The organism is Methylobacterium sp. BI1 (assembly GCF_056680125.1).
Genome location: NZ_CM155267.1, coordinates 2220601 through 2335694, shown reverse-complemented (window position 1 = coordinate 2335694; position 115094 = coordinate 2220601). Strand labels below are relative to the sequence as shown.

Annotated in this window: 94 protein-coding genes (2 of these 94 only partly in view); 43 read left to right on the top strand and 51 right to left on the bottom strand. The window is 70.5% G+C overall.

The annotated features are described in order from the left end of the window. From AC1MGR_RS10775 to AC1MGR_RS10760, 4 genes are all read right to left on the bottom strand, one after another. On the bottom strand, positions 1-1233 hold the 5' portion of the coding sequence (locus AC1MGR_RS10775; RefSeq protein ID WP_480234585.1) for a methyl-accepting chemotaxis protein. It extends 435 nt beyond the left edge of the window; only the first 1233 of its 1668 coding nucleotides appear in the window; the start codon lies at positions 1231-1233; the stop codon falls past the left edge of the window. 502 nt (positions 1234-1735) lie between these two features. Next, on the bottom strand, positions 1736-2722 hold the full coding sequence (gene glpX, locus AC1MGR_RS10770) for a class II fructose-bisphosphatase (protein ID WP_108038262.1): 987 nt from the start codon (positions 2720-2722) through the stop codon (positions 1736-1738). 133 nt (positions 2723-2855) lie between these two features. Further along, complete coding sequence (locus tag AC1MGR_RS10765) at positions 2856-4178, bottom strand: homoserine dehydrogenase (protein ID WP_480234584.1); 1323 nt, start codon at positions 4176-4178, stop codon at positions 2856-2858. 182 nt (positions 4179-4360) lie between these two features. After that, entirely contained in the window at positions 4361-5065 is a 705-nt protein-coding gene (locus AC1MGR_RS10760) for a ceramidase domain-containing protein (protein ID WP_480234772.1), read from the bottom strand. Positions 5066-5163: 98 nt separating this feature from the next. On the opposite strand from AC1MGR_RS10760, the gene xth reads away from it, so the two are divergent. Both xth and AC1MGR_RS10750 read left to right on the top strand, forming a co-directional pair. Beyond that, positions 5164-5958: an exodeoxyribonuclease III gene (gene xth, locus AC1MGR_RS10755; RefSeq protein WP_108038255.1), complete on the top strand. Its 795-nt coding sequence runs from the start codon at positions 5164-5166 to the stop codon at positions 5956-5958. Positions 5959-6022: 64 nt separating this feature from the next. Continuing rightward, complete coding sequence (locus AC1MGR_RS10750; protein ID WP_108038253.1) at positions 6023-6652, top strand: glutathione S-transferase family protein; 630 nt, start codon at positions 6023-6025, stop codon at positions 6650-6652. Positions 6653-6680: 28 nt separating this feature from the next. On the opposite strand, the gene AC1MGR_RS10745 is transcribed toward AC1MGR_RS10750, so the two are convergent. From AC1MGR_RS10745 to AC1MGR_RS10700, 10 genes are all read right to left on the bottom strand, one after another. Continuing rightward, positions 6681-7643 (bottom strand): tetratricopeptide repeat protein, encoded by a 963-nt coding sequence (locus AC1MGR_RS10745; RefSeq protein WP_480234583.1) that lies wholly within the window; start codon positions 7641-7643, stop codon positions 6681-6683. Next, positions 7630-9360: a dihydroxy-acid dehydratase gene (ilvD, locus tag AC1MGR_RS10740; RefSeq protein ID WP_480234582.1), complete on the bottom strand. Its 1731-nt coding sequence runs from the start codon at positions 9358-9360 to the stop codon at positions 7630-7632. Before ilvD ends, AC1MGR_RS10745 begins: the two co-directional genes overlap by 14 nt. A 342-nt stretch (positions 9361-9702) precedes the next feature. Then, positions 9703-10518 (bottom strand): ethanolamine ammonia-lyase subunit EutC, encoded by an 816-nt coding sequence (gene eutC / locus AC1MGR_RS10735; RefSeq protein ID WP_108038247.1) that lies wholly within the window; start codon positions 10516-10518, stop codon positions 9703-9705. Further along, entirely contained in the window at positions 10515-11912 is a 1398-nt protein-coding gene (locus tag AC1MGR_RS10730; protein ID WP_480234581.1) for an ethanolamine ammonia-lyase subunit EutB, read from the bottom strand. The genes eutC and AC1MGR_RS10730 overlap by 4 nt, the downstream gene beginning before the upstream one ends. Before the next feature lie 130 nt (positions 11913-12042). Further along, on the bottom strand, positions 12043-12903 hold the full coding sequence (locus tag AC1MGR_RS10725) for a transglutaminase-like domain-containing protein (RefSeq protein ID WP_108038320.1): 861 nt from the start codon (positions 12901-12903) through the stop codon (positions 12043-12045). A gap of 97 nt (positions 12904-13000) precedes the next feature. Continuing rightward, positions 13001-13594, bottom strand: a complete 594-nt coding sequence (locus AC1MGR_RS10720) for a LutC/YkgG family protein (RefSeq protein WP_480234580.1) — start codon at positions 13592-13594, stop codon at positions 13001-13003. Next, complete coding sequence (locus AC1MGR_RS10715) at positions 13591-15258, bottom strand: lactate utilization protein B (RefSeq protein WP_480234579.1); 1668 nt, start codon at positions 15256-15258, stop codon at positions 13591-13593. Before AC1MGR_RS10715 ends, AC1MGR_RS10720 begins: the two co-directional genes overlap by 4 nt. Beyond that, positions 15255-15998: a (Fe-S)-binding protein gene (locus AC1MGR_RS10710; protein ID WP_108038241.1), complete on the bottom strand. Its 744-nt coding sequence runs from the start codon at positions 15996-15998 to the stop codon at positions 15255-15257. The genes AC1MGR_RS10715 and AC1MGR_RS10710 overlap by 4 nt, the downstream gene beginning before the upstream one ends. A gap of 232 nt (positions 15999-16230) precedes the next feature. Beyond that, complete coding sequence (locus AC1MGR_RS10705) at positions 16231-17970, bottom strand: bifunctional protein-serine/threonine kinase/phosphatase (protein WP_480234578.1); 1740 nt, start codon at positions 17968-17970, stop codon at positions 16231-16233. A 62-nt stretch (positions 17971-18032) separates the two neighbouring features. After that, positions 18033-18863 carry a formate/nitrite transporter family protein gene (locus AC1MGR_RS10700; RefSeq protein ID WP_480234577.1) on the bottom strand — a complete coding sequence of 277 codons (831 nt, stop codon included), beginning with the start codon at positions 18861-18863 and terminating at the stop codon, positions 18033-18035. 435 nt (positions 18864-19298) lie between these two features. On the opposite strand from AC1MGR_RS10700, the gene AC1MGR_RS10695 reads away from it, so the two are divergent. Continuing rightward, on the top strand, positions 19299-23081 hold the full coding sequence (locus AC1MGR_RS10695; protein ID WP_480234576.1) for a heparin lyase I family protein: 3783 nt from the start codon (positions 19299-19301) through the stop codon (positions 23079-23081). Between the two features lie 577 nt (positions 23082-23658). On the opposite strand, the gene AC1MGR_RS10690 is transcribed toward AC1MGR_RS10695, so the two are convergent. The 3 genes from AC1MGR_RS10690 to AC1MGR_RS10680 all read right to left on the bottom strand — a co-directional run bounded on the left by AC1MGR_RS10690 (position 23659) and on the right by AC1MGR_RS10680 (position 26263). Then, positions 23659-25032, bottom strand: coding sequence for a glycosyltransferase family 87 protein (locus AC1MGR_RS10690; protein WP_480234575.1), 1374 nt, complete (start codon positions 25030-25032; stop codon positions 23659-23661). A gap of 122 nt (positions 25033-25154) precedes the next feature. Further along, positions 25155-26009: a LysE family translocator gene (locus AC1MGR_RS10685; RefSeq protein WP_480234574.1), complete on the bottom strand. Its 855-nt coding sequence runs from the start codon at positions 26007-26009 to the stop codon at positions 25155-25157. A 50-nt stretch (positions 26010-26059) separates the two neighbouring features. Continuing rightward, positions 26060-26263, bottom strand: a complete 204-nt coding sequence (locus AC1MGR_RS10680) for a hypothetical protein (protein WP_108038229.1) — start codon at positions 26261-26263, stop codon at positions 26060-26062. Positions 26264-26599: 336 nt separating this feature from the next. Here AC1MGR_RS10680 and AC1MGR_RS10675 point away from each other — a divergent pair, with 336 nt between their 5' ends. Next, positions 26600-27679, top strand: coding sequence for a helix-turn-helix transcriptional regulator (locus tag AC1MGR_RS10675; protein ID WP_480234573.1), 1080 nt, complete (start codon positions 26600-26602; stop codon positions 27677-27679). On the opposite strand, the gene AC1MGR_RS10670 is transcribed toward AC1MGR_RS10675, so the two are convergent. Continuing rightward, on the bottom strand, positions 27654-28631 hold the full coding sequence (locus AC1MGR_RS10670; RefSeq protein WP_480234572.1) for a PfkB family carbohydrate kinase: 978 nt from the start codon (positions 28629-28631) through the stop codon (positions 27654-27656). The genes AC1MGR_RS10675 and AC1MGR_RS10670 overlap by 26 nt on opposite strands. 158 nt (positions 28632-28789) lie before the next feature. On the opposite strand from AC1MGR_RS10670, the gene AC1MGR_RS10665 reads away from it, so the two are divergent. Then, positions 28790-29494, top strand: coding sequence for a GntR family transcriptional regulator (locus tag AC1MGR_RS10665; protein WP_480234771.1), 705 nt, complete (start codon positions 28790-28792; stop codon positions 29492-29494). Positions 29495-29926: 432 nt separating this feature from the next. Beyond that, entirely contained in the window at positions 29927-34315 is a 4389-nt protein-coding gene (locus AC1MGR_RS10660) for a beta strand repeat-containing protein (protein ID WP_480234571.1), read from the top strand. Positions 34316-34428: 113 nt separating this feature from the next. On the opposite strand, the gene poxB is transcribed toward AC1MGR_RS10660, so the two are convergent. Beyond that, entirely contained in the window at positions 34429-36189 is a 1761-nt protein-coding gene (gene poxB / locus AC1MGR_RS10655) for a ubiquinone-dependent pyruvate dehydrogenase (RefSeq protein WP_480234570.1), read from the bottom strand. 279 nt (positions 36190-36468) lie between these two features. On the opposite strand from poxB, the gene AC1MGR_RS10650 reads away from it, so the two are divergent. Beyond that, positions 36469-36711 (top strand): PilZ domain-containing protein, encoded by a 243-nt coding sequence (locus tag AC1MGR_RS10650; protein ID WP_480234569.1) that lies wholly within the window; start codon positions 36469-36471, stop codon positions 36709-36711. An 83-nt stretch (positions 36712-36794) separates the two neighbouring features. Then, positions 36795-37052 (top strand): PilZ domain-containing protein, encoded by a 258-nt coding sequence (locus tag AC1MGR_RS10645; RefSeq protein WP_108038314.1) that lies wholly within the window; start codon positions 36795-36797, stop codon positions 37050-37052. A gap of 11 nt (positions 37053-37063) precedes the next feature. On the opposite strand, the gene AC1MGR_RS10640 is transcribed toward AC1MGR_RS10645, so the two are convergent. Genes AC1MGR_RS10640 through AC1MGR_RS10610 form a run of 7 tightly spaced genes read right to left on the bottom strand, consistent with a single transcriptional unit; the run spans position 37064 to position 45936 of the window. Further along, positions 37064-38347: a hypothetical protein gene (locus AC1MGR_RS10640; RefSeq protein ID WP_480234568.1), complete on the bottom strand. Its 1284-nt coding sequence runs from the start codon at positions 38345-38347 to the stop codon at positions 37064-37066. Beyond that, on the bottom strand, positions 38344-40140 hold the full coding sequence (locus AC1MGR_RS10635; protein WP_480234567.1) for an alpha/beta fold hydrolase: 1797 nt from the start codon (positions 40138-40140) through the stop codon (positions 38344-38346). Before AC1MGR_RS10635 ends, AC1MGR_RS10640 begins: the two co-directional genes overlap by 4 nt. Beyond that, complete coding sequence (locus AC1MGR_RS10630) at positions 40130-42565, bottom strand: glycoside hydrolase family 2 protein (protein ID WP_480234566.1); 2436 nt, start codon at positions 42563-42565, stop codon at positions 40130-40132. The genes AC1MGR_RS10635 and AC1MGR_RS10630 overlap by 11 nt, the downstream gene beginning before the upstream one ends. 9 nt (positions 42566-42574) lie before the next feature. Further along, positions 42575-43549: a DUF1839 family protein gene (locus AC1MGR_RS10625; RefSeq protein ID WP_480234565.1), complete on the bottom strand. Its 975-nt coding sequence runs from the start codon at positions 43547-43549 to the stop codon at positions 42575-42577. A gap of 4 nt (positions 43550-43553) precedes the next feature. Continuing rightward, on the bottom strand, positions 43554-44522 hold the full coding sequence (locus AC1MGR_RS10620) for an amino acid--[acyl-carrier-protein] ligase (protein WP_480234564.1): 969 nt from the start codon (positions 44520-44522) through the stop codon (positions 43554-43556). Then, positions 44522-45685, bottom strand: coding sequence for an acyl-CoA dehydrogenase family protein (locus AC1MGR_RS10615; RefSeq protein WP_480234563.1), 1164 nt, complete (start codon positions 45683-45685; stop codon positions 44522-44524). The genes AC1MGR_RS10620 and AC1MGR_RS10615 overlap by 1 nt, the downstream gene beginning before the upstream one ends. Next, complete coding sequence (locus AC1MGR_RS10610; RefSeq protein ID WP_480234562.1) at positions 45682-45936, bottom strand: acyl carrier protein; 255 nt, start codon at positions 45934-45936, stop codon at positions 45682-45684. Before AC1MGR_RS10610 ends, AC1MGR_RS10615 begins: the two co-directional genes overlap by 4 nt. Positions 45937-46354: 418 nt before the next feature. Between AC1MGR_RS10610 and AC1MGR_RS10605 the strand changes: the two genes are divergently transcribed. The 12 genes from AC1MGR_RS10605 to AC1MGR_RS10550 all read left to right on the top strand — a co-directional run bounded on the left by AC1MGR_RS10605 (position 46355) and on the right by AC1MGR_RS10550 (position 64117). Continuing rightward, complete coding sequence (locus AC1MGR_RS10605; RefSeq protein WP_480234561.1) at positions 46355-47443, top strand: acyltransferase family protein; 1089 nt, start codon at positions 46355-46357, stop codon at positions 47441-47443. A 254-nt stretch (positions 47444-47697) separates the two neighbouring features. Beyond that, complete coding sequence (locus AC1MGR_RS10600; protein ID WP_480234560.1) at positions 47698-48885, top strand: glycosyltransferase; 1188 nt, start codon at positions 47698-47700, stop codon at positions 48883-48885. A gap of 12 nt (positions 48886-48897) precedes the next feature. Further along, positions 48898-51096 carry a GumC family protein gene (locus tag AC1MGR_RS10595; RefSeq protein WP_480234559.1) on the top strand — a complete coding sequence of 733 codons (2199 nt, stop codon included), beginning with the start codon at positions 48898-48900 and terminating at the stop codon, positions 51094-51096. A 113-nt stretch (positions 51097-51209) separates the two neighbouring features. Continuing rightward, complete coding sequence (locus tag AC1MGR_RS10590; protein ID WP_480234770.1) at positions 51210-52316, top strand: glycosyltransferase family 4 protein; 1107 nt, start codon at positions 51210-51212, stop codon at positions 52314-52316. A 41-nt stretch (positions 52317-52357) separates the two neighbouring features. After that, complete coding sequence (locus tag AC1MGR_RS10585; protein WP_480234558.1) at positions 52358-53503, top strand: glycosyltransferase family 4 protein; 1146 nt, start codon at positions 52358-52360, stop codon at positions 53501-53503. Then, complete coding sequence (locus AC1MGR_RS10580) at positions 53484-54743, top strand: glycosyltransferase family 4 protein (RefSeq protein ID WP_480234557.1); 1260 nt, start codon at positions 53484-53486, stop codon at positions 54741-54743. The genes AC1MGR_RS10585 and AC1MGR_RS10580 overlap by 20 nt, the downstream gene beginning before the upstream one ends. A gap of 131 nt (positions 54744-54874) precedes the next feature. Then, positions 54875-56098 carry a glycosyltransferase family 4 protein gene (locus tag AC1MGR_RS10575; RefSeq protein ID WP_480234769.1) on the top strand — a complete coding sequence of 408 codons (1224 nt, stop codon included), beginning with the start codon at positions 54875-54877 and terminating at the stop codon, positions 56096-56098. After that, positions 56095-57606 (top strand): lipopolysaccharide biosynthesis protein, encoded by a 1512-nt coding sequence (locus AC1MGR_RS10570; RefSeq protein ID WP_480234556.1) that lies wholly within the window; start codon positions 56095-56097, stop codon positions 57604-57606. Before AC1MGR_RS10575 ends, AC1MGR_RS10570 begins: the two co-directional genes overlap by 4 nt. Before the next feature lie 115 nt (positions 57607-57721). Beyond that, a complete protein-coding gene (locus AC1MGR_RS10565; RefSeq protein ID WP_480234555.1) occupies positions 57722-58978 on the top strand; it encodes an O-antigen ligase family protein in 1257 nt (418 codons plus the stop codon). A gap of 192 nt (positions 58979-59170) precedes the next feature. Continuing rightward, positions 59171-60265, top strand: coding sequence for an efflux RND transporter periplasmic adaptor subunit (locus tag AC1MGR_RS10560; protein ID WP_480234554.1), 1095 nt, complete (start codon positions 59171-59173; stop codon positions 60263-60265). Then, complete coding sequence (locus AC1MGR_RS10555; protein WP_480234553.1) at positions 60262-63363, top strand: efflux RND transporter permease subunit; 3102 nt, start codon at positions 60262-60264, stop codon at positions 63361-63363. Before AC1MGR_RS10560 ends, AC1MGR_RS10555 begins: the two co-directional genes overlap by 4 nt. A gap of 181 nt (positions 63364-63544) precedes the next feature. Beyond that, a complete protein-coding gene (locus AC1MGR_RS10550) occupies positions 63545-64117 on the top strand; it encodes a TetR/AcrR family transcriptional regulator (protein ID WP_480234552.1) in 573 nt (190 codons plus the stop codon). 47 nt (positions 64118-64164) lie between these two features. On the opposite strand, the gene AC1MGR_RS10545 is transcribed toward AC1MGR_RS10550, so the two are convergent. After that, positions 64165-64542, bottom strand: coding sequence for a hypothetical protein (locus AC1MGR_RS10545; RefSeq protein ID WP_480234551.1), 378 nt, complete (start codon positions 64540-64542; stop codon positions 64165-64167). 158 nt (positions 64543-64700) lie between these two features. Further along, positions 64701-65123, bottom strand: coding sequence for a nucleoside-diphosphate kinase (gene ndk / locus AC1MGR_RS10540; RefSeq protein WP_108038183.1), 423 nt, complete (start codon positions 65121-65123; stop codon positions 64701-64703). A 294-nt stretch (positions 65124-65417) separates the two neighbouring features. Here ndk and AC1MGR_RS10535 point away from each other — a divergent pair, with 294 nt between their 5' ends. Further along, a complete protein-coding gene (locus tag AC1MGR_RS10535) occupies positions 65418-65963 on the top strand; it encodes a DUF2147 domain-containing protein (RefSeq protein ID WP_480234550.1) in 546 nt (181 codons plus the stop codon). Between the two features lie 23 nt (positions 65964-65986). On the opposite strand, the gene AC1MGR_RS10530 is transcribed toward AC1MGR_RS10535, so the two are convergent. Then, positions 65987-66622, bottom strand: a complete 636-nt coding sequence (locus AC1MGR_RS10530) for a glutathione binding-like protein (protein ID WP_480234549.1) — start codon at positions 66620-66622, stop codon at positions 65987-65989. 249 nt (positions 66623-66871) lie between these two features. On the opposite strand from AC1MGR_RS10530, the gene AC1MGR_RS10525 reads away from it, so the two are divergent. The 5 genes from AC1MGR_RS10525 (at position 66872) to AC1MGR_RS10505 (ending at position 70920) form a co-directional block, all read left to right on the top strand. Continuing rightward, a complete protein-coding gene (locus AC1MGR_RS10525) occupies positions 66872-67129 on the top strand; it encodes a hypothetical protein (protein WP_108038177.1) in 258 nt (85 codons plus the stop codon). 143 nt (positions 67130-67272) lie between these two features. Beyond that, entirely contained in the window at positions 67273-67689 is a 417-nt protein-coding gene (locus tag AC1MGR_RS10520) for a DUF4345 domain-containing protein (protein WP_108038175.1), read from the top strand. Between the two features lie 62 nt (positions 67690-67751). Beyond that, complete coding sequence (locus tag AC1MGR_RS10515; RefSeq protein WP_480234768.1) at positions 67752-69701, top strand: FUSC family protein; 1950 nt, start codon at positions 67752-67754, stop codon at positions 69699-69701. Further along, positions 69701-69895, top strand: a complete 195-nt coding sequence (locus AC1MGR_RS10510; RefSeq protein ID WP_108038173.1) for a DUF1656 domain-containing protein — start codon at positions 69701-69703, stop codon at positions 69893-69895. The genes AC1MGR_RS10515 and AC1MGR_RS10510 overlap by 1 nt, the downstream gene beginning before the upstream one ends. A 2-nt stretch (positions 69896-69897) precedes the next feature. After that, a complete protein-coding gene (locus tag AC1MGR_RS10505; RefSeq protein WP_480234548.1) occupies positions 69898-70920 on the top strand; it encodes an efflux RND transporter periplasmic adaptor subunit in 1023 nt (340 codons plus the stop codon). Between the two features lie 614 nt (positions 70921-71534). Here AC1MGR_RS10505 and gatB read toward each other — a convergent pair. The 5 genes from gatB to AC1MGR_RS10480 form a co-directional block, all read right to left on the bottom strand. After that, complete coding sequence (gene gatB / locus AC1MGR_RS10500; protein ID WP_480234547.1) at positions 71535-73007, bottom strand: Asp-tRNA(Asn)/Glu-tRNA(Gln) amidotransferase subunit GatB; 1473 nt, start codon at positions 73005-73007, stop codon at positions 71535-71537. A 95-nt stretch (positions 73008-73102) separates the two neighbouring features. Then, on the bottom strand, positions 73103-73402 hold the full coding sequence (locus AC1MGR_RS10495) for a hypothetical protein (protein WP_108038167.1): 300 nt from the start codon (positions 73400-73402) through the stop codon (positions 73103-73105). 10 nt (positions 73403-73412) lie between these two features. Next, positions 73413-74894, bottom strand: a complete 1482-nt coding sequence (gene gatA, locus AC1MGR_RS10490; protein ID WP_480234546.1) for an Asp-tRNA(Asn)/Glu-tRNA(Gln) amidotransferase subunit GatA — start codon at positions 74892-74894, stop codon at positions 73413-73415. Positions 74895-75015: 121 nt separating this feature from the next. Further along, complete coding sequence (gatC, locus tag AC1MGR_RS10485; protein ID WP_108038164.1) at positions 75016-75303, bottom strand: Asp-tRNA(Asn)/Glu-tRNA(Gln) amidotransferase subunit GatC; 288 nt, start codon at positions 75301-75303, stop codon at positions 75016-75018. 149 nt (positions 75304-75452) lie between these two features. After that, positions 75453-75632: a hypothetical protein gene (locus tag AC1MGR_RS10480; RefSeq protein WP_108038162.1), complete on the bottom strand. Its 180-nt coding sequence runs from the start codon at positions 75630-75632 to the stop codon at positions 75453-75455. 113 nt (positions 75633-75745) lie between these two features. On the opposite strand from AC1MGR_RS10480, the gene AC1MGR_RS10475 reads away from it, so the two are divergent. Together AC1MGR_RS10475 and ruvX are read left to right on the top strand one after the other, a co-directional pair. Continuing rightward, positions 75746-76291: an SMI1/KNR4 family protein gene (locus AC1MGR_RS10475; protein WP_480234545.1), complete on the top strand. Its 546-nt coding sequence runs from the start codon at positions 75746-75748 to the stop codon at positions 76289-76291. A 71-nt stretch (positions 76292-76362) separates the two neighbouring features. Next, a complete protein-coding gene (gene ruvX, locus AC1MGR_RS10470) occupies positions 76363-76857 on the top strand; it encodes a Holliday junction resolvase RuvX (protein WP_480234544.1) in 495 nt (164 codons plus the stop codon). 6 nt (positions 76858-76863) lie between these two features. Here the strand turns inward: ruvX and dprA are convergent, their stop codons facing one another. The 6 genes from dprA to AC1MGR_RS10440 all read right to left on the bottom strand — a co-directional run bounded on the left by dprA (position 76864) and on the right by AC1MGR_RS10440 (position 83632). Next, complete coding sequence (dprA, locus tag AC1MGR_RS10465) at positions 76864-78039, bottom strand: DNA-processing protein DprA (RefSeq protein ID WP_480234543.1); 1176 nt, start codon at positions 78037-78039, stop codon at positions 76864-76866. A gap of 31 nt (positions 78040-78070) precedes the next feature. After that, positions 78071-78670 (bottom strand): glycerol-3-phosphate 1-O-acyltransferase PlsY, encoded by a 600-nt coding sequence (gene plsY / locus AC1MGR_RS10460; protein WP_480234767.1) that lies wholly within the window; start codon positions 78668-78670, stop codon positions 78071-78073. Positions 78671-78675: 5 nt separating this feature from the next. After that, the gene (locus tag AC1MGR_RS10455) at positions 78676-79986 is read right to left on the bottom strand and encodes a dihydroorotase (RefSeq protein WP_480234542.1); all 1311 of its coding nucleotides are present in this window, start codon (positions 79984-79986) and stop codon (positions 78676-78678) included. A 236-nt stretch (positions 79987-80222) separates the two neighbouring features. Next, the gene (gene acnA, locus AC1MGR_RS10450; protein WP_480234541.1) at positions 80223-82922 is read right to left on the bottom strand and encodes an aconitate hydratase AcnA; all 2700 of its coding nucleotides are present in this window, start codon (positions 82920-82922) and stop codon (positions 80223-80225) included. A 250-nt stretch (positions 82923-83172) separates the two neighbouring features. Further along, positions 83173-83370, bottom strand: a complete 198-nt coding sequence (locus AC1MGR_RS10445; RefSeq protein ID WP_108038150.1) for a DUF2283 domain-containing protein — start codon at positions 83368-83370, stop codon at positions 83173-83175. Next, positions 83354-83632, bottom strand: coding sequence for a DUF4258 domain-containing protein (locus AC1MGR_RS10440; RefSeq protein ID WP_480234540.1), 279 nt, complete (start codon positions 83630-83632; stop codon positions 83354-83356). The genes AC1MGR_RS10445 and AC1MGR_RS10440 overlap by 17 nt, the downstream gene beginning before the upstream one ends. Positions 83633-83949: 317 nt before the next feature. Here AC1MGR_RS10440 and ccmA point away from each other — a divergent pair, with 317 nt between their 5' ends. Continuing rightward, positions 83950-84606: a heme ABC exporter ATP-binding protein CcmA gene (ccmA, locus tag AC1MGR_RS10435; RefSeq protein WP_480234539.1), complete on the top strand. Its 657-nt coding sequence runs from the start codon at positions 83950-83952 to the stop codon at positions 84604-84606. Next, on the top strand, positions 84606-85271 hold the full coding sequence (ccmB, locus tag AC1MGR_RS10430) for a heme exporter protein CcmB (protein ID WP_181259711.1): 666 nt from the start codon (positions 84606-84608) through the stop codon (positions 85269-85271). Before ccmA ends, ccmB begins: the two co-directional genes overlap by 1 nt. A 4-nt stretch (positions 85272-85275) precedes the next feature. On the opposite strand, the gene opgC is transcribed toward ccmB, so the two are convergent. From opgC to AC1MGR_RS10410, 4 genes are all read right to left on the bottom strand, one after another. Further along, positions 85276-86493, bottom strand: a complete 1218-nt coding sequence (gene opgC / locus AC1MGR_RS10425; protein WP_480234538.1) for an OpgC domain-containing protein — start codon at positions 86491-86493, stop codon at positions 85276-85278. Between the two features lie 124 nt (positions 86494-86617). Further along, on the bottom strand, positions 86618-87805 hold the full coding sequence (locus AC1MGR_RS10420; protein ID WP_480234537.1) for an SMP-30/gluconolactonase/LRE family protein: 1188 nt from the start codon (positions 87803-87805) through the stop codon (positions 86618-86620). Positions 87806-87845: 40 nt separating this feature from the next. Next, complete coding sequence (locus tag AC1MGR_RS10415) at positions 87846-88829, bottom strand: SMP-30/gluconolactonase/LRE family protein (protein WP_480234536.1); 984 nt, start codon at positions 88827-88829, stop codon at positions 87846-87848. A 65-nt stretch (positions 88830-88894) separates the two neighbouring features. Next, positions 88895-90151 carry an L-dopachrome tautomerase-related protein gene (locus AC1MGR_RS10410; protein ID WP_108038140.1) on the bottom strand — a complete coding sequence of 419 codons (1257 nt, stop codon included), beginning with the start codon at positions 90149-90151 and terminating at the stop codon, positions 88895-88897. A 388-nt stretch (positions 90152-90539) separates the two neighbouring features. Here AC1MGR_RS10410 and AC1MGR_RS10405 point away from each other — a divergent pair, with 388 nt between their 5' ends. Further along, positions 90540-92015 (top strand): PAS domain S-box protein, encoded by a 1476-nt coding sequence (locus tag AC1MGR_RS10405; protein WP_108038138.1) that lies wholly within the window; start codon positions 90540-90542, stop codon positions 92013-92015. A gap of 28 nt (positions 92016-92043) precedes the next feature. On the opposite strand, the gene AC1MGR_RS10400 is transcribed toward AC1MGR_RS10405, so the two are convergent. From AC1MGR_RS10400 to AC1MGR_RS10390, 3 genes are all read right to left on the bottom strand, one after another. After that, positions 92044-92223: a hypothetical protein gene (locus AC1MGR_RS10400; RefSeq protein WP_108038136.1), complete on the bottom strand. Its 180-nt coding sequence runs from the start codon at positions 92221-92223 to the stop codon at positions 92044-92046. Positions 92224-92455: 232 nt separating this feature from the next. Beyond that, positions 92456-93364 (bottom strand): response regulator transcription factor, encoded by a 909-nt coding sequence (locus AC1MGR_RS10395; RefSeq protein ID WP_108038134.1) that lies wholly within the window; start codon positions 93362-93364, stop codon positions 92456-92458. Beyond that, positions 93357-96719, bottom strand: coding sequence for an ATP-binding protein (locus AC1MGR_RS10390; RefSeq protein ID WP_480234535.1), 3363 nt, complete (start codon positions 96717-96719; stop codon positions 93357-93359). The genes AC1MGR_RS10395 and AC1MGR_RS10390 overlap by 8 nt, the downstream gene beginning before the upstream one ends. A gap of 327 nt (positions 96720-97046) precedes the next feature. Between AC1MGR_RS10390 and urtA the strand changes: the two genes are divergently transcribed. From urtA to AC1MGR_RS10330, 12 genes are all read left to right on the top strand, one after another. Further along, positions 97047-98306, top strand: a complete 1260-nt coding sequence (gene urtA, locus AC1MGR_RS10385; protein WP_108038130.1) for an urea ABC transporter substrate-binding protein — start codon at positions 97047-97049, stop codon at positions 98304-98306. A 207-nt stretch (positions 98307-98513) separates the two neighbouring features. Next, positions 98514-99440 (top strand): urea ABC transporter permease subunit UrtB, encoded by a 927-nt coding sequence (urtB, locus tag AC1MGR_RS10380; protein ID WP_480234534.1) that lies wholly within the window; start codon positions 98514-98516, stop codon positions 99438-99440. A gap of 14 nt (positions 99441-99454) precedes the next feature. Then, positions 99455-100609 (top strand): urea ABC transporter permease subunit UrtC, encoded by a 1155-nt coding sequence (gene urtC / locus AC1MGR_RS10375; protein ID WP_480234533.1) that lies wholly within the window; start codon positions 99455-99457, stop codon positions 100607-100609. Positions 100610-100617: 8 nt separating this feature from the next. Beyond that, on the top strand, positions 100618-101403 hold the full coding sequence (gene urtD, locus AC1MGR_RS10370; protein ID WP_108038123.1) for an urea ABC transporter ATP-binding protein UrtD: 786 nt from the start codon (positions 100618-100620) through the stop codon (positions 101401-101403). A gap of 15 nt (positions 101404-101418) precedes the next feature. Continuing rightward, complete coding sequence (gene urtE, locus AC1MGR_RS10365) at positions 101419-102180, top strand: urea ABC transporter ATP-binding subunit UrtE (RefSeq protein WP_480234532.1); 762 nt, start codon at positions 101419-101421, stop codon at positions 102178-102180. Positions 102181-102209: 29 nt separating this feature from the next. Further along, complete coding sequence (locus AC1MGR_RS10360) at positions 102210-103226, top strand: alpha/beta fold hydrolase (protein ID WP_108038119.1); 1017 nt, start codon at positions 102210-102212, stop codon at positions 103224-103226. 128 nt (positions 103227-103354) lie between these two features. After that, positions 103355-104584 (top strand): formamidase, encoded by a 1230-nt coding sequence (gene fmdA / locus AC1MGR_RS10355; protein ID WP_108038117.1) that lies wholly within the window; start codon positions 103355-103357, stop codon positions 104582-104584. 227 nt (positions 104585-104811) lie between these two features. Then, entirely contained in the window at positions 104812-105135 is a 324-nt protein-coding gene (locus tag AC1MGR_RS10350) for an FmdB family zinc ribbon protein (protein WP_480234531.1), read from the top strand. A gap of 183 nt (positions 105136-105318) precedes the next feature. Beyond that, positions 105319-106755, top strand: a complete 1437-nt coding sequence (locus AC1MGR_RS10345) for a carbohydrate porin (RefSeq protein WP_480234766.1) — start codon at positions 105319-105321, stop codon at positions 106753-106755. An 80-nt stretch (positions 106756-106835) separates the two neighbouring features. Continuing rightward, positions 106836-107888 (top strand): aliphatic amidase, encoded by a 1053-nt coding sequence (locus AC1MGR_RS10340; protein ID WP_108038110.1) that lies wholly within the window; start codon positions 106836-106838, stop codon positions 107886-107888. Between the two features lie 190 nt (positions 107889-108078). Next, positions 108079-111030, top strand: coding sequence for a PAS domain-containing hybrid sensor histidine kinase/response regulator (locus tag AC1MGR_RS10335; protein ID WP_480234530.1), 2952 nt, complete (start codon positions 108079-108081; stop codon positions 111028-111030). A gap of 136 nt (positions 111031-111166) precedes the next feature. Then, the gene (locus AC1MGR_RS10330; RefSeq protein WP_108038106.1) at positions 111167-111394 is read left to right on the top strand and encodes a hypothetical protein; all 228 of its coding nucleotides are present in this window, start codon (positions 111167-111169) and stop codon (positions 111392-111394) included. Between the two features lie 263 nt (positions 111395-111657). Here AC1MGR_RS10330 and AC1MGR_RS10325 read toward each other — a convergent pair whose 3' ends face one another. The 4 genes in view from AC1MGR_RS10325 to AC1MGR_RS10310 are tightly spaced (at most 47 nt apart) and all read right to left on the bottom strand, a layout consistent with a single transcriptional unit that may run on beyond the window. Next, the gene (locus AC1MGR_RS10325; RefSeq protein WP_108038104.1) at positions 111658-112461 is read right to left on the bottom strand and encodes an inositol monophosphatase family protein; all 804 of its coding nucleotides are present in this window, start codon (positions 112459-112461) and stop codon (positions 111658-111660) included. A 47-nt stretch (positions 112462-112508) separates the two neighbouring features. Further along, positions 112509-113447, bottom strand: coding sequence for a phosphotransferase (locus tag AC1MGR_RS10320; RefSeq protein WP_480234529.1), 939 nt, complete (start codon positions 113445-113447; stop codon positions 112509-112511). A gap of 28 nt (positions 113448-113475) precedes the next feature. Further along, the gene (locus AC1MGR_RS10315; protein WP_480234528.1) at positions 113476-114438 is read right to left on the bottom strand and encodes a phosphotransferase family protein; all 963 of its coding nucleotides are present in this window, start codon (positions 114436-114438) and stop codon (positions 113476-113478) included. Continuing rightward, positions 114435-115094, bottom strand: partial view of an allantoate amidohydrolase gene (locus tag AC1MGR_RS10310; protein WP_480234527.1) — the 3' portion only. Its footprint extends 639 nt past the window's final position; the window shows 660 of its 1299 coding nt (coding positions 640-1299); its start codon lies off the right edge, out of view — the gene reads right to left on this strand; it ends in the stop codon at positions 114435-114437. The genes AC1MGR_RS10315 and AC1MGR_RS10310 overlap by 4 nt, the downstream gene beginning before the upstream one ends.

Genomic DNA, 115094 nt, shown 5'->3' with positions numbered 1-115094 from the left:
CTCGATGGTGGCGTTGAGCGCCAGCAGGTTCGTCTGGGCCGCGATGCCCGAGATCAGCCCCACCACCGTGCCGATCCGCTCGGCCCCCTCGGCGAGGCCGAGGATGATCGTGTCCGTGGCCGCGGCGTTCTCGGAGGCCTGCTCGGCCATGGCCGCCGAGCGGGCGACCTGGGCGGCGATCTCCCCGATGGAGGAGGCCATCTCCTCGCTCGCGGCCGCCACGGTCTGGACGTTGGCCGAGGTCTGCTCGGCGGCCGAGGCGACGCTCAGGGATTGCCCGGCCGTCTGGTCGGCGGTGCGGCTCATCGCCCGCGCCGTGGCCTCCATCTCGGTGGCGGCGGAGGACAGGCCGTGGGTGAGGCGGGAGACCTGCGCCTGGAAACTCCGCGTCGCGGCGTCCAGGATCTCGGCCCGGCGCATCTTCGCGGCGCTCTCGCGCGCGGCGGCGGCATCGGCGTCGCGCTTGGCGATCATGGCGTCCTTGAAGACCTGGACTGCCCGGGCCATCGCGCCGATCTCGTCCCGGCGGTGCGCGCCTGGGACGTCGGTCGTGACGTCCCCGTCGGCCAGCCTGGCCATGGTGCCGGTCATCCCGCCCAGCGGGCGCACGATCAGGGCCAGGACGGTGTAGAGGCCGAAGCCGATGGCGGCGGTGGCCAGGGCGACCAGGGCCAGGAGGGCCAGGCGCGACCAGCCCGAATGGGTCTTGGCCCGGTCGAATTCGGCCTGCGCCTCCCGGACCTGCAGGGCGGTGAGCTTGCTCAGGACGGCGTTGGCCTCCTCCAGGCCCCTTACCAGGGCGGTGTGGGTCGCGTCGAAGTCGGGGGTGCCGCCGGCGGCGAGGCGGCGCAGGATGTCGGCCGCGACCGCGCCGTTGTGATCGATCCGTCGCTGCATCTCGGCCGCGAGGTCTTTCTCCTCCGGGGTCAGGTAGGTCGCCAGGTAGGCCGACCACTGGGTCTGGAGGGCGCCGAGGTCCGCCTCGATCTTCGCGCGCGCGCGGCCCGGCTCCCCCTGCCGGTTCCGGAGTGCGCGCGACGTCGCGAGCAGGTCGTCGTAGGCGTCGCGGATCAGGCTGAACTGCCGCAGCGGGACGATGCGGTCGCCGAAGACGGCGTTGAAGCTCTGGTGGTTCGCCGACAGGGCGAAATTGCCGATCCCCGTAGCGAGGAGCAGCAGAACGCCCATCACGCTCAGCAGCGTGACCAGACGGCCTTTGATGGTGGTGAGCATGGGGTGATCTGCCGGACGGGAGGGTCGGGTGTCCGTTCTCCCGTCGGTGCGGCGGGAGGCTCGGGATTCCTGCGGCAAGCTTCTAAGGCGAAGTGATGAAGGCGGGTTTACTTCCGGACCAATAGCTCTGTGCGCCGCTCAAAAATCTTCGTGAAGCTCGCGCCAGACAAACGCATTCCTTTTAGCGATCTTCTATTTGGTTCCATCACGGGTTCGAGAGATCCAGTATTCGCGCGCGCAGGCGCTGCGTTTCGCTCGTCCGCAGGCATGATCGATCCGTCATGCGTCGCGCGTAGACCCGAACATCCTCGGTGCAGAGCAGTGGCGTCCCGGGTGCTTGGCAGCATGCCCCGAGAGCGATGGTTCCCGAACGCGGAGATGCTAGCGGATGTGGATGTCGGGTGCACCAGAACGGCATCGATCCTCCGACGACCATGCGGAGATCTGCAGGGCCACGCTCGACGCGCACCCCCCGGCCGATCCGGCCCCGGACGTGCCCGGCTCAGGCGTCGCCGAGGAGGCGGTGCTCGCAGAGCATGCGCCGGACCGTGCCGGTGGCCGAGCGGTAGACCACGGTCTCGGTCTCGATCAGGCCGGGCCGGAAGCGGACGCCCTTCAGCAGGGCGCCGTCGGTGACGCCGGTGGCGGCGACAATGACGTCGCCCCGGGCCATGTCGTGCAGCTCGTATTTCCGGTTCGGATCGCTGATGCCCATCCGGGCGGCGCGCTCGCGCTTGTCGTGGCTGTCGAGGATCAGGCGTCCCTGCATGTGCCCGCCGATGCAGCGGAGCACGCCGGCGGCGATGACGCCCTCGGGGGCCGCGCCGATGCCGAGATAGATGTCCGCCCCGGTGGCGTCGGCGTTGGCGGTGTGGATGATGCCCGCGATGTCGCCGTCCGAGATCAGGCGGATGCCCGCCCCCGTCGCCCGCACGGCGGCGACGAGCTGCATGTGGCGGGGCCGGTCGAGGATGATCGCGGTGATCTGGGCCGGGTCGACGCCCTTGTGCCGGGCGAGCGCCCCGATGTTGTCGGCCGGGCTGGCATCGAGGTCGACGAGGCCGGCCGGGTAGCCGGGGCCGATGGCGATCTTCTGCATGTAGACGTCGGGGGCGGCCAGCAGGGAGCCGGCCTCCGCCAGGGCCGTCACCGCGATGGCGCCGGGCATGTCCTTGGCGCAGAGGGTGGTGCCCTCGAGGGGATCGACGGCAATGTCGACCTTGGGGCCGTCGCCGGTGCCCAGGCGCTCGCCGATATAGAGCATCGGGGCGTTGTCGCGCTCGCCCTCCCCGATCACCACGGTGCCGTCGATGGGCAGCAGGTTGAGCTCGAGGCGCATCGCGTCGACGGCGGCCTGGTCGGCCTCCTTCTCGCGCCCCTGTCCGCGCAGGCGGGCGGCGGCGATGGCGGCGCGCTCCGTGACCCGCGCCAGCTCCAGCGTCAGGGAGCGGGCCACCGTCGCGCGCGAATCCAAATTGCCACCAGACATGTGAGCCTCGCGCCCCTGCGCCTCTCTCGGGCGCTCCTTATGAACTAAAATGCGCGTCTGGCATTAAGTTTCGAGCATTGCGCGCAGTTTTCTTCGTTCATCCCCAGATTGTACGCTGCTGGACGGACGGGCGCTATTCGCGCTCGATCCGGATCAGCTGGGGGGCCTCGGCGAGCAGGCCGTCGGCCGCGATGGCGTCGAGGGCGTCGCGGATCGTGCCCTCGGTGGCCGCGTAGGTGATCAGCACCAGGGGCACCGGCTGGCCCGAGCGACCATGCGGGTCCTGCGAGGCCGCGCTCTCGGAGCGGCGCTGCAGGATGCTCTCGATGGAGATGTCGCGCTCGGCCATGCGGGTGGCGACGCCCGCGGCGACGCCGGGGCGGTCGTGCACGGTGAGGCGGATGTAGTAGCCGCCCTCGTGCCGCTGCATGGCGACGCGCTGGGACGGGCTGAGGGCGGCCGCGGGGCGTCCGAAGGTCGGACGGCGGGTGCCGGCGGCGATGTCGGTGATGTCGGAGACCACGGCCGAGGCGGTGGCCTCGCCGCCGGCACCGGGGCCGATCAGGGTGAGCTCGCCCACCGCGTCCGCGTCGATGGTGACCGCGTTGGTCACGCCCATCACCTGCGCGATGGCGGAGGATTTCGGCACCATGGTCGGATGGACCCGCTGCTCGATGCCCCCGGCGGCGGCCTGGGCGACGCCGAGGAGCTTGATCCGGTAGCCGAGTTCCTCGGCCATCTTCAGGTCGAGGGGCTGGATCGCCGAGATGCCCTCGACGGAGACGCCCTCGGCGTCGACCTCGGTGCCGAAGGCGAGGCTCGTCAGGATCGCGAGCTTGTGGGCGGTGTCGAAGCCCTCGACGTCGAAGGTCGGGTCGGCCTCGGCATAGCCGAGGGCCTGGGCGTCCTTGAGACAGGCCTCGAAGGTCAGGCCCTCGCGCTCCATCCGGGTCAGGATGTAGTTGCAGGTACCGTTCATGATTCCATAGACGCGCGACACGGCGTTGCCGGTCAGGCCCTCCCGCAGGGCCTTGATCACCGGGATGCCGCCCGCGACGGAGGCCTCGTAGGCCAGGGCCACACCCGCCGCCTCGGCCTGCCGGGCGAGCGCCGCGCCGTGCTTGGCGAGCAGGGCCTTGTTGGCGGTGACCACGTGCTTGCCGGCGGCCAGGGCCGCCTCCACCGTCTGCCGGGCCGGGCCCTCGGCGCCGCCGATGAGCTCGACCACGCAATCGACCTCCCCGGAGGCCGCCAGGGCGACGGGATCGTCGAACCAGGTCACGCCGGCGATGTCGAGGCCGCGGTCGCGGCTGCGGTCACGCGAAGAGACGGCGGTGACGCGAATCGTCTGTCCGCTGGTCTGGCCGAGGGCCTCGGCCCGGCGGGCGACCATCCGGACGACGGCGGCGCCGACGGTGCCGAGGCCGGCAACGCCGAGGCGAAGGCTCTGTGTCATGGGTGTGTTCCGTCACTCTGTCGCGCAGGAGGCCTGCCGCATCCGGGACCTGCCGCGTCCCGCGGCGGTGCGGGACCGGCGTCGATCGGCGGAGGCGAATGCCGCGCTCGACGCGGCCCGATCTTCTGCAACGATTTGCCGGGGGGCGCAACAAAACGGCCGGCCGTCGCAGGGCCGCGGCGTTACGATCGGTGCCGACGGTCGCGGACCGCGACGGCGATGAGCCCGTAGAGCACCCCGGCATTGAGGAGGTGCCAGAGGGCGTGGGTGCCGAGCGGCCAGACCGGGCAGACCGCCCGGTCGAGGGTGCGGAGGGCGAGCGAGACGGCGAACAGCGCGGCGATGCCCAGCAGGCCGAGCCCGGCCTGGCGCCGGGCGGGATCGCCGGGATCCCTTCGCGACGCCAGCAGGCCGGCGGCGACGCCCGCCAGCGCCAGGATCGCGGGGGCGTAGCCGATCGAGCCGTTGGTGAGCGCGTCCATCGACCGGCCCGTGAGCCCGTCGAGGGCGGGCTCGAGGCCGACATTGGCGGCGGCGAAGGCCAGGGTGGCGGCCAGGGCTGCCCCGAGGCCGAGGCCGAAGTAGCGCCGCATCGCCAGGAGGAAGTAGGCGTAGATGAAGAGCGCGATCGGGATGACGTCGGCGAGCAGCGACCAGCGCACCGCCAGGGTATGGAACAGGAACGAGCCGACACCCACCACCGCCACCAGGGCGCTGAGCAGGAGGGCCGGCGTGTCGCCCGTCCCGGCCCGGCGCACGCGCGCCGCCGCCAGGGCCGCGGCGACCAGGAAGGCGCCGTTCGACAGGGCGTTGACCGGCTCCGCCCAGAAGCCGGGATCGCCGCGCTCGCAATAGGCGCAGATGGGCGTCAGCCAGTCCCCGTCCATCCGGACCTCTCCGTTGTCGCGCGTCACGCCTTGCCAGCCCGCGACGAAGGCCCGATGACGGACACCCACGCGCCCCAGCTCCCAGAGTTTCCCTGCCCATGCGGATCGCCACCTGGAACGTCAATTCGATCAAGCAGCGCGTGGGGCACCTCGTCGGCTTCCTCGACGAGGCCAAGCCCGACGTGGTCTGCCTGCAGGAGCTGAAATGCCAGGACGAGGGCTTTCCACGGGCGGAGATCGAGGCGGCGGGCTACGCCGTCGAGACCCTCGGGCAGAAGGCCTATAACGGCGTCGCCCTGCTGGTGCGCGCGCCCCTGGCGATGTCCGAGATCCGCCGCGGCCTGCCCGGCGACGACACCGACGAGCAGGCCCGCTACCTCGAGGCGCTGATCTCCGGGGCGGATGTGCGCCCCGTGCGCGTCGCCTCGATCTACCTGCCCAACGGCAACCCGGTCGACAGCCCGAAATACCCCTACAAGCTCGGCTTCCTGGAGCGCCTGCGCGTCCACGCCCGGGCCCTGCGCGAGACCGAGGAGGCGGTGGTGCTGGCCGGCGACTACAACGTCATCCCCGAACCGGAGGACGTGGCCGACCCCGAGGCCTGGCGGGCGGACGCGCTGTTCCTGCCCCGGAGCCGGGCGGCGTTCCGGGCCCTCCTCGCCGAGGGCTACACCGATGCCCTGCGCGCCTGCGACCCGCGGCCCGGCCTCTACACCTTCTGGGACTACCAGGCCGGCGCCTGGAACCGGAACGCCGGCATCCGGATCGACCATCTCCTGCTCTCGCCGCAGGCCGCCGACCGGCTGACCGCGGCCTCGGTGCAGAAGCACCTGCGCGGCCTGGAAAAGCCCTCCGACCACGTGCCCGTGACGGCGGACCTCACCGACGCGTGAGCGAACGATCCGCCCGCCCGGGGGTTGGGATCCTTGGATCCCCCAACATGGAGCAACCCCCCGCGTGAAACTCTACGGCACCGGCTATTCGCCCTACGTCCGCAAAGTCCTCGTCGCCCTGGCCGAGAAGGGCCGGGAGGCGGAGCATATCCCGCTGTTCTTCCACGCCAAGGACCCGGCCTTCCAGGCGGCGAGCCCCCTCGGCAAGATCCCCGCCTTCGACGATGACGGCTTCCTGCTGGCCGATTCCTCGGCGATCCTGACCTATCTGGAGGCGAAGTTCCCGAGCCCGGCGCTGTATCCGACCGAGGCCAAGGCCCGCGGCCGCGCGATCTGGTTCGACAAGTACGGCGACACCGAGATGTTCGACGTCATCATCACCCCCTTCGCCAACCGGGTGGTGAAGCCCAAGATGCTCGGGCAGCCCGGCGACGAAGCCGCCGTCGCCAAGGCCCTCAACGAGGACCTGCCGAAGATCTACGATTACCTCGAGGGGCAGATCGACGGGCCCTACCTCGTCGGCGACGCCTTCAGCGTGGCGGACATCTCGGTGACCACCGGCTTCCACAACCTGCACCTGGCCGGCGAATCCGTCGATGCCAAGCGCTGGCCGAAGCTCGCCGGCTACGTCGACGCCACCCTGGCACGCCCGTCCTTCGTCACGGCCCTCGCGGCCCGGACGTCCCCGAACTGATCGACCGGACCGGTGCGACCGTCGGCCGTCAGCGCCGGCGGCGCGCCGATCCGGTGACCTGGGCCGTGGTCTGGGAGGCCTGCGCCATCGCGGCGGCGCGGTCCTCCTCGCTGGCCGTGGCCCAGGCCTTCTCGTAGAGGGCGACGATCCAGTCGTCCTTGCGCCCCTGCGCGGCGTCCCGGGCCATGGAGAGCCACATCAGCCCGCGGGCGCGCTGGGCCGGTACGCCCTGGCCGTTGACGAGGAGCTGGCCGAGCAGGGCCTGGGCCGGGGCATGGCCCTTCTCGGCGGCGAGGTTGAACCAGCGCGCGGCCTGGCGCGCGTCGGTGTCGACGCCGGTCCCGTCGAGGTAGAGCCGGCCGAGATTGTACTGCGCGTTCGGGTCACCGAAATACGAGGCGGCGTAGTTGAACATGTCGTAGGCGCGCTCGGGATTCGGGCGCACGTAGGTGCCCTTGATCCCGTCGAGGAAGTAGGTGCCGAGCGCCGTGAAGGCGCTCGCGACCACGCCCGAGTTCTGGGCGTCCGGCCCCTCGTCGGTGGTGTCGTCGGCGATGCGTGAGAAGAACTCGAACGCCTTGAGGTCGTCGTGCGGCACGCCGTCGCCCTCGGCATACATGCGGCCGAGCTTCCACAGCGCCAGGGCGTGGCCCTGCTCGGCGGCGTATTCCAGGGCGCGGGCGGCCCCTTCCTTGTCGCCGGCATTGTAGTCGCGCACGCCCATGCGCAGGGCCTCGCGGGCGCTGCGGTAATTGCCGCCGGGCACCGGTGTCCGGGCGGTGGCGTCGAGCGCCGCCGCCGGCAGGGCGCCGAGAGCCCCCGGCAAGGCCCCGAGAACCCCCGGCAGGGCGCCGAGAGTCCCCGGCAGGGCACCGAGGAGCACGAGCCCGGCCGCCGCGGCGAGCCGCCGGCCCCTCGGGGCCAGCGGCCGATCCCGGGCGGCCCGCGCCGGCCGCATGGCGCGGCCGTGGGCTGTCCTAGATATCCGCATAGGTGTGCGTCTCCTCGGCGCCGCCCGGATGGGTCACCGCGCCGTTCACCGCCGGACCGACGGTCTGCTGGTACTTCCACAGGTAGCCGGAGGTGGCCGAGTTGGTGCGCGGGCTCCAGGCGGCGCGACGCTGGGCGAACTCCTCGTCCGTGACCGCCACGTCGAGGGTGCCCTTGATGGCGTCGAGGGTGATCACGTCGCCGTCGCGGATCAGGCCGATCGGGCCGCCGACGGCGGCCTCGGGCCCGACATGGCCGACGCAGAAGCCGCGGGTGGCGCCCGAGAAGCGCCCGTCGGTGATGAGCGCGACCTTGTCGCCCATGCCCTGGCCGTAGAGGGCCGCGGTGGTGGAGAGCATCTCGCGCATGCCGGGGCCGCCCTTCGGACCCTCGTAGCGGATGACGAGGACCTCGCCCTCCTTGTACGTGCGCTTCTGGACGGCCTCGAAGCAGGCCTCCTCGCCGTCGAAGACGCGGGCCGGGCCGGTGAAGACCTGCTTGTCCTCCGACATGCCCGCCACCTTCACGATGGCACCCTCGGGGGCGAGGTTGCCGCGCAGGCCGACGACGCCGCCCGTGGGGGTCAGGGGGGTGCCGGCGGAGCGGACCACGTCCTGGTCGGGGTTCCAGTGCACCCGCTCCATGTTCTCCGCCATGGTGCGGCCGGTGACCGTCATGCAGTCGCCGTGCAGGAAGCCGTGGTCGAGGAGCGTCTTGAGCAGCAGCGGGATGCCGCCGACCTCGAACATGTCCTTGGCGACGTAGCGTCCGCCCGGCTTCAGGTCGGCGATGTAGGGCGTCCGCTTGAACACCTCGGCCACGTCGAACAGGTCGAACTTGATGCCGCACTCGTGGGCGATGGCCGGCAGGTGCAGGGCCGCGTTGGTGGAGCCGCCCGACGCCGCAACGGCGGCCGCCGCGTTCTCGAGGCTCTTGCGGGTGACGATGTCGCGCGGGCGGATGTTCTTGGCGATGAGCTCCATCACCTTCTCGCCCGCGGTCATGCAGAATCTGTCGCGGATCTCGTAGGGCGCCGGGGCGCCGGCCGAGTAGGGCAGCGCGAGGCCGATGGCCTCGGAGACGGTGGCCATGGTGTTGGCGGTGAACTGCGCGCCGCAGGCGCCGGCCGACGGGCAGGCGACCTGCTCCAGCTCGTCGAGGTCCTCGAGGGACATGTCGCCCACCGCGACCTTGCCGACCGCCTCGAACAGGTCCTGCACCGTCACGGGACGGCCGCGGAACGAGCCGGGCAGGATCGAGCCGCCGTAGATGAAGATCGACGGCACGTTGAGGCGCACCATCGACATCATCATGCCGGGCAGGGACTTGTCGCAGCCGGCCAGGCCCACGAGGGCGTCGTAGGCATGGCCGCGCATGGTGAGCTCGACCGAGTCGGCGATGACCTCGCGGGAGGGCAGCGAGGCGCGCATGCCGGCATGGCCCATGGCGATGCCGTCCGTCACCGTGATGGTGCAGAACTCCCGCGGGGTGCCGTTGGCGGCCGAGACGCCCTTCTTCACCGCCTGCGCCTGGCGCATCAGCGAGATGTTGCAGGGGGCGGCCTCGTTCCAGCAGGAGGCGACGCCGACCAGCGGCTGGTGAATCTGCTCGCGGGTCAGGCCCATGGCATAGAGGTACGAGCGGTGGGGAGCGCGCTCCGGCCCCTCCGTGACGTGGCGGCTCGGCAGCTTCGACTTGTCGGTTTTGCTCGCGTCCATCGTTCGTCTCACCACCCCGGCCCGATACGCATGTGTGGGTTCGGCGCGACCGCGAACAGATGGGTGCGTTCCGTGGGGACCCACGGCGCGCGGCCCCACCGGACCGTTTCTCGGAAAGCGTCTGAACTCCGCGGTAAAGCGTTGGGGGAACTATCGTTTACCGCGCTTGCTGAGGTGGTCCCGGTTTATGGCGGGATCGCGGCGGCGAAAGGGGTCTCCCAAGGCAAAGTCGGGATGCTTTCGGGGTGTTGCGACCTCGCCACAGCCACGCTTTGGGACGCGATTTCTTCCGAACAACCTGAAGCGATGACGGTTTTCGTGCCCGGGCCGCGCGCGGAGGCGTCAGGCGCCCGGGGGCGGCCCCGATCCGTCGCCCAGCAGGGTCGGCTCCGGGGCGGCCGCGAGGGCGGGCCCGCTGTCGTCCTTGAGGTTCACGCCCGAGATCCCGAGGGCGAAGGCCTGGGTCAGGAGCCAGTCGAGCTTGAACGCGGCCAGGTCGTGCGAGAGCCCGGCCGGGCGTACGTTCGAGATGCAGTTGCGCTCGGCATCCGAGCGCCCCACCCGCGGGTCGAGGGTCAGGTAGAGGCCGAGGCTGTCCGGCGAGGACAGGCCGGGCCGCTCGCCGATGATCACCACCACGGCCCGGGCCTTCAGCGCCGCGCCGATGCCGTCGCCCAGGGCCACCCGCGCCTGCGTCGCAACCACCACGGGCGCCACCCGCCAGCCGGCCCGGTCGAGATGCGGCTTGAAGGCGGCGAGGAAGCCCGCTGCCCCCTCGTGCACCGCCCGGGCCGAGAGGCCGTCGGCGACCACCAGGGCGAGGTCCACCGGGCCGTCGCCGCGGGCCGCGAGCGCGGCGACGGCCCCCTCTCCGAGGGCGCGGCCGAGATCGGGCCGGCGCAGGTAGGTCGCCCGGTCCGGGGCGGCGGAGGCCAGCGTCAGGGTCTCGAAGCCGAGGCCGGCGAGGCCGGCGCGCACCGCCTCGGCGTCGAGGGGCGTGTGCACGGCGTCGCGGGCCTGGGCGTGGGCGAGGCCGAAGCGCAGGACCTCCCGGGTCGGCAGGCCGGAGCCGGCCCGGCCGAGGCCGATGCGGGCGGGGGTGAGCCGGGCGAGCCGGGCCCAGGGATCGGCGTCCGGTCGGGTCTCGTCGGCGCTCATGCGGCGAGACCGGCTTCGGCGAGACCCGGCGCTGCGGCGATCAGGCGGGCGCTCGGCCCCTCCGGCAGCAGGGCGCCCTCCGCGTCGGTGAGCCCGATCCGCTCCAGCCAGGCCTCGAATTCCGGGGCGCGCTTCAGGCCGAGCACCTCGCGCAGGTAGAGGGAATCGTGGAACGAGGTGGACTGGTAGTTCAGCATCACGTCGTCGGCGCCGGGGATGCCCATGATGAAGTTGCAGCCCGCCGCCCCCAGCAGGGTCATCAGGGTGTCCATGTCATTCTGGTCGGCCTCGGCGTGGTTGGTGTAGCAGACGTCCACCCCGAGCGGCACGCCCATGAGCTTGCCGCAGAAATGGTCCTCCAGTCCGGCCCGGATGATCTCCTTGCCGTCGTAGAGGTATTCCGGCCCGATGAAGCCCACCACGGTGTTGACGAGCAGCGGCCGGAACGGCCGCGCCACCGCGTAGGCCCGGGCCTCCAGGGTCTGCTGGTCGATGCCGTGGTGCTGGCCTGCCGAGAGGGCCGAGCCCTGCCCGGTCTCGAAATACATGCAGTTGTCGCCCACCGTGCCGCGCTTGAGGGCCAGCGCCGCCTCGTGCGCCTCCCGGAGGATCGGCAGGGTGACGCCGAAGCTGGCATTGGCCCCCTGCGTGCCGGCGATCGACTGGAACGCCAGGTCGACGGGCAGGCCCCGGTTCATCGCCGCGATCGTCGTGGTGACGTGGGTGAGGATGCAGCCCTGCGTCGGGATCTCCAGGCGCCGGATCAGGTCGTCGAAGAGGTGGAGCAGGCCGCTCAGGGTCGAGACGGAATCCGAGGCCGGGTTGAGGCCGATCACGGCGTCGCCGCAGCCGTAGGACAGGCCGTCGAGGATCGAGGCGGTGATGCCGGCGGCATCGTCGGTGGGATGGTTGGGCTGCAGCCGCACGGCGAGGCGGCCCGGCAACCCGATGGTGTTGCGGAAGCGCGTGACCACCCGGCACTTGCGCGCCACCAGGATCAGGTCCTGGTTGCGCATGATCTTGGAGACCGCCGCGGCGATCTCGGGCGTGATGCCCGGCGCGATGCGGGCCAGGGTCTCCGACGGGGCGGTGAGCAGGAACTCGCGAAAATCGCCGACGGTGAGATGGGCGATCTCGGCGAAGGCCGCCGCATCGTGGGTGTCGAGGATGAGGCGCGTGACGTCGTCGGCCTCGTAGGCGATCAGGGGCCGGGCCAGGATCTCGCTCAGGGGCACCTCGGCGAGGCACCACCGGGCCGCGACCTCCTCCTCGGCGGAGTCGGCCGCGATGCCGGCGAGGCGGTCGCCCGAGCGCACCGGAGTCGCCTTCGCCATCAGGGTCGCGAGGTCGGCGAAGACGTGGGTCCGCGGACCGACGGTATGACGATAGGCCATGGCGCGATGCCCTCCGTGAACTGTCCACATCGCGCCCCGGCCCGGTTCGGCAAGCCCGGTTCGGCAAGCCCGGTTCGGCAAGCCCGGTCCCGCAAGCCCGGTTCGGCGTCGGCGCAGCCGTCCCGGCCCCTCAGGCCGCGCCCGCGTGCGGGGCCGGCTCCTCGGTGGAGATCGCGTCGACGGTGCGCTGGGCCGGGCTGCCCTGCCCGTCCGACCGGGTGATCCGGATCTGCTGGTTGACGGGCTGCATGTTGCCCCAGGGCGTCGAGAAGGCGATCTCGGCGGCGTCCCGGCCGACGCCGATGCGCACGAGTCCGTCGAGGTCGGCCTGGCGCGTGGCGTCGAACAGCCACCAGCGCCCGTCGAGATAGGCCTCGAACACCGCGTGGAAATCGCTCGGCACGAGGCCGTGGGCGTAGCAGCTGACGAAGCGGGCCGGGATGCCGAGCGCCCGGCAGAAGGCGGTGCCGATATGGGCGAAGTCGCGGCAGACGCCGGCCCGCTTCAGCAGGCTCTCGTCGGCGGTGGTCTCGCCGTCGCTGGTGCCGGGCTGGTAGGTCAGGTGGTCGTGGATCCAGTTGCAGATCGCGTTGACGCGCTGGTGGCCCTTCGGCAGGGCGCCGAACTCGGCGAGCGCGAAGGGCGTGAGGCGGTCGGAGGAGACGAAGCGGCTCGGCAGCAGGAAGGGCAGGATGTCGAGGGGCAGCTGCGCGATCGGCGTCTCGTTGATCGTCGCCGGGTCGGCCCGATGCACGGTGAGCTCGACCTCGGCGTTGTATTCCAGCGAGAACTGCCCGACCGGCACGTTGACGCCGAGATACCGGTTCTGGAGGTCGGGCGTGATGTAGATGTCGCGCTTCAGATTGGGCGACAGGACCAGGCTTTCGCTGAGGATCTCGACGCTGCGCAGGCGCGCGACTTCCAGGTTGAAGATGAACGTCGTGTCCGAGAGGATATTGTAGGATAAATTGCAGCCCAGTTGATAGCGCACCATCCGCTCCTTGCTGGCAGGTTCGAGTCGTCACCCTAGCAGGAACCAGGGTAGCAAGGATCGCGCCCGTCAGGACGACGCCGCACCGCGGGTCGGATTACCCCCGCGGTGCCAGGATCACGGTGAGCGAGCGCACGCCCTGCGCGCCGTGGATCAGCACGCCCTCGATGTCGGCGGTGGCCGAGGGGCCGGTGTGCAGCACGGCGTAGGCGGCGTGGGCGAAGTCCGGGCGGCGGTAGGCCGCCTGGATGTTCACAAGGATGTCGGCCGGGTCGAGCAGCACCACGAGGTGCTGGGCGAGGTAGGCGACGGCGTTCACCTGCAATTCGGTCTGGGTGAACAGCACGGAGCCGGTCTCGGCGACGCCGAACACCGCCCGGACGATGGCGACGTCGACGTCGGCGAGGTCCTGCGGCCGGGCGACGGCGCCGAGATCGCGGTTGCCCGCGATCTCCGGCACCGCGGAGGCGACGACCTTGGCGCCGTCCAGGCGCTCGCGCACGCTGGCGAAGAGATCCCCCGCGGGCGGCGCCTCGGCGAGGCGTCCGCCCATGCGCTTCAGGCGCTCGCCGAACTCGGCCACGCGGTCGTCGCCCACCAGCGGCGCGAAGAGCGGCACCTCCGGCAGCGGGTACGCGCCGGCCGGGCGGTTCTGGCGGATGCGCGCCAGGGTGGCTTCGCGGACGCTCATTTCGCACCCTTCGCGGTGTCGCCGGCCTTCGTGGATTCTCCGGCCTTGGTCGTGTCGCCGGCGTTCTTGGTACCCGCCTTGGCCATGCGGTTCTGCTTGTACCAGGCGTGGAAGGTCTGGCGCGGGGCCTCGGGCATCTCGCGGCCCTTCCCCCAGGTGTTGAGCGGATTGTAGACGGCGAAGCGCGGCAGCACCTTCAGGGCGGAATCGGCGGCGCCGATGGCGGCCCGGTAGGTGGCGGGGCGGCTCAGCACCTGGCCGGCGGCCTTCATCATGCCCTGCTTCAGGAGCGGGATCTGGTGCTCCTCGGCCAGGACCTTGCGCCAGGCGAAGATCTGCTCGTGGATGTTGATCTTCACCGGGCAGACGTTGGTGCAGGAGCCGTTCATCGTCGAGGAGAACGGCAGGGTCGAGTATTTCCGCTTGTTGAAGGTCGGGTCGATGATCAGCCCGATCGGGCCCGAATAGGTGGCGCCGTAGGAAAGGCCCCCCGAACGCCGGTAGACCGGGCAGGTGTTCATGCAGGCGCCGCAGCGGATGCACTTCAGCGAGGTCCAGAACTCCTCCATGCCGAGGCGCTCGGAGCGGCCGTTGTCCACCAGCACGTAATGCATCTCGGTGCCCGCCCGCGGTGCCCGGAAATGCGAGGTGTACTGGGTGATCGGCGAGCCCAGCGCCGAGCGCGAGAGCAGGCGCAGGAAGACGCCGAGATGCTCGATGCGCGGGATCAGCTTCTCGATGCCGATGGAGTGGATCTGGAGCTTGGGCACGTTGCCCGACAGGTCGGCATTGCCCTCGTTGGTGCAGGTCACCACCGTGCCGGTCTCGGCGATGGCGAAGTTGCAGCCGGTCAGCCCCGCATCCGCCTCCAGGATGAGCGGGCGCGTGTGCATGCGCTGGCTCTCGGCGAGGTAGTGGGCGTCGTCGTTCTCCGGGTCGGTCCCCATGGTGCGGGAGAAGACCTCGGCCACGTCGAAGCGGGTCTTGTGCACGGCCGGCACCACCACGTGGCTCGGCTCCTCGTTGTCGAGCTGCTGGATGCGCTCGCCGAGGTCGGTCTCGATCACCGCGATGCCGGTGCCGGCCATGTAGTGCCGGAAGCCGCATTCCTCGGTGAGCATCGACTTCGACTTGATCAGCGACGTCGCGCCGTGATCCTTGAGGATGCCGTGGACGATGCGGTTATGCTCGGCCCCGTCGGCGGCCCAGTGCACCTGGACGCCGTTGGCCTTGGCCTCGGCCTCGAACTGCTCGAGGTAGCGGTCGAGGTTGGCCAAAGTGTGCGTCTTGATCTGGGAGGCGAGCTCGCGCAGCTCCTCCCATTCGGGGATGCCGAAGGCGGCGGTGTCGCGCTTGGTGCGCAGGTCCCAGAGCCGGGCGTCGTGCGCCTTCTGGTGCATCGGCGCGGCGAGGAAGCGCTCGGCGGCCTCGGCCTGATCGATGGGCCGGTCGCCGCGGATCTTGGCGCCGCGCGGCTGCGGCTCCCGGGGCGCCTTTTGGGAGATGGCGCCCGCCGAGATCGGCCGCGAGGCGCCCTCCGCGTGCTGCAGGCGCCGGCCGTCCGGGGACCGCTCGCTCTCGTCGTTCCCGGCCAGAACCTCGGGATGGATCACGCCGTCGCGGCGCGCCTCATCCCGAGGACGGAGATCGTCGGAGGCGCTCATGCGGTCGCTCCATTGAGGATGCGGGCGATGTGGATGAACTTGAGCGGCACGCCGATCCGGTCGGCGCAGCCCTTCTGGTGCATCATGCAGGAGGAATCGGCCGAGACGACGTACTCGGCTCCCGCCTGGGCGTGGTCGGCGACCTTGTCGTAGCCCATCTTGGCCGAGACGGCGGGCTCGAACACCGAGAAGGTGCCGCCGAAGCCGCAGCACTCGTCGGGCCGGGCGGGGGCCACGATCTCGATGCCCTTTACCTTCTTCAGGAGGTCGAGGGGCTTCGAGAAGAACGGCGCGTTCAGCTCGGACGGGCGGGCATGGTGGATGCCCCGGAGCGCGTTGCAATTGCCGTGGTAGCCGACCCGGTGGGGGAACTCCGCCCAGGGGAAGTCCTCGACCTTGAGGATGTCGTGCAGGAACTCGACCAGCTCGAAGGTCTTGGCGCGCACGGCCTTGACCGCGTCCGTCTGCGGGATCGCCGTGAGGTGCTCGCGCACCTGGTGCACGCAGGAGCCGGACGGGGCCACGACGTAGTCGTACGGGGCGAAGTTCTTGACGAACAGCGCCTCGGTGGCGGCGGCTTCCGCGTGGCAGCCGGTGTTGGTCATCGGCTGGCCGCAGCAGGTCTGGTCGAAGGGGTAGTCCACGTCGAGCCCGAAGCGCTCCAGCAGCTCCAGCGTGGCGACCCCCACCTCCGGCTCGAAGGCGTCGACGTAGCACGGCACGAACAGTCCGATGCGCATGGCGTTCCCTGGTCCCGCGCCCACCGGGACACCCCGCCGGCCGCCTTTGGAAATGTTCTACTCTGGGGCCGGGTTTAGAGCATCGGGCCGGAAAGGGGAAACCGGTTTCGCCTGGGCAGCGGGGGCAAGTTGCCGGCCGAAGGGACACGCCGGCCTTGCCCAGGCCCGGCGGTCTCTCCTCTCTGGCAGTTTCTCATGTCCGGCGGTTGCCCTGTCCCGTCGCCGCGCCGCCTCAGACGGCCAGCCGCGCAGCCAGGCAGACCACGGCCACCGCCAGGACCAGCGAGACCAGCTTCCAGAACAGCACCGGATCGCGTTCCAGGAGCGCCGCCCGTCGGAGGCCGGGCAGCGACGGGTTGGGATGGCGCAGGTCGTGGAGGAGTGCCGAGAGGACCTCGTAGCGCTGGGCCGGATTGGGATGCACCGCCTTGCGCAGGGCCGCGTCGACGTAGGCCGGCAGGCCCGGGCGGGCCGCGGCGAGGGAGATGTAGTGCAGGCGGCGGGCACGGGCTTCGCTGAAGGCCTGGGCCGCGCGCGCGCCGTAGGGCAGGCGTCCGGTGAGCATCTGATAGGCGATCACCCCCAGCGCGAAGATGTCCGATTGCGGCGTGGCGGGGCGTCCCGCGAGGCATTCCGGCGCGGTGTACTGCACGGTGCCCAGCACCGCGTCGTCGGCGGTCGGATCGTCCTCCGCGAGCCCGCCGATCCGGGTGGAGCCGAAATCGATGATCCGGACGGTGCCGGCGCCGTCGACCAGGATGTTGTGGGGGCGCAGGTCCCGGTGGACCATCTCGCGCCGGTGGAAGGCGCGCAGGCCGGCCGCGACCTGCTCGACGAGGCGTCGGACATCCTCGAGGTCCGGCTCCGGGGTGTCGCTCAGCCACTGGGCCAGCGTCCGGCCCTCGACGTAGTCCATGACCGTGTAGAGGTGGCTGCGCCGCCGCGTCTGGGGCGGAGCGCCCAGCACGTGCGGACTGTCGATGCGCCGGGCGATCCACTCCTCCATCATCAGCCGCTGCAGGCCGGCCGGATCGCCCTGCAACTCCGTCGAGGGCACCTTGAGGGCGACCGTGCGCCCGCTCTCCTCGTCCATTGCCAGGTAGACGTGGCTGCGGTGGCTCGCATGCAGGGTGCGCAGCACGCGGTAGCCGTCGAACGTGGTCGGCGGCTGGAGGAGCGGCGCCGGCGGCACCGCGTCGATCCGGCCCGAGAGCTCCTCCAGCGCGCCGTCGGGCACCGCCTCGACGCGGACGATCTGCACCGTGAGATTGTCGTCGCTGCCGTTGTCGTAGGCGCGGCGGACGATCGCCTCGGCCGCCCGGTCGAGATCGCCGCCATGCGCCGCGATCTCGGCGACGATCGCCTCCGGCCGCACGTGCTCGTGCACGCCATCCGTCGTCAGGACGAAGATGTCGCCGCCCTCGATCGCGACCGCGTGGTGGTCGATCTCCACATGCGCGGCGGCACCGAGCGCGCGGCCGAGATAGGTCTCGTCGGCGGAGAGGACGACGCGGTGGTCCTCGGTCAGCACCTCGAGCGAGCGCTGCGCCACGCGGGCGATGCGCGCGTCGCCCACGTGGAAGATGTGGGCGGTGCGCGACCGCAGGACGAGGGCGCTGAAGGTAGTGACGTAGCCGCGCTCGCGGGCCCCTTCGGGATCCTGCCGGTGGCGGTTGCGCCGGGTCTCGGCGAAGAGCCACGAATTCGTCGCGGCGACGACCCGGCTGGCCGCCGTCTTCACCGACCAGGTCTCGGGGGTGTCGTAGTAATCGGACAGGAAGCTGCGGACCGCCGTCTCGCTCGCGACGTGGCTGACGGGGCTGCTGCCGATGCCGTCCGCGATGGCGATGGCGCAGCCCCGGAGGACCAGCGCGGCGCCCTCGGGGACGCGGGCGCCGTGGAAATCCTGGTTGGTCTCCTTGCGCCCGCGCGTGCTGGACTGGCCGAGGGAGAGGGTCAGGGTGGAAGGCATGGCAGATCCCGGCGGTCGCGCCCGGCGCCGTGCGGCGCGCGGCCCGACCGCCGAGCCGGCGCTCAGGCCGCGAGGCGGCGCTCCGCCTGGGCGACGGTCCGCTTCGGGGCGGTGCGGACGTGGGTGGTGTAGAGAGTCAGGCCCGTGAAGGCGAGGCCGCCGACGAGGTTGCCGAGGACGGTCGGGATCTCGTTCCAGAAGAAGTAGTCGCCGATCGAGAACTGGCCGCCCATGAGCAGGCCGAAGGGGAACAGGAACATGTTCACCACCGAATGCTCGAAGGTCATGTAGAAGAACACCATGATCGGCATCCACATGGCGATCACCTTGCCGCTGACCGTGGTGGAGATCATCGCGCCGACGACGCCGGTGGAGGCCATCCAGTTGCAGAGCATGCCGCGGATGAAGATCGTGAACCAGCCGCCGACGCCGTGCGCGGCGTAGCCGACGGTGCGCCGCTCGCCGATATGGGCGATGAATTCCCCGACCTTGTCGGCCGGCGCGGTGAAGCCGAACGTGAACACGAAGCCCATCATGACGGCCACGGTGAGCGCGCCGAGGAAGTTGCCGAGGAAGACGAGGCCCCAGTTGCGCAGCACGCCGGCCCAGGTCACGCCGGGCCTCCGGTCCAGGAGCGCGAGGGGCGCGAGCACCCCCGTGAGCAGGTCGAAGCCCAGCAGGTAGAGCATGCAGAAGCCGACCGGGAACAGGGCGGCGCCGAGGATGGGAATGCCGGTCTGCTGCGTGATGCTGACCGCGAAGACCGCCGCGAGGGCCAGGATCGCACCGGCCATGTAGGCGCGGATGATGGTGTCGCGGGTCGACATGAAGATCTTGGATTCGCCTGCATCCACCATCTTGGTGACGAACTCAGCAGGGGCGAGATAGGCCATTGGGGGTCCTTTTCCTGTTCGGGCTTCCGCAGAGCTCGCCGGACGGGCCGGGCGTCGCCCCTCCCCCCGGCCACGCCTCATTGCGCGGCCTGCAGCGCGGGACGTGCGCGCCTTGCGCCCGTCAGCCGTCCCGGATGGTCAAGCAAATCCCGTACCCGTCCGCGGGCGATCCTGCGCGACCTCTCCCGGGCAGGCCGGCCCTGGCGGGCCTCGGGAACGCCCCTACCACGGTCGGCCCGCGACGGCGGTTCAGGGTGTGAAGCAGCCGGGGCGGATCGGAATCGCGGGCGCCAGGCAAGTTTTGATACGCCTTGGAAAGGTAAATGAAATTTCAAACCAAACACAAGATTTGCGCCACTGAGAGGAATAGAATGTATTAACTTGGACGATACAACGCTCGCATCAGGTCAATTCAGGTCACGGTGCGAGGACGGCATGGGCGCGGTCATTGTCGACGCGAAGGATTGGAAGGCAGGCAGCCCGATCTATTACATGATGGGGCTCGGCAACGACGTCTACAGCGTGCTCAACGCTGGCTCGGGGTACACGTATGACACCAACGCCTCCTACGCGCTGACGTCGCCGGACAACAACACGCTGCGCTTCGAGGTCCGCGCGGGCGACAACAACTGGTACGACAAGTTCACGAAATCCGAGCGTTCGGAAGTTTCCAGTGTCGAGCTGATCAAGCAGGGCGTCCCGGCCGAGATCTCCTACAAGTTCACCCTCGAGCCCGGCGCGGCGAACACCGCCACCGGATGGCTCGCTTTCGGCCAGTTGATCCAGGACGCCTCCGACGGCCAGGCCGGGGCGCCTCCCGGCATGTCGATCAACATGATCGGCGAGAAGATGTCCGTGATGGTGCGCTATCGCGATGCCGGCGGGACGATCGTCGAGAAGGCGGTCTACGTCGACACTCAGAACATCCAGCGCGGCCACACCTACGACATCGACATCAAGGCAGTGTTCGACCCCACCGGCGCGGGCCGGCTCGTGGTCGTGCGCGACGGCGCGGTGATCGCCGACTACACCGGCCCGATGGGCTACGCCGACACCAAGGGCGTCTACTGGAAGGAGGGCATCTACCGCTCGCCCGCCGCGGAGACGGTCGCCGCCACCTATTCCGACCTGCAGATCAACATCGGCGACATGGTCGAGATCCCCAAGGCGGGCGCGGCCTACGTCGCGGCGGCCGCGGCGCCGACGCTGACTTTTTCCAGCGGCACGGTCGGCAAGGACGGGGCCGTGATCGCCAGCTTCAAGGGCAGCGCGCCGGCCGGCGCGATCGTGAAGATCTACGACGGTTCTCATCTCGTCGGGCAGGGCGTCAGCGGCGCCGACGGCCACTATGCCATCACGGTGTCGGGTGTCACGGCCGGTACCAACGTCTTCACCGCAACGGCCACCGACGCCACCGGTCGCCTGAGCAAGGTGTCGGCCGAAACGGTCGTCGAAATCGGCAGTTCCGCTGAGATCCTCGCGCGCATCGACCTGATTGCGGCGAAGTCGAGCGTCGCAGCCGTCTACCTGACGGACAAGCACGTCTTCACGGTGTCCTCGCTCGCGCAGATGCAGAGCATGAACGCCCTCGATAAGGACGTGCTCGCCAAGATCGACGGCGGCTATCAGTTCCAGTTCTGGAGCGGCACGGCCGACAACCGGACCCTGTCCCGCTACGACGCCGGCGGCACGCTGCTCAACACCTACACGGCCTTGACCAAGGACGGAGTTCTGGTCCGCGAAACCTTCGTCGATGCGACCGACGCGGCCACCTACGCGCGCGAAGTCTACCAGTACGGCATCACCGGCAAGAGCTACACCACCATCTATCAGGCCTACGACAAGGCCGGCAACGCCGTGCTCACGACCCGCAGCCACGCGGACGGCACGCCGGACTACTGGTCGAAGGTCGATGCCAGCGGAACGCTGACCAAGGTCTACGACGCCGCCGGCAAGCTCAAATCCACGAATTTCGCCGGAAGCGATGGCGTCACGGTCGCGACCAACTACAGCACCGCCGGCGATGTGACGAACAAGACCACCACCTATGCCGACAAGTCGACCGACACGCAGGTCTTCACCAACGGTGTGCTGACGAGCGAGTTCGTGACCCATGCCGCCGGCAGCCAGGTCATGAAGGAGACCTTTATCTACAACATCGCTGGGCAGTCCTACGTCACCCTGCACCAGAGCTACTCGGCCACCAACCAGCTCCTGACCGAGTTCAAGACCCGGGCGGACGGCTCGTTCGACACCATCACCTGGCTGGCCACGGACGGCTCGACGCGCAGCCGCACCTTCGACGCCAATCATCAGGTCTCTTCCGAGAGGATCGTGCTGGCCGACAAGTCGACCGACGTGAAGACCTACGTCGCCGGCGTGCAGACCCGTGAGGTCATCACCCACGCCGACGGCGCGAAGGAGACCTGGGACTTCAACATCTCCGGAAAGACCTACGGTAGCATCCACCGCTGGTACGACGCCTCGGGCAAGCAGACGAAGCTCGAATACGTCGCCGAGCAGTGGGTCGACTCCAAGTTCGCCCCGGCCCTCGGCCTCGGCAGCGAGCCGGCGCCGACGCTCGCCCTGGTGCAGGGCAGCGGCGCCCATGCGGGCGTCGGCCCCGTGATGGGTCCGGCGCCGACGGCGGAGACCCAGATGGTGGGCGGGGCGCTGGTGGCGGTGCTCAAGGGCGAGGCCCTCGCGGGCTCGGCCGTGATGATCTACGACAACGGCCAGCTGATCGGCACGACGACGGCGGCGGCCAACGGCACCTACAGCTTCAAGACGACCGGGCTCGGGGCCGGTTCGCACAAGCTCAGCGCCTCGACGCTCACCGAGGCCGGCCTCATGAGCCAGAACTCCGACTCGGTCGCCGCCTACGTCATGACCGCCGCGGAGTTCGTGAAGCAGATCGGGACGATCGGTGCCACCGCCGGGCTGGCCGGCGTCTGGCTCACCGACGGCAACGTCCTCACCGTGCCGGCCGGGCGCGTGGCCCAGTATGTCGAGCGCTACGGCGCCGCCCTCAAGGCGCTCAAGGGCGACGGCTACAGCTTCGAAGTGAAGAGCGGCACGCCCGACAACCAGACCGTCTCGTCCTACGATGCCGCCGGCACCCTGAAGGACGTGGTGACGCGCTCCTACAAGGATGGGAGCCTCACCAAGGAGGTGCTCGTCCACAACGCGGCCGACGCAGTCTATGCCCGCGAGGTCCACCAGTACGGGTTCACCGGGAAGAGCTACGTCGAGACCTACCAGGGCTACGACAAGGCCGGAAACCTCGTGCTCTCGACCCGCAGCCACGCCGATGGCAGCCTGGACTATCAGGCGGTGCGCGACGTGGACGGCACCACGACGATGCGCTTCTTCGACGCCAAGGGTGTCCTGGCCTCGACCACCGTCGCCGGCACCGACGGCAGCATGAAGACGGTGACGGTCGACGCTGCCGGCCACGTCACCTCGGTCAACGACGTCCAGGCGGACAAGTCGGCGGTCGCGACGGTCTATGACGGCACGGCGGTCAAGTCGCAGACGATCACCCATGCCCCGGGCGACGCCATCGGCAAGGAGGTGTTCGAGTACGGCATCAAGGGCCTCGCCTACACGGCCACCCATTCGTCCTACGATGCGGCCGGGAAGCTCGTGGCGATCGAGCGGACCGACGCCGACGGACACCTTGTCTCGACGCTCAAGACCGGCGCGGACGGCTCGACCATCACGCAGAACTACGTCGGCGGCGTGCTCGACGAGCAGATCGTCAAGTATGCGGCGGGCGCCGCGATCGCCAAGATGGTGTTCGACTTCACGCCGCAGGACGCGACGCACGCCTCCCTGAGCACGGCCTTCGACGCCGCCGGGCGCACGCTCTACACCGATGCGGTGCATCGCGACGGCGGCCATGACGTGACGGTCCTGGCGCGGGGCGTGACGGTCGGGTCCTCCCCGCTGGACGACCACTTCACCAGTGCCGGCGCGGACACCTTCGTCTTCAAGGGCGGGTTCGGCCACGATACGATCTCGGGCTTCAACGCCGGCACGGGCTCGCTCCACGATGTCCTGCAGTTCGATGCCGGGGCCTTCCTGCACGACAACCCGATCTGGTCGGCGCGGGACGTGGGCAGCGACGTGGTGCTGACCACCATCAGCCACGACACCGTGACGCTGCTGGGGATCCACAAGGACCAGCTCGTGATGAACGACTTCCACATCGTCTGAGGCGCTCGCCCCGGGCTCGCCCTCCCGGGCCGGCGCGGGCCGAAGGCCCCCCGCCTCCCTCCTGCCCTCGGCGCCCGGCGCGCCGAGGGCGAAGGCGTATGGCGCGCAGGGACCGGACGCGGCGCCAGGCCTTCCGCCGGCGATCCGCGGGGGGCGGCATGCCCCCCGGCCATGCCGGCGGGCGCTGCGCTGCGTCTAGGCTGGCAACGGGTTCGCTCGCGGCCCCCTTAGGCACGCGATACATGGGCCGGTGCCCGGACAGCGGCGGCCCGCGTCCGGCGGCGACGGATATCCGGGTCCCGGATCGGCCCGCGGAACCCACCCGTCATGGATTTGCCGGTCTCCCGGCGAGCGCCGGGACGATACCTCGAGGGTCTCCCGGCGAGCGCCCGGCAACGTCGGGCGAGGCGCAAGGGGGACACGTCCCTGTTCGCCGCGTCCCGGACGGTCCCGGCCCGGCGTACCCCGAGCCGGGCCCGCCATCCCGACCCTGAAAACCGGGACGATCCCGCCGGCCACCGGCAGGGCGAGGGGCAGGCCGTGCGGCCTGGGGCCGCCGTCATGGGCCGGTCCGGTCTCACGCGCCCCGCGCGCACGCCAGGCGCTCTGCCGTCCCCGGCCGCGGGTCCGTGGAGGGACCGGGGCGCGTCGGGTCGGCGCCGGGGCGGAGCACTCGGAGGGCGACGCAGGCGAAGACGGCCAGGGCCAGCCCGAGCCCGAGGGGCACGCCCGTCAGGTCGGCGACCACCCGCGGCAGGGCGAACAGGGGCGTCGCGCACAGGAGCGCCCGCTCCGGCCAGCGCAGGCCGCCGGCGTCCCGGGCCGCCAGGACGAGGAACAGGGTCGCGGGGACCAGGGGGGCGAGGTCGTAGACCGGCACGTAGGGCGAGAGCAGCGGCACCGCGGCCAGGAGGGCGGCGGCGCGCAGGACCTCGGGCGTCGGCCCGCGCCAGCTCTGCAGGGCGAGCGCCAGCGCCGCCAGGGCGACGAGGCCCTGGACGGCCCAGGCGGCGGCCATCGTGCCGCCCGCGAGCCGCACCGCGCCGAAGGCGCTGACATTGAGGTCGAGGCCCGCGCCGGCATCCCGCAGGATGATCCGGTTCGTGGCGCCGAGGGTCTCGAAGAAGCCGATCCAGGCCGCGGGGCCGAACGCCGCCAGGGAGGCGGCGCAGAGGGCGAGCATGGTGGACAGGCAGGCCCCCAGGCAGGCCCGGCGGCCCGTGGCGAGGAGCAGGAGCGGCGCCAGCACCGCGAAGTGCGGCTTGTAGCAGAGCAGCCCGAAGCACAGCCCGGCGAGGCGCGGGCGCCGGTCCACCAGGGTCGCGCCCAGCGTCAGCAGCCCGGCGGTGAACAGGGCGTTCTGGCCGTAGACCAGCGTGCAGAGGACGAGCGGATGCGCGAGCGCGATCCAGGCGCCGTCGCGGCGCCCGGCCGCGATCGCCATCGCCAGGGCGAACACGCCGAGGGACAGCGCGGTCCAGAGCCAGAAGGCGGGTTGCGGCTCCCATGCCGCCAGGGCGGCGGCCGGCAGCAGGAACACCGGCGGGTAGTGCCAGGCGAAGCGGCACTCCGGCCCGAACGCGGCCGCCAGGTTCGCAAGGTGCACCGGCAGGTCGTAGGGCTCGCCGGCGCGGCCCTCCAGCGCGGCCCGGCCCGCGACCCAGATCTGGCTGAAATCCACGCCGAGCCCGTCGCCCAGCCAGTTCCGCCGCGGCTCGGGGCCGGTGCCGTAGAGCAGGGCGACGACCGCGAGGGTCAGGGGCACGAGGATCCAGGCGGCGCGCCGGGCGAAGGCGAGGAGGCGTGCATCGGAGCCCAGCAGGGCGGCGAACGCCGCGCCCCGGGCCTTGCGGGCCGGAGGTGCCGCTCCGTCCGGTCTCGTTCCGTTGCGTCCTGTCCCGCTTCGTTCCGTTCCGCCCAGTCCCGTCTCGTCCCGTTCCGTCTTGGTCATTCCGATCACACGCGCCAGGAACGCTCCAGGGGATGGGCCACCCGTCTCCACCCGGGGCAGTAAGGCCGGAGGCGCTTAACAAACTGCGCCCGCCCCGTGCGGGCCAGCAAGGCCGGAGGCGCTTAACAAACCGCGCCCGCCCCGTGCGGGGGTGGTCCGGCCGATGGGCGCGGATCGACATCGCCGGGCCGGCTTGCGTCGTCCCGTCCCTCCGGGATGCGGGACGGCCGATGACCCGCGGGGCTCGTCGTCGGTGCCGCTCGGCCGAGGGACGGAAGCGGACCGGCGGCGCGCCCGGGCGCCATGCCGCAGGGCGCTGTCCGCTCCGGGCTGCCGGCCGATCTGCCGGCCGAATCGCTGGCCAAGCCGCCGGCGACGCCCTTGGCCAGGAGGCCGAGGGCCAGGACGGCGAGGAGGAGGCCCGCGGCCCGGTTCATCCGGTTGAGAATGCGGCTGGTCACCCAGCCCCGGAACAGGGCCACCGCCGTGTTGAGGAGGATCCACCAGCCGAACGACCCGAGGAAGACGCCGGCCGCCAGGAGGGGAAGCGGCGCCGTGGCCTGGGCCAGCAGGGCCGGCACGGCGGCCAGGAACAGGACGGGGGTGATCGGGTTCGCCAGGGCCAGGCCGACGGCGCTGCCGTAGCTGGCCGCCAGGGTGCGGCGCCCGCCGCCCGGCCCGTGCAGCACCGCGACGCTGCGCAGGACCCGGATGGCGACCGCCAGCAGCACCGCCCCCGAGACGAGGGCGGGCAGAGCCGCGTTCGACGCGGCCGCGGCGAGGCCGGCGCCCCAGCGGGCCGCCAGGGTTCCGTAGGTCAGGTGGACCGTCGCGACGCCGAGCCCCGTGGCGAGGCCGGTGGGCAGGCCGCCCGCGAGGGTCCGCTGAATGCAGAGCAGGCTGGTCGGGCCGATGGGGGCGGCGATGGACAGGCCGAGGCTCGCGCCGCTCAGCAGGGCCGTGGCGATGACGCTCATGGCGCCCGACTCACCCGTCGCCGGACGGTCACGGCGACCGCGCGGCGCGCCTAATCGTCCTCCGCGCGGTCGAGGGGGAGGAGGTCCGCCCGCGGCTCGACCGTCGCGAGGCTCGCCTCGGGGCACCCGATCTGCACGCGCTCCAGGGCCGAGGAGGCCTGGGCGCAGGCGAGATCGGGCAAGTCGTTCAGTTCGTCGGCCCGCGTCACGGTGCAGGACAGGACGATGATGAAACTGGCGTACACAGTCTTCATGGGGGGATCCTTCGAAACGCGGACAGTCTATGCCGGCCCGGAGGGCGAACATCCGCCGTCCGGCGGAGGACGCGGGCGCGGGCGTTCCGGGCGCCGCCGACGCCGGGCGGCGCCCGGGTCCGGGCGAGAAAGGATCGTGGGGCCAGGGGCTTGCCGGCTTCCGCCGCGGCGGCCGGAGACCGCGCGCCGCGCCGTCGATCCGGCGTCGAGGCGGCCTGCCGCCATCCCCAGATCCGGGATGGGGCCGCGACATCCCCCATTCGGAGGATACCGCCGCCGGTTTTGGACTGATATTGGTCTTATCGAGCTCAGATACGTCATCAGTGGGGCGGGCCGGTGCGGGAAGCTTTCATTGACCGGATCTACGAGGCGGCCGGTACGCCGGAACTCTGGCCGGACGTTCTCCAATGCTTGGGAGAGACGGCCCAATCGGATGGCGGCGTGCTCATGGTCCTGCCGCCCGCCGGGATGCCGCGCTGGATCGCCTCCCCGGCCCTCGAGCGCCGCCTGCGGCATCACACGGACGCCGCCTCCTGGCGCGGCAGCGGGCGCACGGCGCAGTGGCGCGCCCTCGCCCATGGCAGCTTCGTCCGCGACGTCGACCTGCTGCCGGGCTCCTACGACGGCCGGTCCTGCCGGGTCGACGAGCCGTTCTGGCAGGTGGGAACGACGATCCCCCTCCCCACCGGCGACGTGGCGATCGTCACGGCCGAGCGCCGGGCCGAGGCCGGTCCGCACGAGGCCGGCCTCCTGCCGCGCCTCGACGCCCTGCGGCCGCACCTCGTCCGCGCCTGCCAGCTCGGGGCGCAGTTCGGCTCCGAGCGCGCCCGCACCACCACCACGGCCCTCAACCGGATCGGGCTGCCCGCCGCGGTCCTGTCGGCCTCGGGGCGGGTCCTGACCATGAACGCCCGGCTGCAGGAGCGGGACGAGGTCCTGCCCTCGGGCCAGCATGGCGGCCTCCTGTTCAAGAGCCTGGCCAACAGCAAGCTCCTGCAGGACGCGATCGCCAACGTGGTCGCCGGCCGGCGCGCGGCCCAGACCATGCCGGTGCGCAGCTATTCCGACCACCGCGCCCACATCGCCCATGTCCTGCGCTTCGACCGGCACCCCGGCGACGTCTTCGACGCCTCGGCGGTGCTCCTCATCCTGGTGGAGGTGGGGGTCCGGGCGGCGCCGGATGACGGGCTCCTCCACCTGCTGTTCGACCTGACCCCGGCGGAGGCGCGCCTGCTCCAAGCCCTGGCCGGGGGCCTGCGCCTGCAGAGCTATGCTGAGAGCGTCGGCGTCCAGACCAGCACGGTGCGGACCCAGCTCACCTCGATCTTCAACAAGACCGGCACGAAGCGGCAGGCGGAACTCCTCAGCATCGTCGCCTCGCTCTCGCTGTTCAGCGGCCAGACGGCCCCGTGCTGAGGTCGGCGTCGCGGGTGGCGGAATCCGCCCCGGCACCGGCCAGGAAGGCCTCCAGGGCGGCGGCGGTCGGGAAGGCGTCGAAGGCGCCGAACCGAGCGGTGGCGAGCGCCCCGCAGGCTGCCGCCCGCCGCAGGGCGGCGTCGAGGGGGGCCTTCGCCAGCAGGGCCGCCATCAGGCCGGCCGCGAAGGCATCCCCGGCCCCCACCGTGTCGATGGCCGCCACCGGGAAGGCCGGCTGGCGCAGGGGCGGCAGGCCGGGGCGGAACGCGATCGCGCCGCGCTCCCCCAGGGTCACCACGAGGCACGCGAGGCCCCCGTCGAGGAGAGCGGCGATGGCGGGCGTCGGGCTCACCGCCTCGGCCAGGGATTCGGCCGGTCCGAGGCCGAGCGCGGCCGCCTCGATCCCGTTGACGACCAGGAGGGTGGTATCGGCCAGGATCGCCGGGTCGAGGGGGCGCATCGGCGACGGGTTGAGGAGAGTGGGCAGGCCCCGCGCCCGGGCCAGGGCGAAGGCCTCGCGGATGGGGGCGTCGGGGGATTCGAAGGTCGCCGCCACGAGGTCGGCGGCCGCGACGCGGTCGGCGGCGGCCCGGACATCCGCCGCCGTCAGGGCGAGGTTGGCCCCGAGGCAGACCGCGAGGCAGTTCTCGCCGGCCGGATCGACGAAGGCGACCCCGGCCCCGGTCGAGCCCGCATGCGGCACCAGCATGGTGTCGGGAAATCCCACCTGCGCGAAGGTCGAGCGGACCACCGGGGAGAACACGTCCTCGCCGACGGCGAAGAGCCCGTCCACCGCGACGCCGAGCCTGTGCGCGGCCAGCGCGAGGTTGAAGCCCTTGCCGCCGGGCTCGGCCAGGAAGGCCGAGCCGTCGAGGGATTCGCCCGCCCGCGGCAGTCGCGCGACCTTGACCGAGCAGGCGATCACGAAGCTGCCGATGACGAAGACCCGCATGGAGCACCCCGGCCCGATCCGATATAAGCATCAGTACCGGAGGTCGGTCGGACGTGCGCCCCAGAAATCGGACGATACACGGCGATGTGGCGCCGGATCTCGCGGCCGGTGACCGCCCCTCGGTGCTGTCCCTCCTGCGGCTGCGCGCCGACACCGCGATGCCGCTCTACCGGCAGATCGAGGGCCAGCTGCGCGAGCTGATCCTGTCGGGCTCCCTGCCGCCGGGCGTCATCCTGCCGGCCGAACGGCAACTGGCCGACAGCCTCGGCGTCAGCCGCGTCACGGTCCAGCGCGCCTATGCCGAGCTCAGCGACGAGGAGCTGCTCGTCCCCCGCGGGCGCTCCGGCTTCCTCGTGCGCCATCGCCCCGAGCCGGTGCGCCCGGGCATGGACCGCCTCAAGGGCTTCACCGAGGAGATGCGGGAACTGGGCAAGATCCCCTCCTCCCGCATCCTGGAGCGGGTGGTCACCGAGGACCGCTCGATCGCCTCGATCTTCGGCCTGCCCTCCACGGCCCCGTTCCTGCGCCTGACCCGCGTGCGCTCCGGCGACGGCGTGCCGATGTCCCGGGAGGTGGCCTGGTACAACATCCGGGCCGTGCCCACCCTGGAGACCGGCGACCTCTCCGGCTCGGTCTACGCCTTCCTGGCCGAGCACCCGGGCGGCCGCCTCGTGCGCTGCGAACAGACCGTCGAGGCGACGATGCCGACCCCGGCCGAATGCGAGATCTTCGCTTTCGCCGAGCCCCTCCCCTGCCTGCTGATCAAGCGCCACAGCTACAACCGCGACTCGGTGATGATCGAGTATGTCGAGGGCCTGTTCCGCGGCGATGCCTACCGCTACCGCCTGAACCTCAGCACCTGATCCGGGGCCCGCGCCACAGAGGCCGTGCCCGGAGCGGCACGCCCGCGCGGCGCTGGAGCCGAGCCCCGATCCGCCGGACTTGACCGAGGCGATCCACCGGACGCGGTGGGCCGCGCGGGCGATGGCGGGTGCGCCGCGTCCGCACCGCCGAGGCGTCGATCATCCGCCAGAGCTCGCCCGAAGCCTCTAATCATTTTTCGTTATTCAAAGAACCAAAGGTTTGATTTTCCTCGTTGTCCCGCTGCGGTACGTAAAATTGAACGAAAAAACGGCAGCTTTATCGTCTAGTCGCGAATGGTTGTTCTCGCACCCTGGTCTTTACTGCCACTCATCTGGCTCCGCTGAAGCGTGCATCGGACTCTGTTCGCGTCGATAGAGAAGCTGTGGTCGTCGTTGTTCGTATCTTTTCTGTCGTAGGGAGGCAGGGACGCCATGATTGCGATTGACGGTAATCTCGGGGAATGGGCGCCTTCCGACCGTCTGAATCCCATCGGCAGCGGGCCAACGGATTACGGCCTCTACGGCCACATCGAGGGCGGGGTGGCGAGCTTCGCCTTCACGGCGCCCGCCGGGACCGCGATCGGGACCTACACCACGCTCTGGCTCGACACCGATGCCAGCGCCGCGACCGGATACACGATCTTCGGCCTCTACGGCGGCTACGACTACAACATCAACATCGCGTTGGACGGGAAACCCTATCTCTATACGGGTGCCGATGGGCAGAACCTCGTCTCGGGCACACCCCTGACCTACGCCTACAATGCCGATCACTCGGTGCTGGAATTCAGCCTTCCGACCGCGCAGATCGGTGGGCCGATCAGCCTGAACGTCCTCGCGGACGTCAACAACACGATCTTCATTCCCGACGATTACGCGGCAGGCCCCTACACGATCGCCGAGACCAATCAGCCCGGAGACCTGACGCTGTCCGGGCTGACCAACGGCGATGCGGCCGAAGGCACGCCCATCGTGGCGACCCTCAGCGATCCCGATGGCCTCGCGCCCGGTGGGACGCCGATCTACACCTTCCTGGATATCGTCGCGAATCAGGTGCTGCAGGCGACCGCGTCCAACACCTACACGCCGACCTACACGGACAGCGGCAAGATCATCGCCGTCACGGTCACCTACACCGACGCCCTGGGGCACGCCGACTCGGCATCGGCCTCGGCCGGCACGGTCACGGACGTGGACCAGGCCGGGAGCCCGACCCTGTCCGGCGCGGTGGCGGAGGGCCAGACCGTCAGCGCCAGCCTGTCCGATCCCGATGGGGTCCCGGCAGCCGGCGGGGTCAGCTACGCCTTCCAGCTCAATGGCAGCACGGTCGAGACCAACACCTCCGGCCAGTTCACCCTCGGCTACGCCGATGCCGGCAAGGCGCTCTCGGTGGTCGCGAGCTACACCGATGCCCAGGGACACACCGACAGTGCGTCGGCCGTCGGCGGCACGGTCACGGACGTGGACCGGGCCGGCAGCCTGCTCCTGTCGGGCGCGGTGGCGGAGGGCCAGACCGTCAGCGCCAGCCTGTCCGATCCCGATGGGGTCCCGGCAGCCGGCGGGGTCAGCTACGCCTTCAAGCTCGACGGCAGCACGGTCGAGACCAACACCTCGGGGCAATTCACGCTCGGCTACGACGATGGTGGCAAGGCGCTCTCCGTGGTCGCGAGCTACACCGATGCGCAGGGCCATGCCGACAGTGCCGCGGCCGTCGGCGGCAGCGTGGCGGAGGTGAATCGCGCCGGCAGCCTGATCCTGTCGGGCGCGATGGTGGAGGGCCAGACCGTCAGCGCCAGCCTGTCCGACCCGGACGGGGTCCCGGCAGCCGGGAACGTCAGCTACGCCTTCCAGCTCGACGGCAATACCATCGAGACCAACACCTCCGGCCAGTACACCCTCGGCTATGCCGACGGCGGCAAGGTGCTCTCGGTGGTCGCGAGCTACACCGATGCGCAGGGGCATGCCGACAGTGCCTCGGCCGTCGGCGGCACCGTCACGGACGTGGACCGGGCCGGCAGCCTGCTCCTGCTGGGCTCGGTGGCGGAGGGCGAGACCGTCAGCGCCAGCCTGTCCGACCCGGACGGGGTCCCGGCAGCCGGCGGCGTCAGCTACGCCTTCCAGCTCGACGGCAGCACGGTGGAGACCAACACCTCCGGCCAGTACACCCTCGGCTTCGGCGACGCCGGCAAGGCCCTCTCGGTGGTCGCGACCTACACCGATGCCCAGGGACACGCCGACAGTGCCTCGGCCGCCGGCGGGAGCGTGGCGGATGCGAACCGGGCCGGCAGCCTGCTCCTGCTGGGCTCGGTGGCGGAGGGCGAGACCGTCAGCGCCAGCCTGTCGGACCCGGACGGGGTTCCGGCACCGGGTGGGGTGAGCTACGCCTTCAAGCTCGACGGCAGCACGGTCGAGACGAACACCTCCGGCCAGTACACCCTCGGCTACGCCGATGCCGGCAAGGTCCTGGCCGTGGTCGCGAGCTACACCGATGGCCAGGGCCATACCGACATCGTCACGGCCGTCGGCGGCACGGTCACGGACGTGGACCGGGCCGGCAGCGTCCTGCTTTCGGGCGTGGTGGCGGAAGGCCAGACCGTCAGCGCCAGCCTGTCGGACCCGGACGGGGTCCCGGCACCGGGGGGCGTCAGCTACGCCTTCCAGCTCGACGGCGCGACCGTCGAGACGAACACCTCCGGCCAGTTCACCCTCGGCTACGCCGACGGCGGCAAGGCGCTCGCGGTGGTCGCGACCTACACCGATGCCCAGGGGCACGCCGACAGTGCCTCGGCCGCCGGCGGCAGCGTGGCGGACGTGGACCGCGCCGGCAGCGTCTTGCTTTCCGGTCTAGTAGCGGAGGGCCAGACCGTCAGCGCCAGCCTGTCCGACCCGGACGGGGTCCCGGCAGCCGGCGGCGTGAGCTACGCCTTCCAGCTCGACGGCAGCACGGTCGAGACCAACACCTCCGGCCAGTTCACCCTCGGCTACGCCGACGGCGGCAAGGCGCTCGCGGTGGTCGCGAGCTACAGCGATGCCCAGGGCCATGCGGACATCGTCTCCGCCGCGGGTGGCACCGTCACGGACGTGGACCGCGCCGGCAGCCTGCTCCTGTCCGGCCTGGTGGTGGAGGGCCAGACCGTCAGCGCCAGCCTGTCGGACCCGGACGGGGTCCCGGCAGCCGGCGGCGTGAGCTACGCCTTCCAGCTCGACGGCAGCACGGTGGAGACCAACACGTCCGGCCAGTACACGCTCGGCTTCGGGAATGCCGGCAAGGCGCTCTCGGTGGTCGCGAGCTACACCGATGCCCAGGGCCATGCGGACATCGTCTCCGCCGCGGGTGGCACCGTCACGGACGTGGACCGCGCCGGCAGCCTGCTCCTGTCCGGCCTGGTGGTGGAGGGCCAGACCGTCAGCGCCAGCCTGTCGGACCCGGACGGGGTCCCGGCACCGGGGGGCGTCAGCTACGCCTTCCAGCTCGACGGCAGCACGGTGGAGACCAACACGTCCGGCCAGTACACGCTCGGCTTCGGGAATGCCGGCAAGGCGCTCTCGGTGGTCGCGAGCTACACCGATGCCCAGGGCCACGCGGACATCGTCGCGGCCGCCGGCGGCAGCGTGGCGGACGGGGACCGGGACGGCAGCCTGGTCCTGACCGGCCTCAGCGATGGCAAGGCCGTCGAGGGACAGATGCTCACCGCCCGGGTGACGGATCCGGACGGCGACCCGGCGGCCGGCAGCGTCGCCTACGACTTCAAGCTCGACGGGATCGTCGTCGAGACGAACAACACCGGCGTCTATACGCCCGGCTATCAGGATGGCGGCAAATCGCTCACCATCGCTGCGACCTACACCGACGGCGCGGACCATCCGGGCCTCGCGTCCCAGGCGCTCGGGGCGATCGTGGATGTGGGCTCGCGCGACGGGGTCACGTTCGCCTTCGCCTTCGACGCCTCGCAGGTCCGGATCGAGCAGGGGCGGTCGTTCGTCATCGATCCGAACGGGCTGTCCCACGACGTCACGGGGATCGACCAGATCACGTTCACCGATGGGACCATCGTCGAGAAAGACGGAAGCCCGCTGGTCGACGACCTGTTCTACTATGGCAGCAACAAGGACGTCTGGCGGGACGGCATGGATGCCGACACGCACTACGCCCGGTTCGGCTGGCAGGAGGGCCGCGATCCGAACGCCGAATTTTCGACGACGGGTTACCTGGCGGCCAATCCGGACGTCGCGGCCGCCAAGGTGAACCCCCTGACGCAGTACGAGACCAACGGCTGGAAAGAGGGCCGCGATCCGTCGGCCGGCTTCGACAACGAACTCTACCTCGCCCGGAACCTCGACGTGAAGGCGGCGGGCATGAATCCCCTGGCCCATTACCTCGCTTACGGCCAGGCCGAGGGGCGCGAGATCTACGACGCGGTGGGGCGCGCCACCGACCTGAACGCGCATCCGGGCTTCGATGCGGAATACTACCTCTTGTCCAACCGCGACGTCGCCCAGGCGGCGCTCAAGGCCGGCGGGGACAGCTACGCCTTCGCGTACCAGCACTACGAGACCAACGGCTGGCACGAGGGCCGCAACCCGAATGCGGTCTTCGACACCCAGGCCTACCTGGACGCCTACCAGGACGTCGCCGCGGCCAACATGGATCCCCTGGCGCACTACCACACCTTCGGCTGGAAGGAAGGCCGGGATCCCTCCGCCAGCTTCCACACCAACGCCTACGAGGCGGCCAACCCGGACGTCCGGGCCGAGCAGATCGACCCGATGCTGCACTACCTGCAGTTCGGCGCCGTCGAGGGCCGGTCCCCCCTCGGCTGACGGCCTCGGGCGGCCGGGACACCCCGGCCGCCGCAACGGCCCTTTTCCAACCGGGGCGGGCCGCCGAAGCGGCCCGCTTCTATTGGGGGGCGGCTGCCGAGCGATCCCGGGCCTCAGCGCAAAAGGTTCGTCTTCGCCAGGTCGAGCACTGAATCCCCGCGGCCGCTCATTACCGCCCGCAGGACGTAGAGGCTGAAGCCCTTCACCTGCTTGCCGTCGATCTTCGGGGGCATCGAGAGTTCCTGGCGGGCGACCACGCAGTCGAGGAGGGCCGGGCCCGGATGGGCCATCACCGCGCGCACGGCCGCCTCCAGCTCGGCCGGGTCCTCGACGCGGACGGCATGGATGCCGGCGCCGCGGGCCATGGCGGCGAAGTCCGGGTTGTCGAGGGAGACGCCGGTCTCGATGTAGCCGGCGGCCTTCATCTCGAGCTCGACGAAGCCGAGGGTGCCGTTGTTGTAGACCACGATCTTCAGGGGCAGCCCCTGCTGGCGCAGGGTGAGGAGGTCGCCCATCAGCATGGTGAAGCCGCCGTCGCCGGAGAGCGACACCACCTGCCGGTCGGGATAGGCCGATTGCGCGCCGATGCCCTGCGCCATGGCGTTGGCCATCGAGCCGTGCACCCAGGAGCCGATCAGCCGGCGCCGGCCGTTCATCTTGAGGTAGCGCGCCGCCCAGATCGTGGGGGTGCCGACATCGGCCGTGAACACCGCGTCGGCATCGGCCGCCTCGCTGACGAGCTTGGTCAGGTATTGCGGGTGGATCGGCTGCCGGCCGGATGTCAGGCCGAACCAGCTCTTGGCCGGCGTGCCGGTGGCGAGGTCGTCGAGGTCCTCCCGCGCCTTGGCGTAGTGCTTCAGGGCGGCGTCGAGGTGCTTGCGCCCGGTCTTGACCGTCAGCTTCGGCAGCAGGGCCCGGATCGTGTCGTCCACGTGGCCGACGAGGCCGAGGTCGAGCTTGCAGCGGCGCCCGAGCTGGCCCGGGCGGATGTCGACCTGCGCGATCTTCGCGTCCTGCGGGTAGAACTGCCGGTAGGGGAAGTCGGTGCCGAGCATCAGCAGCGTGTCGCAGGACATCATCGCGGCGTAACCGGAGGAGAAGCCGATCAGCCCGGTCATGCCGACGTCGTAGGGGTTGTCGTACTCGACCACGTCCTTGCCGCCGAGCGCGTGCACGATCGGACTCTTCAGGGCCTCGGCGAGCTGCAGCAGCTCGGCATGGGCCCCCGCGCAGCCGCGCCCGCACAGCAGGGTGATCCGCTCCGAGCCGTTCAGGAGCTCGGCGAGCGCGGTGAGGTCGGCCTCGGCCGGGCGCACCACCGGCTTCGGCGGGATCAGCCCCGCATTGGGGGCGACGCCGCGGGTCGGCGCGTCCATCAGGGCGACGTCGCCCGGGATGATCACCACGGCGACCCCGGAGAGGCCGATCGCCGCCCGCATGGCGTTCTCCAGCACCTGCGGCAGCTGGGAGGCGTCGCCCACCATCTCGCAGTAGTGGCTGCACTCGCGGAACAGCTCGCCCGGATGCGTCTCCTGGAAATAGCCCGAGCCGATCTCGGACGAGGGAATATGGGCCGCGATGGCCAGCACCGGGGTGCGGGTCCGGTGGCAATCGTAGAGGCCGTTGATGAGGTGGACGTGGCCCGGCCCACAGGACCCGGCGCAGACCGCGAGCTTGCCCGAGAGCTGGCTGTCGGCCCCGGCCGCGAAGGCCGCCACCTCCTCGTGGCGGACATGGACCCAGTCGATGGTGCCCCGGGCCCGCAGCGACTCGGTCAGGGCGTTCAGGCTGTCCCCGACGATGCCGTAGATCCGCTGGACGCCCGCCTGGTCCAGGGTGTCGACGATGAGGTCCGCGACGGTGACGATCTTCATGGCGCTCGGCTCCGGTTGTCCCCCTGCCGAACCGGACGTCGCACCCCCCGGTTCCACCCGAGGGTTGTGTCCCACGCGTGGCTGTCATCCGGGGGCTTCCGCGGCATGCGTGACCTCGTCGCGACCCTCGGCGTATACCGCGCGCGTTTTTCGTGCGCCCGGCCTGCCTCGTCCCCGGCCTTTTCCGGGGATGCGGGCAATTTGAGCGTCCCGGTTAGGCGGTCCTTGGCGCGGTCCGCGGAAGCCTCGGACGTCCGATCCGTCTTCGAGATCCGTCCCATGCAAGACCGCCGCGCCGAACCCCGGATCCTCTCCGATGAAACCGGCAGCATCGCCCTCGACGAACACACCGAGATCGCCTGCTTGGTTCATGATTTCTCCCTGGGCGGGGTCAAGATCACCCTGCCGGATGCCGCCCGGGTGCCGAGCCCCTTCCTGCTCGCAGCGCCACCGCTGGACGGCATCAAGGTCTGCCACATCGTCTGGCGCACCGACGAAATGATCGGTGCGCGGTTCCGCTGACGAACCGCCTCGCGGATCGTCGATACCAGGTCGTAACCACTGGGACAGTACCTTCGCCCCACCGCAACCTCATGGCGCCCCCGATGGAAGAGAGACGATCCGAGCCCCGCTCCCGCACGTTGCTGGCCGGCAAGATCGCATTGCAGGGCGGCGGCGTGATCGACTGCACCCTGCGCAACCGCTCCCCGTCCGGCGCCCGCCTCCGGGTCGCCAGCGTCGTCGGCATTCCCGACCACTTCACGCTGCTGCTGGAACTGCAGGGCGAGCGCCGCCCGGCCCGGGTCGCCTGGCGCAAGCCGGGTGAGATCGGCGTCCATTTCGTCGACGAACCAGCCCCTTAGGGACCGGCGGGCTAGCGGATCTCGAGGACGGCGAGGCGGTCGGTGGCCGCCACCGTCAGGGTCTGCATCGGCGCCAGCGCCGTGACGCTGACCACCCCGTCGTCCCCGAAGCGGTGCAGGCGCACCCGCCGGGGCGGACTCGAGAGGCGAAACTCCACCGGCCGCGGCGCGACGTCCGGGCGCGGCGCCCGGGCGTTCCGGTCCCATCCGTCGACTCCGAGCCAGACCGGGAGCAGCAGGGCGCCGTCCGCCCGCTGGAAGCACGCCGCCACCAGGTCGGGCACGCCACCCGGCAGCACGACCCCGATGCGGTCCCGGGACGCCGTCGCGTCCTCCGCACGGTCGCCGAACAGGCGGATCAGGCTCCGGACGGCGGCGAAGGACGGGCTCGGCCTGCCGTCATGCGCGATCAGGCCGAACCGGCTCTCCGGATCGGCATCGCCCCCATCGAAGGACGAGATCAGCTCGTACAGATAGGTCCGTCGCACGCCCTGCAGGTAGCTCCACAGGAGGAGGCGCGGCAGGTAGCGGGCGCGGACGGCTTCCGAGACCGGCAGGTGGGCGCTCCGGGTGGCCAGGGCGGTGTGGTAGCCGGTCTCCGTCACGAGGACCGGCGCGCTGCCGAAGACGGGCCGAACGGCCGCGAGGAACCCGGCGAGACTGCCCGCGCCGCGGGTTTCGGGATGCTCCAGCCCCGGATAGGCGTGGACGTTGGCGAGATCCACCGAGGCGGACAGGTTCTCCGCGGCGGCGATGTTGGCCTGGATGTAGCTCGGCCCGGCAACCTGGACGGCGCGGTGCCGCGGGGTGTCCCGCACCGCGCGGAACAAGGCCGCCTGATGATCCGCTGACAGGCGGGCAAGGCCCGGCCGCGCCGCCACCGGCGGCTCGTTGCCGCCCTCCACGATGACGAGCCCGTCCGCGGCCCAGTCGGCAATCTCGCCGAAGCGCTCCGGTGGCACGCGAGGACCAGGGGTCAGGCCGTCGTAGAAGACCAGGCTGAAGCGGTAGCCCCGGCGGGCGAGGGTCGCGATCCGCTCGAACTGCCCGGCCGGCTCGGTGCCGACGAGGACGATGTCGTCGCGCAGGTGGCGCACGCCGAGGTCGTCGAGGGCGGCGGCACACTCGGAGAAGCGCGCGACGTAGGGCGAGCCGCCATGGCCGAGATGCACGTTGATGCCGATGGCGTCGATCAGGTCCTCGCAGCGGTGCACCGCTGCGGGCGCGGCCTCGACCCGCGGTGCGAAGGCCCCCGCCGCCAGGGCCAGGGCCGCCCGGCGGGTGAGTTCGCTCACGCCAGGCTCGCCAGTCCGGTGGCCCGTGCCTCGGTCTCGACGGCTCTGTGGGCTCCGGCGCGGGACGCCCGGGCCTCCTGAACCGCCTGCAGGAGGGCGCGCAGGTGCTGCCCGAGCAGGGCTTGCGCCTGAGCCGAGCTGAAGTTGTGGTCGACATCGGGCACGATCGTCACCGGTGCGCCGAGGCGCCGGTCGGCCCGGCCGGGCGTGCGACCGAGATGCCGGTGCAGGGCCGCGAGCCCGGGATCGCCGGCGCTGTAGACGAGGCGGATCTCGGCGCCCCGGCGCCGCAGTCGCGCCACCCGCCGGGCGACCGAGCCGCCGGGTGAGATCGGGTTCGCCAGGCGCCGCAGCCGTCGCCCGGCCGCCTCCAGGCCGCGCCTGGCCAGGGTCGCGCCGATCGCCCGTACGTGGATCTCGCCGCGCAGGAGCCGCCGCCAAGTCGCGCCCCGCTTCAGCAGCGCCGCGTAGGTGCCGGTGCTGCCGAAGGTCTGGCGGATCACGGCATCGACGTCCTGGTCCGGGTCCCAGTCGAAGCAGTAGGGGTTGATCAGCAGCGCCCCGTCGACCCGCGCGTCGCGGCAGAGGGCCTGGAACGCCGCATGGGCGCCGCTGCAATTGCCCACGAGGACGATGGGGCCTCGGACTTCGGCGAGGTGATCGAGGGCCCGGCCCACATCCGCGAACCCGTCCGGTGCGTAGGGCGGCTTGCGCCCGTCCGACCGGCTCTTGCTGTCACCGATGCCGGCGAGGTCGAAGCGGAAGGATGGAATGCCGTCCGCGGCCAGCCTGCGGGCGAGCGTCGTGTTCTGCCGGCCCCAGCCTGAATGCACAGTCATGCCGGTGGAGACGAACACCACCGTCGGCGCAGCCGAATCCTGCCGGCGGGGCGTACAGCGGATGCCGAACAGGTCCGGCTGGAAGCGGGCGGGCGCCTCGGACCAGCCATCACCGGCGAGACGCGCCGAGCCGAGGCTCGGGGATTTGGCGGGACCGGTGAGCGTGACGCCGTCCGATGCGAAGGCGGTGATGCGATCGAAGTCCGCTTCCGGGACCTCGGCGAAGATGGGGTCGCCGACGAGGAGCGGAAGTCCCGGGAGCGGCCCTGTCTCGACGACACCGCCCAGTGCCGTCAGGCGTCCCGCCAGCGTCCGGGTCTCCGGTGCGAGGAGCAGGGTCCGCGGCGCCGGCGCGCGCGCGATCATGGCGGCGTCGAGGGCGCCGACATCGGCCAGGAAGTCCGCATCCATGCGAAACCCTCCGACCGACAGGCCGTCAGAATCCGCCTTCGGGGCCGCGCCTTCCACGACACCGCCCACCGTCCGGGCGCGAAGCCGCATCTCGCGGAGATAGGCGCGTCCGGTCACGGCCGGCGCCAGCAGGATCAGGCGGTCGACCGCCTCCTCCTGGGCCGCCAGCAGGGCCAGGTTGGCGCCGAGACGCAGGCCGACGAGGGCGACCTCCGTGACGCCGGTGGTCTCGCGCAGGAAGCGCATGGCCTGGCGGATCGCCGCGACGTTTGTCGAAACCCGCACCTCGGCGGGATCGCCGGAATTGCCCTCGCCCGGATAGTCGAACCGCAGGGTCGGGCAGCCGGCTTCGGCGATCCGATCCGCCAGGGCGCGCCAGGGACGATGGGCGGCCATCTGCTCGAAGCCGTAGGCGCCGCACAGGACAACGCCGCGCCGGCCCGCGGCGGGGTGGACCCATCCGAACAGGTCGTCGAAGGTCACGGGCAGGGCGGAGCCGGGCGCCGCGCGCGTCCCGTGCTCGGGGCGGACCTCACGCGTCATGACCGAACCTCACGCTCTCTGTGCTGTTGAGGGCCGCGACCGCGCCCTGTGGAAGCCGATCGCACCCTGGGAAGCGGACCAGCCTCTCGGTCCCCGGCGCCAAGTGAAAACCGCTGTCGCAGGGCCGCGTCGCGGCGCTCCGTACGCTCACGCCGAGGGCGAGGTGGTCGGTTCCGATGCGCAGGGTCGGCACGGACGCACCGGCCACGGGTTCGACCCGCAGGCCGATCGCCCCGGGGGTGACCGGCCGGGTACCGGGGAAGTGGAAGCTCTCGGCGACGACCGCGCCGCCGGCATCGGTGAGACGGGCATGCGCGACGTCGTGGATGCGAGGGCCGAAGCGGTAGCTGTCGGTGGCATCGAAGAAGCGTCCCAGCATCTCGGCGGAGGTGAGCGTCAGGGAGGCTCGCGGGTCGATCGAGATCCCGCGCTCGGCCCGCGCCGCGACCTTGCCGGTGCGGTCCGCGAAGGTCAGCCCCAGGCTTAGGTCCAGGACCTCGGCGGTCTCGTTATGGACATGCAGGTACAGACCGCTCAGACCCTCGTCCGACAGGGTGACCTGCACCGGGCGGAAGGCCCGTTTCAGGGCATACCAGCCGGATTTCGGGGCCTGGTTCCAGTCGATCACGCCCCAGCCGGTGCCCGGCCCGAGGTCGCGGAGGAACCAGACGAGGCCGCCGGCGGTCGGCGAGCGCGCCCGGCGCCACTCGGCGAAGGTCGCCTCCATCACCTCGGCTACGGCGGCGCGGCCGAGTTCGAGGTAGCGCTCGGGATCGTCGGTGCGCAGGGTGGCGGGATCGACCCCGTAGAGCAGGCCGACATAGTGGTCGCGTACCTGCTCGAAGTCCCAGTCGGCGCCCCGGTCGCGGGGGATGCCGCGCGTCCAGAGCGGATCGGCGGGCCGCATCGGTCCCAGCCTCGCGGGTTCGGGCAGGTTGGCGAAGGCGAGGCATTCGCTCGCGAAGCCCACCTCGGCCCGGCGCGCATCCTCCAGGGGGCGGCGATAGGCGCCGACGCCGTAATAGTGGGTGCAGCCCGCACGCGGCGAGAACGGCAGGTCACCCCCGGAGGGCGAGTTCGGCACCACCACGAGGTCGGGGCGGGTCCGCGCGACCAGTTCCGGCAGAGTGTCGGTGCAGAAGGCGTCGGCCCAGACGGTCCTTGGTGCCCCGAGCATGGCCGCCTGCTGCCAGACCTCACTGCCGCCGCAGAGCACGGCGAGGGAGGGCGAAAGCTGCGTTCGCTCGAGGAGGCCTGTCACTTCGCGGGCGAGGGCCGCGGCAAAGTCGGCGGCGTCGTGCGGATAATCGAAATTCGCCAGCATCAGGTCCTGCCAGACGAGGATACCGGCGGCGTCGCAGAGGTCGTAGAACGCGGGCGAGGGATAGAGCGTGGTGCCGGAGACGCGCAGCATGTTCATGCCGGCCTCGCGGGCGAGATCGACCAGGGCCGCGCAATCCTCGGTGCCGAGGCCGACGAGGTCCGAAGGGGTCCAGTTGGCGCCCCGGCAGAAGATCGGCACGCCGTTGATGGCGAGGGCCAGGCCCTCGGCGAAGGGCCGTGCCAGTGACAGGGCTCGAAAACCCGTCCGGCCGAGATCGATCGTCGTGCCGTCGATCTCCACGCTCACGGGATGGCGGTGGGGCGTGCCGTGGGTATGGGGCCACCAGGGCGCCACGCCGGGCAACGCGAGGGTTCCGGTGAAGTGGCCGGGATCGGATTCCGTCAGGGTGACCGCGCGCCCGTCGCAATGCAGCGTGACCGATGCGGGATGGCCGTCGACCCGCAGGCGTGCGGAGATCTGGCCAGTCTCGCCGTCATAGGCAGCTCGCAGGTCGGCCTCCGTCACGCCGAGGCGTAGGGGCTCCACGGTCACCGGACGGTAAGGGCCGACGAGGTCGATTTCCGGGCACCAGCCCGGCATGAAGCCGAGGAGGCTCGTGCGGACGTGGCGCAGGGAGCCCGGGGTGATCATCCGCGGGCGCCAGCGCCCGCGCTTCGACGGGCGGTCGAGTTCCGCCTTGAGCGACCGGAAGCAAAGGGCGAGCTCGGCCCCCGGCCGCAGATCGGTCTCGATGGCGTACGTTTCGAACATTGAGCGCGAGACCAGCACCGGTACGCCGTCGAGCCACACCTCGGCGAGGGTCGCAAGGCCCTCGAAGCGCAGGCGCACGGCGCCGCTCCGGGTCAGCCGGGTCCGGTACCAGACGTCCTGATCATGGATCGGCGTCGGCGCCGTCTCGGACCAGCGTCCGGCGTCTCGCAGGGCCGCGGCCGCGGTGCCGGGCACCGGGGCGGGGATCCACTCGGCGGTTTCCGACAGGTCGCCCGGGCCGGCCCAGGCGCCGGGCGGCGTCAGAGCGAGATGCCAGGGGCCGTCCACGGCCAGCGGCGCCACACCGTCGATGGACCGGATCCGAGCCATGATCCGCCCCTATCGGCCGAGTGCGCGGTCGAGGGCCGCGAACACGTCCGTGTAGGTGGCCGCGAGGCGGTCGAGGCGCGGCACGAGGCCGTCGGCGCTGCGGCGGTGGAAGGCGCGAGCCAGTTGGAACTGGAAGGCCTTGGCCTCGACGGCGAGGCGGGTGGCCGCCTCCGAGGCCGGCCCGAAGGGGCCTGCTCCCGCGGTCTCCAGCCAGGCGAGATGACTCGACAGCATCTCGAAATTCGCCCCGAGCTGGCGCGTGGTGTTGAAGGCGTAGGCGTGGAAGACGCCGAGCGGCCGCTGAACCAGGCCGGGTGCCGTCCGCGCGAGGGCGTCGCGGAACGCCAGGACCGGATTGTGCCCGGGGGCCCGGGTGCGGTGGCGCCGCAGCAGGTCGAGGGCTGCGCCCGGCAACGCGGCCGGGCTCAGGGGCGGCGCGACCGTCTTCACGAACTCCGCGTAGGGCGGCAGTACCGCGGGACCGAAGATGCCGTGATAATCGTCGCCGGAAAGCCGGAAGCGGCCGGCATTGTGGAGGTAATCGAGCTCCCGGGTTTCCGGGTCGAGGGCCAGGAGGCCGATCGTGGTCTTGCCGTGCTCTCGGCCGTAGGTGGTTCCATGGGTGTCGGGAAGGTGGATCGCATCGACCTCCACGAGCACCGGCCTTCCCTGCAACACCTGGATCAGGGCCTGCGCTTCGAGGGCGTCGTAGACTGCGAGCTCCAGCACCTCGAGCCCGTAGAGCCGCTCGAGATCGGCCGCCGGCGGCTTGAAGAACGTGAACTGGTCGCCCTCGAAATCCTGCCGCAGGGTGAAGCCCAGCATCGCCTCCGGTACGAGGCCGCGCCCGTGCAGGAGTTCGATCCAGAGGTCGACGTAGCAGTTCGTCTCCGGCCAGTTGCGGTCGGCCGCATGAAGCGGGTGCGGCACGTAGGGTGTCGCCGGGTCGAGCCCCGGCGCCGTCCGGAGAGGTGCGGCAGTCACCGGCTCAGCCCCACAGCGTGGTGCGCACGGAATCCGGCCAGGCCGCGAGGTCCAGGCCGTGGTGGTGCAGGAGCGCCAGGGTGATCCGCTCCAGGCCGAAGCCGACGCAGGCGGTGTGGGCGACGCTGCCGTCGGCCTGGCGCAGGTCCCAGGTCGTTCCGAAGTGGTCCTGGTGGTAGTTGAAGCTGAGGCAGGCGGTCGGCTTCTCGACGCTGTTCACCGGCACGTTCAGCTCGAACTTCAGGTTTTGCTGGCGCTGGTTGTTGGCGAGCATCCGCCCGGCCCGGCCGAAGAAGGGGTCGTTGGCCACCTCGATCGCCAGCGGCAGATCGAGGCTGCGGATCATCTCGGTGCCCCGGGCGAGCCAGGAATCGCGGAAGGCCAGCACCTGCTCGGGGCTGCCCATCCGGACGTATTCCCGCATCCGGAAAAGCTGCATCCGGGTCGGCTCCAGGCTGGGCTCGCGCCGGAAGCAGTAGGATTGCAGGTCGAACAGGCCGCCCCCGTCGGGCAGGCGGCCACGCGCGGCAGCGGCCGGGTAGAGCGGGTAGCAGGCCGCGGGGGTGAGGACGATGTCGGTGGCCTGCTGGTGGCCGGTCCAGTCGCTCCGGGCCTCGACGCAGGCCAGCAGCTCGGCGTGCTCCGCCTCGTTGCCGCAGAAGCTGTGCACCGTGCCGGCGAGGTTCGGGAAGCCCTTGAGGTAGCCGCTGCGCTCGAAGGCCGGCCGGCTCATCGCGGGGGGAAAGCGCATCACCTCCGCCCCGTCCGCCGCGCCGAGGCGGCTGATCAGGCGCTCGAGGGCATCGACCACGCTCTCGAAGCCGCCACTACGGCCGTAGAGACCGTCGACGCCGGTGCGCACGAGGAGGCCCTGGTCGAACAGGCGGTCGAGGAAGCTCGGGACGGTGTCCGCGGCTTCGTCGGAGATGTCGGCGGCGCGGGATTCGGCCGTGGGTGAGAAGATCGAGTCCATCACGCGCTCATGAGCTGGCCGCCGCCCTTCTGCACGAGCAGAAGTTTGGCGGTGTTGGCGAGGATGCGGTCGTTGCCGATCATGAGCGGCGCTGAGAGGACGTCGCGCAGGGGCCGGCCGAGGCTGAAGGGCGTGCCGTTCTTGTAGCCGGCGAGGCCGACGATCGAGAGGGCGCGCTGGACGATGTCGACGGCCATCTCGGAGGCGGTCGTCTTCAGGTTGTTGAGCATGACCGAGAAGCCGATCGACCCGATGGTATCGGCGTCCCCGTGCGCGTCCTCGTAGCGGCGGAGCGCCGAGACGATGGCGGACCGCATCGCCTGAAGTGCGTTGGAGACTTCGGCGAGGCGCAGGGCCGTGGGTGGCACCTGACTCGGCTGGCGCCGGGCCTCGGCCTGTACGAAGGTGCGGGCGCGGTCGACGGCGGAATTGGCGATCCCGAACCAGACGCTGCTCCAGAGGAGATGCGAGGAGGCCAGCATCGACTGCGCCGCGATCTCCGCGAAGGGCTTGGGCAGGATCTGCTCGACCGGGATGTCCCGGGCCTCCAGGCGGAAGCCGTCGCTGCAGGTACCGCGCATGCCGAGGGTGTCCCACACGGACTTGCGCTCCAGAGAGATCTGGTCGGCGAACAGCGCCACCAGCACCTGATCTGAACCCGCGGCCTCCGGGTGGCGCCGGGCGGTGGCGAGGATCAAGTCGGCCTGGGTTCCGTAGGAGATCACGGAGGCGTCCTTGCCGAGGGCGAAGACGGTCCCGGTGGTCTCGACGGCGCAGAAGCTTGTGCGCAGATCGCCGCCGATGCCGGCCTCCGTGGTGGAGGATGCGACGAGGAGCTGTTCCTGGGCGATCCGCTCCATCAGGTGGCAATGCCAGGCGCTCTCCAGCCCGTGGGCCACGAGGCTCGCGACCTTGATGTGGTGCATGGCGAACACCATCGCGGCGCTGCTGCACGCCTGTCCGAGTGTGCTGCACACGTCCGCAATCTCGCGCAGACCGGCGCCTTCGCCGCCGAACTGGCTCGGGATCTGCAGGCCCAGCAGGCGCTCCGCCTTGAGGGCCGTGACGGCTTCCAGAGGGAAGCGGCCATCGCGGTCGACGGTGTCGGCATGGAGCGCCGCGACCGCCGCCGCGCGCTGGGCGCGCTGGGCCAGGGTGCTCATGCGGCCTGCGGACGAAGCACGGTGGCCACGGTCTCGCGGATCGCAGCGATCGACGCGAAGGACTTGCGGGTGAGGAACTCGTCCGGGAACTCGATGCCGAACCGCTCCTCGAGGGCGAGCATCAGCTGGACCGAACCGAACGAGTCGAGGCCGCGATCGAACAGGCTGTCTTCGTCTCCGATCTGTTCGCAGACCGGTGCCAGCGCCTCATTGGTCGCGAGGATCTCGCGGATGTCCTGGGAAGTGACCAAGGTAAGGCTCCTTTCTAAGCAATAATCCATGTATTGTTGCGCATCCGGAATTGTCAAACATCAACGAGGGCGATGGTAAATACCGGTCTGTGCTGTAGGTGCGCGGGTTTGTCGACGTCCGGTCCTTCGATGCCCTGTCGACGTGCCGATCTTCCCGACGATCCTTGTCGGAAATGGCTCTACGGAGGCTTTCCATAAGAACCCCAGGCCTAAGAAATTCACTGCCATTCGCGGGACGGCGGAAAACACATGGTGTCGTGATGAACAGAGTCTCACCGTGATTGAATAAATGCGGAACGATTCAGGATAACGTCTGGAATGACGTGACTTTGCGGGCCGAGGCGCGCTCAAGTTCGACGATCCGGCGTTGACCGGGGTCTGCCCCATTCGGCGGAAGCACGCGATCCTTCGGCGAGAGATGATCTACAACCTGCAGATCCTGCGCGCCCTGGCGGCCTATTCGGTCTTCCTAACGCATTTCGGTCTGTACGCGGGCCCCATCCTGCCGAGGCCCGACGCCCTGGCGTTCGGAGCGGCGGGCGTGGATGTGTTCTTCGTCCTGTCCGGCTTCATTATGTTCGTGAGCACGGCCGGGCGGCACGAGACACCCGGGGCGTTCCTGCTGCGCCGGGCGATCCGTGTGGTGCCCCTCTACTGGCTCGTCACCCTTGTGCTGACGCTGATCGCGCTCGCCGGACTGAAGCCCATCGGCATCGTCGAGCTGCGGCCGGATTACGTGGTGCAATCCCTGCTGTTCCTGCCGTTCTCACGGGGCGGCTACGTCGAGCCCCTCAATTCGGTCGGCTGGACTCTCAATTACGAAATGTTCTTCTATGCCAGCTTTGCCGTCCTGCTGCTGATGGCGGGCCTGCGGGCGCGGATGATGGGCCTTGCCACCGCCTTGGGCGCGCTCGTCCTTCTCGGCCTAGCGCCGGTCCCTGGCCTCTACTGGGCCTATTACACCAAGCCGATCGTGCTCGAGTTCGTGGCCGGTGCGGCACTCGGCTACGGCTATCTCCGTCTCGGGCCCCTCGCGCCCGGCTTTCCGGTCCGCCGGGCGGCCGGCGCCGCGCTGGTGATCGCGGGCGCCCTCGTCCTCGGGGGACAGGTGGTGGCCGGCGCCCTCGGCGCCGACCTGGAGATGACCGGCTTCCTTCGCCCTCTCGTCTGGGGGAGTGCCGCGGTGCTGGCAGTCGGCGCCCTGCTTCTGCTGGAGCGCGGGGGCATCGTCCTGCGGTCTCGCTGGCTGTTCTCCCAGGGGAACGCCAGCTACGCGTTCTATCTGATCCACAACCTGATGCTGCATATCTCCGCCAAGGCGGCAGCCCTCCTGGTGGCTCCCAGTCCCCTACGCGTCGCACTGGTCTTCGTTCTGGCCTGCAGCGCCTCCGTGCTCCTCGGGGAATGGTTGTTCCGCTGCGTGGAAAGGCCGGTCGGTGCCGCCCTCCGGCGGATGTGCGATCGCAGTCCACGACCTGCGCCGCTGCCCGGCGCGGTTCCATCCTGAGCGGTGACAGGGCGGACTGGTGCGATGCCTTCTATCGCGATCCTTAATCATTGCTCAAAGCGAACAGCTGAATTTTCAAAGAAAACATCCGCAGAACGTTATCTCTAAGTGGTGATTGCTTGTAACGCTGCTTCAGTGCCTGAGTTGATCATAGTATTTTAGTTCGAAGACAGGATGCTCTGATGGGTTGGTGGTCTCGCCGCCCACCAGCGGAGTTTCTTTCGGTGTCCGGCATGCCGGCGAGGATGGTTCGGATGCGTGTAGCGATCGTTCACGACTGGTTATACGTGGTCGGAGGCGCCGAGCAGGTGCTGCGCCAGCTGCTGAAGATCTATCCGCAAGCCCATGTTTATACCCTGTTCGACTTCCTGCCCGAGTCCGCGCGGGCCTATCTCGGCTATACGCAGGCGCGCACGAGCTTCATCCAGCGCCTTCCCTTCGCGCGCTCGCGGCACCGGCACTACCTGCCGCTGATGCCGCTCGCCATCGAGCAGTTCGACCTGTCGAGCTACGACCTCGTGATCTCGAGCAGCTACGCGGTGGCCAAGGGCGTGCTCACCGGGCCGGACCAGCTTCACGTGTCCTACGTCCACTCACCCATGCGCTATGCCTGGGATCTACAGCACACCTACCTGCGGGAGAGCGGCTGCGCGAGCGGCCTCAAGGGCCTGCTCGCTCGGCTCATCCTCCACCGGATGCGCCTGTGGGACTACCGCACCGCGGCCGGGCCGAACGCGATCATCGCCAATTCCGGCTTCGTTGCGCGGCGGATCCACAAGGTCTACGGCCGCGGCGCCGAGGTGATCCCTCCGCCCGTCACCCTGTCCAGCCAGCGCTACGACGGACCGCGCGGAAACCACTTCCTCGTGGCGAGCCGCCTCGTCCCCTACAAGAACGTCGAGGCCGTGGTGCGCGCCTTCGCACAGTTGCCCGGCCTGAACCTCGTAGTTGCCGGCACCGGTCCGGAGGCCGAGCGACTGAAGTCGATCGCGACGTCGAACGTCACCTTCGCGGGGTTCGTTTCCGACGAAGAGCTGCGCCGCCTCATGGCTACGGCCCGCGCCTTCGTCTTCGCGGCGGAGGAGGATTTCGGTATCATCGTGGTGGAGGCCCAGTCGGAGGGCACGCCCGTCCTTGCCCTCGGTCGCGGCGGAGCCCGCGAGACCGTGCAGGTCCGGGGGCCGAGCCGCACGGGCCTCTTCTTCGACACGCCCGAGCCCGACGCCATCGCGTCCTGCGTTTGCGACTTCATTCGCCAGGAGGACAGCTTCACCCGCGAGGTCTGCCGGAACCAGGCGGAACCGTTCTCCGCCGACCTGTTCCGCATCCGATTCTCGCGCTTCGTCGACGAACAGCTGACGATCCATCGCGCCGCCTGCGAACCACGCCTGCGCACCCTCCCGCGTCTCGAGGCCGTTCCACGCTTCGAAGCCGTGTCCTGAGGAGCGGCGCGCATGTCCCTCCTCACCCTCGACATGCCCGATCGCGCGCCGACTATCGGGCGGGTACCCGAGCAGGACCGCGAACGCGGCGGCGCACTCATGGCGCCACTCCTCAAGATCTGGCGGCGCCGCGTGCTGTTTGCGACCGTCTTCGTCGCCGTCCTCGGGCTCGCGGTGACCATCCTGGTCCGCACGCCCAACCAGTACGTCGCGACCGGGTCCGTCATCGTGGCCGAGCCCGAGCCGGGCGCCAGCAACGCCTCGATGGCCTGGATCCAGAAGCTCGGCGATCCGGCGGATCTCGAGAGCCAGATCCTGGTGATTCGTTCGCCCCGCCTCATGCGCCTCGCCGCCGAGAGCGGCCTCGCCGAGGCGGTGATGGCCGAGTGCCGTGAGACTGTCACCCGCGGGCACCCGGACCGGATCACGGACAAGAAGGAAGCCCTCTGCGCCAAGCTCGGTGCGGACCGCGACGCGCTCGTGGAATACCTGCAGAAGCGCTACATGGTCGGGAGTGCCGGCCGCTCCCGCGTCATCGCCATTGGCTACAAGTCGCCGCTGCCCGAGGTGGCGCAGACGATGACCAACGCGCTCATCAACGCCTTCCTGGAAGATCAGCGCAACGCGCAAGCCTCGAGCCGCAAGGCAGCTACCGATTGGCTGTTCACCGAGATCAAGCAGCTTGATACCTCCATCCGCGACGACGAGGCGCGCATCCAGGCCTTCCGCCGCCGCAAGGGGCTCGTGAAGGGCGCGACCGGTCCGATCAGCGCCGAGCGCCTCACCGGGATCAGCCAGCAGCTGGCTGCCGCCGAGGCCGCCAAGGCGGATGCCGCCGCACGTCTGAAGGAGATCGAAGCCGATCGCCGCCGCGGCTCCGACAGCGCTCCGGCGGTCCTCGCCAGCCGCGCCGTGGGCGACCTCAAGCAGCAGATCAGCGGCGTCAGCGCCCAACTCGCCAATCAGAGCACACTTCTCGGCCCGAACCATCCGACCGTCCGCGCCCTGCAGACCGAGCAGGCCAGCCTGCGCGCCCGGATCGACCGGGAACTCGCCAACGTGGCCGACGGCCTGCGTAAGACTTACGAGGCCTCGAACAGCCTGGCCCGTGCCCTGCGCGCACAGATGGACAGCGCCAAGTCCGAAGCCGCCGCCGCGATGGACGACGAAGCCTCGATCGAGGGCATGGTCCGCAACGCTGAGATCAAGCGCGCCCGTTACGCCGATCTGGTGAAGCGGGCGAGCGAGCTGGAGACCGAGCGCCGCATCCTCACCGGCAGCACCCGCCTGGTCAGCCTCGCCGAGGTGCCCCAGGAAGCGTTCTCGCCCAAGCCCGTCCCGTTCCTCGCCGGTGCCGTCGTGCTGGCGACGGTGCTGGCCGCCGGCGCTGCTCTCCTGCGCGATCTCGCCGACCGCCGGGTCCGCACGCCTGCTCAGCTGGTGGCCGGCACCGGTGCCCCGGTCTTCGCCCAGCTCCCCTGCCTGGATGCCGGCGGCCTGATGGGGCGCCTCTCCGACCGCCGTCGCGAACTGCCCCTGGCCGAGGCCCTGCAGCGGGCGCAGGCGGACCCCGGCATGCGGAACGTCTTGCGGACCCTCCACGCGCACCTGTTCCTGGCGGGGGGCGACGGCTCGCGCACGGTCCTGGTCACCTCGGGGAAGCCCCGCGAGGGCAAGTCCTTCACGACCTTCGCCATCGCCGGCCTGAGCGCCGCGAGCGGTCGCCGCGTCCTGGTTATCGAGTGCGACCTGCGCCGTCCGAACTTCGAGGCTTCCCTCGGCCTGAGCCGCAGCCCCGGCCTCGGCGGCATCCTGCGCGGCGAGATCGACGCGGCGGAGGCCATCGTCAGGAAGGACGGATTCGACGTCATCCCGGCCGGCGTTCCGACGCCGGACTCGACCGAGCTCCTGATGAGCCACCGCATGGCGAACCTCCTGCGCTGGAGTCGGCGCTACGACCTCGTGCTCCTCGACAGTCCGCCGACCAGCCTGCTGATGGATGCCTGCATGCTCGCCCGCCACGTGGACGGCGTGCTCTGCTGCACCCGTGCGGGCCGCTCGCAGCTGTCCGACACGATCGAGACGGTAACGAGCCTGCGCAAGGCCGGCGGCGCCGTCCTCGGCATCGCCATGACGATGGTCAAGTCCGGCGGCCAGCCGGCCTACGAGGCGATGCCCCTGTCCCTGCCCCATCGCGCCGGAGCCGCCTGATGGCCGGGACGCTCTCCACCACGGCCGGCCTCGGCCCAACGCGCGCCACGGCGACATCCGAGGTGCTCGGCGGCCCCCGCCCCCGGGTGCTGTTCGTCAGCCATACGGGTACCATGTCCGGCGCCGAGCTCGTGCTGCGGGACGTCGTGCAGGCCTGGCCGGGCTCCCAAGCGTTCCTGTTCGAGGGCGGCCCTCTCGCCGAAGCCCTGCGGGAGGCCGGCTTGACGATCCGCCTCGCCGCGCCCGGTGCCGACCTTTCCGGCCTGCGCCGGGACGTCTCCCCCTTGCACGCCCTTCCGGTGCTCGGGCGCCTCGCCCGTCTGGCGGGGGACCTCGCCCGGGCCGCCCGCGGCTGCAACGTCGTCTATGCCAATTCGCAGAAGGCCTTCCTGCTCGCGGCCATGCCGGCCCGCCTCGTCGGCCGTCCCCTTCTCTGGCACCTGCACGATATCCTCGACGGCGCCCATTTCGGGCGAGCCCAGCGCATCGTCCAGGCCCGGCTCGCCAATGCCTGCGCGACGCGCGTCATCGTCCCCTCGTGGGCCGCGGCCGAGGCCTTCGTGCAGGCGGGCGGGCGCCGGGACCGGGTGACGGTGGTGCCGAACGGCCTCGACCTGAGGCTCGACCCGCGCCCCGCGACCGACCTGCGCACGGAACTCGGCCTACCCGCTGGGCCCCTCGTCGGCGTGTTCAGCCGCCTCGCGCCCTGGAAAGGACAGGACGTCGTGATCGAGGCGCTGACTGAGGTGCCGGGACTGCGCTGCGTGGTGGTGGGCTCGGCCCTGTTCGGCGAGGATGCCTACGCGGCGGGCCTGCGCGATCTCGCGGCGGCCCGCGGCGTTGCCGACCGGGTGCTGTTCCTGGGCCAGCGCAGCGACGTGCCCCGCCTGATGCAGGCCGTCGATGCGGTGGTCCATCCCTCCGTGGATCCCGAGCCGTTCGGCCGGACCCTCGTCGAGGCGATGCTCGCCGGCGTTCCGGTGGTCGCCACCGATGCGGGTGCCTCCCGTGAAATCCTCGACGGCGGCGCCCTCGGCACCCTCGTGCCGCCCCGTCGGCCCGATCGCATCGCCGCCGCCCTCGCAGAGATCCTGGCCCGCCCGGAGGATTTTGCCGAGCGCACCCGTCTGGCCCGCGAGCAGGCCCTTGCCCGCTACGGCGCCGCCCGGATGCAGGACGACCTCGCCGCCCTGATCCGCCAGGCCGCAGCCCGCGCATGATGCGGACAATCAATCCCGATTTCCGGAGCCGCCGAGCCACGATGACCCGCGTCCTCGTCAACATGCCGAGCCAGCATGGCGGCCGACCGTCCGGAGTGGCGCTGGTCGCCTTCAGGGTGATCGCCGGATTGCTCGACCGGGGCAACGTCGCGGTCGTCCTGCGCTCGCCCTGGACCCGCACCCAGTTGCCGGAGACGATCCGCGACCGGGTCGCGGTCGTCACCGTGCCGCGCCCGCGCCTGATGATCCTCGACGTCCTGCGCCAGGCCGTCACCGTCCCGGTCCTGTGCCGGGCGGAAGGCATCGATGTGGTGCTGAACGCCGATCCCTACGGCGCGGCCTTCGGTGGTCGGGCTCGCGTCAGCGTCGTGCACGACCTCTACTTCCGCACCATCCCAGACTGCGCCGGGTGGCGCGAGGCGCTCACGACGGACCTGATCTTCCGGCTGGTCCTCGGCAACAGCGCCCGGGTGATCGCCGTCTCGGACACCACCCGGGACAGCCTCGGTCAGTTCTACCCCGCCCTGCGCGCCCGCGTCCGGACCGTGCTCTCGGCGGCCATGCTGGATGTGTCGGTGGAGAGCGGCGTCGCGCCCGAGGCCGGGTGGGGCGCCTATGTCCTGGCGGTGGGCAACGCCACCCACAACAAGAACTTCGCCACCCTGGCGCGAGCGGCCGCGGCGCTCTCCCACACCCATCCCGACCTTGCCATCGTCCATGTCGGCGAGGACGCGCAGGAGACCATCGCGGCGGCCCTGGCTGGGGCGCCGGTGCGGCTGACGCGCCTGTCGGGCATCGACGAGGATCGCCTCGCCGCCCTCTACCGGGGCGCCCTGTGCCTGTGCGTGCCCTCTTTCGCGGAAGGGTTCTGCCTCCCGGTGCTGGAGGCGCAGATTCTCGGCTGCCCGGTGCTGTGCTCGGACCGCTCGGCGACCCCCGAGATCGCCGGGGACGGCGCGCTCACCTTCGATCCCGCCGATCCCGCCGCCCTCGCCGCGGCCCTGCGCGGCTTGCTGCACGAGCCAGGCCTGCGCGCCGACCTGATTGCGCGCGGCCACGCCAATGCCCGCCGCTACGACTGGGCCGAGACCGCGCGGCGCTACGAGGGGGTGCTGCTCGAGGCCCTGCGGGACGCCGCCCGACCGATGTCCGCCGGGGAGGCCGCGGATGCGCATCCTGCACCTTAGCTCCCTCTACGCGCCCGAGCAGGTCGGCGGCGCCGAACTGATGGTGGAGACCCTGGCCCGGACCCAGGCCGGCGGCGGCCATGCCGTGGCGGTGGCCTGCGCCTCGCGCCGGGTAGAGGCGCCGGCCCTCCAGGACGGGGTCACCGTCTACCGGACCGGCCACGGCACGCCTTTCCACAGCCTCGACTGGCCGCAGCACGGACGCCTGGACCGTCTCCGCTACAAGCTCGCCACGCAGTGGAATCCGCAGACGGTGAGCCGGATGGAGGCGGCGGTCCGCGCCTTCGCCCCCGACGTCGTCAACACCCACTCGATCTCGGAGATCACCCCCGCCGTCTGGCCGATGCTCCGGCGCCTCGGCATACCGGTGGTTCACACGCTCCACGACTTCACCAGCCTGTGCACCAACGGTGCGATGGCGAGGCACGGGCAGGCCTGTGCTGGCCAGCATCTCAAGTGCCGGCTCTATTCCGAGCCGCATCGCCGGTGCCAGCGTGCGGTCTCCGCCGTCGCGGCGGTCGGCACCGACATCCTGGACCGGCACCTGGCGGCCGGTTTCTTCGCGGAGATCCCCGATGCGCTCCGCCGGGTGATCTGGAACCCGATCGCCCCCGGCCGCCCCTCGGCGCGTCAGCCGCGCCGGCCCGGCCATCCGGTCGTGTTCGGCGCCCTCGGACGCATCGAGGCCTCGAAGGGCACCGACGTGCTGCTGGCGGCCTGCCGCCAGCTGCCGCCCGAGGGGTGGCGCCTCGTCGTCGCCGGCCGGGCCGCGGATGGGCTGGAGCGCTACCGCGCCCTGGCCGAGGGATTGCCGGTAACGTTTGTGGGGTATGCCGACAAGGATGCTTTCCTCGACGCCATCGACTGTCTCGTCGTCCCGCCGGTCTGGCCGGAGGCGTTCGGCCGGACGGTGGCAGAAGCGTATGGTCGTGCTGTGCCGGTGATCGGAACCGCCGTGGGCGGGATCGGCGAGCAGGTCGGCCCCGGCCCCTGGCTCGTGCCTCCGGGCGACGCTGACGCTCTGGCCGCCGCGATGGCGCGGGTCGTGGCCGCGCCGGCCTGCCTACTGGAGGGACTGTCCCGCGCCGAAATCGTCCGCTCGGGCACAGACCCCGACGCCGTCGCAGGCGCCTATCTTGAGCTTTATGCCGCCGTCCGCGCCCGCGAAGCGGCCTCTCCCTATCATCTTCCGCCGGTGGCCGTCTCCGAGCCCCCGCGTCTCGACGAGTGTCGCCCATGACCGCTTCCGTGATGCCCACGTCCGAGATGACACCCTCCGGGCTCGCCCGCGCCCGGCTGGAGGCGGTGCCCGCCCCGGGGCGCGAGGTGCACGGCGCCGGCAGCACCGGCCGGACCGCCGCGACCGGACCCCTGCGCATCCTGCATCTCAGCGCCCTCTACCCGCCCTACATCGTCGGCGGCGCCGAGCGCTCGGTGGAGCACCTCGCCGAGGAGCTGGTGGCGGCCGGTCACACGGTGGCGGCGGCCTGCATCGCCCGCGAGGCCGAGCCCAAGACCCTGCGCAACGGCGTCACCGTCTACCGCATGGCCCATAATAACGATTTCTGGCTTGAGGACTGGCCTAAGGCGACGCGAGTCGGACGCACCTGGGCCAAGCTGAAGCAGCAGTGGAATTTCGCCATCGCGGCCGAATTCGGCCGCGTCCTCGACGATTTCCGGCCCGACATCGTCAACACGCACTCGCTCCTCGACGTCTCGACCCTGGTCTGGCGCGAGGCGGCCAAGCGCGGGATCCCGATCGTCCACACGGTCTGCGAGTATGACCTGATCTGCGGCAACGCCGCGATGTTCCGGCACGGCAAGCCCTGCACGCACTGGCACCTCGGCTGCAAGGTGGTCAACGCCACCAAGCAGATCACCAACCGGGCGGTGGGCGCCGTAGTCAGTGTCGGCACCGAGATCCTGAAGACCCACGTGAACCACGGCCTGTTCCGCCACCTCGCGCCTGAGCGGCGGCGGGTGATATACTATTCCTGCACGGTGCCGGACGGCGACGCGGAGGCGCGCCGGCGGATCGACCGCACCGGCCGGCCCATGACCTTCGGCTATCTCGGCCGCATCAACGTCGAGAAGGGCGTCGGCACCCTCGTCGACGCCTTCCGCGCGGTCGGACCCGGCGACTGGCGCTGCCTCGTGGCCGGCCAGGCGATGGACGACTCGATCGACCGCTTCAAGGCGCAGGCCGAGGGCCTGCCGATCGAGTTTGTGGGCTGGGCCAAGCCCGCCGACTTCCTGAGCGAGATCGACGTGCTCATCGTGCCCTCGTTCTGGGCGGAGCCCTCGCCACGGACGATCTACGAGGCCTACGTCATGGGCGTGCCGGTGATCGGCGCGGCTTCGGGCGGCATTCCCGAGCTGATCGGCGAGGACAACGCCGACTGGCTCTTCACCCCCGGCAATGAGGCCGAACTCGCCGACCGGGTCCGGGCCGTGATCGCCCGCGGCCGCGTCGGCCTGCCGGACGAGCGCAGCTTCCAGCACGTGATCCAGGAATCGACCTCCGAGCGCGTGGCCGAGAAGTATCTCGACCTTTACGCCGAGCTTGTGGACGAGCGCCGGGCCGACCGCGCGTGAGCGCCACCGCACTGCTTCCGGGGCAGGCCGCCACCGCACCGGCCTCCCTCGGGGTCACAGACGAGCCGGACGTCTCCGGCCGCTCCTTCGCGGCAGCGCGCTGGGTGGCGCTGGCCTCGGTCGGCAACGTCGTCCTCAGCTTCGGGGTGTTCCTGGTCCTGGCCCGGCTGATCGAGCCCGCCGAGTTCGGCCTCGTCGCCGTCGCCGCCGTGTTCATCGACATCCTGCAGATCGTCGCCCGCGGCGGCCTGCCCGACGCGGTGGTCCAGCAGGCCGATCTCGACGAAGGCTTCGCCGCCACTGCGTTCTGGGTGACCCTGGCCTCCAGCGCCGCCTACGCGGTGGCCCTCATCGGGCTGTCCTGGCCGATCGCCTGGCTGCTCGAACTGCCCGAGCTGCGCCCTGCCCTCTGCGCGCTCTCCGCCTGCTTCGTGATCTCGGCCCTGGGCGCGATCCACGAGGCGCGTCTCCAGCGCAGCTTCGGCTTCCGCAAGCTCGCCCTGCGGGCGCTCGGCGCGAACCTCCTCGGAGGAGCTGCCGCTTTGGCCCTGGCGCTGGCCGACTACGGGGTCTGGAGCCTCGTGGTCCAGCGCCTCGTCGCCACCGGAGCGACCACCCTCCTGACCTGGGCGGCGATGCCCTGGGTCCCGGCCCGGCGCCTGGATCTCGCCGCGGCCCGGCGCCAGATTGCCTTCGGCTCGCGGATCTTCTCCACCAACCTGCTGCTGGTCTTCTCGATCCGCAGCCAGGAGGTGATCGCCGCCTACTTCCTGTCTACTGCCGATGTCGGCCACCTGCGCCTCGCCTGGCGCTGCATCGACCTCGTGAGCCAAGTCGCGGTGATCCCGTTCTCGGCGGTGGCGCTGACCACCTATGCCCGGCTGCAGGACCGCCCGGCCGATCTCGCCGCCGCCTTCCACGATTTCACCCGGACCTCCGCCTTCCTGGCGCTGCCCGCCTTCTTCGGCATGGCCGCGGTCGCTCCGACGCTGATCCCATTCCTGTTCGGCGACCAGTGGCACGATGCGGCGCCGGTCCTGCGCATCCTGGCGCTGCTCGCGCCAGAATTCGTGGTGACTTCCATGCTGTGGATGATCTTCACGGCGCTGGGCCGCAGCGGCACCGCCCTGAAGCTCGCCGGCGCCCAGTTCGGAATCGGGGCGATGGCGGCGATCCTCACCGGACCGTTCGGCCTGTCGGCCCTCGTTATCGGCCACGTGGTCCGGGCCTACCTGTTCTCGCCCCTGATCGTCGCGCGGGCCGGACGCTTCGTGCCGGTGAGCAACGGGGGCCTCGTCGGGGTGCTGCTGCCCGCTACCGCCTGTGCCGGTGCCATGGCGGCCCTGGTGCTGCTGGTCCAGGAACCGATCCACGCGGCCCTCGGGGATCGCCTCGGCCTGTTCGCCTGCGTGACCTTGGGCATGCTGGCCTACGGCACCCTCGCCCTCGCCTTCTTGCGTCCCACCGTCCGCGCGGCGCTCGGGTTCTTCGCCCGTCGCGGCGGCTGAACGAGACGCATCCCGGCACCTGCACGCTTCGCAAACCTTTGCGCGCGAGAGTGCGGTCGCGGACGGAGGCACGCCCGGGCCGGGCGCGCAGCGTATCCTCGGAGGGGCCGGAGCGATGACGGGACCGACGGCGCCGATGGCGGCGGGAATGGGACGGACGCGGGCGGTGCCGATTGTGGCCGACCGCGCGGCCGTGTTCCTGCTCGGGGTCGCCCTGCAGCTCAACGTCCTGACCTCGAGCTTCGGACTGCCGTTCCAGCGCCTGTCGGACCTCCTGCCCTTCCTGCTGATCCCGTGGTTCGGCCTGCGTCGCGCCGTGATCGCCGAGGGGCTCCGCCAGGCTGTCCCGTTGGGCGCCGTCGGCATCCTGATCGCCCTCTCGCTGGTGCTGAAGGCCGAGATCCAGGCCGGCGACGTCTACCTGACCCTCGTCCTGCTGCTCTACTTCGTCCTGGCGCTGATCCTGCTCGTCATGTTCCGCGACCGGAGCCTGGAGAACGCCTTCTGCTGGGGCCTCCTCGCGGGCCTCGGCGGGTCGCTTGTCGTCCTGATGCTCTCCTCCTCGGGGCTGCCGCTGGACCGCTTCGGCCTCGGCGTCCCGACCGACGGCCTGGACGAGGAGCTGAAGCTCTTCGTCGAGGACAAGCAGGGCGGCCTCTGGGCATCCGGCAACGAGACCGGCCACGTCTTCGCCCTTGGCGGGGCCGCGGCCCTCCTCTTGAGCCTGCGCACCCGTCTGAACTTGATCTACCTTGCCTATTTCGCGGCCCTGCTGGCGAGCTTCCCCCTGACCAACAACCGCTCCGGGCTGTTCATGCCGGTGCTGATCCTGCTGATTCTGATGCGCCGGAGCATCCGGCTGCAAGTGGTGCTGCCCGTCCTCGGCGTCCTCGGGATCCTGCTTATCGGCTTCTCGATGACTGGCGAGATCCCCCTGCCCCAGAAGCTGGCGCAGTCGATTGAGACGCGCTTTGCCGGCGACGGCAACGTGTCTGGCAACGCCGACGAGCGCTTCATCTCCGGTTTCACCGCCTTGCAACTGGTGGCGGAGTACCCATTCGGCGTCGGCGAGACCACGCGGCGGGAAGAACTCCGCGCGCTCACCGGACTGGTGACGCCGCATAACGGCTTCATCTCCCTGGCGCTCCAGAGCGGTATCGCGACGGCCCTGCTTCTCCTCGCCGCCCTCCTGCGAATCGCCCGCGCCCCTGCCGCGGCCGGACCCTTCGTCGCCTACACCGCCCTGTTCCTGGTGCCCTCGATGATGTTCGAGGAATTGTCGGTGAACCAGTACTTCCTCTTCTTCATGGCGGTGTTGCTCGCCTCCCTGGTCGTCCGGACCGGCCCCGCCGAACCGGCAACCGGGTCATAGGGACAGGGCGACACGTCGACCGATGCGGTCGCCCGGGCCTCTTCGTCCTGTCGGCACCTCTCCCCGCGTCCGCCCCGTCCGGTGTCCATCCGCACGCGCACCGTCGCGGTATCCTTGACCGCGATGTTGCGCCAAAATAGATTACGTTCGTAATCTTAGAGCGGCGGACGGTCCGGCTGCGGAGGATGCGTCATGCGGAAGTGGTTCGCACCAGGTCTTGCCTCTCTTACCCTCAGCGCCATCGCCGCCTGCTCGCCCGCAGAGACGGCGGTGAGCCCGGAGCCGCCCCTGGTCCAGGTGGCCGAGGTCGCTCCCGGCCCCGGCGCGATCGCGCGCTATACCGGCGTGATCCGCGCCCGGACCGAGAGCAACCTCGGCTTCCGGGTCGGTGGCAAGATCTTCGAACGTCTCGTCGATCCGGGTGACCACGTGACACTCGGCCAGCCGCTGATGCGCCTCGACCGCACCGACTACACCCTCGCCCTCAACGCCGCCCGCGCCTCCGTCGAGGCGGCCCGTGCCCAGATGGTCAAGGCGAAGGCCGACGAGGAGCGCAGCCGCAAGCTGGTGGCCGACGGCTGGACCTCCCGCCAGACCTACGACCAGAACAAGGGCGCGGCCGATGCCGCCATCGCCCAGTTCGCCAACGCCGAGGCACAGGCCAGCCAGATCCAGAACCAGGCGGGCTATGCCGAACTCCAGGCCGATGCCGACGGCGTCGTCATGGAGGTGCCCTCCTATCCCGGGGAAGTGGTCGCCGCCGGCCAGACCGTGGTCAAGCTCGCCCGTGACGGCGCGCGCGAGGCGGAGGTGTTCCTGCCCGAGGGCAGCCGTCGTCTGGCGCAGGGCGAGGCGACGGCCACCCTCTACGCCGACGGCGAGGCGACCTACCCGGCACGCCTGCGCGAGTTGTCCGCCACCGCCGACCCGGCCACCCGCACCTATCGGGCACGCTACATCCTCTCGGGCGGCGGCGAGGCCGCGCCGCTCGGCGCCACCGTCACCCTTCAGCTCAAGGACGTCGCGGCCGAACGAGCCAAGTTGGTGGAGGTGCCCCTCGCGGCCCTGTTCGACCAGGGCCAGGGTCCCGCCGTCTGGCGCTACGACGCGGCCAGCGAGACCGTGCGGGCGCAGGCCGTGCGGGTCGCCCGCATGGGCGAGGAGCGCGCCGACGTCGTCGCGGGGCTGAGCCCCGGCGACCGGATCGTGGCGCTCGGCGCCCATCTCCTCAAGGCCGACCAGCGGGTGCGCCCGGCGCCCGCCAGCCTGACTGGAGTGGTGCGATGAGCGGCTTCAACCTCTCGGCGCTGGCCGTCCGCGAGCGGGCCGTCACGCTGTTCCTGCTAATCGCGCTGATCGGCGCCGGCTTCTTCGCCTTCGAGAAGCTCGGGCGCGGCGAGGACCCGAGCTTCGCGGTCAAGACGATGGTGGTCTCGGCCGCCTGGCCGGGGGCGACGACGGACGAGATGCAGCGCCAGGTCGCCGATCCCCTGGAGAAGCGCCTGCAGGAACTCTTCTACTACGACCGTGCCGAGACCACGGTGCGCCCCGGCCTGCTGCTGATGAAGGTCTTCTACAAGGACAACATGCCTCCGGCCAAGCTGCAGGCGGAGTTCTACCAGACCCGCAAGAAGCTCTCCGACCAGGCCTCGAGCCTGCCGCGCGGGGTGATGGGGCCGCTGTTCAACGACGAGTTCTCGGACGTCTACTTCTCGCTCTACGCGCTCCAGGCCCGCGGCCTCCCGCACCGCCAGCTCGTGCTGCGCGCCGAGGATCTGCGCCAGCGCCTCCTTCGGGTGCCGGGGGTGGAAAAGATCAACATCCTCGGCGAGCAGGCCCAGAAGATCTTCGTCGAGATCTCCTACCAGCGACTCGCCACCCTCGGCATCACCGGCCAGCAGCTCCTGGCCGCCCTGGCCAACCAGAACGACGTGACCCCGGCCGGCTTCGTCGAGGCGGCGGGTCCGCGGGTCTACCTGCGCCTCGACGGGGCGATCGACGGACTCGATGCGATCCGCGACCTGCCCGTGGCCGCCGGTGACCGCAGCCTCAAGCTCGGCGACATCGCCGAGGTCAAGCGTGGCTACGAGGACCCCCGGACCTTCGAGATCCGCAACGACGGCGAACCGGCGCTGATCCTCGGCCTCGTGATGAAGCCCGGCTACAACGGCCTCACCCTCGGCGCGGCGCTCAACGCCGAGGAGGTGGCGATCCACCACGAGACGCCCGCTGGCATCTCCTTCACCAAGATCACGGACCAGGCCAAGGTCATCGACGAGGCCATCCACGAATTCATGGTCAAGTTCTTCACCGCCCTCGGTGTGGTGATCTTCGTCTCCCTGGTGGCGCTCGGCTTCCGGGTCGGCATCGTGGTGGCCCTGGCCGTGCCGCTCACCCTCTCGGCGGTGTTCGTGGTGATGATGCTCACGGGGCGCGACTTCGACCGCATCACGCTGGGCGCCCTCATCATCTCATTGGGGCTCCTCGTCGACGACGCCATCATCGCCATCGAGATGATGGTGGTGCGCATGGAGGAAGGCTACGACCGCGTCGAGGCGGCGACCTATGCCTGGAGCTCCACGGCCGCACCGATGCTCACCGGCACCATCGTCACCATCGCGGGCTTTCTGCCGGTGGGCTTCGCCGCCTCCACGGCGGGCGAGTACGCCGGCAACATCTTCTGGGTGGTGGCCTTCTCGCTGATCATCTCCTGGATCGTGGCGGTGACCTTCACGCCCTATCTCGGCGTCAAGCTCCTGCCGAACATCAAGAAGGTGGAAGGCGGGCACGGGGCGATCTACGCCACGAAGAACTACGAGCGCCTGCGCCGCGTCGTGCGGATGTCCGTCGACCACAAGTGGATCGCCGCCGGCATCACCGTGGGCCTGTTCGCGGCGGCCGTGGTCGCCATGGGCGGGGTCGAGAAGCAGTTCTTCCCGAACTCCGAGCGCCCCGAGCTCATCGTCGAGGTGACCCTGCCGACGGGCTCGGCCTTCGCCACCACCGAAGCCAGCGTCAAGCGGATCGAATCGGCCGTTCGCGAGCTGCCCGAGGCCAAGGAAATCACGAGCTATATCGGCCAGGGCATGCCGCGCTTCGTGCTCTCCTTCGACCCCGAACTGCCCGATCCGGCCTTCGCGCAGATCGTGGTGCAGACGGCCGATGCCCACGCCCGCGACGCCCTGCGGATCAAGGTGCGCAAGCTCGTCGACGAGGGGCGCTTCCCCGAGGCCCGGGTTCGGGTGCTCCAGATCGTGTTCGGGCCGCCGGTGCGCTTCCCCGTCGCCTTCCGGGTGGTGGGCCCCGACCTCGACGTCATCCGGGGCATCGCCGAGGAGGTCCGGGAGGTCATGGCGGGCAATCCCAACCTGCGGATGGTCCACCTCGACTGGGGCAGCAAGACACCGAGCCTGCGCCTCGCCTTCGACCAGGAGCGCCTGCGCCTGATCGGCCTGACCCCGAAGGAGGCCGGCCAGCAGCTGCAGAGCTACCTCAATGGTACCCCCGCCACCCAGGTGCGCGAGAACCTTCGCTCCGTCGATGTCGTCCTGCGCAGCCCCGGCCCCGAGCGGCGCTCGCTCGGCGAGATCGGCGATCTGACGCTGACGACCCGGGACGGGCGCCAAGTGCCGGTCTCGCAGGTGGCGCGCCCGGAGAGCCGCACGGAGGACGCGGTGCTGAAGCGCTACAACCGCGAGACCTACATCCGGGTGCAGGGCGACGTGCTCGACGGCCTGCAGCCGCCGGACATCCACGCCCAGGTCTTCCCCCTCCTCGACCCGATCAAGGCGAAGCTCCCGCCGGGCTACCGCATCGACACGGCCGGATCGGTGGAAGAGAGTGCGAAGGCGATGACGGCACTGGTCGCGGTGTTCCCGATCATGATGATCGTGACGCTTACCGTGATCATGCTGCAGGTGCGCTCCTTCGCGACCATGTTCATGGTGTTCGCCACCGCCCCGCTGGGCTTGGTCGGTGCGGTGCCGACCCTGCTGATCTTCCAGCAGCCCTTCGGCTTCAACGCGATCCTGGGACTGATCGCCCTGTCGGGCATCCTGATGCGCAACACCCTGATCCTGGTGGACGAGATCCACCACGACCAGGCGGCGGGCCTGAAGGATTACGACGCCATCGTGGAATCCACCGTGCGCCGGGCCCGGCCCGTGATCCTCACGGCGGCGGCCGCCATGCTGGCCTTCATTCCCCTCACCCACTCGGTGTTCTGGGGGGCGCTGGCCTACGTGCTCATCGGCGGCGTCGGGGTCGGCACGCTCATGACCCTGCTGTTCCTGCCGGCCCTCTACGCCCTCTGGTTCCGGGTGGCGCGCCAGCCGCGCGACGCGCGGAGCACGACCGAGGCGGTGCCGCAGGTCGTCGGGACCTGAGGCGGGCGCGGGGCGAGATCACCGTACCGATGCTATAAGCGCATCGCGCCGGGCTTCCACGAGCCCGCGCGGTCCGTCGACCGACCCGCACCCTGCCCCCTCGGCGGGTTGGCCGACGCGGACCTGTATTGATGACGATCCGCATCTATATAAGACCGGGAAGGCAACGGGAGAGCCGGAGATGCCGAGAGTTTCGCAGGAGCAGGCCAAGCTCAACCGCCAAAGGGTCGTGGAGGTCGCCGCCACCCTGTTCCGGGAGCGTGGCCTTCACGGGGTTGGCGTGGCCGACATCATGGCCTCGGCCGGCCTGACCCATGGCGGCTTCTACGGCCAGTTCGCCAGCAAGGATGCGCTGGCGGTCGAGGCGTTCGACTCGGCCCTCGGCGAGGACCGGCGCGGCGCACTGGATGCGCTGATCGCCAACTACCTGTCCGTCGGCCACGTCCAGTCGCCCGGCATGGGCTGCCCCCTCGCCGCCCTGGCCAACGACGTGGCTCGCGAGCCAGCGGGCAGTCCCCTGCGGGGACGCTTCACCCATGGGGTTCGTCACCTCGTGGGCCTGTTGGCCGAACTCTCGCCCCAGGGTGCGAAGGAGCGCCGCCGTCAGCGGGCGCTCGCCAAGCTGTCCACCCTCGTGGGCGCCGTGATCCTGGCACGGGCGGTGGACGATCCGAGCCTCACCGAGGAGCTCCTCCAGGCCGCGCGGACTGCCGCGGGCGAGCGCGGCGACCCGCCGGCCGGCCCGGCGCACTGAGCCGGCTCCGAGGCGTCGCCCCGGGGCCGTCCGGGGCGGGGCGAGCCTTACGCCGGGCGCGGCAGCTTGCAGCTGTCGAGGGCGTTCAGGGCCTTGGCGCGGGCGGAATCATTGAAGTAGCCGGTGCTGCGGTAGGCATCGAGCTCGCTCCTGTCGAGGCTCGCCAGCGTCTGGTTCGCGTAGCAGCCGCACGGGCGGGCGAGGGAGACCTCGGACACGTTCTGCAGACGGGCCTGGGTGACCGTGCAGGCGTGACGCACGCGGCCGGTCAGGTTGCCGGTGGAGGCCGTCTTCAGCGCCGGATCGGGGGTGTAGCCTTCGAGCGACGCGGTCGGGCCAGATTTGTTGGTGTTGCAGGCGGCGACGAGCGAGAGCAGGCCGGCGGCGAGCAGGAGCCGGCCGGTGCGCGGGGCGATGGAGCGCATGGAATGATGGGTCCGTGAAAGCGATTCGGGAACGATCCGGTTTCACGTCCGTGCCCCCGCCGCGCAAGGGCGCGGGAGCCACACTGGGACGGCAAACGCCGAAGCTTCTGGGAAGCTTCGGCGCGCGTACGGTCGACCGTGTCCGAATCCCGGAGGATTCAGCCGACGATGTCGGAATCCTGGAAGAACTGGGCGATTTCCGCCTTGGCGTTGTCGAGGCTGTCGGATCCGTGGACGGTGTTCTCGCCGACCGACTCGGAGAAGGTCTTGCGGATGGTGCCCTCGTCGGCGTTGGCCGGGTTGGTGGCGCCCATCACTTCGCGGTACTTGGCGACGGCGTTCTCGCCCTCGAGCACCTGCACGACCACCGGCCCGGAGGTCATGAACTCCACGAGCTCGCCGAAGAAGGGGCGCTCCTTGTGGATCTCGTAGAACTTCTCGGCCTGGGCGCGGCTCATCTGGATGCGGCGCTGGCCGACGATGCGCAGGCCCGCCTTCTCGATCACGGCATTGACCGCGCCGGTCAGGTTCCGCTTCGTCGCGTCGGGCTTGAGAATGGAGAAGGTGCGCTCGGTGGCCATGGTCCGTCCGGTTGTGATCGCTCAGCCGAAAATGGCTTCGGCGCCGGGCTTATAGCCGGCAGGCTCCCGGCTCTCAACCCGAGGCGCGATCGCAGGGGATAACCCTGTCGCCGACGCCGGTTTTTCCATCGCCATGGCTTTGGCGCAACAGCGCCGGAAAATCGCCCGAATGCGGACGCCTCCTGTGGCCAGACGAACACGGCCCGGCCTCCGCGCCGGGTCGCTTGCCGATCCCCTTGCCGACTCTCTGGCCGCCGGCCTCCCGCCGCAGCCACGCCACATGGAGACCAGGACATGCGCGTCGCTCTCACCGCCGCACTCATCCTCGCCGGCCTCGCCCCCGCCTCCGCCGCTCCGGTCCAGGATCCTTCGGGCACCTGGCTCACCGGCGACGGCCGCGCCAAGGTCCGCATCGACCGCTGCGGCCCGGGTGCCGCCAACATCTGCGGGAAGGTGGTCTGGGCCAAGACCGCGACCAACGAGGACGGGACCCCGCGCACTGACATCAAGAATCCCGATCCGAAGAAGCGCAGCCGCCCGGTGGTCGGCCTGACGCTCCTCGACAACCTGAAGCCCGAGGAGGCGAAGTTCTCCGGCGAGATCTACAACGCCGACGAGGGCAAGATGTACCAGGTCAGCCTGGAGCGCGAGAGCAGCTCCGAGCTGTCGGTCTCCGGCTGCCTCCTCAAGGTCCTGTGCGGCTCGCAGACCTGGACACGGGTGCCGGACGTGAACCAGCAGGCCTCCGCCGCCACGTCCGAGTCGGCGCCGGCTCCCCGCCCGGCGCCGAAGGCCGCCAAGGCCGCACCCGCGAAGGCAGTTGCGACGCCGGCCGAGTGAGCCGGCCGCGCGACGCCGCCGCTTCAGACCGCCGCGAATCCCCGCTGAACGGCCGGCCGCGCCATGACCCGGTCGAGCCAGGCCCGCACGTGGGGCACGCTGGCGAGCTCGATGCTCTGCTTCTCGTGGTATTTGGCCCACGGCAGGATCGCGATGTCGGCGATGGAGAAGTCGCCGGCCACGAAATCACGGTCCGCGAGGTGGCGGTCGAGGACGCCGTAGAGGCGCTGGGCCTCCGCGGTGAACCGGTCGATGGCGTAGGGAATCTTCTCCTGCGCGTAGATGCGGAAATGGTGGACTTGGCCGAGCATCGGCCCGAAGCCGCCGACCTGCCAGAACAGCCACTCGTCCACCGCCGTCCGGGCGCGCTCGTCAACCGGATAGAGGCAGCCGGTCTTGCGCCCGAGATACTGCAGGATCGCACCGGATTCGAAAACCGTGATGGGCTCGCCGCCCGGACCGTCCGGATCGACGATGGCGGGAATTTTGTTGTTCGGCGAGATTTTCAGGAAATCCGGCGCCATCTGGTCGCCACGGCCGATATTCACCGGCACCACCCGATAGGGCAGTCCGCACTCCTCCAGCATGATCGGGATCTTCCAGCCATTCGGCGTGCTCCAGGTGTGCACGTCGATGGGTTTTCCCGGCGCGTGTGCCATGCTGATGTTTCCGACCCTATTCAGGCTCGCTCGACCCGCCGAAACAATCGGGAACGCGAGCGGATGGTTGCAGACTCCGTGCCATCGCCGAAACCCGTGGCAAGAGCGGTGGATCGCGTCGATACCCGTTCAGATGGCACTTGCCCTCGCGCGGGGTTGTGTCTGTGATGCGGCCGGCCCGCCGCACGGCGGCGCCCAAGTGCCCCGGGGGTCGTCATGCTGTCGTTCCGTTCGCGTCACACCCGTGCTTTGTTCGCGGGCTTGCTGCTTCTGGCAAGTCCCCTCCTTCTGACAAGCCCGTTGATCGCTGGCCGTGCGCTGGCGCAAGCCGCGGCGGCGAAGCCCGCCAAGGAACTCAGCGTCGGCCAGAGCGCGGCGCGCGAGCGCCAGAAGAAATGCGGCGCCGAGTGGCGCGCCCTCTCGGTCGCCGACAAGGCCGCGCAGGGACCGAAATGGCCGCAATACTACAGCAAGTGCGTCAAGCGCCTGAAGCAGATGAAGGCCTGATCTTGCCCGGCCGCGTGCGGTTTTCCGCGGGCGGCCGACATCTCGTGCGGAACTGGGCGTCCCCTTTCGCGGGCCGCCAAGGAACGTAAGCCTGGCCGTCCCGGTTGCCGATCCTGACAGGTGGATTCCGGACGGACGCGACGATGCGGGAACGGCAGGCGCTGCAGCGCGCAGTGGCGGTGATGGCCCTGGTCCCGGTGGCCTCCGGCCTCTACGGCGTGCTGTTCGGGCTGAACGGGATCGGCCGCGGTGGGCTCGTCGACGTCTCCGCCGACAGCCATTTCCGCTACCTCTCCGGCCTGCACACGGGCATCGGTATCCTGTTCTGGACCTGCGTGCCCGGCATCGAGTCCAAGACCACCCTGTTCCGCTTCCTCACCCTGGTGGTGGCTCTGGGTGGCCTCGCCCGCCTCCTCGGCTGGGCGCTCACCGGATTGCCGTCGTTCCTGATGCTGGCGGCCCTGGCCGTCGAACTCCTCGTCACCCCGCTGCTCTGCCTGTGGCAGGCCCGGGTCGCGGCCCACGCCGCCGAGGTGACGCCTGCTGGAATCGCCGGGTGAGCACTCTCGCCGACAGCCCGCCCCGCCTGCCGGACCGGATCCTCGCCGCCCTCGAACGCGTGATGCCGAAGCCCGCCGCCTGGGCCTTTGCCGTGCGGATCTGGCTCGCCATGGTCCTGGCCCTCTACGCGGCCTTCTGGCTGCAACTGTCCAGCGCCTCCTCGGCCGCAGTCTGCGTGGCGATTCTGGCCCAGCCCAAGCGCGGACAGGCGCTGTCGAAGGCGCTCTACCGCTTCCTCGGCACCCTCGTGGGAGCCGCCGTGGCCATCGTCCTGATGGCTCTGTTCGCGCAGGACCGGGTCCTGCTCCTCGTCGCCTTCGCCACCTGGCTCGGCCTGTGCGTCTTCACTGCCCATTTCCTGCAGGACACCCGGGCCTACGGGGCGATGCTGTCCGGCTACACCGTCGCGATCATCGCCATCGCCCATATCGATACGCCGCAGAGCACCTTCGATGCGGCCGTGGACCGGGTCGCGGCGATCACCCTCGGCATCGTGGCCATCACCTTCATCAACGACGCCCTGGGCTCGCCAAGCATCTGGCGGACCGTGCGCGACGCCCTGGGCGACGCCCTCGCGGAGACCCGCGCCTTCGCTCACGAGACCCTGACTCGAGGCGATCCTGGCTCCGAGCGGACCGCGGCGCTGATCCGCAAGATCGCCGCCCTGCGGGGTGACGCCAGCGCCATCGCGGGCGAACTCGACGACGGGCCGGACCGGGCCGCGGGGGCCCGCAGCGCCATCGCGGCGCTCTACGTGATGGCGGCAGCCGCCCGCCATCTGCGGGCAGCCCTGGCACGGTTGCCGGCCCTGCCACCCGCGGTGGCGGAGGCGCGCGCCCTCTGCCTCGATCTGACCGAGCCGCACGCCGATCCGGAGCGCGCGGTGGCGCGCCTGTCGGAGCTCGTCGCGGACGCCGTGCGGGCGGGCAACCAGCCCCTCGACGCGATCCTCGCCCTCCAGCGCGCCCTCGACTTCGCCCGGGCGGTCGCCTTCGCGGCGGATGGCCACCGCGTCCTCGCCCAAGGCGGTCGCCCCCTGCGCGACGTGCCGCTTCCGACCCACCGCGATGTGCCCGAGGCCCTGCGGGGCGCGCTGCGGGTGGTCATCGCCTTCGGCCTCACGGCTCTGCTCCTCGTCGCCACGGGATGGCCGGCCACCTCCTTCGCCCTGGTCCAGGTAGCGGCGACCTGCTCGCTCTCCTCGATCACCCCTGATCCGCGCGCCTTTGCCAAGGGCGTGCTCATCGGCATGCCGCTGGCCGCCCTCTGTGCCGGTCTCGTCCTCTTCGGGGCCCTCGCCGGCGTCCAGGGCTTTCCCCTGCTGGCAATCGCCATCGCGCCGGTGGTCTTCGCCGCCTGCTTCCTCAGCCTCAACCCGCCGACCTTCGGCATCGGCTTCATCCTGCTGGTGTTCTTCCCCGTTCTGCTCTCGCCCGCCAACCCCCAGAGCTACGACCCGCAGGGCTTCCTCACCAACGCTTTCCTGGTGATCTTCGCGGCGCTGATCCTGTTCTTCACCGTCCGGGTCATCCTGCCCGTCTCCAATGCCCGTCACCGCGCCTTCGCCCTCGATTCCGCCCAGCGCGCCCTCGTCGAGGCCCTGGCGGGCCGGGGCGGCGACGCCACCACGCGGACCAGCCTCAACAGCGACCGCCTGCTGCAATTCGCCCGCTGGAACTCGGGCAGCGCGGCCGTGCGCCGGGCGAGCCTCGACCGCGCCTTCGACCTCGCCCGGATGGAATCGGCGGCTGCCCGCGCCCAGGCGCAGCTGCGCGGCCTCGCCCGGAACGGCATCCTGGCCGAGGTCGCCGGGCGGGCCCGGGCGGCCCTCGCGAGCGTCGATGCCGGCCGGATGCGAGAGGCCGCCGCGGCCCTCCTCGCCGCGGGCGGTCAGGTCGATGCGGCCACGCGCCTGCACCTCGCCCGCGCGGTGAGCGACCTCACCACGGCCGCCCTCGTCGCCGAGGGTCAGGGCCGCTTCCTGCGTCGCCTCGGGATCCGAGCCGCCTGATGCGCAGCGACCTCGATCTCGGCGGCGTGCTGCTCTCGCCCTTCGTGGCCTACGCGGCCGGCGCGCTGGCGATCCTCGTGATCCTGCGCCTGTTCTTCGCGCGCCTGCGCATCGCCCGCTACGTCGCCAACCCGCCCCTGGCGGAGGCCGGACTGTACGTCTGCATCCTCGCTCTCCTGATCGTGTTCCTGTGACCATGGCTCAAGACCCGCCCGCCGAGACCGCCGCCGCAGCGCCCGACAACCGCCCCCGCACTCCTACGCCGGATACCCGCCCACGTGCAGCCGGACGGGGGCGCCGGGTGGTGCGCCTGCTGATCACCGGTCTCATCCTGGCCGGCGCCTTCGTCGCGGCGGCCCTGGTCTGGCAGTTCTACGTCACCGCCCCCTGGACCCGCGACGGCCGGGTGCGCGTGCAGGTCGCCAGTGTAGCTCCCCAGGTCTCGGGCCAGATCACGGAGCTGCGCGTCGCCGACAACCAGACCGTGAAGAAGGGCGACATCCTCTACGTCGTCGACCCGTTCGACTTCGAGGTCTCGGTGACCTCGGCCCAGGCCGAGCTCGACAACCGGGAGGCCGACCTCCAGGTCAAGCGGACCCAGGCCGCCCGGCGCGAGGCGCTGACCACCCTCTCGACCTCCATCGAGGAGAAGCAGCAATATGCCGGCACCGCCAAGATCGCCGAGGCGGCGGTGGCCTCGGCCAAGGCGCAGCTCTCCCAGGCGAAGATCAATCTCCAGCGCACCCAGGTGCGCTCGCCGGTGAACGGCCGGGTGACGAACCTCCTGCTGCGTCCCGGCGACTACGCCACCACCGGCACCGTCAACATCGCCGTCATCGACACCGATTCGTTCTGGATCGACGGCTACTTCGAGGAGACCAAGATGGCCCATATCCATGTGGGCGATCCGGTCTCGGCCGAGCTCCTCGGCTACGATCCGCTGATCCGCGGCACGGTGGAGAGCATCACCCTGGGCATCAGCACGGCCAACGCCACCGCCAGCACCCAGGGTCTGCCCAACGTCGACCCGGTCTACACCTGGGTCCGCCTTGCCCAGCGGGTGCCGGTGCGCATCCGCATCGACGCGGTGCCGGAGGGCGTGACCCTCGTCGCCGGCATGACCGCCACCGTCTCGGTGGGCGAGCCCGGCGCCCATCGCCGGGACTGGCTCGGCCGGCTGCGCAGCCGGTTCTCCGGGGCTGCGGCCCCCACCCCGTAGGCTGTGGCGCAGGGGCGAGCGGTTGCAGATGCGCCCAAGCGGCTGCCGCGACTGGATATTCCAGGGCTGTGGCGATCAGAATGAATACAGTCGCGAAATCGCGCAAATAGGCTCTTGACGCATCCCCGATCTGGTCGCACCTTGATGTCGTGCTTCGACGGCAAAGCACAGCTCAAGCAACGAGGAGGCCTTGATCGGATAACGATCACGACCGACCGGACGCAGGAGATGTGGGAATGACTCCACCCCAGCAGGCGGCTGCGGCGATCATCCAGGGCTGATTCGACCTGGACGTTGAGCAGCGCACACGCGAATTACGGGACGGAAGCGGTCTCCGGGGCACAGAAGCGGCCAGCGCGGCACGACTTCAGACATGCACCAGGCCCCACCTCGGCCGCTTCCGCCGCCAGTTTTCTCAGGTAGGCAGGCGGGCGCGCTTCGCGCCAGCCGTTCACACTGCGTCATCGCTTTCGCGAGGCCTCGCCGCTGCGCTTCCGCGCGAGCGGCCCGACCCATGAGCGAGGGCGTCTGAGCGACAGTGTGGCCGCAGACGGACCGGTTCGCCACCCGGCCCCGGCCGCGGATGTCCGCGGCGCGGGATCCGAGCCAATCCGCTACTCGATCCCGAGCTTCGCCTTCAGCAGCGTGTTCACCGCCGCCGGGTTGGCCTTGCCGCCGGTGGCCTTCATGGTCTGGCCGACGAACCAGCCGAGGAGGGTCGGCTTCTCCCGGGCCTGCTGAACCTTGTCGGGGTTCTTGGCGATGATCTCGTCCACGGCGGCCTCGATGGCGCCGGTATCGGTGACCTGCTTCATGCCGCGCGCATCGACGATCTGGCGTGGGTCGCCCCCCTCGGACCAGACGATCTCGAACAGATCCTTGGCGATCTTGCCCGAGATCACGCCCTCGCCGATGAGGTCGACGATGGCGCCGAGCTGATCGGCCGACACCGGACTGGTCTCGATGCTGTGGCCTTCCTTGTTCAAGCGCCCGAACAGCTCGTTGATCACCCAGTTCGCCGCGGCCTTGCCGTCGCGGCCCCTGGCCACCGCCTCGAAGTAGTCGGCCGAGGCGCGCTCGGCGATGAGCACGCCGGCATCGTAGGGCGACAGCCCGTAGGATTCGATGAAGCGGGCCTTCTTGGCGTCGGGCAGCTCAGGCAGGCCGGCGGCGAGCGCGTCGACGTAGGCCTGATCGAATTCCAGCGGCAGCAGGTCCGGGTCCGGGAAGTAGCGGTAATCGTGCGCCTCTTCCTTCGAGCGCATGGAGCGCGTCTCGCCCTTGGCCGGATCGAACAGTCGGGTCTCCTGGCTGATCGTGCCGCCATCCTCGATGATCGCGATCTGGCGACGGGCCTCGGTCTCGATGGCCTGGCCGATGAAGCGGATCGAGTTGACGTTCTTGATCTCGCAGCGGGTGCCGAGCGGGTCGCCGACCTTCCGCACCGAGACATTGACGTCGGCGCGGAGCGAGCCCTTCTCCATGTCGCCATCGCAGGTGCCGAGGTAGCGCAGGATGGTGCGCAGCTTGGTCACGTAGGCGCGTGCCTCCTCCGACGAGCGCAGGTCCGGCCGCGAGACGATCTCCATCAGGGCGACGCCGGAGCGGTTGAGGTCGACGAAGCTCTGGGTCGGGTTCTGGTCGTGCAGGGACTTGCCGGCATCCTGCTCCAGGTGCAGGCGCTCGATGCCGACGGTGATCGACTCGCCATCGGGCAGATCGACCAGCACCTCGCCCTCGCCCACGATCGGGTCCTTGAACTGGCTGATCTGGTAGCCCTGCGGCAGGTCCGGGTAGAAGTAGTTCTTCCGGTCGAACACCGAGCGATGGTTGATCTGCGCCTTCAGGCCGAGGCCGGTGCGGACGGCCTGGGCCACGCACTCTTCGTTGATGACGGGCAGCATGCCGGGCATCGCCGCGTCCACCAGGGAGACGTGGTCGTTCGGCTCGCCGCCGAAGGCGGTGGAGGCGCCGGAGAACAGCTTGGAGCGGCTCGTGACCTGGGCGTGGATCTCCATGCCGATCACGACCTCCCAGTCGTGCAGGCCGCCCTTGATGAGCTTCTTGGGGTTCACGGCAGCGGTCATGATGGCCCGAATTCAGCGTTGCGGGGCGCGGATGCGCCGGAAGGGGTGCGCGACGCGGATGCGCACCGGAAAAGTGGAAGTGCCGCCCGGCGTGGTCAAGCGCGCAGGCGGTAGAGCTGGTGAGCCAGGAAGCCCAGGGTGCCCCAGACGAAACCGGCGATCCAGCGGACGGGGAAGAAGGTCGGCCCGTCGTGGCTCACCGGCGCCGGCCAGGGAATGCCGATCGCGGTGACGGCCCAGGACACCAGCACCGAGACCGCGAAGGCCATCAGCGACACGAGGATGACCTTGACGAACTGGTCCGACTTCCAGCCCATCACCAGGGCAATGGCGATCAGCACCGGATCGAAGGCGGCCCAGATCCAGACGTCGAACGGATAGACCGGGACCGTCATCGGGGGCGCCTCATACCCACCACGCGGCGGGCAGCTTGGTGCGTCCGGCGGCGTCCTCGATCACCTGGGCGGCGGCGAACAGCGTCTCCTCGTCGAAGGGCCGGCCGATGAGCTGGAGCCCGAGGGGCAGCCCCTGGGCGTCGAGGCCGGCCGGCACCGAGATGCCGGGCAGGCCCGCCATGTTCACCGTGATGGTGAACACGTCCTGCAGGTACATCTCGACGGGGTCGCCCGAGCCCTTCTCGCCGATGCCGAAGGCGGCCGACGGGGTCGCGGGCGTCAGGATGGCGTCGATGCCGGCGGCGTAGGCCTGCTCGAAGTCGCGCTTGATCAGGGTGCGGATGCGCTGGGCCCGCACGTAGTAGGCGTCGTAGTAGCCGGCCGAGAGCACATAGGTGCCGATCATGATGCGACGCTTCACCTCGCGGCCGAAGCCGGCGGCGCGGGTGTTCTCGTAGAGCCCGGCAATGTCCTTGCCGGGGACACGCAGGCCGTAGCGCACGCCGTCGTAGCGGGCGAGGTTGGAGGAGGCCTCGGCCGGGGCGACGATGTAGTAGGCCGGCAGGGCATATTGCGTGTGCGGCAGCGAGATCTCCCGCACCGTGGCGCCGGCGTCCCGAAGCATGGCCGCGCCCCGGTCCCAGAGCGCCTGGATCTCGGCCGACATGCCCTCGACCCGGTACTCCTTCGGGATGCCGATGGTGAGGCCCTTCACGCCGCGGGCGACGGCGGCCTCGAAGTCCGGCACGGCCAGGTCGGCGCAGGTGGTGTCGCGCGCATCCGCGCCGGCCATCGAGCCGAGCAGGATCGCGCAGTCGCGGACCGTCCGGGCGATCGGCCCTGCCTGGTCGAGGGAGGAGGCGTAGGCCACCGTGCCCCAGCGCGAGCAGCGGCCGTAGGTGGGCTTGATGCCGACGGTTCCGGTGAAGGCGGCGGGCTGGCGGATCGAGCCGCCGGTGTCGGTCGCCGTGGCACCGAGGCAGAGATGGGCGGCCACCGCCGCCGCCGAGCCGCCCGAGGAGCCGCCCGGCACCAGCTTCGCGTCCGAGCCGGCCCGGCGCCAGGGCGAGACCACGTCGCCGTAGGCGGAGGTCTCGTTGGACGAGCCCATGGCGAACTCGTCGAGGTTGAGCTTGCCGAGCATCACCGCGCCGTCGCGCCACAGGTTGGCGGTCACGGCCGACTCGTAGGCGGGCGTGAAGCCCTCGAGGATCTTCGAGCCGGCGGTGGTCGCCACGCCCTCGGTACAGAACAGGTCCTTGATCCCGAGGGGGATGCCCTCGAGCGGACGGGCCTGCCCGGAGGCGATCCGCGAATCGGCCGCCTCAGCCATGGCCAGGGCCCGGTCCGGGGTCTCGACGAGATAGGCGTTCAGCAGCCGGGCCTTCTCCATGGCGTCGAGATGCGCCCGGGTCAGGTCGGTGGCGGAGAAATCCTTGGCCTTGAGCCCGTCGCGGGCCTCCGCAAGGGTGAGTTCGTTCAGAGAAGTCATGGGTGGGAGAGTCCTGGGCGCTCGTCCTGTTGGGTCCCGGGGCACAGCCGCCGTCGCCATCCGGGCGCCGGGCGGACCGTCCCTCGGGGCGGCCGGGTCTTGGGGTCGGCGGCGCGTGCGCCTACTCGACGACCTTCGGCACGAGGAAGTAATGGTCCTCGGTCTCGGGCGCGTTGGCCACGATGGCGTCGGCCTTGGCCCCGTCGGTGACCACGTCCTCGCGCTTCTTCATCGCCATCGGGGTGACCGAGGTCATCGGCTCGACCCCCGTCACGTCGACCGCGCCGAGTTGCTCGACGAAGGCCAGGATCGCGTTGAGTTCGCCCTGCAGGGGGGCGACCTCGTCCTCGCTCACCGCGATGCGCGCCAGGTGCGCGATGCGCCTCACCGTCGTTGCGTCGACCGACATGCTGTCTTCAGATCCTCAGGCCCCGATCCGCAGCCCGGCGGGGTTCCGCGGGGCGATGGGGCGTCGGGCCGGGCTATAGCACCCGCCTTCCCGCGCTCGCAACGGCGGGACCGCGCCGGTGCCGGATCGGGCGGACCGGCCCCGGCGCGTCAGGCGATCGCGTGATGGGGCAGAACCGGCGATTCGATCACGATCCCGGCGCGTGCGGGCCCGCGATCCGCCTGTCGGAACCCGAGGAGCAGGATCTCGCAGGCCAGGGCCAGCATCAGCTTGTGCCGCAGGGGCATCCGGCGTGGTGCAGGCGTCGTGGCGCGGGGCGGCAGGGGCATGCGGTCGGCTTCCAGCGTCTTAACGATCCGTTAACGATGCTCTGGCCGATCCGGTCCCCGCAAGGCTATGACAACGTTTCTTTAAGGTTAACGGCGAGCCGGAGATCAGATTCATGTGGGAGACGGTGTTCTCGCCCTGCGCGCCAGGTCCGGCGGCGACCGAGGCGTCCCTCGACCGGGCCGAGGCCGAGCTCGGCTACGGCCTGCCCGAGAGCTACCGCGCCTTCTGCCGGACCCTCGGAGGCGGGCTCGCCAACGGCCATTTCCGCGTGGCCGTTCCGAGCGAGACCCCGGAGACCGACCTCGTCGCGCAGTCCGAGCTGATCGCCCACAGCATCGCCGCCGTCCTCGGCGATCGCCCGGAGCACCGCTTCGAGGTCGAGGGCGACGACCCGACCGTGATCGAGCGGGCGGGCTTCTTCGGGCGCTCCGAGGCCGGCGAGTTCCTGTTCTGGGACGTGGTGCCGGGGCGCGACGAGTACGAGATCTGGGTCCTGGGCGCCGACCTGGAATCGGTGCGCTTCGGCGGGGCCGACCTCGTCGACCTGATGCGGCGGAGCCAGGGTCCTGCCGTGCGGGGAATCCTGGGCATGGGCGCGGAGCCCCTCCCCGCCAGCTTCGTCGGCGACGGTACCGAAGGGGCAGCCGGCCTGCACTGATCCGCCTCGAACCCCTTGCCGGCCGGGGCCGGATCGCGCAGGACGGGCGCCGGCACGGGAGAGCGACGGACATGGACGAGGCCGAGATGCGGGCCTTCGCGGAGGCGTCGCAGGGCGGCCCCCGCCTGATCGGGATCGATCTCGGCACCAAGACGATCGGGCTCGCCCTGTCGGATGTCGGCCGCCAGATCGCCTCGCCCCTGGAGACGATCCGGCGGGTGAAGTTCACTCCCGACGTCGCGCGCCTGCGGAGCCTGTGCGAGACGCACGCCGTCGGCGGCCTCGTCATCGGCCTACCCCTGAACATGGACGGCACCGAGGGGCCGCGGGTGCAGTCGACCCGCTCCTTCGTGCGCAACATGAAGCCGTTGCTGCCCCTGCCCGTCCTCTACTGCGACGAGCGCCTGTCCACCGCCGCCGTCACCCGGGCGCTCATCGCGGCGGATGCCTCGCGGGCCAAGCGCGGCGAGGTCGTCGACATGCTGGCCGCCGCCTACATCCTGCAGGGCTGCCTCGACCAGATGCGCCGCGCCCTGGGCGAGGAAGAGTCCGACGACGACGCGTGAAGAAGATCAGCTCACCAGGGAGACCGACCCGCTGCCGTGGCGCTCGATGCGCCCGTCGAGCTCCAGCTCCAGCAGGGTGGTCTGGACGACGCGGACGCTGAGGCCGGCGGTGCGTGCCAGCTCGTCGGTTCCGATCGGGGTCGGGCTCAGATAGGCGATCAGGCGGGCGCGGTCGTCGGCCGGTTCCGGCGCCGTGAAATCCTCGGCGGGGAGCGGCAGCACGATGCCGTCGACGTCGAGTTCGTCCCAGAAGATCGGCGCGTCGGCGAGGTCCGGCCGGTCGACGGCCAGGGCTTCCACGCTGCGCGCCCCGGTGCCGCCCGCCAGGAGCGGGGCGATGACGTCGGTGACGTGGGACGCGTCGGCGACCAGGGTCGCGCCCTGGCGGATCAGATCGTTGGTGCCTTCCGCCCGCGGGTCCAGGGGCGAGCCCGGCACGGCGAAGACCTCCCGCCCCTGCTCCAGGGCGAAGCGGGCGGTGATCAGCGAACCCGAGCGGCGGGCGGCCTCGACCACGACGGTGCCGTAGGCGAGGCCGGAAATGATGCGGTTGCGCCGTGGAAAGTCGCGCCCGCGCGGCTCCCAGCCCATCGGCATCTCAGCCAGCACCGCCCCGCCCGCCTCCAGGATCGCCTCCACCAGGGCCGCATGGTTGGCCGGGTAGATCCGGTCCTGTCCCCCCGCCAGCACCGCCACGGTGCCGGGTGCCAGGGCGGCCCGGTGGGCGCGGGCATCGATGCCGCGCGCCAGCCCCGAGACCACGACCAGCCCGGCCTCGCCGAGGCCGCGGGCGAGGCGCTCGGTGAAGGCGAGGCCGGCGGCGGAAGCGTTGCGCGAACCCACGATGGCGATGGCCGGGCGGTTCAGGATCGCGGTCTCGCCCCGGATGGCGATCAGCGGCGGGGCCGAATCGGCAGCCTGCAGCAGCTTCGGGTAGTCGGCTTCCCCGAGGGCGACGAGGCGGGCGCCCAGGCGACTGGCCGCGTGGATCTCGGCCTCGGCCTCGGCCCGGCTCGGCGGCGTGATGCGCCGGCCGCTGCGGCCGGTCAGAGTCGGCAGGGCGTCCAGGGCCGGCCCGGCGCCGCCGAAGCGGTTGATCAGGGTGCGGAAGCTGCGCGGGCCGATGCCCTCGCTGCGGATCAGGCGCAGCCAGTCGAGACGCTGGGCATCGGTGAGCTGCATCGCCCTCCCCTCCCGGAGCGGGCGGCGAGCCTCAGCCCTTCTGCCCGATGCGCCCCTCGGTCCCGTCGATCAGCCGGCGGATGTTGGGCGCGTGCTTCCACCATAGCAGGATGGCGAGTAGGAGAAACAGACATGCAACCGCAGGCTGTCCCAGCGCCCACAGGACGAGGGGCGTCAGGGCTGAGGCCGCCAGGGCCGCGAGCGAGGAGTATTTCAGCGTGAAGGCGAGGCCGAGCCAGATGGCGGCGAAGGCCAGGAGGCCGAGGGGGCTCAGCGCCAGGAGGACGCCGAGGAAGGTCGCCACGCCCTTCCCACCCTTGAACCCGAGCCATACCGGAAACAGGTGCCCGAGGAAGGCGCCGAGGCCGGCGACGAGGGCCGGCTCCAGCCCGAAGCGGCCGGCAAGGAGCACCGCGAGCGTGCCCTTCAGGGCGTCCCCCAGCAGGGTCGCGGCCGCGAGCCCCTTGCGCCCGGTGCGCAGGACGTTGGTGGCGCCGATGTTGCCTGAGCCGATCGCCCGCACGTCGCCGAGCCCGGCATAGCGGGTCAGGATCAGCCCGAACGGGATCGAGCCGAGGAGGTATCCCCCCGCCAGCGCCGCCAGCAGGATAGGCCAGGGCAGTGCGTCCAGGGCGATCACGCGGCGGCCTCGGTCTCGGTGGGCGCGCGGAAGACGATGCGTCCCTCGACCATCGTCAGGATGGCGGCTCCCTGGAGGCGCGCCTCGTCGAAGGGCGAGTTCTTGGAGCGGGACTTCAGCATGCGCTTGTCGAGGACGTAGGGCAGGTCCGGATCGATCAGAACGAGGTCGGCGGGGGCGCCCACCGCGAGGCGGCCGGCCGCGCGTCCGAGGAGGGCGGCGGGGCTGGTGGTCAGGGCCGCTAGCAGGCGCGGCAACGCGACGTCGCCGGTATGGACCAGCCGGAGGGCTGCGCCCAGCAGCGTCTCGATCCCCAGCGCGCCGTCCGCGGCCTCGGCGAAGGGCAGGCGCTTGGTCTCGACGTCCTGCGGATTGTGGTCGGAGACGACGACGTCGATCACGCCATCGTTGAGGCCCGCAACCAGGGCGAGCCGGTCGGTCTCGTGCCGCAGCGGTGGCGAGAGCCGGCAGAAGGTGCGGTAATGGCCGATGTCGCCCTCGTTCAGGACGAGGTTGTTCACCGAGGCGCCGCAGGTGACCGGCAGTCCGTCCGCCTTGGCCCGGCGCACGATCTCGATCGAATCGGCGCAGGAGATCATCGCCGCGTGGTAGCGGGCGCCGGTAAGGCGCACGAGGCGGATGTCGCGCTCCAGCATCACCGTCTCGGCCTCGCGCGGGATGCCGAGGAGCCCGAGGCGGGAGGCCATCTCGCCCTCGTTCATCACGCCGTCGCCGACGAGGTCCGGCTCCTCCACGTGCTGCATCAGCAGGGCGCCGAAGTCGCGGGCGTAGGTCAGCGCGCGGCGCATGACCTGGGCGTTGGTCACGGCCTTGAGGCCGTCGGTGAAGGCGACGGCGCCAGCCTCCTGCAGCAGGCCGAACTCGGTCATCTCCTGGCCGGCGAGGCCCTTGGTGATGGCGGCGGCGGGCAGGACGTGGACGCTGGCCGTGTCGCGGGCGCGGCGCAGCACGAAGTCGACGATGGCCGGCCCGTCGATGACCGGGTTGGTGTCCGGCATGCAGACCAGGGTGGTAACGCCGCCGGCGGCCGCCGCCGCGCTGGCGCTGGCCAGGGTCTCGCGATGCTCGGCGCCGGGCTCGCCCACGAAGGCGCGCAGATCGATGAGGCCGGGGCTGAGGACGTGGCCCCCGCAATGGATGGTCTCCGCCTCCTCCGGCACGCCGGCGACGGGTCCCCAGCCGACCTCCCGGATCAGGCCGTCGCGCACGAGGACGTGGCCGGGTCCCTGCCGGCCCGTGGCCGGGTCGCAGAGGGTCGCGTTGGTCAGGAAGATGGGGCGCGCCATGCTCACAACCCTCTTCCCGCTGCGGGAGAGTGGGGAGGGTTCAGGTGCGGCGCGGGCGGCGGACGATCATCGGATATGCGAGGCACCTGAGAATCCCTGCTCCCTTGCGGTCATGGATCACTGCACCGCGTTTCGACCGCCTGCGGCGCGTCGTCAAGCGTCGGTGCCGGAACACCGAAAGGCCCCGCCCTTCCGGGCGAGGCCTCTGGATCGTGGTTCGCGGAGCCTGCGGAGGCTTACGCGGCCAGCGAGCGCAGGACGTAGGGCAGGATGCCGCCGTTGCGGAAGTACTCGAGCTCGTCGAGGGTATCGATGCGGCAGGTCAGCGGGACCTCCCGCTTCGTGCCGTCCGCGGAGGTGATCTCGGCGATCATGGTCTGGCGCGGCTTCAGTTCGCCCGACAGGCCCCGGATCGAGACCGTCTCGTCGCCCTTGAGGCCCAGCGAGGCCCAGGACGTGTCGCCCTGGAAGACCAGGGGCACGATGCCCATGCCGACGAGGTTTGAGCGATGGATGCGCTCGAAGCTTTCGGCCACCACGGCGCGGATGCCCAGGAGCTTGGTGCCCTTGGCCGCCCAGTCGCGCGACGAGCCGGTGCCGTATTCCTTGCCGGCGAAGACGACGAGCGGGGTCCCCTGCGCCTGGTACTTCTGCGCGGCGTCGTAGATGAACATCCGCTCGCCCGAGGGCTGGAACAGGGTCCAGCCGCCCTCGACCACGTTGCCGGACTCGTCGCGGACCATCTGGTTCTTGATGCGGATGTTGGCGAAGGTGCCGCGCATCATGACTTCGTGGTTGCCGCGCCGCGTGCCGTACTGGTTGAAGTCCTGCACCCGGACCTGATGCTCCTGCAGGTAGGCGCCCGCCGGGGAGTTCGCCCGGATGTTGCCCGCCGGCGAGATGTGGTCGGTGGTGATCGAGTCCAGGAACAGGCCGAGGATGCGGGCGTCGACCACGTCCTCCACCGGGGCCGGGGTCTTCTGCATGCCCTCGAAATAGGGCGGGTTCTGCACGTAGGTGGAGGTCGAATCCCACTTGAAGGTCTCGGCCTCGGTGACCTCGACGGCCTTCCAGTAATCGTCGCCGCCGAACACGTCGGCGTAGCGGGACTTGAACAGGGTCGAGGTGATGTTGGCCTCGATGAACTCCTGGACCTCGGCGGACGAGGGCCAGATGTCCTTCAGGTAGACGGGCTGGCCGTCCGACCCGGTGCCCAGGGGCTCGGTGGTGATGTCGATCTGCATCGAGCCAGCGAGCGCGTAGGCGACGACCAGGGGCGGCGAGGCGAGGTAGTTCGCCCGCACGTCGGGGTTCACGCGGCCCTCGAAGTTGCGGTTGCCCGAGAGCACGGCGGCGGCGACGACGTCGTTGTCGTTGATCGCCTTCGAGATCGGGGCCGGCAGCGGCCCGCTGTTGCCGATGCAGGTGGTGCAGCCGAAGCCGACGAGGTTGAAGCCGAGCGCGTCGAGGGGCTTCTGCAGGCCGGCGCTCTCGAGGTACTCGGCCACCACCTGGGAGCCGGGCGCCAGGGAGGTCTTCACCCAGGGCTTCGAGCGCAGGCCCTTGGCGACCGCGTTGCGGGCGAGGAGGCCGGCGCCGATCATCACGCTCGGGTTCGAGGTGTTGGTGCAGCTCGTGATGGCGGCGATCACCACGTCGCCGTGGCCGATGTCGAAGTTGGCGCCCTCCACCGGGTAGCGCCTGGCGATGTCGGCCGCCTTCTTGAACTCGGTCTCCATGGACTGCGCGAAGCCCGGCTTGGCGCCGTCGAGGAGCACCCGGTCCTGCGGGCGCTTGGGGCCGGCGAGCGACGGGCGCACGTCGCCCATGTCGAGCTCCAGGGTGTCGGTGAAGACGGGGTCCGGCGTGGCCGCGTCGCGCCACATGCCCTGCGCCTTGGCGTAGGCCTCCACCAGGGCGATCCGGTCATCGGCGCGGCCGGTGACCTTGAGGAAGTCGATGGTCTTCTGGTCGATGGGGAAGAAGCCGCAGGTGGCGCCGTATTCGGGGGCCATGTTGGAGATCGTGGCGCGGTCGGCCACCGCCATGTCGTCGAGGCCGGGGCCGTAGAACTCCACGAACTTGCCGACCACGCCCTTCTTGCGCAGCATCTGGGTCACGGTAAGCACGAGGTCGGTGGCCGTGGTGCCCTCGGGCAGCTTGCCCGACAGCTTGAAGCCGACGACCTCGGGAATCAGCATCGAGAGCGGCTGGCCGAGCATCGCGGCCTCGGCCTCGATGCCGCCGACGCCCCAGCCGAGGACCGCGAGGCCGTTGACCATGGTGGTGTGCGAATCGGTGCCGACGAGGCTGTCCGGATAGGCGAGCTCGGCGCCGTCTTCCGACTTCGTCCACACGGTCTGCGACAGGAACTCGAGGTTCACCTGATGGCAGATGCCCGTGCCGGGCGGCACGACGGAGAAATTGTCGAAGGCCGACTGGCCCCACTTGAGGAAGGTGTAGCGCTCGCCGTTGCGGGAGTATTCCAGCGCCACGTTGTCGGCCAGCGCCTTCGGGGTGCCGAACTCGTCGACGATCACCGAGTGGTCGATCACGAGGTCGACCGGCACCAGCGGGTTGATCTTCTGCGGGTCGCCGCCGAGCGCCACCATGGCGTCGCGCATCGCGGCGAGGTCGACCACCGCGGGCACGCCGGTGAAGTCCTGCATCAGCACGCGGGAGGGGCGGAAGGCGATCTCGGTCTCGGTCTTGCCCTTGTTGCCGAGCCAGGCGACGGTGGCCGAGATGTCGTCCTTCTTGACCGAGCGGTCGTCCTCGAAGCGCAGCAGGTTCTCGAGCAGCACCTTCATGGAGAAGGGCAGCGCGGTGGCGTCGGCGAGGCCGGCCTTCTCGGCATGGGGAATCGAGTAGTAGGTGTAGGACTTGTCTCCGACGGTGAGGGTCTGGCGAGACTGGAAGCTGTCGAGCGATGCCACGGCGTTATGTTTCCTCGCGAGCGGTTGGTCGAACACGCGCAGGCATAACCTGCGCCACGAAAACACGTGTTCGGCTGGGAGCGCTATGAAGCGCGCGCCGCCCCGGGGGTGCCCGGATAGGGTGTTGCGCGAAGGGCGATTTGGACGCCCTGAAATCTCGCGCGGCGCAGCCTGCGCGCGTTATAGAACACTTCGAAACTGGCCGCTACCGGGAGCCTGACAGCGGGCGAGATCTGTTCGGACGGTGGTCCTATGCCGCGACCAGATGCGCGAAATCCGCTCCCTCGGCCACATGGCGTGATGCATCGAGGATCTCGATCCCGACGACCCGGCCCGCGTCATCGAGATCCAGCACGATGCCCGGACGCACCTCCTCGCTTCCGACGACCCTCGCTTCGGCGAGCTGCACGTAGAGGGCGTCGGCCTCGGCGTCATATCGGGACTTCATCGGCTCCAGGCCTCCGGCCACGATCGAGGAAAGCGGTGATGATATGGAAGGTGGAGGGCGATCGTACCACGAAAACCACGCGAAGCATGCGGCCCTCCCGTTCCGGCACGGCGCGGAAGGCGCGGGTTCGGTCCGGATGCCCCGGGTCGGTTTCGCTGGCGTCGGGGGCGAGGATCGTGCGCTCAATCCAGGCCGGATCGAGGGCGCGGAGGGCGATCTGGGCCTGCGCGTGCTGCGTGTAGGTGAAGACGGGATCAGGCATGGCACCCGCGTGAGCGGCTGGCCGGGATTCGTTCGGGAAGGCCCGATCCGCAACCTTATACAATGCGTTGCGGCGAATAGCACGCCTGGGTTGTCGTCCGGCGGGACGACGCGGATTGCGGCGGCTCCGGGACATCCCGGCTCCGCACGGTGCGACGTGCCGCGCGACCGTCGGGCGGATCCATTTCACGGGTCCGGGTCTCGCCACCGAACGATCCGCGTGCGATGGGCGAAGCGCCGGGAGGCGAAGACCACGCTTTCCTCGGCTCGACCCGCGCGACCGGCGCATCTCTCGAGGCTCATGATTCAGGACCCCCCGTGCGGCTGACCGCTCAAGACCTCGCCGTCCGCCGCTCCGGCCGCCGCATCTTCTCGGACCTGTCCTTCACCCTCGGCCCCGGGGAGGCTCTGATGGTCACCGGGCGGAACGGCGCCGGAAAGTCGACCCTGCTCGCGGTGCTGGCCGGCCGGCTCAAGCCCGAGGCAGGCACCGTCACGGTGAGCGAGGTCGGCGAGGCGACCCTGTCCGAGTGCCTCCACGTGGTCGGCCACCGCGACGGGCTGAAGAGCCCGCTGACGGCGGAGGAAAACCTCGCCTTCGCCCGCGACCTCCTCGGCGCGCCCACCGCGAGTCCCCGGGCGGCCCTGGAGGAACTCGGTCTCGGCCACGCCCTGCGGCTTCCCGTGGCCTACCTCTCCGCCGGCCAGCGCCGGCGGGTGGCGCTGGCCCGCCTCCTGGTCTGCCGGCGACCCCTCTGGCTCCTCGACGAACCGACGGCGGCCCTCGACGCCGCCTCGCAGGAGGTCCTGGCCGGGATGATGGCGCGGCACCGCGCGACGGGCGGCCTCGTCATCGCGGCGACGCACCAGGCCCTCGGCCTCGCCGACGCCCAGGAACTGCGGATCGAGGCGCCCGCGCCCGTTGCAGCGGCGGTCGCCCGGACGGCGGTGGCGGCCGACGAGGTCTGGTGGTGATGCGCGCCTTGAAAGCCCTCGTCGCCCGCGACCTCGCGCTCGCCGCCCGCGTCGGCGGATCGGGGGCGCTCTCCCTCGTGTTCTTCCTGATGATCGTCGCCCTGGTGCCGTTCGCCCTCGGGCCCGACCTCAACCTGCTGTCGCGGATCGGCCCGGCGATCCTCTGGCTCGCCGCGGTGCTCTCCACCCTGATCGGCCTGGACCGCCTGTTCCAGGCCGACGAGGAGGATGGCTCCCTCGACCTGATGACCGGCTCGCCGGCGCCCCTGGAGGGAATCGTGCTCGCCAAGGTGCTGGCCCATTGGCTCACCACCGGCCTGCCGCTCGCCCTCGCCTCGCCCCTGTTCGGCCTCCTCGTCGCCCTGGACGGCCGGGCGATGGCGGCGACCGCCCTCACCCTGCTGGTGGGCACCCCGGCCCTGACCTTCGTGGGCGCGGTGGGCGCGGCCCTCACCGCCTCGATCCGCCGGGGCGGCCTGATCCTGGCGGTCGTGGTGCTGCCGCTGATGATCCCGACGCTGATCTTCGGCGTCTCGGCGAGCGAATCGGCCCTCGGCGGCACCGTCCCGTTCACCACGCCGCTCGCCATCCTGTGCGCCCTGAGCCTGATCGCGGGCGTGATCGGAACGCTCGCCGCCGCCGCGGCCCTGCGCTGGTCGGAATAGGGCGTCAGGCGATCGCCGGGCCTTCCCGCAGGCCGGGAACGCCGAGATCCGGTCCCGTGACGTGGGGGGCGGGCTGGACGGTTTGGCTCTCCTGAGACGCGGGACGGATGGGCAGCGCCCGGCCCGGGCGACCGCCGATGCGCAGGGCGATGCCGACGAACAGCGCGATCATGCCGGCCTCGAGGAGGAGCAGGGGAAGCCAGGCGTCGTCCGGGGACAGGGCGGCGAGATCCAGCGCCTCGCTGGCGAGCATGGCCCCGATGGCGCCGGCAGTGAAGACCGGCAGGGGCCGGCGGCCGAGGCGGACCAGCAGGTGATCGCGCGGCACCTGGTGAAGCAGGCGGATGAGCGGCGCTTGCGGCAAGGCCATCACCAGATAGGCCAGGGCGAGAACGTGCAGGACGCGCAGGGGAGACTGGTAGGTCTTGCTGGCGCCGAGCCAGAACACGTCGTTGCGCGTCGCGGCCCAATCCGCGGCCGCCGGCCAGAGGCGGACCACGACCACCGCCAGGACGAGGTAGCCGACGAGATAAGCCAGGGCGAGGCCGGTCAGCCATCGGGGGCGCGGCAGGGGGACGCCGTCGACCAGGCCCTGGCCGATCGTGATCCCCAGGGCGAAGATCAGGGTCCAGGGCAGGATCGTCAGGGCGAAGGGCGCGCCCGAGAGGCTGTTGCTCACCACCAGATGGAAGTGACCGGCCGCGATCCAGAGCAGCAGCGCCGGCGGCAGGGGCGCCCAGAACCGCCACCCGGCCAGGCGCAGGAGGATCGGAGCGATCAGCATCAGGGCGACGTACAGGCGCAGGACGGACGAATAGCCCACGGTCTGGCGCAGCGTCAGGGCATGGCTCAGCAGGTTGGGGAAGCCGTGGTCCCGCAGCAGGGCGGTCTCCTCCGCGTGCACGCCGGTCACGCCCCGCAGGGCGAGGATGGCCGCCAACAGACCGAGCGTCGCGAAGACGATGACCAGTTCGAAGGCGTAAATCCGGGCCGCCCGCCGCCACAGATGCGCGACGATGTCCGGCAGGCGGCGCCGCGAGGCCTGGCTCGCGGCCAGGGCGATGGAGATGCCGCTGAGCAGGACGAAGATGTCTGCGCTGTCGGAGAAGCCGAGCCGCGAGGGCGAAACGACCGAGACGGCGCCGTCCTGGATGTGGTTCACGAAGATATTGATCAGGCACAGGCCGCGGATGGCGTCGATCGTCGTCCTTCGCTGCGGCATGCCTCGCCCCGGTGCGGCTTATACGCGCCGAGCATAGGGGCGGAGGCTTAAGGTTGCGTTGCAACCTCTGGGCGTGATCCCGGGGGTTTGTTCGACTCTTCCCCGAGGCCGGGATGCATGGGCCTCAGGCCGGATCGGCGTCGATCCGCATCCGCAGGATGGCGTAGGGCGGCACCTGCAGATCCTTGCCGCCGTTGTATTCCGGGCGCCGGTTGACCTGGGCGGACGAGATGTGGAGCCACCGGTCCGGGGTGATCCAGAAGGTGTCGGCCCAGATCAGGCGCGGATCCGAGGCGATGATCTCCACCGTGCCGTCGGGATCGCGCCGGCCGACCGCGTTGAATTCCTGCATGGCGAGGTAGACCCGGTCCTTCGAATCCGTTGTGAGCCCCCCGGTCATGCCCTTCTCGCCGAGATCCGTGACGCCGGCCGACACCGCCGCGTCGCTGGCCTCGGGGTCGAGGAGCGCGGCGGTCTCCACCGCGTAGAGGCGGCGACCGATCAGGGGGGCGTAGTAGAGGCGCCGGCCGTCGGGGCTGAGCGCGATGCCGTTGGCGCCGCCCTGGACCGGGCGCGGCGGCCCCTCCCCCTTCTGCTGCACCACCGGACGGTCCTCGACGATCTTGAGCAAGCCCTTCTGCGACTTGGTGCTGACATGGCCGGCGAGGCGGCGCACGACCCGGCCGCTGGCGAGGTCGACGGCCAGGATGGCGCCCTCCCCGTCCTGGCCCTGGTCGGTGATGTAGGCACGGGCGTAGCCGTCGCGGATGTCCACCCGCAGGTCGTTCAGGGACGAGGTCGGGGTGATGCCGGCCTCGAGGGGCACCACGCGGCGGATGCGGTTGTCGGAGAGGTCGATCTGCACGAGCTTCGCGCCGCCCTTCACCGGCGGGCCGGAGCCGTCCGGCAGGCCAGCATCGAGGCACCACAGGGTATCATCGCGGTCGAAGACGCCGTTGGGCACGTGGAACAGGCGCGCCTGCGGCCGCTCCGGATCGGGCTGGTTCGTCGGCAGGTCCGGATAGGGCCGGACCTCCCCGCCCGCCAGCACCTCGCCCAGGGTGTAGGGCACCGTCGCGGTGAAGCGCGGCATCATCACGAAGCGCCGTCCGCCGGCCGAGATGGCGAGGCCGGTGGGTGTCGAGGGCGCGTTCGCCGTGAAGGCGAGTTCGAGCCCGCCGGCCGCCCGGCGGCTGGCGACTTCGGAGGACGGCGCGGCGCTGGCCTCGACCGGCCGCGAGAGGGCCGCCGCGCCGGTCAGGCCGGCACCGGCAAGGCCGGCGGCGAGGAGGTCACGGCGAGCGAGCGTCATGGCGGGATCCGGTCGAGCGAGGATGGGAGGAAACGGCGGGTCAGCCCCGGGCGGGGCCGCGCACCTTCAGGTCGATGGCAAGGACGTGCGCGCCCGCGCCGATGAACAGGCGCCGGCCGTCCGGGCCGCCGAAGGCGACGTTGGCGGCGTCGGTCGCGGTGGCGATGCGTCCCAGCGGCGTGCCATCGGGCGCGTAGATCCGCACGCCGTCGAAGCAGGCGGCGTAGACCCGGCCGTCGGCATCCACCGCGAGGCCGTCCGGCACGCCCGCCTCCACGGTGGCGAAGGGTTTCGGTGCGCCGAGCCTGCGGCCCTCCAGCACCGGGAAGGCCAGGATGGTGCGGGCGCCCTCCGGATTCTTCAGGGCGGCGCTGGTATCACTGACGTAGAGGCGGGTCCCGTCCGGGCTGAAGGTGATGCCGTTGGGCTGTCCAACGGCGTCCGTCATGCCCTCGACCCGGCCGGACGGGTCGATGCGGTAGACCCGCCGGGCGCCCTGCGCCGGCGTCGCCATCAGGCCCTCGTCCGGCATGGTGATGCCGAAGACGGGGTCGGTGAACCAGATCGCGCCGTCCGGCGCCAGGGCGGCGTCGTTGGGGGCGTTCAGCGGCCGGCCCTCGAAGGCATCCGCCAGCACCGTGAGGCGGCCGTCGGTCTCGCGCCGCACCACCCGGCGTCCGCGATGCTCGCAGGTGACGAGGTGGCCCTCGGCGTCGAGGGTGTTGCCGTTGGCGTTGTTCGAGGGATCGCGAAACACGGCGGTGCCGCCGTCGTCGGCGATCCGGATCATCCGGTTGGCCCGGACGTCGCTGACGATCAGGCCGCCGAGGCCGGGGGCGTAGCACAGGCCCTCGCACCAGCGCCCGCCGGCATAGAGCGTGCGCGGCGCCGCGCCGGGATCGAGCACGTCGCGCAGCCGCGGATCGTCGATCCGGACGACGGGGGCCGCCGCGGCCGGCCAGGCGTGCAGGGCGAGGGCGGCTCCCGCGCCGCCGAGCAGGGCGCGTCGTCGTATCGTCGGCATCGATCCTCGATGGGCTGCGGGGGCCATGAGGGCGCCGCCCCGTCGCTGGGGCGGCGCCGGACGGGTCAGCGCGCGGCCGGCGCGGGGGCGGTCGAGCCGGTGGCGTCCGGGGTTCCGGGCTTGAAGCTCCACAGCTCTGTCGGCAGGGCCGCCGGGGCGTCGGGCTTGTAGAAGGCCGAATCCTGGATGTGCGAGGTCGTGACGTAGAGCGTCCCGTCGGGCCCTTCCGCGAAGGTGTCGGGCCAGCGCAGGCGCTTGTCCTGCACCACGGTGCTCAGGGGTTTGCCCTTCGCCGAGAGGTCGCGCACCTTGATCGAATCGTCCTGCGGCGAGGTCACGTACATCCGGCCGTCCTTGCGCGCGATGATCAGGCCGTCGGCCGGGCCGTTCTCGCCCACGATCTCGATGCGGCCCGACACGCTCTTGTCGGCCAGGGCGGTCGGCATCAGCGCAGTGGTGATGCTGCCGGCCAGCGTCTCGGTGGGCAGGCTGTAGAGCGTCTTGCCCTTGATCGCCTGCCAGTACAGCGTCTTGCCGTCGGGCGAGAGGGCGATGCCGTCGGCGGCGAACTCGACGCCGCGCCCGTCCGGCCGGCGCAGGGGCTTGCCGTCATAGGTCACGGTCACGCTCTTGTCGGGCTGCGTCGCGGGATCGCCGTCGAGCACCCGGTGGGCCCGGCCGCTGTCGAGGTCGACCACTACCAAAGCCCCCTTGGCGCCGGAATCCGTCAGGTAGGCGGTCTTGCCGTCGGGGGAGAAGCGCACGTCGTTGAGGTAGGAGCCCTGCGGCGCGACGCTCTCGTCGAAGGCGATGGTGCGCGCCGGCTGGTTGGTCTTCAGGTCGATCTCGACGAGCTTGGGCCCGCCGGGCACCAGGGCCGCCATGGCGGGCGCGGCGGGGTCGAGCACCCAGAGATTGCCGTTCGGGCCGGCCACGACGCTCTGGACGCAGACCCAGTGGTCCTTGGCCGTGACCTCGTCCTTGCGGGCATTGCGCCAGGAATTCCAGGCCGCGTCGGGGAACGGCACGAGCTTGCCGTCCTTCAGCTCGGCCACGGACACCTCGGTGTCCTCGGTCCAGCGCGGGAAGTTCACGAAGATCCGCCCATCCTTGGAGACGGTGACCCCCGTCACCTGATGGTCGAAGCTCGCCACCTTGGTGAGCGTCCCCGTCGGCGCGGCGGCGCCCTGCGCCAGGGCGGAACCCGGGAGGAGAACGGCGCCCAGGAGCACCGCCGCCAGCGTCCGGCCCCGCCGCCGGGGACGGGACGAGGCGCGCGAACGGGCGGCGAAGATCGAATGGTCGGACTGATGGTGCGTCATCGGAACCCTGGAAAATGGAATCCCTGGCATCGGACCCCTTGGCGTCGCGACGATCGAACCATGCGGTGCGATCGTGACGGCCTAACGCATGAAGTCTCGGCCAAGGTTCATCCGCCCGACGACTCGTGAACGGCGGCCCCGGCGGGCGGCCTGCCCGGTGGGGCTGCCGGATCTCGCGCCTTGCTCGCGCGCCTCGGGGTATCTTGGACTGATCCGGACCTCATCCTGGCGCCAGACAGATCAGAGCAATTGCCTTTGTTGTCTTTTGACGGATTCGTTGAGAGCTCCTTTCGTCGTTAAAGACAAATTCACGGATTATATTTACAGTCCGGATCATCAAGATGCGATGTGTCCAGTTGTGCATCCGCCGCTGCCGCTGAGAAAGAAGATGACGATGTTGAGTTCTGGCCTCCGTGCGACACTCGACGCTCTCGATCGATCGCAAGGTCGAATTGAGTTTGGCATGGACGGAAGTGTCCAAACCGCGAACCAGATCTTTCTCGATCTCCTCGGTTATACTTTCGAAGAGGTCCGTGGCCGTTCACACAGCCTGTTCGTCCCTGCGGAAGAACGGGACACGGCGGCCTATCGGGACTTCTGGGACAGCCTGCGCCGGGGCGAGCACCAGGCGCGCGATTTCTGCCGGATCGGCAAGAACGGCCGTCGGATCTGGATCCAGGCGAGCTACAACCCGATCCTCGATCGGCGCGGCAGGCCGGTGAAGGTGGTCAAATTCGCCGCGGACATCACGGCGCAGGTCGCCCGCAACGCCGCGTTCGAAGGCCAGATCGCGGCGATCAACCGGTCGCAGGCGGTGATCCACTTCACGCCCGACGGTCTCGTCACCGACGCCAACCCGATCTTCCTCGAAACCCTCGGGTACCGGCTCGACGAGATCAAGGGGCGGCACCACAGCCAGTTCGTGGCGTCCGAGGACCGGGAGACGCCGGCCTACGCCGCCTTCTGGACGGCGCTGGCCGGGGGAGCCTACCAGGCCGGCGAGTTCCGGCGCATCGGCAAGGGCGGGCGCGAGGTCTGGATCTACGGCGCCTACAACCCGGTGCTGGGGGCCGACGGCCGGGTGGTCGCCGTGGTGAAGTTCGCCAGCGATGTCACCGCCCAGGTCGCCGACCGGCTGCGCCGGATCCAGGGACAGCGGGCGATCGACCAGGATCTCGGCCTCATCACCGGATCGATTTCCGATGTCAGCAACCAGGCGACCCTCACGGCCGAGGCGGCGGCCCAGACCTCCGGCAACGTCCAGGCCGTGGCGGCCGGTGCCGAGGAGTTCTCGGCCTCCATCGAGGAGTTGAGCCGTCACGCGGCCGAGGCGAAGGCCGCCTCCGACGAAGCGGTGGTGCGCGCCGAGGAGGCCTCCGGCATCATCGCCGGGCTAACCTCCGCTGCCGACAAGATCGGCGAGGTGATCTCGGTGATCCGCTCCATCGCCGACCAGACCAACCTGCTGGCCCTGAACGCCACGATCGAGGCGGCCCGCGCCGGCGAGGCGGGCCGCGGCTTCGCCGTGGTTGCCGCCGAGGTGAAGGCCCTGGCCAATCAATCCTCCCGCGCCACGGAGGAGATCGGGACGCAGATCGCGGCGGTGCAGGGCTCCACCAACCAAGCGGTGACCGCGATCGAGGCCATCGCCCGGACGATCGGCCATCTCAGCGAGATCTCGATCAGCGTGTCCTCGGCCGTGACCGAGCAGGCCGCCGTCACGCGCGACATGTCGGTCAACATGCAGAACGCCGCCCGGAGCGTCGAGGTGGTGCGCCAGAACATGGACGGGATCGCCGCCGCCACGATCGACGTCGATGCCTCGGTGCGCAAGGCCGGGGTCGCGGCCCGCGCCCTCGCCTGACGGCCGGACGCGGCCCGGTCGTGCCGGCTCAGTCCTGGCGCGGCCCGGCCCCGGGCTGCATCACCGCCGGTTCGGAGCCCGAGCCGCGGACCCGGCCGCGCAGGGCCGGAGGCGCGCCCGGCCGCCCGGGTTCGCGCCGCTCGAGGCCGGGCACGACGCGCTCGGTGAGGTCCACGCAGCGGCCGACCAACCACGTCATCCAGTTCATCGCGAAGCTCCCAGCCTGACCTCTCCGATAGATCGGGTGTCGCGCGGCCAAAGCGAGGGGTCGAACCGGAAATATCCACTCCCTCCCCGAACTGACGCGCAGGTGGACTTGCCGCCGGTCAGTCGAGGTTCTGCCTGTCGATCGAGGTCCTGCCCGTCAATCGAGGTCCTGCCCGTCAATCGAGGTCCTGCCCGTCAATCGAGGTCCTGCCCGTCAATCGAGGTCCTGCCCGTCAATCGAGGTCTTGCAGGTGCCGGGCGGCGATGACGGACGCGGCCGTGCGGTTCTCGACGCCGAGCTTCTCGTAGATGCCCTCCAGGTGCTTCGTCACCGTGCGGGGGCTCAGGCCCAGGATCTCGCCGATGTCGCGGCTCGACTTGCCGCGCGAGAGCCAGAGCAGCACCTCCGCCTCCCGCCCGGTCACCCGCAGGCGCTGGCGCAGGCGCTCCAGTCCCGCTTCGGTGCCGTCCCGCGACAGGCGGAGCAGGATCTCGTCGCCGGTGCCGCCGATGAAGCTGAAGGTATAGGCCGTGCCCGCGCGGTCGCCGAGGGTCAGGGCCGGCGCGCCGGTGCCGGCGAGGCAGCCCCGGAGCCAGGCGGCGCCCTGCGGCGGCAGGCTCAAGGAAGCACCGGGCTCGGTGAAGCCGCCGAGCAGGCGGGCGGCCTGGGGCGTGCCCCAGAGCACGGTGCCGTCGCGGTCCACCGCGAACAGGGTGCGGCCGGTCGTGTCGAGGGCGGCCCGGGCGCTCTGTGCCGCTCGGGCGCCGGCGAGATGGACCCGGATGCGGGCCAGGATCTCGTCCGGCGCGATGGGCTTCGTGACGTAGTCGACGCCCCCCGCCTCCAGGCCCTTCACGATGTGCTCGGTCTCCGACAGCCCGGTCATGAAGATGACGGGGACGTGGGCGAGGTGCCCCTTCGCCTTGAGGCGGCGACAGGTTTCGAACCCGTCCATGCCGGGCATCACCGCGTCGAGCAGGATCACGTCCGGGGTGATCTCGTCCACCAGCGCCAGGGCGAGGTCGCCCGCCACCGCCACCAGCACGGTGGCGCCCGAGCGCTCGATCGCCTCGGTGAGGAAGCTCAGGGTCTCGGGGGAATCGTCGACCACGAGGACGATGTTGCGCTGCGCCTCAGCCATCGGCGGGCTCCAGCAAGCCCTCGATCACTGCCCGGGCGCGGCGCAGGTCGAAGGCGGCGGTGAGCGCGCGCATCTGCGCGATGAAGGCCGCCGGCGCCGCGGGGCCGCTCTCCATCTCGGCGAGCTTCGCCTCGATGCCGCGGACGTGGCCGATGCGCACGAGGCGCAGGAGGTCGGCGAGGTGTTCCGGCCGTGGATCCGGCGAGGCGGCCTCGGGCGGGGGCGGCGCGGGTGCCTCCCCCGCCGTCCAGTCGAGGCCGAGGAGCCCGGTGACGCATTCGAGGAAGTCGCGCAGGTCGAAGGGCTTGGCGATGATGGCGTCGTGGGGCGCGTCGCTCCCGCGCGACGGGCTGATCTCGTGCACGTTGGCCGACATCATGGCGATGCGGCCGGTCTGGCCGGCCTCCCGCAGGGCCTTGGCCAGTACCCAGCCGCTCATGCCCGGCATGGCGATATCGAGGAGGAACAGGTCCGGCGGTCGCGTCGCGGCCAGCGCCAGGCAGGCCGGGCCGTCGCCGGCCTCCAGCACCACGAGGCCGAGGGGTTCGAGGATGTCCCGCATCAGGCCGCGATGGGCGGCATCGTCGTCGGCCACCAGGATGGTCCGGCGGGCCCCCGCATAGGTCCGCGCCGGCGCGCTGGCCTGGGCCAGGACCGGCTTCGGGCGCGCCACCGAGGCGAGCATCAGGCGCACGCGGAACCGCGTGCCGCGCCCGACCTCGCTCTCCACCATGATCTCGCCCCCCATCACCTGGGCCAGCAGGTGCGCGATGGTCAGCCCGAGGCCGGTGCCGGGGGTGGAGCGGGCCGCGGCGAGCGAGCCGCGCTCGAAGGGCTCGAAGATGCGCTCCAGGTCGTCCGGGCGGATGCCGAGGCCGGTGTCGCTGATCGTGAAAACCGCGATCTGGTTGCGGTAGGTCAGGTCGAGGGTCACCGTGCCAGCGGGGGTGAACTTGATCGCGTTCGACAGGAGGTTGAGCAGGATCTGGCGCAGGCGCTTCTCGTCGGTGGCGACCACCGCCGGCAGGGTCTCGGGCCGGGTGAAGCGGAACGCCAGGGCGGCGCCCTGGGCCTGGAGCCGGATCATGTCGACGATCTGGTCGAGGAAGTCGGCGAGCCGGACCTCGTTGCGGTGGATCTGGAGGCGTCCGGCCTCCATCCGGGAGATGTCGAGGAGGCCGTCGATCAGCCCCGAGAGGTGCTGGGCCGAGCGCCGGATGACCCGGATGCCGTTCTGGCGCGGGGCCGGGATCGAGGGATCGCCCTCGAGGAGCTGGGCGTAGCCGAGCACCGCGTTGAGGGGCGTGCGCAGCTCGTGGCTGATGCCGACCACGTAGCGGCTCTTGGCGAGGTTGGCCGCCTCCGCGACCTCCTTGGCCTGCTGCAGCTTGGCGTCGGTGACCTTATGGGCCTCGATCTCGGCCTGGTAGAGACCGGTCTGGCGGGCGGTCTCCTCCAGGGCGACCCGGCGGCTCTCCTGGGCCAGCACGAACAGCCAGGCGACGATTCCCAGGATGACGATGAGGATCAGGAACACGCTGGTCAGGGCCGCGCCGAGGACCTCGCGGTGCTCGGGATGCTCGGCGCTGGCCCCCGCATGCACGATGCCGAGGATCAGTCCGATCGCCGCCACCAGGGTGAGCATGAGGGCGAGGTAGCGCCCCAGCGGCGCGCCGATCCAGGCCGCCGTGCGGGCCGGGGCGACCCGGGCGAGCACGCTCTGGGCCTGGGCCTCAAGGCGGCCGTGCGGCTTGCACAGGTCGCCGCAGCGGGCGTCGAGGGAGCAGCACAGGGAGCAGATCGGCCCGGCATAGGCCGGGCACTGGGCCATGTCCTCGGGCTCGAACGGATGCTCGCAGACCCGGCAGGTGATCTCGGACGCGCCCAGCCAGTCGGTGCGCGGTGTGCGTGCGAGGTAGTAGCGCCCGCCGGTGGCCAGGGCGATGGCGGGGGCGCCGAGGCAGGCGACGGCCAGCGCCAGCATCGGCGCGAAGGGCACGGCGGGCGCCCCGAGCCAGCCCGCATGGGCCGCGAACCCGGTGAGGATCGCCAGCGCCATGGCGCCGGTGCCCACCGGGTTGATGGCGTAGAGATGGGCGCGCTTGAATTCGATGCCGGGGGGCGACAGGCCGAACGGCTTGTTGATGGCGAGGTCCGCCGCCAGCGCGCCGACCCAGGCCGAGACCACGACGGCATAGAGCGACAGGGTGCTGACGATGGTCTTGTCGATGCCGAGCTCCATCAGCAGCAGCGCGATGGCGACGTTGAAGACCAGCCAGACCACGCGGCCCGGATGGCTGTGTGTCAGGCGCGAGAAGAAGTTCGACCAGGCGATGGAGCCCGCATAGGCGTTGGTGACGTTGATCTTGAGCTGCGAGACCACCACGAACAGGGTCATCAGGGCGACGGCGCCGGCGCCCGGGGGCACCACGTAGCCGAAGGCCACCGCGTACATCTGGGTCGGCTCGGCCGCCCGCTCGACCGGGACGCCGTGCGCGATCGCGAGCACGGCCAGGAACGACCCGAGCAGGATCTTGAGCATCCCTGGCAGGATCCAGCCGCCGCCGGCGCCCAGCACCGCCGCCCACCAGCGGGCCGTGCGGCCGGGCGCGCGCGCCGGAACGAAGCGCAGGAAGTCGACCTGCTCGCCGACCTGGGCCAGCAGCGCTAGGAGGATGCCGGAGGCCAGCCCGAAGCGGGGCCAGTCGAAGCCGCCGAGGCCGTCGGCCCCCGGATGGGCGAGCCAGGCCGCCACCGGGGCGTCCCCGGCCCAGGCGATGCAGGCCAGGGGGACGAGGTTGAGGACGATCCAGACCGGCTGCGTCCAGAGCTGGAAGCGGCTGATCATGGCGATGCCGTAGACGACCAGCGGGATCACCGCGAGGGCGCTGACGAGGTATCCGAGGCTTGGCGGCAGCCCGAAGCAGAGCTCCAGCGCCAGGGCCATGATCGCCGCTTCGATGGCGAGGAACAGGAAGGTGAAGCTCGCATAGATCAGCGAGGTCACCGTCGAGCCGATATAGCCAAAGCCGGCCCCGCGGGTGAGGAGGTCGATGTCGACGCCGTAGCGGGCGGCGTAGAGGCTGATCGGGGTCGCGGTGGCGAAGATGATGGCGCCCACCACCAGGAGGGCCGCCAGGGTGTTGGTGAACCCGACCGTCAGCACCAGGGTGCCGCCGATCGCCTCCAGGGCCAGGAAGGAGAGCGACCCGAGGGCGGTCTGGGCGACCCGGAACCCCGACCAGCGCCGCGCCTTCTTGGCGGTGAAGCGCAGGGCATAGTCCTCCAGCGTCTCGTCGGCGACGAGGCGGTTGTAGTCGCGCCGGATCGGCAGGATACGCTGGTGCTCGGTCATCGTGTTCGGCGGGACGGTATCATGCGGCGCAGGGTCTGGCGCGGCATCCCGGTCCACCCGGGACCGTGGCGCTCCGTCGTCCCCAACCTAGCAAGGACCGTGCCCCGGCCTGCGCGATCCCATGCGGGCGCGCGCCCCGTCCCGTGGCCCGAGCGGCGACGGGACCCGGAGACTCGCGGGCAGTTCGCCAGCATGGGCCCGTCCGCTGGGCTCCGACATACGCAAAACAGCGTATAGGCCGCACTGCACAACGCGGCCTAGCCTCCGCTCCGTCGATCCGCGGCCGTCCGATGCGCCGTGCGACGACCGACAGGGGTTTTGGGCACGATGGCAGAGGACAAGGGCAACGGCCTGCAATCGGCGCTCCGGCGCAGGCTTCTCATGGGTCTGGCCGGCGCTCCGGCGATCGCCTTGATGCCGCGCATGAGCTTCGCGGCGGCGCCGCCGACCTCGGCGGTGAACACCACCGGCCTCGCGGTGACCGACACCGAGGTGACGGTCGGCATCCTGCACTCCGCCACCGGCACGATGGCGATCTCCGAAACCGGCTCGATCCAGGCCGAGAAGCTCGCGATCTCGCAGATCAACGACGCGGGCGGCGTGCTCGGCCGCAAGATCAAGATCATCCAGGAGGACGGCGCCTCCGACTGGCCGACCTTCGCCGAGAAGGCCAAGAAGCTTCTCGTCAACGACCACTGCGCTGCCGTGATGGGTTGCTGGACCTCGGCCTCGCGCAAGGCCGCGCTGCCGGTCTTCGAGCAGTATAACGGCCTCCTGTACTACCCGACCTTCTACGAGGGCCTGGAGCAGTCCAAGAACGTCTTCTACACCGGCCAGGAAGCCACCCAGCAGATCCTCGAATCGCTGAACTGGGTCACCAAGGAGAAGAAGGCCAAGACGTTCTTCTTCATCGGCTCGGACTACATCTGGCCGCGCACCTCGAACAAGATCGCCCGCAAGCACATCGAGAACGTCCTGAAGACGAAGGTCGTGGGCGAAGAATATTTCCCGCTTGGCCACACGCAGTTCAACTCGGTGATCAACAAGCTCAAGCTCACCAAGCCGGACGTGATCTTCACCGACGTGGTCGGCGGATCCAACGTGGCGTTCTACAAGCAGCTCAAGGCGGCCGGCATCGACCTCTCGAAGCAGACCCTGCTGACGATCTCGGTCACCGAGGACGAGGTCGACGGCATCGGCGGCGACAACATCGCCGGCGCGTACTCCTGCATGAAGTACTTCCAGTCGCTGAAGAACCCGAACAACGAGAAGTTCGTCGCCGCCTTCCACAAGATGTGGGGTGAGAAGACCGTCATCGGCGACGTGACCCAGGCCGCCTATCTCGGTCCGTTCCTGTGGAAGATGGCCTGCGAGAAGGCCGGCTCCTTCGACGTCGACAAGGTCGTCGCCGCCTCGCCCGGCATCGAGTTCAAGGAGGCGCCGGAAGGCTACGTCAAGATCCACCCGAACCATCACCTCTGGTCGAAGACCCGCGTCGCCAAGGCCCTGCCGACCGGCCAGTTCGAGGTGGTCTACGAGAGCCCCGACCTGATCGAGCCGAACCCCTTCCCGAAGGGCTATCAGTAGACCCGCGCGACGGACACCGCGCCGCGCCCTCCTCCCCCCTCCTGGGGCGGAGCCGGAGGTGGGGTGGCTCCGCCGGCCTCCGAGGCGGGAGGGTCACCCAGCCACCCCGACCCCTGGCCCCTCCCCACAAGGGGGAGGGGAAAGTCTGCGGCCTAACCCGGCCCGATGCTTGCACAGACCTGGCGGCATCCTTCGGAGAACGAACCCATGTTCGGTGATTATTCGCTCGGGGATCTCAGCTCGATCTTCGTCATGCAGGGCTTCGCCGGGCTGATCCTGTTCTCGGTCTACGTCCTGATGGCCCTCGGGCTGGCGATCATCTTCGGCCAGATGGGGGTGATCAACATGGCCCACGGGGAATTCATGATCCTCGGCGCCTACATGACCTATCTCTGCTCGGGCTTCTTCCAGACCCACCTGCCGGCCCTGTTCCCGGCCTACTTCTTCGTGGCGATGGCGCTGGCCTTCCTGGCCTCCGGGGCGCTCGGGATGCTGGTGGAATGGGCGCTGATCCGCCACCTCTACAAGCGCCCGCTGGACACGCTGCTGGCCACCTGGGGCCTCTCGCTGATCCTGCAGCAGGCCTACCGCTCGATCTTCGGCGCCCGCGAGGTCGGCGTGGAGCTGCCCGCCTGGCTCATCGGCTCGGTGCAGGTCACCGACACCATCGAGATCCCGATCAACGGCATGTTCGTGATGGGCATCACCACCCTGATCACCGTCAGCGTCGCCATCCTGATGTACCGCTCGCGCTTCGGCGCCCAGGTCCGCGCCGTGGTGCAGAACCGCGCGATGGCGGGCGCCGTCGGCATCGACACCGAGAAGGTGGACCGCCTGACCTTCGGCCTCGGCTGCGGCATCGCGGGCATCGCCGGCTCCGCCTTCACCATGGTGGGCTCCACCGGGCCGACCTCGGGCCAGCTCTACATCGTCGACACCTTCCTGATCGTCGTCTTCGGCGGCGCCGCCTCCCTGCTCGGCACCATCGCCTCGGCCTTCTCGATCTCGCAGACGCAGTCGACCCTCGAATTCTTCCTCTCGGGCTCCACCGCGAAGGTGATCACGCTGCTGGCGGTGGTCGGCATCCTGATGCTGCGGCCGCAGGGCCTCTTCACCCTCAAGGTCCGGCGCTGAGGAGCCTGAACGTCATGACCCGCTCCACATCCCCCACCCCCGTCGTCAACGACAACCCCTTCATGAAGCCGATGGAATGGGTGAGCCTCGCGCTCCTCGTGGCCGTCATCTTCGTGGTGCTGCCGCTGCTCCTCGACGCCTTCCGCCTCAACCTGGTCGGCAAGTACCTGACCTATTCCTTCGTGGCCCTCGGCCTCGTGATCTGCTGGGGCTTCGGCGGCATCCTGTCCCTGGGCCAGGGCGTGTTCTTCGGCCTCGGCGGCTACCTGATGGCGATGTATCTCAAGCTGGAGGCCTCCAGCATCGAGAACACCAAGATCCAGTCGACGCCCGGCATCCCGGACTTCATGGACTGGAACCAGATCACCGCCCTGCCCTGGTTCTGGAAGCCGTTCCAGAGCCTGCCCTTCACGCTCCTGGCGGTGCTGGTGGTGCCGGCGCTCTTCGCCTTCGTCATCGGCACGGCGATGTTCCGCCGCCGCGTCGGCGGCACCTACTTCGCCATCATCACCCAGGCCATCGCCGCCATCCTGACGATCCTCATCGTCGGCCAGCAGGGCTATACCGGCGGCATCAACGGCATCACCGACCTGCGCACCCTGCACGGCTGGGACATCCGCACCGACAGCGCTCACAACATCCTCTACTTCGTCAATGCGGGCCTGCTCGTCGGCTGCATCCTGTTCGCCCAGATGGTCAAGAAGTCGAAGCTCGGGCGCATCCTGCTGGCCATGCGCGACAAGGAGGACCGGGTCCGGTTCTCGGGCTACCAGGTGGCGAGCTTCAAAACCTTCGCGTTCTGCCTGGCGGCGGTGTTCGCGGCCATCGGGGGCGCGATGTTCACCCTGCAGGTCGGGTTCATGTCGCCGTCCTTCGTGGGCATCGTGCCCTCGATCGAGATGGTGATCTACGCCGCCGTCGGCGGGCGCCTGTCCCTGTTCGGCGCCGTCTGGGGCACGCTCCTGGTCAACTGGGCCAAGACCAGCTTCTCGGAGAGCTTCCCGGAGCTCTGGCTGTTCGGCCTCGGCGCCCTGTTCATCGCCGTGGTGCTGGCCTTCCCGAACGGCCTGGCGGGCATCTACCGCACGTATGTCGAGCCCCGCCTGACCCGGCGCGTGAAGGCCCTGGAGCCCGCGCCCGCCGTCGCCCTGCCCCACGCGGCCGAGTAGGACCTCCGATGAACGCAGCCCTCCTGCCCTCGCACCTCATCGGCGCCGATCCGGCCGAGAAGGACTTCCTCCTGGCGGTGGAATCCCTCACCGTTTCCTTCGACGGCTTCAAGGCGGTCAACGACGTCTCGTTCTACGTCGACCCCAACGAGATCCGGGTCATCATCGGCCCTAACGGGGCGGGCAAGACCACGGTGCTCGACCTGATCTGCGGGCGCACCAAGGCCAGCGCCGGCTCGATCAAGTACAAGGGCCAGGAGCTGACCAAGCTGTCCGAGAGCGCCATCGTGCTCGCCGGGGTCGGACGCAAGTTCCAGACCCCGTCGATCTACGACGACCTCACCGTCTTCGAGAACCTCGAGATCTCGTTCCCGCGGGGCCGCTCGGTCTTCGGCGCCCTGACCTTCAAGCGCGACGCCCAGGTCCGCGACCGGATCGAGGAGGTCGCCAGCATGATCTTCCTCAAGGACCAGCTGCTGGAGCGGGCCGAGTTCCTCAGCCACGGCCAGAAGCAGTGGCTCGAGATCGGCATGCTGCTGATCCAGGACCCCGAGCTCCTCATGCTCGACGAGCCGGTGGCCGGCATGAGCGTCGGCGAGCGCATCAAGACCGCCGAGCTCCTCAACGAGATCATCAAGGGACGGTCGGTGCTGGTGATCGAGCACGACATGAAGTTCGTCGAGGACATCGCCCACCGGGTCACCGTCCTGCACCAGGGTAAGGTCCTGTCCGAAGGCTCGATGGAGCGGGTCAAGAACGACCCGAAGGTCATCGAAGTCTATCTCGGCCACTGAGAGGGAAACGGCGCCATGCTCCAGACCACGCCCGCCCCCTCACCCGCCCTTTCGCCCGCGCCCCTGATCCAGGGCGGCGTCGCACCGATGCTGGCGGTCGGCGACCTGCACGCGGCCTACGGCCAGAGCGAGGTCCTGCACGGGCTCGACATCGCGGTGGCGCCCGGCGAGATCGTCGCCGTGATGGGCCGCAACGGCATGGGCAAGACCACGCTGATGAAGACCCTGATGGGCATCGTGCCCGTCAAGTCCGGCACGATCCGGGTCGACGGCGCTGCGGTGGAGGGCCTGAAGAGCCATCAGCGCGTGGCCGCGGGCCTCGCCTACGTGCCCCAGGGCCGGATGATCTTCTCGGCCATGACCGTGCAGGAGAACATCGAGACCGGGCTGACCGTGACCCACGAGCGCCGGGTGCCGCAGGAACTCTACACGATGTTCCCGGTCCTCCTGGAGATGAAGGGCCGGCGCGGCGGCAACCTGTCGGGCGGCCAGCAGCAGCAGCTCGCCATCGCCCGGGCGCTCGCGAGCCGGCCCAAGGTCCTCCTCCTCGACGAGCCCACCGAGGGCATCCAGCCCTCGATCATCCGCGAGATGGGCCGCACCCTGAAGAAGATCCGCGACGACCGCGGCCTCTCCATCGTGGTCTCAGAGCAGGTGTTGAGCTTCGCCCTCGACGTGGCCGACCGGGTGCTGGTGATCGAGAACGGCCACATCGTCCACGAATCCCTGCGGGCCGACATCGACGAGGCCCAGGTCGCCAGCTTCCTCTCCGTCTGACGGGACCCGGCAAGCCGAAAGGGGCAGAGATGGCCGATTACGAGATCTTCGAGCTCGGCGACTTCGTCCTCCAGTGCGGGAAGACGCTGCGCAGCGCCAAGCTCGCCTACAAGACCTTCGGCACGCTGAACGCGGCCCGGGACAACGCCATCGTCTACCCGACCTGGTACTCGGGCCAGCACACCGAGAACGAATGGCTGATCGGCCCCGGCAAGGCCCTCGACCCGGACAGATACTTCATCATCATCCCGAACATGTTCGGCAACGGGCTCTCGTCCTCGCCGAGCAACACGCCCCCGCCCTGGAACGGGCCGCGCTTTCCCAACGTCACCGCCTACGACAACGTCACGGCGCAGCATCGCCTCGTCACCGAGCATTTCGGCATCGAGACGCTGGTGCTGGTGACCGGGTGGTCCATGGGCGCCCTGCAGACCTACCATTGGGGCGCGCTCTACCCCGACATGGTGCCCCGCATCCTGCCGTTTCAGGGCTCGGCCAAGTGCTCGCGGCACAACTTCGTCTTCCTGGAGGGCGCCAAGGCCGCGCTGCAGGCCGATGCCGCCTACGCGGAGGGCTGGTACACGAGCCCGCCGAACCGGGGCCTGCGCGCCTTCGGCCGGGTCTATGCCGGCTGGGGCCTGTCGCAGACCTTCTACCGGATCGAGGCCGACAAGACCCATATGGGCTACGCCTCGCTGGAGGATTTCCTCGTCGGGTTCTGGGAGGGGCTGTTCTACACCCGGGACGCCAACGACCTGCTGGCCATGCTCTGGACCTGGCAGAACGGCGACATCAGCGCCAACGACCGCTTCCACGGTGATTTCGAGGCCGCCCTCGGTGCCATCCGCGCCAAGGCGATCCTGATGCCGGCCTCCACCGACCTGTACTTTCCCCCCGAGGACAACGCCATCGAGGCGGCGGCCATGCCGAACGCGGAACTGCGCATCATCGAGACCTGGTGGGGCCATTTCGCGGGCGGCCCGGGCACGAGCCCCGACGACATCGCCACACTCGACGCGGCCCTCAAGGCGCTGCTCGCAAGCTGACCGGCCCCGGGCCGGGGTGCACCGCGCCCGGCCCGAGGATCGCCGGCACGTCACCCGCCGACGGATCTCACCGCCGGCGAGAACGGGGACGCATGTCCTCACGTGTGGGAAGGGAGCACCGACGCAACATGCCCGAGACCCTGATCAAGGTCGATCTGACCCAATCGGCCTACGACAACGACATGGTGCACAACCGCTGGCACCCCGACATCCCGATGGTGGCGATGGTCAAGCCCGGCGACGACTTCATCGTCGAGACCTACGACTGGACCGGCGGCTTCATCAAGAACAACGATTCCGCCGACGACGTGCGCGACATCGACCTGTCGATCGTGCACTTCCTCTCCGGCCCGATCGGCGTCGAGGGCGCCGAGCCCGGCGACCTGCTGGTGGTCGACCTCCTCGACATCGGCGCCAAGCCCGAGAGCCAGTGGGGCTTCAACGGCTTCTTCTCCAAGAAGAACGGCGGCGGCTTCCTCGACGAGCACTTCCCCCTGGCCCAGAAGTCGATCTGGGACTTCGAGGGCATGTTCACCAAGTCGCGCCACATCCCCGGCGTGCGCTTCCCCGGCCTGATCCATCCCGGCCTGATCGGCTGCCTGCCCGATCCGAAGATGCTGGAGACCTGGAACACCCGCGAGAAGGCGCTGTTCGACACCAACCCCGGCCGCGTACCGGCCCTGGCCACCCTGCCCTTCGCGCCGACCGCCCATATGGGCCGGCTCAAGGGCGAGGGTCGCGACAAGGCGGCGGCGGAGGGCGCCCGCACGGTGCCGGGGCGCGAGCACGGCGGCAATTGCGACATCAAGGACCTGTCGCGCGGCTCGAAGATCTACTTCCCCGTCTACGTGCCCGGCGCCGGCCTCTCAATGGGCGACCTGCATTTCAGCCAGGGCGACGGCGAGATCACCTTCTGCGGCGCCATCGAGATGGCGGGCTGGGTCCACCTCAAGGTCAGCCTGATCAAGGACGGCATGGCCAAGTACGGGATCAAGAACCCGATCTTCAAGCCGTCGCCGATCACGCCGAAGTTCGACGACCACCTCATCTTCGAGGGCGTCTCCGTCGACGAGTACGGCAAGCAGCATTACCTCGACGTGACGGTGGCCTACCGCCAGGCCTGCCTCAACGCGATCGAGTACCTGAAGAAGTTCGGCTACTCGGGGGCCCAGGCCTACTCGATCCTCGGCACCGCGCCGGTCCAGGGCCACATCTCCGGCGTGGTCGACATCCCGAACGCCTGCGCCACCCTCTGGATTCCGACGAAGATCTTCGACTTCGACATCAATCCCGGTGCCGACGGACCGACGAAGTTCCTCGACGGCTCGATCCAGATGCCCCTGTCGCCGGATCTCTGAGGGCCGGCCCGCGCCCGATCCGGCGCGCATCTCCCGCCTCCCGGCAGGGGGATCGCAGAGGCCGGTTCGCGCGCCGGGACGCCTCCCGTCGCACCACGTCGTCCCGGGGCCGCGCAGCGGAGCCCGGGATGACACAGCGGGTCGCATGCGACCGCGCGAACGTCCGGTTTCGTGCGTCGCACGACGCTCGCCGCGCTCCCTCAAGCAGACATCACCGAGAGCCCCCGATGCCCGTCTACGATTACAGTTGCGACGCCTGCGGCCCGTTCACGGTGCTGCGCCCGATGGCCGAGTTCCGCGATCCGCACGACTGCCCGGATTGCGGGACCGCCTGCGGCCGCGCCTTCCTCACCGCACCGAACCTCGCCTCCATGGATGCCGGCCTGCGCAAGGCGCACGCCACCAACGAGCGCAGCCGGCACGCCCCCCGGCGGGTCTCGGGGCACGGCGCCGGCTGCGGCTGCTGCAGCGGTTCGGCGAAGACCAAAACGCAAGCAACGCCGGCCGCCAAAAGCTTTACATCTGCCCGACCCTGGATGATTAGCCACTAAATTAAGCAGTGGCATCGCATTTGCAAAGTATTGCCTGACAGCAGATCTGCACAGAGTCTGGGCCTATCGAGATATAATTCCACAGCTGAAGTGGACGGGATGGGTCGAGACGGGATCGATGCTGGAGCGCGGGGTGGTACGATGATCCAGAGATTCGAATGGAAACCGGTGTCGCGGCGCCGGATGGGATGGGGAGCGGCCCGGGGCGCGCTCCTGTCGGCGGCGGTCGCCTCCGCCGGTGTCGTGGCGGCGGGCGCGGCGCTGGCGCAGACGGCCTCGCCGGTGGGCCAGCTCAACGAGCAGACCCAGCCGCGCACCGACCCGGCCATCGCCGACAAGCCGAAGGACCCGGTCCGCGTCGGCCCGCTGGCGCCCTGGGCCACCGCGATGGCGGCCCGCGGCCTGACCTTCGACGTCAACGTCTACGACTTCTACCAGGCCAATCCGAGCATGGGCCTGCGGCCCGGCGAGCAATCGAACTCGGCCTATTTCGTGCTCTCGATGACCGCCGACATGCAGACGCTCGCGGGCATCTCGGGCGGGACGATCAACTTCACCCAGACCTTCTTCGGGCTGGTGCGCAACCTCAACATGGCCGCCGACATCGGCGACACCACGGTCGGCTACCAGCCGCCCTACAATCCCAACTTCGCCCGGCTGTCGCTCCTCACCTACCAGCAGAAGCTGCTCGACGACCGCCTGGTGGTCGAGGTCGGGCGTACGCATCCGGACCGGTATTACGGCCTGCCGCCGTGCAACTCGATCAATTCCTGCTTCCAGGACATGTTCTACTTCAACGCCGGCTTCACCTCGCCGCTCTACGGGGTCTGGGGCGCCAACGTCGCCTACAAGCTCTCGCCGACCACCTACATCCAGGCCGGCGCCTTCAGCGTGAACCCCAACACCAACGTGCTGTCGGGCTATGATTTCGGCTACGAGCGCCTGGCCGGCGCCGTCGTGATGACCGAGATCGGCCGCAAGACCGACTTCTCCCAGGAGGCCTATCCGGGCCGCGTCTCGCTCACCGGCTTCTACAACACCGCCGATCACGAGGATAATTTCAAGACGGCGCTGGGCCGTTCGAAGGGCCTCTTTCCCGGCGATCCGGCCCTGCAGAAGTCGGGCACCTCGGGCGTGGTGCTGACCGCCTCGCAGACGGTCTGGCGCGCCGACGGGGGCGCCGAGGCCGCCAACCCCCACCCGGCCTCGATCGCGCTCTACACCGGCACCGGCTACGCCTTCGATCCGACGATCCCGATCCGGTTCAATTCGTTCGCCGGCATCCTGCTGCAATCGCCCGACCAGACCCGGCCCAACGACACCTACGGGCTGAAGGCCAACTGGCAGCGCATCAACGCCAACTACGCGGACTTCCTGGCCGATGCGAACGCCTTCTCGGGCGGCTCCGGCGCGCCGTTCTCGCGGGACAAGTTCATCTTCGAGGCCAACGCCCACATCGACGTCGGGGCCGGCGTGATCCTCGAGCCCGTGGTCCAGTACGTCGTCAATCCGAACTCGTTCTGGAATCCCTACACCGCCCGGCGGCCCAAGGACGGCGTCTATGGCGGCTTCACCCTCGTGGTTCCCCTCGGAACCCTCCTCGGCCTCGCGCCGGGCTAGGGGCCCGGGGGACCGCGTCCCCCGCGCGTGCCGCGAACCCGCGCGGCACGCGCCACGTCCAGAAACCGGAGGATCACGCCATGATGCACGGAGACATTTCGTCGAGCCAGGACAGCGTCGGCGTCGCCGTCGTGAACTACAAGATGCCCCGCCTGCACACGCGGGACGAGGTCCTGGCGAACGCCGCCAAGATCGCCGACATGGTGGTCGGCATGAAGTCCGGCCTGCCCGGCATGGACCTGGTGATCTTCCCCGAATACTCGACCCACGGGATCATGTACGACGCGGCCGAGATGTACGAGACCGCCACCACGATCCCGGGGCCGGAGACCGACATCTTCGCCGCCGCCTGCCGCAAGGCGAAGGTCTGGGGCGTGTTCTCCCTCACGGGCGAGCGCCACGAGGAGCATCCGAACAAGGCGCCCTACAACACCCTCATCCTGATGAACGACCAGGGCGAGATCGTGCAGAAGTACCGCAAGATCATGCCCTGGACCCCGATCGAGGGCTGGTACCCGGGCGACCGGACCTACGTCTCCGACGGCCCCAAGGGCCTGAAGGTCAGCCTGATCATCTGCGACGACGGCAACTACCCGGAGATCTGGCGCGACTGCGCCATGCGGGGCGCCGAGCTCATCATCCGCTGCCAGGGCTACATGTATCCGGCCAAGGAGCAGCAGATCCTGATGTCCAAGGCGATGGCGTTCGCCAACAACACCTACGTGGCGGTGGCCAACGCCGCCGGCTTCGACGGGGTCTACACCTATTTCGGCCACTCGGCGGTGATCGGCTTCGACGGCCGCACCCTCGGCGAGTGCGGCGAGGAGGAGATGGGCATCCAGTACGCCGCCCTGTCGAAGTTCCTGATCCGCGACGCCCGGGCCCACGGGCAGTCGGAGAACCACCTCTTCAAGCTGCTGCATCGCGGCTACACCGGCATGATCGCCTCGAAGGAGAACCGGCACGGCCTGTCGGAATGCCCCTACGACTTCTACCGCCGCTGGATCGAGGACCCCGACGCCGCCCGTGACGCCGTGCGGGCCATCACCCGGCAGAGCGTCGGCACCGAGGAATGCCCGATCGAGGGCATCCCCTTCGTCGGCAAGGGCGAGGGCCCGCCCGACCCGCGGTGAGCCGCGCTGTGGCGCCCGCGCCACGCCCGATCCGGATCGAGGGCCGGTTCCGCCGCCGCGGGGCCGGCCCTCGTCGTTTCGCGGGGGCGCGTCCGCCCTGCGCCGTTTGACCCGGGCGTGCGGCCCCTCTACCGCCCGTGGCGAGACGCGTCGCCCCTGATCGACACCCCGGAAGGATGGACGTCCCGGCATGAGCCAGCCCGAGACCGACGCACGCCTGCGCCGCGCCGCGGACCTGGAGCGGGAGGCCGCGCGCCTGCGGGCCGAGGCCCGCCGGTCCGCAGGAGAGCCGGGCACCGAGTGGGAGGCGCGTGGTCCGGAAGGGCGCGGGCCGGAATCCGACCCGGTGCCCCACCGGCAGGCGATCCTCGACAGCACGACCCGCTTCGCCATCCTGGGCACCGATCGCGACGGGGTGGTGACCGACTGGAACGCCGGCGCCGCCCGCATCTTCGGCTGGAGCGCCGCCGACATCCGTGGCCGCGGCATCGCCGCGCTGTTCACCCCCGAGGATCGCGCGATCGACCGACCCGGGATCGAGATGCGCCTCGCCCTGGAGCAGGGCCGGGCCGAGGACGAGCGCTGGCACCTGCGCGCGGACGGCACGCGCTTCTGGGCCTCGGGCGAGATGATGCCCCTGCGGGACGGGGACGGCCAGCACATCGGCTACGTCAAGGTCGTCAGCGACCGCACCGCGGAGCACCGCGCCGGGAATGCCCTGCAGAACGCGGAGATGCGCCTGCGCCGCGCCCAGGAGGCCGGCGGCATCGGCGTGTTCTCGGTGGGCATCGACGACGGCATCCTGCACCCGACCCCGGAATTCTGCCGCCTCTACGGGCTGCCCGAGGCCGCGACCTATCCCGCCTCGGCCTTCGAGCGTCTGGTCATCCCGGCAGACCTGCACCTCGTCTCCACGGCCGAGAGCCGGCGGCGGGGCGAACCGCCCCGGGACGTCGAGTACCGCATCCGCCGGCCCGACACCGGCGAACTCCGCTGGATCGCCCGCCGGGGCGAGATCGAGCGCGACGCCGCCGGGCGCCCGCTGCGGTTCTCCGGCGTCGCCCGGGACGTCACCGAGGCGCGCTCCGCCCGCGACGCCCTGGCCACCAGCGAGGCGCGCTACCGGGCCCTGTTCGAGGCCGTCGACGACGGCTTCTGCATCATCGAGTTCTTCGACGGGCCGCACGGACCCGCCAGCGACTACGTCCATGTCGAGGCCAATGCCGGCTACGAGCGCCACACCGGCATCCCGAACATCGTCGGCCGCACCCTGCGCGACCTCGCGCCGGCGGAGGCCGAGGGCTGGCTCGAGCTCTATGGCGGCGTCCTGCGCACCGGCACCGCGATCCGGTTCGAACGCGCCTTCCCGGCCGCCGGCCGCCACATCGAGGTCTCCGCCGCCCGGATCGAGCCCGCGAGCCGCCGGCAGGTCTCGGTGCTGTTCCGGGACATCTCGGCCCGCCGCCGGGCGGAGGACGCCCTGCGCGCGAGCGAGGCCCTGGCCCGGGAGAACATCGAGCGGGTGCAGCTCGCCCTGGCCGCCGGGGCGATCATCGGCACCTGGCTCTGGGACCTGCCGGCCGACCGCTTCAGCGTCGACGAGGCCTTCGCCCGCAGCTTCGGCCTCGACCCCGCCGCCGGGCGCGAGGGCCTGAGCCTCGCCCAGGTGGTGGAAACCGTGCACCCGGACGACCGTGCCGGCCTCGCCGAGGCCATCGAGGCCGCCCTCGCCCGGGGCGGCGCCTACGCGCACCAGTACCGGACCCGCCGCGCCGACGGGCGCTACTACTGGCTCGAAGCCAACGGCCGCGTCGAGCAGGGCCCGGACGGCACCCCCCTGCGCTTTCCCGGCGTGCTCATCGACATGGAGGAGCGCCGCGCCGGCGAGGCCGAGCGCGCCCGGGTCACCGAGCAACTGCGCAGCCTGAACGAGACCCTGGAGCAGCGGGTGGCCGAGCGGACGGCCGAGCTGATGCGGACCGAGGAGGCCCTGCGCCAGTCGCAGAAGATGGAGGCGGTGGGCCAGCTCACCGGCGGCCTCGCCCACGACTTCAACAACATGCTGGCGGGCATCGTCGGCTCCCTCGAGCTGATGCAGACGCGCATGCTCCAGGGCCGGGTCGGCGACCTGGAGCGCTACATCGGCGCCGCCCAGGGAGCGGCGCGCCGGGCCGCGGCCCTGACCCACCGCCTCCTCGCCTTCTCGCGGCGGCAGACCCTGGCCCCGAAGCCTACGGACGTGAACCGCCTCGTCGAGGGCATGGAGGAACTGGTGCGCCGCACGGTGGGGCCGGCGGTCTCGGTGGAGGTGGTGGGGGCCGCCGGCCTGTGGCCGACCCTGGTGGACCCGAGCCAGCTCGAGAACGCCCTCCTGAACCTCTGCATCAACGCCCGCGACGCCATGCCGGAGGGCGGCCGCATCGTGGTCGAGACCGGCAACCGCTGGCTCGACGCCCGCGGCGCCCGCGAGCGCGACCTCGACCCGGGCCAGTACGTCTCCCTCTGCGTCTCGGACAACGGCACCGGCATGACCCCGGACGTCGCCGCCAAGGCCTTCGACCCGTTCTTCACCACGAAGCCCCTCGGCGAGGGCACGGGACTCGGCCTGTCGATGATCTACGGCTTCGCCAAGCAGTCGGGCGGCCAGGTGCGGATCTATTCCGAGCCCGGCGCGGGCACGATGGTGTGCATCTACCTGCCGCGTCATCTCGGCGAGGCGGAGGGGGCGGAGGCGGTTCCGGACCTGTCGGAGGCGGCCCGGGCCAAGCTCGGCGAGACCGTGCTGGTGGTGGACGACGAGCCCACCGTGCGGATGCTGGTCACCGAGGTGCTCGAGGATCTCGGCTACGCCGCCATCGAAGCGGCCGACGGCGCCTCGGGCCTCAAGGTGCTGCAATCGGACGTGCGCATCGACCTCCTCGTCACCGATGTCGGCCTGCCCGGCGGCATGAACGGCCGGCAGATGGCGGAGGCGGCCCTGGTGTTCCGGCCGGGCCTGAAGGTGCTGTTCATCACGGGCTACGCCGAGAACGCCGCCCTGAACCACGGCCACCTCGCGCCCGGCATGCAGGTGCTGGTCAAGCCCTTCGCCCTGGAGGCCCTCGCCACCCGCATCCGCGGCCTGATCGAAGGCGCCGACTGACCTGCCGGGATCGCATGCCCCGCGGCGGGCGATGCGCGAAGGGCAAGTTTATCTCCGTTAGTATCCTGTTAAGATCCTCGCGCCGACAGTGGACCCCTCAATAACGAGCGGACATCACATATCGAAGGGGAACGAAATGCAGGATCTGGGCTTCAAATCGCTCCTGGTGTTGGCGAAGATTGGCTACGAACTGCGCGACACGTTCGCCCATACTTTCGACGATGATGTCCGGTGCGCCTTCGGCCCGCTCATCGCGGCCCTCGACGACACCGCCGGCGTGCTCCGCCTGGTCGATTCGGAGTACAATTGGGTCAGCGACGCCGCCTTCTTCGAGGTCCGGGCCGCTGCCGGCCAGGGCCACTGAACCGCGGGGCCAGGCCCGGCGGAACGCGCCCCAGCACCCACGGGGCGATGCATCCTGCACAAGGATCCCGGTCTCCCGCGCGGGGACGGCCGGGTGGTCGCGGATGCAGGAGGGCGCCGGAGGCGGTCGCATGCAGCGCCGCGTCATCCCGGGGGCACGCAGCGGCGCCCGGGACCCGGACAGGCAGGGGCCAAGGCCTTGGCGTGTCGGCGGCTCCGGCCTGAACGCTCTCGGCCCGGATCCAGGCTCGCCTGTCCCGCTCCTCAGGCGAACCCCGTCAGCTGCCGCAACGCCGTCGCGTGCAGCTCCGGGTTGGCGGCGGCGATGACGCGGCCGTCGAAGTCCGGGGTGAGCGGGCGTCCGGCCCAGTCGGTCATCACGCCGCCGGCGCCCTCCACCACGGGGGCGAGGGCCATCACGTCGTAGACCTTGAGGCCGGCCTCCACCACGAGGTCGCAATGGCCCGAGGCGAGGAGGCCGTAGGCGTAGCAGTCGCCGCCGAAACGGCGCAGGCCCACGGCGGCGCTCAGGGCCGCGAAGGCCTCGGCATCGGCCCCCCGGAACAGGTCGGGAGAGGTCGCGAACAGCCGGGCCTCGGCGAGGGCGCGCCGGCTGGTGCGGATCGGCTTGCCGCCGAACCAGGCGCTGCTGCCGTTGCCGTGCCAGCGCTCAGCCAGGGCCGGCATGTCGATCAGGCCGAGGATCGGCCGCCCGCCCCGCACCAGGGCGATCAGGGTGCCGAAGAGCGGCATGCCGGTGATGAAGCTCTGGGTCCCGTCGATGGGGTCCACCACCCAGGTCAGCTCGCGGGCGAAGTCGCCGCCCTCCTCCTCGCCGAGGATGCCGTGCGCCGGGTAGGCCTGGCGGATCTCGGCCCGCAGGCGGGCCTCGATGCCGCGGTCGGCCTCGGTGACGGGGCTCGCATCGGCCTTGGCCTCCACGGCCAGGGGCGTGCGGAAGTGCCGGCGCGCCAGGGGGCGCACGCTGTTGGCGAGGTGGTGGGCGAAGGCCATCAGCCCGTCGGGCGTGGCGTCGAAGCCCGCCGGTGGGGCGAGGGTCGGGAACATGGGGTCGGCCTTGCGCGAAGGGGAACGCGGGAGCGGGAGGGCGGCGGTCACAGCAGCTGCAGCCAGCGCGCCCAGTCGGGATGGTCGAACAGGGTCCGGGCCCGCGCGAGCTTCCAGGTCCCGTACTTGTAATAGTCGAAGTCGAGGGTCGAGACGCGCTCCTGGATCATCGCCCAGGTCGCCCACTTGAGGTCGCCCAGCGCCTTCAGCACCTCGGTGCGGGCGTGGATCTGCGGGGTCCAGCGGCCCCAATAGGCCTCGATCATCTCGCGCTCGACCTCGGCCGAGAACGCCATCTCGTCGAACCACAGGGCGAGCTCGTAGGCGCGCTCGTTGTTCGAGGCGTACTCGAAGTCGACGAGGCGGACATGGTCCTGCCCGTCGAGCATGAAGTTGCCGGCCAGCGTGTCGTTCATGCAGGGCACGAGGTCGAGGCCCGAGGCGAGGAGTGCCGCCTTGGCCTGCCCGTAGCGCCGCATCAGGAAGGCCGAATCCTGCGGCACCCGACCGCCGACGGTCGCGACCTGCCCGAGATGCTCTTCGATCATGTCGAAGATCGTCTTGGTCAGGGTCAGGGCCGGCGCATCGTTGAAGGCCCGCAGGGCCCGCACCGCGTTGTGGCGCACGATGGGGCGCAGGAAGTCGAGGTTCGAGGAGGCCCGGAAGTCGTCCAGGAAGGCGAAGATCTCGACGCCGTCCTCGGGCAGGTAGTCGAGCACCGCCACCCCGAAGCCGCAGGCCTCCGCCCGCTGGCTCGCCTCGTGGGCGGCGTCCCGCGTGATGAACATCTCCGTGCCGCGCCCGGGCACCTTGAGGAACACGTCCGTCCCCTCGCCGGCCTGGACCCGCCAGTTGGTGTTGCTGATGCCGCCCGAGACGGCGCGGTAGCGCAGGGGGGCGCCCGCCCAGGCCGGCACCCGGGCGAGGATCGCCTCCAGGGCCTGCTCGGCGGCGCCCCGCCCCTCGCCCATCCGTGTCCAGCTCATCGCGTCCTCCCCGCGGTCGCCCGGTCCGTCACAGCCGGCGCAGCCAGAGCTCGAAATCCCGCGCCGCCATCGTGGTGCGCGCGTGCAGCAGCCGCCACTGGCCGTACTTGAAGAACTCGATGCCGGGCCGGCGCGAGGTCACCGCCCGGGTGATCCCCCAGAGGCCCCACATCAGGTCGTCTACCGCGCCGTAGAGGCGGCAGCGGGCGAGCAGGGCCTCGGTGCAGCGCCCGGCATAGATCTCGATGGCCTGCCGGCGCTCGGGCTCGAAGTCCGTGGCCTCGTTGAGGAGCGCGCCGACCTCGAACCAGGGATCGAAATCGCCCGCGAGGTCGAAATCCACCAGCCGGACGCCGTCCGGCGCGAGGCGATCCCCGTCGAAGCGCAGCATCAGGTTCGAGGCGGTACCGTCGTTGCGGCTGAACCGGCGGTCGAAGCCCGCCGCCGCGATCGCCGCGCGGATCAGGTCGGCCTCCGCCAGGAGCGCCGGGAGGTCGTCCGGCACCGGGGCGGCGCAGGCCCGGGCCTCCGCCGTGAGGGCGGCGATCCGCTCGAACGGGCAGAAGGCTTGGCCGAGGGGCTCCGCCCCGTGCAGCCGCCGCAGCGCGCCGAGCACCTGCGCCAGCGTGTCCGCCGCCTGCAGGTCGCCGACCCGGGCGTAGCGCCAGGGCTCGTGCAGGTCGGCCAGGACGACCACGCCCGCGCCCTCGGCCAGAAGGGCCGGCCCGAGGCCGAGGGCGCCGGCCCGACGGGTCGCCTCCGCCATGGTGGGCCGGATGTCGGCGGCCATGTCGGCGTGGCGCCGCTTGACGAAGACCGGATCGGCGCCGTCGCGCCGGACCCGGGCGCAGTCCGAGGCCACGGCCCGGTGGGTCGGCGAGGCGACCGGCGCCGCCGCCAGGGTGATCTGCGCCGCCTCCGCCTCCCAGCCCTGGAGGCCCGCGAGGGCGGCGGCGATGCGCGTCGCGAAGTCGGGTTCGGGGGGCTTCATCCTGTCGACTCCGGTTGCGCGGCCCGCACCGGGTCGCCGCCGTGGCGGCACAGGCGCCCGGCCGCCGCCCGCATCAGGGCCAGCCCCGCCGCGAGGTCGGCCGGGTCGGTGGCCTCGGCCTCGTTGTGGGCGATCCCGTCGATGCTCGGCACGAAGACGAGGCCGGTCGGGCAGATCCCGAGGAAGCTCAGGGCGTCGTGCCCCGCCACCGTGTCCATCCGCAGGGTGCCGAGCCCCTGCGCCTCGGCGCAGGTGGCCACGAGGTCGCAGACCGCCTCGGGCATCGCCCGGATCGGGCGCTCGCCCCGGCTGGTGATCGTCAGCCCGGCGCCGGCCCGGTCGGCGGCCCCGGCGAGGAGCCGGTCTGCCCGGCGTCCGGCCTCGGCCAGGATGGCGTCGTCGGCGGACCGGAGCTCCACCGAGATCGCGACGTGCGCCGCGACCACGTTGGCCGAATTCGGCGCGACCTGGACACGACCCACCGCGGTATACAACAGGCCTGGCCACGCGTCGGCGAGCGCCCGGATGTCCGCGATGGCATAGGCAGCGGCGAGCAGCGCGTCGCGGCGGCGCTCCATCCTACCCGGCCCCGTATGGGCCTGGATTCCGGTGAAGACCGCCTCGATCTTGGTCGCCCCCCAGTTGCGGGTGACGAT

Coding starts and splice junctions, on each gene's coding strand:
- glpX (WP_108038262.1), bottom strand. CDS start 2,722: ATGTCTGGTGGCAATTTGGATTCGCGCGCGACGGTGGCCCGCTCCCTG.
- AC1MGR_RS10765 (WP_480234584.1), bottom strand. CDS start 4,178: ATGACACAGAGCCTTCGCCTCGGCGTTGCCGGCCTCGGCACCGTCGGC.
- AC1MGR_RS10760 (WP_480234772.1), bottom strand. CDS start 5,065: ATGGACGGGGACTGGCTGACGCCCATCTGCGCCTATTGCGAGCGCGGC.
- xth (WP_108038255.1), top strand. CDS start 5,164: ATGCGGATCGCCACCTGGAACGTCAATTCGATCAAGCAGCGCGTGGGG.
- AC1MGR_RS10745 (WP_480234583.1), bottom strand. CDS start 7,643: ATGCGGATATCTAGGACAGCCCACGGCCGCGCCATGCGGCCGGCGCGG.
- ilvD (WP_480234582.1), bottom strand. CDS start 9,360: ATGGACGCGAGCAAAACCGACAAGTCGAAGCTGCCGAGCCGCCACGTC.
- eutC (WP_108038247.1), bottom strand. CDS start 10,518: ATGAGCGCCGACGAGACCCGACCGGACGCCGATCCCTGGGCCCGGCTC.
- AC1MGR_RS10730 (WP_480234581.1), bottom strand. CDS start 11,912: ATGGCCTATCGTCATACCGTCGGTCCGCGGACCCACGTCTTCGCCGAC.
- AC1MGR_RS10720 (WP_480234580.1), bottom strand. CDS start 13,594: ATGAGCGTCCGCGAAGCCACCCTGGCGCGCATCCGCCAGAACCGCCCG.
- AC1MGR_RS10715 (WP_480234579.1), bottom strand. CDS start 15,258: ATGAGCGCCTCCGACGATCTCCGTCCTCGGGATGAGGCGCGCCGCGAC.
- AC1MGR_RS10710 (WP_108038241.1), bottom strand. CDS start 15,998: ATGCGCATCGGACTGTTCGTGCCGTGCTACGTCGACGCCTTCGAGCCG.
- AC1MGR_RS10705 (WP_480234578.1), bottom strand. CDS start 17,970: ATGCCTTCCACCCTGACCCTCTCCCTCGGCCAGTCCAGCACGCGCGGG.
- AC1MGR_RS10700 (WP_480234577.1), bottom strand. CDS start 18,863: ATGGCCTATCTCGCCCCTGCTGAGTTCGTCACCAAGATGGTGGATGCA.
- AC1MGR_RS10695 (WP_480234576.1), top strand. CDS start 19,299: ATGGGCGCGGTCATTGTCGACGCGAAGGATTGGAAGGCAGGCAGCCCG.
- AC1MGR_RS10690 (WP_480234575.1), bottom strand. CDS start 25,032: ATGACCAAGACGGAACGGGACGAGACGGGACTGGGCGGAACGGAACGA.
- AC1MGR_RS10685 (WP_480234574.1), bottom strand. CDS start 26,009: ATGAGCGTCATCGCCACGGCCCTGCTGAGCGGCGCGAGCCTCGGCCTG.
- AC1MGR_RS10680 (WP_108038229.1), bottom strand. CDS start 26,263: ATGAAGACTGTGTACGCCAGTTTCATCATCGTCCTGTCCTGCACCGTG.
- AC1MGR_RS10670 (WP_480234572.1), bottom strand. CDS start 28,631: ATGCGGGTCTTCGTCATCGGCAGCTTCGTGATCGCCTGCTCGGTCAAG.
- AC1MGR_RS10665 (WP_480234771.1), top strand. CDS start 28,790: ATGCCGCTCTACCGGCAGATCGAGGGCCAGCTGCGCGAGCTGATCCTG.
- AC1MGR_RS10660 (WP_480234571.1), top strand. CDS start 29,927: ATGATTGCGATTGACGGTAATCTCGGGGAATGGGCGCCTTCCGACCGT.
- poxB (WP_480234570.1), bottom strand. CDS start 36,189: ATGAAGATCGTCACCGTCGCGGACCTCATCGTCGACACCCTGGACCAG.
- AC1MGR_RS10650 (WP_480234569.1), top strand. CDS start 36,469: ATGCAAGACCGCCGCGCCGAACCCCGGATCCTCTCCGATGAAACCGGC.
- AC1MGR_RS10645 (WP_108038314.1), top strand. CDS start 36,795: ATGGAAGAGAGACGATCCGAGCCCCGCTCCCGCACGTTGCTGGCCGGC.
- AC1MGR_RS10635 (WP_480234567.1), bottom strand. CDS start 40,140: ATGACGCGTGAGGTCCGCCCCGAGCACGGGACGCGCGCGGCGCCCGGC.
- AC1MGR_RS10630 (WP_480234566.1), bottom strand. CDS start 42,565: ATGGCTCGGATCCGGTCCATCGACGGTGTGGCGCCGCTGGCCGTGGAC.
- AC1MGR_RS10620 (WP_480234564.1), bottom strand. CDS start 44,522: ATGGACTCGATCTTCTCACCCACGGCCGAATCCCGCGCCGCCGACATC.
- AC1MGR_RS10615 (WP_480234563.1), bottom strand. CDS start 45,685: ATGAGCACCCTGGCCCAGCGCGCCCAGCGCGCGGCGGCGGTCGCGGCG.
- AC1MGR_RS10605 (WP_480234561.1), top strand. CDS start 46,355: ATGATCTACAACCTGCAGATCCTGCGCGCCCTGGCGGCCTATTCGGTC.
- AC1MGR_RS10600 (WP_480234560.1), top strand. CDS start 47,698: ATGCGTGTAGCGATCGTTCACGACTGGTTATACGTGGTCGGAGGCGCC.
- AC1MGR_RS10595 (WP_480234559.1), top strand. CDS start 48,898: ATGTCCCTCCTCACCCTCGACATGCCCGATCGCGCGCCGACTATCGGG.
- AC1MGR_RS10590 (WP_480234770.1), top strand. CDS start 51,210: ATGTCCGGCGCCGAGCTCGTGCTGCGGGACGTCGTGCAGGCCTGGCCG.
- AC1MGR_RS10585 (WP_480234558.1), top strand. CDS start 52,358: ATGACCCGCGTCCTCGTCAACATGCCGAGCCAGCATGGCGGCCGACCG.
- AC1MGR_RS10580 (WP_480234557.1), top strand. CDS start 53,484: ATGCGCATCCTGCACCTTAGCTCCCTCTACGCGCCCGAGCAGGTCGGC.
- AC1MGR_RS10565 (WP_480234555.1), top strand. CDS start 57,722: ATGACGGGACCGACGGCGCCGATGGCGGCGGGAATGGGACGGACGCGG.
- AC1MGR_RS10560 (WP_480234554.1), top strand. CDS start 59,171: ATGCGGAAGTGGTTCGCACCAGGTCTTGCCTCTCTTACCCTCAGCGCC.
- AC1MGR_RS10555 (WP_480234553.1), top strand. CDS start 60,262: ATGAGCGGCTTCAACCTCTCGGCGCTGGCCGTCCGCGAGCGGGCCGTC.
- AC1MGR_RS10550 (WP_480234552.1), top strand. CDS start 63,545: ATGCCGAGAGTTTCGCAGGAGCAGGCCAAGCTCAACCGCCAAAGGGTC.
- AC1MGR_RS10545 (WP_480234551.1), bottom strand. CDS start 64,542: ATGCGCTCCATCGCCCCGCGCACCGGCCGGCTCCTGCTCGCCGCCGGC.
- ndk (WP_108038183.1), bottom strand. CDS start 65,123: ATGGCCACCGAGCGCACCTTCTCCATTCTCAAGCCCGACGCGACGAAG.
- AC1MGR_RS10535 (WP_480234550.1), top strand. CDS start 65,418: ATGCGCGTCGCTCTCACCGCCGCACTCATCCTCGCCGGCCTCGCCCCC.
- AC1MGR_RS10530 (WP_480234549.1), bottom strand. CDS start 66,622: ATGGCACACGCGCCGGGAAAACCCATCGACGTGCACACCTGGAGCACG.
- AC1MGR_RS10520 (WP_108038175.1), top strand. CDS start 67,273: ATGCGGGAACGGCAGGCGCTGCAGCGCGCAGTGGCGGTGATGGCCCTG.
- AC1MGR_RS10515 (WP_480234768.1), top strand. CDS start 67,752: ATGCCGAAGCCCGCCGCCTGGGCCTTTGCCGTGCGGATCTGGCTCGCC.
- AC1MGR_RS10510 (WP_108038173.1), top strand. CDS start 69,701: ATGCGCAGCGACCTCGATCTCGGCGGCGTGCTGCTCTCGCCCTTCGTG.
- AC1MGR_RS10505 (WP_480234548.1), top strand. CDS start 69,898: ATGGCTCAAGACCCGCCCGCCGAGACCGCCGCCGCAGCGCCCGACAAC.
- gatB (WP_480234547.1), bottom strand. CDS start 73,007: ATGACCGCTGCCGTGAACCCCAAGAAGCTCATCAAGGGCGGCCTGCAC.
- AC1MGR_RS10495 (WP_108038167.1), bottom strand. CDS start 73,402: ATGACGGTCCCGGTCTATCCGTTCGACGTCTGGATCTGGGCCGCCTTC.
- gatA (WP_480234546.1), bottom strand. CDS start 74,894: ATGACTTCTCTGAACGAACTCACCCTTGCGGAGGCCCGCGACGGGCTC.
- gatC (WP_108038164.1), bottom strand. CDS start 75,303: ATGTCGGTCGACGCAACGACGGTGAGGCGCATCGCGCACCTGGCGCGC.
- AC1MGR_RS10480 (WP_108038162.1), bottom strand. CDS start 75,632: ATGCCCCTGCCGCCCCGCGCCACGACGCCTGCACCACGCCGGATGCCC.
- AC1MGR_RS10475 (WP_480234545.1), top strand. CDS start 75,746: ATGTGGGAGACGGTGTTCTCGCCCTGCGCGCCAGGTCCGGCGGCGACC.
- ruvX (WP_480234544.1), top strand. CDS start 76,363: ATGGACGAGGCCGAGATGCGGGCCTTCGCGGAGGCGTCGCAGGGCGGC.
- dprA (WP_480234543.1), bottom strand. CDS start 78,039: ATGCAGCTCACCGATGCCCAGCGTCTCGACTGGCTGCGCCTGATCCGC.
- AC1MGR_RS10455 (WP_480234542.1), bottom strand. CDS start 79,986: ATGGCGCGCCCCATCTTCCTGACCAACGCGACCCTCTGCGACCCGGCC.
- AC1MGR_RS10445 (WP_108038150.1), bottom strand. CDS start 83,370: ATGAAGTCCCGATATGACGCCGAGGCCGACGCCCTCTACGTGCAGCTC.
- AC1MGR_RS10440 (WP_480234540.1), bottom strand. CDS start 83,632: ATGCCTGATCCCGTCTTCACCTACACGCAGCACGCGCAGGCCCAGATC.
- ccmB (WP_181259711.1), top strand. CDS start 84,606: ATGCGCGCCTTGAAAGCCCTCGTCGCCCGCGACCTCGCGCTCGCCGCC.
- opgC (WP_480234538.1), bottom strand. CDS start 86,493: ATGCCGCAGCGAAGGACGACGATCGACGCCATCCGCGGCCTGTGCCTG.
- AC1MGR_RS10420 (WP_480234537.1), bottom strand. CDS start 87,805: ATGACGCTCGCTCGCCGTGACCTCCTCGCCGCCGGCCTTGCCGGTGCC.
- AC1MGR_RS10415 (WP_480234536.1), bottom strand. CDS start 88,829: ATGCCGACGATACGACGACGCGCCCTGCTCGGCGGCGCGGGAGCCGCC.
- AC1MGR_RS10410 (WP_108038140.1), bottom strand. CDS start 90,151: ATGACGCACCATCAGTCCGACCATTCGATCTTCGCCGCCCGTTCGCGC.
- AC1MGR_RS10405 (WP_108038138.1), top strand. CDS start 90,540: ATGACGATGTTGAGTTCTGGCCTCCGTGCGACACTCGACGCTCTCGAT.
- AC1MGR_RS10400 (WP_108038136.1), bottom strand. CDS start 92,223: ATGAACTGGATGACGTGGTTGGTCGGCCGCTGCGTGGACCTCACCGAG.
- AC1MGR_RS10395 (WP_108038134.1), bottom strand. CDS start 93,364: ATGGCTGAGGCGCAGCGCAACATCGTCCTCGTGGTCGACGATTCCCCC.
- AC1MGR_RS10390 (WP_480234535.1), bottom strand. CDS start 96,719: ATGACCGAGCACCAGCGTATCCTGCCGATCCGGCGCGACTACAACCGC.
- urtA (WP_108038130.1), top strand. CDS start 97,047: ATGGCAGAGGACAAGGGCAACGGCCTGCAATCGGCGCTCCGGCGCAGG.
- urtB (WP_480234534.1), top strand. CDS start 98,514: ATGTTCGGTGATTATTCGCTCGGGGATCTCAGCTCGATCTTCGTCATG.
- urtC (WP_480234533.1), top strand. CDS start 99,455: ATGACCCGCTCCACATCCCCCACCCCCGTCGTCAACGACAACCCCTTC.
- urtD (WP_108038123.1), top strand. CDS start 100,618: ATGAACGCAGCCCTCCTGCCCTCGCACCTCATCGGCGCCGATCCGGCC.
- urtE (WP_480234532.1), top strand. CDS start 101,419: ATGCTCCAGACCACGCCCGCCCCCTCACCCGCCCTTTCGCCCGCGCCC.
- AC1MGR_RS10360 (WP_108038119.1), top strand. CDS start 102,210: ATGGCCGATTACGAGATCTTCGAGCTCGGCGACTTCGTCCTCCAGTGC.
- fmdA (WP_108038117.1), top strand. CDS start 103,355: ATGCCCGAGACCCTGATCAAGGTCGATCTGACCCAATCGGCCTACGAC.
- AC1MGR_RS10350 (WP_480234531.1), top strand. CDS start 104,812: ATGCCCGTCTACGATTACAGTTGCGACGCCTGCGGCCCGTTCACGGTG.
- AC1MGR_RS10345 (WP_480234766.1), top strand. CDS start 105,319: ATGGGATGGGGAGCGGCCCGGGGCGCGCTCCTGTCGGCGGCGGTCGCC.
- AC1MGR_RS10340 (WP_108038110.1), top strand. CDS start 106,836: ATGATGCACGGAGACATTTCGTCGAGCCAGGACAGCGTCGGCGTCGCC.
- AC1MGR_RS10335 (WP_480234530.1), top strand. CDS start 108,079: ATGAGCCAGCCCGAGACCGACGCACGCCTGCGCCGCGCCGCGGACCTG.
- AC1MGR_RS10330 (WP_108038106.1), top strand. CDS start 111,167: ATGCAGGATCTGGGCTTCAAATCGCTCCTGGTGTTGGCGAAGATTGGC.
- AC1MGR_RS10325 (WP_108038104.1), bottom strand. CDS start 112,461: ATGTTCCCGACCCTCGCCCCACCGGCGGGCTTCGACGCCACGCCCGAC.
- AC1MGR_RS10320 (WP_480234529.1), bottom strand. CDS start 113,447: ATGAGCTGGACACGGATGGGCGAGGGGCGGGGCGCCGCCGAGCAGGCC.
- AC1MGR_RS10315 (WP_480234528.1), bottom strand. CDS start 114,438: ATGAAGCCCCCCGAACCCGACTTCGCGACGCGCATCGCCGCCGCCCTC.